Here is a 113,110-nt window from a genome sequence, read left to right on the forward strand (position 1 = left end):
GCCCGCGCCGATCAGGCAATCGGCGGGCAAGGTACTGCGCAGGATGCGGATACTTTCGTACGGCTCAGGGGAATTGAGCGGTACTTCGATGACGCGAAATCCGGCGGCGTAAAGGACTTCGCCGATGGCTGCCGCTTCTTGCGGGCGCAGGCCACGCAAAATCGCGATCAGACCGTTTTGCGCCAATGCTTGCTTGAGCATGTCTGACCTCCAGTCAGGTTTAACGGGATGGGTTGGGTGTGATCAGTCCGGCGGCAACCGCCAACTGCCACAAGCCGCGTTCGGTGGCCTGTTCGGCCAGGGTCACCCGGGCAAAACCGCAGGCATCGAGCGCCCGGCTGTAGCGGGCACAGAGTTGGGAATTACCGATGAGGATGATCGAAGGCAGATGAACGCTGTTGCGTCGGCGCCGCTGAACACTCGCCAACGCTGACAGTTCATGGCCGATCAACAGACCGGACAAGTAATCCGGTTGGGCGGTGGCGCTGAGTTCGCCAGTCAACCCGAGGCTGCGGGCACTGAACAATGTCGACAATGGCCCGATCTCGCCATCCGCCGACAGCGCCACCTGCACACCACGATCAAAGGCGTGGCCATCGAAGGGCGCGCCCTTTTGCTGGGTACGCCCCAGAATGCTGTGCTCGCTGAGCACGGCGAAGACTTCGCCGGTCATGAAGGTATCGAACTGCACGATGCAGCCGTCGGCCACTTCCACCCACTTCGAATGGCTGCCCGGCAGACCGATCAACAGATCACCACCCGCCTCGGCCGGCAGATTTTGCAGGACCCCGAGCACTTGGGTTTCTTCGCCGCGCATCACGTTTGGCAAACGAGACCGCTGAATCACGCCCGGCACGATGTGCACATCGACACCGCGAAGACTGCGAACTGTTTGTAGGGAAGTTCCGAGATTGGCGACGTTCGCCGGCGTATCGCGGTAAGCCGCTTCACGCCAGCCTTGTGCGCTGCCGACCATGCCGCAAGCAATCACCGGCAAATCGGGCTGCGCGTCGAGCCAGTCACCGCAGGCCTCATCGAAGGCCAGTTCAAAACCGTCGGCACATTCCTGACCCGCGATCATGCGCGGCGTCCTGGGCAGCTGCATGATCCCCGACGACAGCGAACGCTGTTCGAGCACCTGGCCACCCGCGGCGAGTTTGTAAGCACGTAATGAGGTTGTCCCCCAATCGAGCGCGATCAATTGCGCCAGCATCGCTTCACCTGTTTTGTTTATTGGCAGTGAGTGAGCTGGACTATAAACCCGGACACATCAAAATCTCAATATATAAATATCACTCCCATATATTGGGACAAGATCAAAAAAAGATCGCAGCCTTCGGCAGCACCTACGGATAGGTGTAGGTGCTGCCGAAGGCTGCGATCTTTAATAGACGCCGGTTGCGATCTAGCCCTCGGCAAATTCCCGCAACACCGCCCCATCCATCCGATACCGCACCCACTCCTCCTGCGGCTGTGCACCCAACGACTTGTAGAATTCGATCGCCGGTTTATTCCAGTCCAGCACGCTCCACTCAAAGCGACCGCAATCATTGGCGCAGGCGATTTTTGCCAGATGGCGTAACAAGGTTTTACCCGCGCCGCCGCCACGCTGGTCGGGGGTGATGTAGAGGTCTTCGAGGTACAGGCAGTTGCTGCCCAGCCACGTGGAATAACTGAAGAAGAACACCGCGAAGCCGATCGGCGAGCCGTCGCGCAGGCAGATCAGGCCGTGGGCGGTGGCGCCTTCGCTGAACAGGCTGCGCTCGATGTCGGCGACACTGGCGATGACTTCGTGGCGGGCACGTTCGTAGTCGGCCAGTTCGGTGATGAACCCGAGGATTTGCGGTGCATCGCTCGGGGTCGCCGGGCGGATCTCGATCGTCATGGACGTGCCTTCGTCAAAAGTTGAAAACGCCATACTAAGGCGGCGAGCGGCGCTCGTCACACTGGAAATTCAAAGCTGATCCATGGAGCATGTCGCTGCAAAAGACGTTTTTACTTAACAGGATGTTTATGAACACTGATGCTTTCGCGCCACTGCAACTCCTCGCTGCGCAACTGCTGCCCCACGCGCTGGAACCCTCAGAGGACGGCGCCCACGATCTGTCGCACTTGCAGCGGGTCTGGCACAACGTGCGTACGCTTCACGCTGAAGAAGGTGGCGATCTTGAGGTGCTGCTCGCGGCAGTGCTTTTGCATGATTGCGTGGCGGTAGAGAAGAACTCGCCGCTGCGTTCTCAGGCGTCGCGGCTGGCCGCCGAGAAGGCATCGATCATGTTGGCGGACATGGCTTGGCCAGACGCAAAAACCAGCGCGGTTGCCCATGCCATCGAAGCGCACAGTTTTTCCGCCAACATCGCGCCGACCACGCTCGAAGCCAACATCATGCAGGACGCCGACCGTCTCGACTCCCTTGGCATGCTCGGCGTGGCGCGAACCTTTTACATCGCCGGACGTATGGGCAGCGCATTGTACGACCCAGAGGATCCCGAGGCGAAGGACCGGGAATACGATGACAAACGGTTTTGCCTCGACCATTTCCAGACCAAACTGCTGCACCTGGCGGAAGGATTCAAAACGACCACGGGCCAGCGTCTGGCACAGACTCGCCACGAACGGTTGAAAGGCTTCATGGAGCTGTTCAAGGAAGAAATAGGCACTTGCTGAAGGCTTTACTCCGGCCAGCGCTAACCCTGAAATCGATAACCACATACCTGACATCGACGCCTTGCGTGATAGATAGATGACGCTCTCTTCTATCGGGTCAAGGAACCGCGTCATGCCTAGCGCAACACCCCAAGTCTCAAGCAGGTTGTTCGGTCTGTTTTGCCTGGCCAGCTATTTGCTGTCGCTGTCCTATGGCTCGACCTTTTTACTGTCGTTGTTGATCGGTTCCCGCGGCGGCAACGAGCACGATGCCGGCAGTGTGATTTCGGCGGCGATGCTCAGCACCTTTGCCGCCGTTATTGTTTCCGGGCACTTGTCCGATTTGCTCGGCGCGGCGCGCTCGATTGCGCTGTTCGGCATTTTGCTGGTGGCTGCCAGCCTGGGCTTCGCCTTGGCGCCAGGGTTTGGCAATCTGCTGTTGTTTTTCGGGCTCTTGCTGGGGCTGGGTTGGGGCGTGTTCTACACCCTCGGCCCGATCATCGTGGCGAGCCTGGTAACACCTGTCCAACGCGCGAAATACTTTGCGCTATTGTCGGGCAGCATGATGACCGGGATCGGCAGCGGTCCCTTGTTAGGCCGCGTAGCCAGTGCGCTCGGCTATCCGATCACTGCGGCGTTTTACCTTGCGGCGGCGGCCAGCCTAATCGGCGTGTTGCTGTTCTGGCGGTTGGATTCGCAGCTGAAAAAAGCGCCCGCCCACTCGGCAGCGATGTCACGAATTTCCTGGCGTGCAACGGCGCAAGTGCTGTCGTCCAGAGCGGTGTTTCCGATCATCATGGTCGGCCTCGGCGGTTGCGTTTTCGGCGGTCTGTCGAGTTTTCAAACCAGCTACGCCGCCGCGCGGTCACTCGACTACTCATTGTTCTTCCTCGGCTTTATGAGCGCAGCGATCAGCAGCCGCATGCTGATCGCCGGTTTCGTGGTCAAGCGCGACCCGTTCCGGGCGTCCTGCCTGTTGTCGGGCTTGATGATGGGCTCGATCCTGATGTTCGCTTTTGTCGTCGACGACGGGTTCAGCTACGTGCTGGCGGCCGTGATGCTCGGGGTCGGTTACGGGCTGACCTATTCGGTGATCAACGGCCTGGCGGCCAACGAAGCGCCGAACGGCACCACCGCGCAATCCTTGCTGTTGTTCAGCCTGTCCTACTTCATTGGCGTGTTCGGTTTTCCGTTGCTGGCGGGGAAAATCATCGTCGAACAAGGGATGTCGACGCTGCTGCTCACGGTACTGGCAATGGCCCTGCTGAACTGGCTGATCAGCGTCGGCCGGCTGGTCTGGCGCCGAGCCGTTACCAGCAAAACGTTGCAACAAGCCTAGACCGTTCGTCGTTCATCAGGCACCAATCCAAATCGGGGGCGGACCAATATCAGATAAGGACTCTAATTAAATGGACCTATCCACATCCATGAAGAGGTAACCATGAACGTCGATAAAAACCTTGAGAAAGAAGTCCTGACCCGTCTGCTGCACGCCCATCCAATGGGTTTGGGCAAAGAGGTCCTGGACAATTACCGGGGGGAGAGAGTCGTGGCCAGCACCCTCGCCACGCTGCAGGATCGTGGATTGATCCAGCAGGGTCATGTGATCTGCAACGAGGCCGGTGAGCACTCGTTGAACTTGCCGATCAAACTCAGTGCCGCAGGGGTGGAGGCGGCGCGCAAGCTCGACGTTTAACAAGACGAATCAGGTCGCAGTCGTGCGCGGCTGCGACTGGGTAAGGTCAGGATTTTTGTTGAATTTGATGGCCCCATCGTCGGAACGCCGCCCGGAGCCGGCTCGCTCCCACAGGGGATTTGTGTCGTTCACAGATCAGTGTGGGAGCTTGCTCGCGATGGCGATAGATCAGACGCCAAAGGTCTTGCTGATTAACGCATCCACCTCAGCAGTCCCCGGCGAAGTCGCCGGCCCCCATCGAGTGACCGCCAACGCAGCCGCCGCATTAGCCCGCCGCGCCGCGTCAACCGGGACCAACCCTCGCGCCAACCCGGCCACAAACACCCCGGCATGCGCATCCCCCGCGCCGTTGCTGTCCACCGCCTCAACCTTGAAACCCGGCACATGCTGGCGGTCTCCATGCTGGCTGATCCAGCACCCTTGCGGGCCGTCACGCACCACCATCAAGACGTCGGCCGGCAGGTGATCGGCCAACCGGTTCAACGCCTCGGCAATGTCCGACGCTCCGGTAAACTTCAACGCTTCGACACTGTTGCTGGTCCACAGATCAATGCGCGCCAGCAAGGCTTGCATCAACGGCTCATCCGGCGAATCCACCAGCGGACCCGGATCGAACACCACGTTGATCTCTCTCGGCAAATCCAGCACCCAATCCACCAGTGCCTGGGCCTTGCCGCCATGCAGCAGGCTGTAGCCGCTGACGTAGACATAGTCACCCGCCTCGGCCGGTACGCTGGCCAAATCCTCGGCCGTCAGCTCACCTTCGGCACCGATATAGGAAATGAAACTGCGTTCGGCCGACGCTTCGGTTACCGCGACGCACAATCCCGTATCCCGTTCGGCGGGTTTAGTGATGCCGATCCGAATGCCTTCAGCCTTCATCGCCTCACGGGCAAGATCACCGAAACGCCCGGTGCCGTGGCGCCCGAGGTAAACCACCGGCAAACCATTGCGCTGAGCCGCAGCCATCACATTAAAGCCGCCGCCAGCCTCGAAACTGGCGGACTGCGCCAATACGTCGCCGCCCGAATGCGGCAGTTTATCCACGGCCATGACCAGGTCGATCATGACCTGGCCGGTGTGCAGCAATCTAGGCATGAGCGTTCTCAGTCATCGCAGCACGACGATCCTTGGCCCCGCCGAGTACAAAATAAATGCCACCGGCCACCAGGAACGTCACGATCCAGCCGAGGCCGTTATGGCCCAGCCAGGAGTCGGACAGGAAGCCGCGGAACCACACGGTTTGTTCGGTGGTACCGATGGTGGTGAAGCTGAAGCCCAGCACGATCGCCAACGCCCACGCACCGAAGGCGCGCCACTCGATACCGCCGCTGTACCAGTAAGCGCTGCTCGGGCTGACGTCCAGCAGGTCTTTGGGGCTGTAGTAATGACGATGGATCAGGTCGACGACAAAGATCCCGACCCACGCGGTGATCGGCACGGCCAGCAGCGAAATGAAGGTAATGAACGGGCCGTAGAAACTGTCGGCGATCAGCATGAAATAAATCGAACCGGCGAAGATCGCGACGATGTCGACGACCACCGCGTAGACGCGTTTGACCTTCAAGCCCAGGGTCAGCGTGGTCAAACCGGCGGAGTACACCGACAGGTTGTTCGACAGCAACAACCCGCCGAACGCGGTGATCAGGTACGGCACGGCCATCCAGGTCGGCAGCATGTCGCGGATCGCGATGATCGGATCAGTGGCCGAGGCCAGGTCATTGTTGCCCACCGACAGCAGGCCGCCGAGGGTGATCAGCAGCACCAGCGGAATCCCCGCACCGAACGCCGCCGACGCCACCAGGCGCACGGCTTTGACGCTGCGGTGCTGGTAGCGCGACATGTCGGCACCGGCGTTGGCCCAACCGATCCCGGTGCCGGCGGCCATGGTGCCGACGCCGATGATCATTGCGCTCAGCGGTGCCGGCGTGGCGTTGAATACCGCGCTCCAGTCAATGGTGGCGCAGAGGAAACCGCCGACCAGAATGTTCAGCGCACCGAACACGTAGGTTGCCCACTTCTGGATCACCAGCAAGGTGGCGTGACCGAGGCCCGACACCGACAGGGTCAGCAGTACGAAAATCGCAATGAAGATCAACGTCAGCACGGGTGCGCTTTTGGCTTCCACCGGCGAGCCAAACAGGATCGAGCACAGCGACAGCAACACGAACGCGGCGGTGGTGGTGTTGACGGTTTCCCAGCCCAGACGCGACATCAGCGAGACCAGGGTCGGACCGATGTTGCCGCGTACACCGAAGATCGCTCGCGACAACGTCAGGCTCGGGGCGCGACCACGCCGACCGGCAATGGAGATGATCCCGACCACCGCGAAGGAACCCGCGGCGCCGAGGATCGCGACGATGATCGCCTGCCAGATCGCCAAGCCGCGAAAGGCTACAAGGGTCGCACCCAGCGGCAGGCCGAGGATGGAGATGTTGGCGGCAAACCAGACCCAGAACAGCTGCAGCGGATGACCGTTGCACTCTGCTTCCGGCACGGGCTCGATGCCACGGGTTTCCAGTTGCCCGGCGCTTTGCCCGGTGTTTGTTGAACTCATGTGAAATGCTCCTGTTGCCTTTGTTGTGGTTGTCGGCAATGACGGAAGACGAAACAACATCCCGGCGGTCCTGACCAAGTTCGTGCGATCCATTGCGTGGTGGAAAATCAAAGTATGTGGCGCGCCTATCGCGAGCAAGCTCGCTCCCACAAGGGATAGGGATAGTGCAAGTTTTCAGGTACACGCCGTACCTGTGTGCGAGCTTGCTCGCGAAGGCGTCAGTGCTGTCAGCGCAGGGCGAGGAGCCCTTTCACCAACGGTTCCAGCTCCAGATCGTTAACGGCTTTGACCTTGTCGATCATCGCCGCCGGCCAACTCTCAAGGCCCAGGCAGGCGCCGAGCATGGCGCCAAGAATGGCCGCGATGGTGTCGGTGTCGCCGCCAAGGCTTGCGGCCATGCACAGCGCTTCGAACGCGTTCATTTCGCCAATGGCCACTTGCTGGGCCAGGGCAAACGAGACCACCACCGATTCCTGTGAAGCCACCGAAGTGCCGATCACGTCGTACATCAAATCCGCCAGCAACGCCTTGTCGCTGTCGACGCTGATGGTTCGCGCCCAGCTGATGCGCGAGGCAATGCGTCCGCCAGCCACCCAGTAACCGCGGCTTTCAGCTTGCTGAGCGATTTGCTGGCCGAGGTTCAACGCCTCGCCCAGGTCCATGCCGTTGATACCGGCCGAGACCACCGCCGCCACCGCCGCCGCGCTGGAAATACCCAGCGTGGTGTTGTGGGTGACCTGGCAAGCCTGCACGACAGCGTTGATGAATCGCTCAGGGTTGGCGACATCCGCCGCGATTCCGACCGGCGTGATGCGCATCGCCGCGCCATTGGTGGTGCCGTAGCGCCCCGCTTCTTCCGGCGAGTGGCCGGCGAGGATCATCTCGATGGCACGTTTGGTCGAAGGGCCGAGCAAGTCTTGCGAGCCCTTGGCCTGCATCGCGGCTTCCCATTCGATCAACCGTTGGGCGAGCAGCGACGGATCGATTCGGCCCTCGCCTTCTACCAGCAATTGGCCGACCAGAATCGCCTGTTCGGTGTCATCGGTGATCGAGCCTTTGAGCATGTTGGCGGCGATCGGTTGATCGGGGCCTGCGTCTTCCAGGTCAGTGATCTCGCCGAAGCGTACCTTGATCTCTGCACGGCTGAGGGATTGAGTCGGCATGCCCAGCGCATCGCCCAGGGCCAGTCCGTAGAACGCGCCCAATGCACGATTGAGCGCGGTCACTTTGACTCTCCAAACTGCAGGTGCAGGCGAAAATGCACCGGGTCGAGCAAGCTTTCGACCTGCTCCATGAAGCGGTTTTGCCGGTCGTAAGTGGTGCGCAAGGCCTTGAGGAACACCGTGCCTTCCGGACGGCCGAGCAGCTCGGCGTCTTCGGCGTTCAAGGGTTCGGCGCCGATCCATTGATCGCCGCGCTCGCCGATATAGCCGTAGGCGGCCAGGGTGATGGTCAGGGAGTTGTCGATAAGGCCGACCCGCGGCAGGCCTTCCAGGCCTCCGGTGGCAGGCATCAATGAGCGTTCAAGGGAAACCAGCTTGCCTTCGTTGGAACGACGGCGACGGTCGAGGGTGATGAATTGGTCGGTACCGAAACGCGGCAACAGGTCAGGACGGGTGACCGCCTCCAACCGCAGCACTTCGGTATTGATCAGCGCCCCGCTGTCGGCCAGGGCCTGGGCCCAGCCGCTGCGTTGATCAAGCACCACGCCGTCGAAGGTGACGATGGAGCCCACCCCGCTTTGCGTCGCGATGTAGTTGCGCCGTTTCAGTTCAGCCAGGGCTTCACGCAGCGTGCCTCGGCTGACTTTGAATTCTTGAGCCAATTGATGCTCGCCCGGCAGCAGAAAGCCGTCCTCCATGAGGCCGCTTTCGATGCGCCGGATGAGTTCGTCGACCACCCGTTGTTTCTTGTCAAATCGTACCTGTCTAATCATGTACAAAGTGATAACCGAAACGGGGTTGGGCGGGCAAGGGATATTTTGGGTAGGTGACGGGAGGTGGGATGTTCGGAGGTGTGGTGTCAGATGAATCCACCCCTCACCCCAACCCTCTCCCCAGAGGGGCGAGGGGGCCGACCGAGGTATTCTTTCGAGTGACATCGACCTGAAATATCGAGTCGAACTCAGGCTTTGAAAAGCGTGGAGATCTGCTCCCTTTCCCCCTCTCCCCTATGGGGAGAGGGCTGGGGTGAGGGGTGGATCTTGATCTCAGCGTTGTTTCAAACGGTCAATGACGACAGCCAGCAACAGGATCGAACCGCGAATCACATACTGATAGAAGGTATCGATATTCTTCAGGTTCATCGCATTCTCAATGATCGCCAGAATCAACACCCCGGCAATCACATGCCGGATCATGCCGATCCCGCCGCTCAACGACACCCCGCCCAACACACACGCCGAGATCACCGTCAGCTCAAAACCCTGGCCAATCATCGGCTGACCGGACGTCATGCGTGACGCCAGAATCACCCCGGCCAATGCCCCGATCAACCCGTGCACGGCAAAGATAATGATCTTGGTCCGGTCAACGTTCACCCCGGCCAGCAACGCCGCTTCCTGGTTACCGCCGATGGCCATGGTGTTGCGCCCGTAGGTGGTGTAATTCAGCAGCCAGCCGAAAAACAGGAAGCAGACGATGGTGATCAGGATCGGCACCGGCACACCCAACAACTGGCCATTGCCGAAGACGAAGAACTGCTCTTGCGACACGCCGACCGCTTTGCCGTTGGCAAAGATGTAAGCCAGGCCACGAACGATCTGCATGGTTGCCAACGTGGTAATCAACGCATTGACCCGCAGCTTGGCGATCACGATGCCGTTGATCAAGCCGACGATCAGTCCCATGAACAGCGCCGCCACCACACCGAGAAACACGCTGTCGGTGTCGCGCATCACCACCGCTGCGACCACGCCGGCGCAGGCAATCACCGAGCCCACCGACAAATCGAAATGCCCGGACGCCAGGCAATACAACATGGTGCAAGCGGCGATCCCCGTCGTCGAAATCGCCAGGCCCAGGCCGCGCATGTTCAATGGCGAAAGGAAGTTATCGATCAGCAAGGTGCAAAGCACGAAGATCCCGACAGCTGCCAGCAGCATCACCCAGTCATCAAGAAAACGCCGCAGGTCCAGTGGTTTGCGCTGGGTGGGCAAAGCGTTGTTTTGGATTGTCATAGTCACCTCTCAGTTCGCCACGCCGTCAGCGCGTTGGCGCGGCAAAGCCAGTTGCAGCAGGTTGGATTCATTGGCCTCTGCGCGAGACAACTCGCCGCGCATCGCGCCTTCGCAGAGCACCAGGATGCGGTCGGAAATACCCATCACTTCCATCAGGTCGCTGGAGACCACGATCACCGCGATGCCGCTGGCGGCCAGGTTGTGGATGATCTGGTAGATCTCGGCTTTGGCGCCGATGTCGATGCCGCGAGTCGGTTCGTCGAGCAACAGGACTTTCATCGGCATCGACAGCCAGCGGCCGAGAATGGCCTTCTGTTGATTGCCGCCGGACAGGTACATGATTTTTTGCGCCGCGTTGGGCGTCTTCACTTTCAGCGATTTGATCTGCTTGTCGGCGTTGTCCTTCTCCCACAGGCCACGCAACAGGCAGCCGAAAGTGGAGTGGGCGCCGCGGGCGCTGATGTTGATGTTCTCGGCGACGCTGGCGAGCGGCAGGATGCCCTCTTTTTTGCGGTCCTCAGGGCACAGCAGAATCCCGGCGGCAATCGCATCGCGGGGTGAACGCAACTTCAGTTCATGACCGCGCAATTCCAGGCGCCCGGCGGTATTGCGTTCAAGGCCACTGAGCATGCGGAACAGCTCGGTACGACCGGCGCCGACCAAACCGAACAGCCCGAGAATCTCGCCTTTGTGCACCTCGAAACTCACCGGCTCACGCAAACCCGGCCCCAGCAAACCGTCGACCTTGAGCGCCACCGCGCCACGCTGACGGTGGCGGTAATCGTAGATATCCTGAATGTCGCGACCGACCATGCAGGTCACCAACTGATCATGAGTCAGCTCGCTCATGTCCTCGAACGTGCGCACAAAGCGACCGTCCTTGAACACCGTCACCGCGTTGCAAATGCGGAACACTTCTTCCATGCGGTGGGAGACGTAAAGCACCACTTTGCCTTCGTCGCGCAGGCGCCCGATGATCGCCATCAAACGATCAATCTCCCGCGCTGACAGGCTGCTGGTCGGTTCGTCAAACGCGATCACATGCGCCCCACGGGACAAGGCCTTGGCGATTTCCACCAGTTGCCGCTGACCGAGGGACAGGCGCCCGACTTTCTCTTGCGGATCGATTTCATCGGCCAGGCCCTTGAGGCAGGCCAATGCCTGTTGCCGCAACGCGCCGCGATTGATCAGGCCGAAACTCGCCGGCAGATGACCGAGGAACAGGTTCTCTGCCACGGTCATTTCCGGGACCAGGTGCAACTCTTGATGGATCACGGCGACGCCACTGCCGATGCTGTCGGCGGTGGACTTGAAGACCCTCGTCTGCTCGCCGATCTGCAGGTCGCCGCTGCTCGGGGTGTAAGCCCCGCCGAGGATTTTCAGCAGGGTCGATTTGCCGGCACCGTTCTCGCCCATCAAGGCGTGAACCTGCCCCGGGTGGGCGACGAAGCTGATGCCATCCAGCGCCTTCACCCCGGGAAAGGTCTTGCCGATCCCGTTGAAACGCAAGCTGCCGCCGGCAGTGTGTTGTTGTATTTTTGATTGCGCGTGCATAACCCACCTCTTCACACAGATCAGGCAGCCCCGTCGCCAGGGCCACCGATGAAATCAACCGTGCCTCAGTTCCAGAGGCCGATCTTTTCCAGTTCCTGCTTGAAGTTCTCGCGAGTGATCAGCGTCACGTCGTCCATCGCGGTGTACTTCGGCGGTTCTTTGCCGGTGGTGACCCACTCGTACATCATGCTGGCGGTGTTGTAGCCCTCGATGTGCGGGCTCGGCAGCATCGAGCCGAAGAAGCCGCTGTTGGCCTTCTTCAATTCGCCGATGGCATCGGTGCCGTTGATGCCGATGCCGATCACATTGGCTGCGGCAAAACCGGCGCTCTCGGTGGCGCGCACGCCGCCCAGCACGGTGTTGTCGTTCATGCCGCCGATGATCAGGTTTTTCGCCGCGCTCGGCAGTTTCACCAGCGCCGAGTTGGTGGCGTCCATGCTGCCCGGTACGTCGAGGGTTTTCAGTGCCGAGAACAGGATGTGGTCTTTCGGCATGCCGGCGTCTTCCAGCGCTTTGACCGAACCGTCGGTGCGCTTCTTGCCGGTGTCGAGTTCGTTGAAGGTGTTGATCACCGCGTAAGTGTCTTTCCAGTCCCAGCCACGTTTCTTCGCTTCGGTGGCCATGGCGCTGCCTTGTTTCTGGCCGACTTCGAACGCGGCCATGCCGAGGTAAGGAACGTCTTCCATGAACTTGCCGCTGGCATCGACGAAGCGGTCATCGACGGCGATGACTTTCAAACCGTTGAGCTTGGCCTTGGCCATGATCGCAGGTCCCAGGGACACGTCTGGCGGGCAGATCACGAAGCCCTTGGCACCGTTGGCGGCGAGGCTGTCGATGGCCGAGAGGGTTTTCTCGCCGTCCGGCACGGCGATCTTGATGACGGTGAAGCCCTTCTCTTTCCCGGCCTTTTCGGCAAATGCCCACTCGGTCTGGAACCAGGGCTCTTCCGCCTGCTTGACCAGAAAACCGATCTTCACTTCCTCGGCCGCCAGCAACGAACTGCTCAGGCTGACCGCGGTGACCGCCAAAGCGGCACAGCACAGGGAACGGATCCCACGACGACGATTCATAAGCTGACTCCTTGTTATTTTTTTTGAGCGTTATTTGAAAGCCAATCAAACTGTGCAGCTAATAGTCATATCGTATGATGATTGGATTTCAGGCGTAGTTCCGCGCCTGAAACCTGATCGACTCAGTCGTGGTACATGACCGAGCGACCGCCATCGATGGTGATGCACGAAGCATTGATGAACGGCGCTTCATCGCTGGCCAGGAAAACAGCGGTCATGGCGACTTCGATCGGCTGGCCGATGCGACGTGGCGGGTGCAGATCGAAAGCGCGCTGACGTTCGGCATGCGGGTCGGCAAAACCGTTCCAGTAATCGACGTTCAGCTGGGTTTCGATGTAGCCCGGCGCGATGGCGTTGACGCGAATGCCCTTCGGCGCATATTCGATGCCCAAAGCGCGGGTCAGTCCGAGCAGGCCATGTTTGGCCACCGGGTACGGGAAACAGCCGGGAATGATGTGAGTGGAATGGGTCGAGGCGATGTTGATGATGCTGCCGATGCCTTGCTCGATCATCTGCGGCAGCACCGCTTTGCAGCCATACCAGGCGCCGTCCAGGTCGATGGCGAAGCAGCGACGCCAGTCTTCCTCGGTCATTTCCAGCGGATCGCGGAACACATTGACCCCGGCGCAGTTGACCAGCACATCGATGCGACCGTGCAGATCGATCGCCAGTCTGGCCATGGCGTGCAGGTCTTGTTGGTTGGAAACGTCAGCCTTGATTGCCTGAACGTCGAAGCCTTTGTCCCGCCAGTGCGTCGCGACCTTTTCGACTTTCTCACCCTGGATATCGCTGATGATCAGCTTGGCCTGCTGGGAGGCGAAGGTCGCGACAATCGCCTCGCCGATACCTTGAGCGGCGCCGGTCAACAGCACGACCTTGTTTTTCAGGCGCTCACCCTTCGGCGGTTCGGGCACCGGTGGCAAGGAAAGAGGTTCAGCCATGGATCAAGACTCCTTTTCGAAGGCACGACAAAAACCGGGCATCTGTCGATGTCCGGTCAAAAGGCTTTTTGGAAAATCGCTGCATCACTTCACCTGTTTTGTTTTTTTAAGTGTGAGTGCGTGTATCTGATGGAGCCGACTATAAACCCGACCGCCAAATAATCTCAATATATAATTTTACATCCCATATTTTGGGATTCACCCAGCAAACCGAGTACAGGTTTTTCCGGGCACATCGACTCGAATCGACAGCAACGCGCCGTCCAACGGATCGTTGAGCGGGCTCGCGGCGCTGGTGATGTATAGGGTTTTCAGGTCTTCACCCCCGAATACGCAACTGGTGGGGCGGCTGATGGGCAGCTCGATCACGCGATCGACCTGCCCGTCCGGGGTCAGTCTGAGCAGACAGCTGCCATCCCAACGGGCGTTCCAGATGTAACCTTCGGCATCCATCGCCGAGCCATCAGGGCCGCCGCGTTCATGCGGTCCGAACCAGACCCGGGCCGGGTCGAGGTTGCCGTCGGTGCGGATGAAGTACTGGTAAAGCGTGCTGTCGAGGCTGTCGGCGAAATACACGGTGGTCGCGTCGTCGCTCCACAGCAACGTGTTAGGGATGCCCAGCCCGCGAAGCAACGGCGTGACCCGAGCATCGCGATCGATGCGAAACAAGCCACCGGAACGCCGCACGATGGGCACGTCTTCGCCCTGCTCGCCAATGTTGTTCTGCATCGTGCCGAGCCAGAGCCGGCCCTGGGCATCGCAGCGGGCTTCATTGGCGCGATTGCCGGGTTGCGGATCGGCGACGCAGAGCAAAGTCAGTCGAGGCTCCAGGCCCGGGGAATCCAGATCGAGTCGATACACGCCGCTGTTCAACGTCACCAGCGCATCGCCGCTTTCGCAGGGGATGAAGGCAGACACGTGCTCGGGCATCTGCCAGATCTGCACGTTGGCGCCAATCAGCCGCAGCGCCTGTTGACCGGCGATATCAACCCAATACAGCGCCTGGGTCGGCGCGTCCCAGAACGGGCCTTCACCCAGTCGTGCCCGGTGTTCGGTAACCGCAGTCCACGTCATGAAACCTCCTGCTTTCTTATTGTTGTCAGCTGGCCTTTTTGTCGGCCATGACTTGCGGGTAGAAGCGCTTGATGGCCAGATCGGCGTTATCGATCAGGGTCATGCAGGCCCAGACACCCCGCGCGGCATCCCGGGCGGCGATGGCCTCGGCCATGTCTTTGTGAATCGGTAGCGTGCGGCGCAATTCGTCCGGGTCGGCGGCGGACACTTCGAACGACACCGCCAGCAGCGCGCCGAGGGCCGGGACCATTTGTTCGATGAATTGATTGTGGCTGGCAGCGAGGATGCACTCGTGGAAGAACTGGTCGGCGCGGTTGTAATCGACGCCGCTGTCCACTGCCCGCTCCAATGCGTTGTAGGCCTGGAGGATGGCGTGAACCTGTTCGACGGTAGCGCGCTCGCAAGCCCAGCGTACGGCCATGGGCTCGATGGTGCGGCGCAGGTCGAGCAAGTCGTCGACGAAGTTTTCCGGCAAGCCACTGCGCGACAACCAGCCTACGACTTGAGGATCGAAGAGGTTCCAGCGACGCACCGGCAACACCCGCGTGCCGACCTTTGGCCCGACTTCAAGCATGCCCTTGGCGACCAGGGTTTTGATGGCTTCACGGATAACGGTGCGGCTGACACCGAGTTGCTCGCCCAGGTCGGCTTCGACCTTGAGCGTTTCACCCGGCTTGACCTGCCCGGTGGCGATCCAGCAACCCAGCCAATCGACCGTCGACGCATGAAAACTGCTGGACATGGACACCTCGATACAGGGACGGCACAAAGCCGTTCGCGATGGGCATCTACGCTAATCATCATACGATTGAGTGTCAATTTGAAATTTTAGAGCCAACACAAAACAAATGTGGGAGCGATCAAACTCCCACATTTTTTATCGATTACGGCTCAAGTCCGATGGGGAAGAACTCGCCAGCGCTCCACACGCCTAACCAGCGCTGCCCGTCGATCTCGCGGGTGACGGCCAGCTCCACCAGTTGGTAGAACACGTTGCGGTGGATCAGGGCTTCGAGGTTGGTGCGCACATGCACGTAGGGCGCCGGTTCCTGCGTAACCGGGTCGATCACCACGCGCATGGGGTGTTCGGTGCCGGCCTCGGCGGTCTCGTCAACATTGGTGGTGAAGCGCAGGACCTGGGTTTCTCCCTCGCCTTCGACCTCCACGGCAATCGCCACGAAGGGTGCATCGTCGACCTTGATGCCGACTTTCTCGACCGGGGTAATGAGGAAGTAATCGTCACCATCGCGGCGAATGATGGTGGAGAACAGCTTGACCATCGGCTTGCGCCCGATCGGCGTGCCCAGGTAATACCAGGTGCCGTCACGGGCGATACGCATGTCGATGTCGCCGCAGAAGTCGGGGTTCCACAGGTGGACCGGCGGCAAGCCTTTGGTTTTGGGGATTTGCCCCAACAGATCGTTGGCTTTTTGCGGGCCACTCATGGCGTTCTCCTTTTGAATTACTGGTCGCTGAGCCCCAGCAGGCTGCGCGCGTATTGTTCCAGCGGCGGGCCCATCAGGTCTTCTGGCTTTTTGTCGTGGAACGTCAGTAAACCGCCACGACTCTTGATGCGTGCAGTATCAATCAAATACTGGGTGCTGGTCTCGATCAACATGATTTGAATGACACCACCGTCGATACCGAGGCGATCCAGGGCTTCCTGATCGAGCCACTCGTCCGAGTTGCCGATACGGTCATCAGACTTGGCGAACCGGGTATAGAGCAGGTAATGGGCACCGGCGGCACGGGCTTCACCCATGGCTTGATCAAGACCTTCCGGGGCACGGGCGCGGCGGACCATGGGGAAGTATTCGACAAACCCATCGAAGGCGACTTCAGCAATCACGTTAGGTCGTGGGTAGACAGTACTGCCTGGCGGCACAAAGGCGCCCTGGGCGATATAGACGAATGAGTCCGGTTGGATGCGCAGGTTATTCACACGGCGGCTGTCGCTATGGTCGAGCAACCCTGCGTCGCTCATGTGGTAGCGAGTCCCTTCAGCCAGATCGCTGACATTCATGCAGCCACCAAGCGCCAAAACGGCCAGCAGCAAAACCAGGCTACGCATCCTACCCTCCAGAGGCCGGTGACGGAAAACCGGCGAATGGCCATGGGATGCAGCTTCCGCGCCAGCTCGGTGTGGCGGGAACAGAGTTTAGCCGCCGATGATTTTCATGATGGTCGCGCCACCGGAAAATGCCACTTCCTGCTTATCGCCCAAGGCTTTCACCAAGAGTCTCTGCAAGGCGGGCAACGCTTGATGGCGGGGCTTGTCCAGCAGGTCGCCGACATAGTGGCGATTGCTCGACGACAGGCAGCCATGCAGCCAGCCCGTGGAGGACAGACGCAGCCGCGAACAGGTGCGGCAGAAAGGAACGCTTTCGTTGGCGATAACGCCGAAGTAGCCCTGCCCCGGAATCTGGTAACGCACGGCGGTGGCGTCTACCGGCGCATCGGCCTGAAGGTATTCGTAGCGCTCGCCGATCAGGCTGAGCAACTGCTGAAGGCTGACAAACTGTTGCAGGAAAGCATTGGAGTCGCTGGCCAGGTGGCCCATGCGCATCAACTCGATGAAGCGAAGCTCATAGCCGCGCTCCAGGCAGTAATCGAGTAGCGGCATCACTTGATCGAGGTTCTGCCCACGCAGCGGCACCATATTGACCTTGATCTTCAGGCCGGCGGCGCTGGCTTGATCCATACCGTCGAGCACAGTCGCCAGATCGCCGCCACGGGCAATGCTGCGAAAGGCGCTGGCATCCAGGGTATCGAGGGAAACGTTGATGCGACGAATGCCGGCGTTCACCAGCAGTGGCAGCTTCTTCGCCAGCAGCTGACCGTTGGTGGTCAGACTGATGTCCGCCAGGCCCATCTGCCCGACAGCGGTCATGAAGGTTTCGAGTTTGGGGCTGACCAGCGGCTCGCCGCCGGTGATGCGCAAGCGCTCGATGCCCGCTGCTTCAATCAGATAGGCCACGCCACGCGCCATAGCCTCGGCCGACAATTCATCCTGCGCAGCCACCAGCCGCTTGCCGTTGGGCACGCAGTAGGTACAAGCGTAATTGCAGGCTGAAGTCAGACTGATTCGCAAATTGCGAAAACGCCTGCCTTGACGGTCAACGATCATGGACTACTCCGGCGGAAGAATATTCGGACCGCTAAAACTTGACTCACAAATCAAGTTTTAGCAAGTCCTATGCCTGAGTATATTCCTGCGGTACTGCGCCACGTAGCGAAATAATGGCGCAATAAGGCAACTGAATGGTTCAGCTGCTCGGGGTGTCGGTATCGCGCTTGCGCTTGTTGCCCATGCGCACGCCGATGTCCATCAGGAACTGGAAGAAACCTTCCTGATCTTCCAGCACATTGCTCCAGAACGGCGAGTGATACAGCGCCACGGCGCCATGCACCAGCGCCCAGGATGCGCAGTAATGGAAGTAAGGCGGGACGTCTTCAAGCTTGCCTTCGCTGATCCGGCCCTTGATCAGCAGGGTCAGGCGTTCGAAGTTCGAGGCGCGGATCTTGTGCAGTTCCTCGACCATCTCCGGCACCTGATTGCCCTTGACCACCTTTTCTTCCAGGCGATCGAACAACCGATAGCGTTGTGGATCGCGCATGCGGAATTCGAAGTAGGCCCGGGACAGCGCTTCCTTGTCCTTGTCGACATCGGCCGAATGCAACAGCTCGTTCAAATCGCGCTCGTAATCAAGCATCAGGCGCAGATAGATCTCGGCCTTGGATTTGAAGTGCTTGTAGATCGTGCCTTTGCCGATACCGACGGCATCAGCAATCATCTCGACGGTGACACTGTCTTCACCTTGATCGAGGAACAGCTTGAGCGCGGTATCGAGAATTTCTTGCTCGCGGCGACGAAACTCACGGACCTTACGAGGTTCTTTATGCATAAGAAAAGGTCTGTAGGGGTCAAAATTCGAAGCCGCGTATTATGCCTAACTTGCGCAAAAATGCACGGATCATCCGACCATATATGTGCTTCTTGATGAATTCCGCCACTCCTGCAGAGTAATGAGAACTCAACCGAAGCGCCCGTATTCCAAATTTGTTTAAAAACCGCGACCCGTAAACTGGACTCGGCGCAATACTGATCAATACTTCAACTGTCGGCGGGACATCTCCCCCAAGTGTTGCGCCGATATAGGTACCAACGGACCGCGTGCCTTTGTTTTACTCCTAATGGTCTTAACCCGGATTCACCCCCCAGAACCCGGGTTTTTTTTGCCTGCGATTTAACCTTTCACATGTGCCAGCGGAAACAGTCGCTTGAAGTTCTCGGTGGTTTGCTCGGCAAACCGCTCGTAGGGCTCACCTCGCAACATTGCCAGAAATTCCGCTACGTCGCGCACGTACTGCGGCAGGTTCGGCTTGCCGCGATGAGGGATCGGCGCCAGGTAAGGCGAGTCGGTTTCCACCAGCAATCGGTCAGCCGGCACTTTACTGGCCACGTCACGCAGAGCGTCAGCATTGCGGAAAGTGACAATCCCGGACAGGGAAATGTAATACCCCATGTCCAGTGCCGCTTTGGCCATGTCCCAGTCTTCGGTGAAACAATGCAGCACGCCAGCCTGGGGCAGCGCCGCTTCGCGCAACAGGTTCAACGTATCGGCACGGGCACCACGGGTGTGGATGATCACCGGTTTGCCCGTCTGCTGCGCCGCTTGCAGATGCAGGCGAAACGACTCCTGCTGCAACTCTGCCGCTTCCGGCTCGTAGTGGTAATCCAGACCGGTTTCACCGATCGCCACCACACGCGGGTGGTTCAGTTCCTGCAATAGCCAATCCAGCGCCGGCGCAGCGCCCGGCTGCACATCCAGCGGATGCACGCCAACCGAACAGTCGACGTCGTCGTAACGTTCGGCCAGGGCTTTGACGTCGGCGGCATTCTCGACGCTGACGCCGATACACAGAAAGTGCCCTACCCCGCGCAGACGGGCCGCATCCAGTGCGGCATCCAGGGAGCCGTCGTGGGCGGCGAGGTCGAGGCGATCAAGGTGGCAATGGGAATCTACGAGCATAAATGGGCTGCAACTTACATCGTATGAGTGGGACGGTCGGACTTCAGGGCTCCGGCCAGATGGGTTTCGATTCGACTGCGCGCGGTATTGTCGCCATCGTTGAATTGTACGCCGACCCCGGCGGCCCGGTTGCCCTGCGCACCTTTGGGGGTGATCCAGGTGACCTTGCCGGCGACCGGAATCTTCTCCGGCTCGTCCATCAGGTTCAGCAGCATGAATACCTCATCGCCCAACTTGTAGCTCTTGTTGGTCGGGATAAACAGGCCCCCGTTCTTGATGAACGGCATGTAGGCCGCGTACAGCACGGACTTGTCCTTGATGGTCAGGGACAAGATGCCGTTGCGCGGCCCCGGATTGACGAGTTCATTCATGCTGGCCTCCGTTGCAGATGCTCAGAGTCTAGGCACAGACGGTCACTTCTGGGTAGGCAAACCCACCCATTGCACCAACAGCGCCTCCAGCAACAACACCCGATTGAGGTTGGCTTTGCTCATCACTTTCTGGCGCTGGGCGAGGATCCAGTCCTGAATATTCAGGACTTTGTCCTGGCCGGCTTTCTGCGCCAGGTACTGAATCACCTTGCGCATGTCCGTCAGCCCCAGGCCTTCTTCGTCCTGAGTCAGCTGATAGCGCAGGATCAGGCTCGACCAGTCGCAGAACCAGTCGAACAACAGCAACAGCGGAATCGTATTCCAGCCTTCGGCCAGTTGCGTCGGCGACTGTTGTTGCTTGAGCAGCTTTTTCACGCCATCGACCACCAGCGCCCGCTGCTCGCGCACGCCCTGGGCTTGCAAGTTGACGGCGGCCAGTGGCGAACCGGCGGCCAGGGTCAGCAGTTCGACGCGTTCGTCTTGCGAACAATCCGGCAACGCCTTCTCCAACCACGCCAGACTCATCGCCTCGCTCGGCAGCGGACAAGCCTGTTGCTGGCAGCGGCTCTTGATCGTCGGCAGCAAACGACTGGTCTGGTGACTGACCAGCAGCAACACGGTATCACCGGACGGTTCTTCAAGACTTTTGAGCAGGGCGTTGGCGGCGTTGACGTTCATCGACTCCGCCGGTTCGATCAGCACCACTTTGCGCCCACCCATCTGCGCGGTCTGAACCACGAAGCTGACCAGATCACGAACCTGATCGACCTTGATCGCCTTATCGGCTTCTTCCGGTTCCAGAATGTAGTTGTCGGGGTGACTGCCGGCCTTGAGCAACAGACAGGATTTACATTCGCCGCACGCATCGTGGGCAGCGCTCGGACGCTGGCACAGCAAACTGGCCATCAAGCGCTCGGCCAATGCACGCTTGCCGATTCCGGCCGGACCATGCAACAGATAGGCGTGGGCATGGTGCTTGCGACCGGCCAAATGCTGCCAGAGACTGTCCTGCCACGGATAGGCTTCAGCCACGGGTCAACTCCAGCAGGCGCGGCAGCAAGGCATCCAGTGCCTGCTGAACCTGCGCCAACGGCTGGGCGGCATCGACCAGCACATAACGCGCAGGATCCGCTTCAGCACGCTTGAGGAAAGCACTGCGCACCGCATCAAAAAAGGTTCGGCCTTCGAGTTCGAAACGATCCAGACGACCACGAGCGCTGGCGCGGGCCAGGCCCACTTCCACCGGCAGATCGAAAATCAACGTCAGGTCCGGGCGCAGATCGCCCTGGACGAAGGCTTCCAGAGTCGCGATGCGTTCCAGCGACAGGCCGCGACCGCCACCCTGATAGGCGTAGGTCGAATCGGTAAAGCGATCACACAGGACCACCGCACCGCGGGCCAGTGCCGGACGAATCACCTCGGCCAGATGCTGGGCTCGCGCAGCGAACACCAACAGCAACTCGGTGTCGGGGTTCATGACTTCATCAACCGGCGCCAGCAGCACTTCACGGATCCGCTCGGCCAACGGCGTGCCGCCTGGTTCGCGAGTCAGCACGACCTCGATACCCGCGGCGCGCAGGCGCTCGGCCAGGAATTCGCGATTGGTGCTCTTGCCGGCCCCTTCCGGGCCTTCCAGGGTAATAAACAAGCCAGTCACAGGCAGTCCTTAGTCAGAGTCATTGCGGGCTTTGCGGCGCGGCTGCATCCGGTTCGGGCGCGGGTGCATCTGCGGGTTCTTGAGCGGGTTCTGGAGCAGGCGCCGGCGGGGTTTCTTGAGGCTGCACCGGCGACGATTCCTGCACCGGCTCTTGCGGCGACACTTGCGGCAAAGCCTCGGGGGCTGTGTCGGGCGATGCAGCCGGGATCGGTGCCTGTTGATCCGTCGCCTCTGGCGCCGTGGTCGGCGCTGGGCTGGAGCGGTAGTCGGCACGGCGCTTGATCTGGAACTCACGCACAGCGTTATTGTGCGCATCCAGATCATCGGAGAACACGTGACTGCCATCACCCCGAGCAACGAAATAAAGGCTATTGCCCGCCACCGGGTTCAGCGCTGCATGAATCGCTTCGCGGCCGACCATGGCGATCGGGGTCGGCGGCAGTCCAGAAATCATGTACGTGTTATACGGCGTCGCTTCCTTGAGATGGGCACGAGTCAATTTGCCGTTGTAGCGATCACCGAGGCCGTAGATCACGGTCGGATCAGTCTGCAACAACATGCCCATTTCCATGCGCCGTACAAACACCCCAGCGATTTGCCCGCGTTCCTGCGGCACACCGGTTTCCTTCTCCACCAGCGAGGCCATGATCAGCGCCTGATAGGGTTCGGTGTACGGCACGTCAGCGGCGCGCTGGCTCCACTCTTTGGCCAGGACTTCGTCGAGGCGGTCGTAGGCTTTTTTCAGCAGCTCGGCATCGGTCATGCCGCGCACGAAGCGATAGGTGTCAGGGAAGAATCGCCCTTCCGGAAATATCCCGGCGTGGCCGAGTTTGTCCATCACCTCGCTATCGCTCAAACCGTCGAGGGTCTTTTCGAGTTTTTCATCCTTGGCCAGAGCAGCGCGGACCTGATGAAAATTCCAGCCTTCGACCAGGGTCAGGCTGTACTGAACCATTTCCCCACGTTTCCACAGGTCAATCAGCCCTTCGACCGTCATGCCGGGCTGCATGCGGTATTCGCCCTTGTGCAACGGTTGTTTGGCGAGATTGAAGCGCCAATACACCCGCAGCCAGAACGCATCCTTGATGACGCCATCGGCTTCGAGTCGATAGAAGGTGCGGGTCGGTGTCGTGCCTTTGGGCACGTCCAGCAGCTCTTCCTGAGTGATGTTCAGCGGCTGTTCCAGCGCCGAATGGATTTTCCAGGCGGAAGCGCCCAGACACAGCCCTGCCAGAACCAATCCGGTTTCCAGCAGCAGCAAGAATTTACGTCTCACGTATCAAGCATCCAGTAGCGCGCGGGCAATGGTTTGGAGTTTACGGGTGAGCGGACCAACCGGCCAGCTCAGTGCGGCATAGGCGCGCACCGGCCAAACGCCATACACGCTGTTGCAGACAAAGACTTCATCAGCCCATTGCAGCTGATCGAGGGTGATGTCGGTGATTTGCGTGGGGATCCCCAATGACTCGGCTTGAAACAATAATTCGGCACGCATCACGCCAGCCACGCCGCAGCGCTTCAAATCAGCCGTGATCAGTACGCCATCGCGGATCAGGAACAGATTGCTGAACACGCCTTCGATGACGCGCCCGGCCTGATCGAGCATCAAGCCTTCGGCATGATCGGTGTCTTGCCATTCGGAGCGGGCGATGACCTGCTCAAGACGGTTGAGGTGCTTGAGTCCGGCGAGCAGAGGTTGTTTGGAAAGCCGCGTCGCACAAGGGAACAGGCGAACGCCTTGCTCCGCATTGGCAGCAGGATAAACCGCAGGAGGGTTGCCCAGCATGATGCGGCGCGCCTGAGCCGAAGGATCGGGCGCATAACCGCGCGCGCTTTCGCCACGCGTGATGATGAGTTTGAGCACACCTTCGCCCAACGCTTGGGCATAGGTCAGTAACTCTGTGCAGACAGCCGCATGATCGAGATTAATCGCCAACCGTTGGCAACCTTTGACCAAACGCACCAGATGCCGATCCAGCAACACCGGAGCGCCGTTGCGCACGGCAATGGTCTCGAACAGACCATCACCGTAAGCCAGGCCGCGATCCTTCAGCGACAAAGCGTCAGCCGGCTGACCGTCGACCCAGCTGTCCATCAGTCAGCAAACCGGCGGAACACCAGCGAGCCGTTGGTACCGCCAAACCCGAAGGAGTTGGACAACACCACATCGATATCCATATTGCGCGCGGTATGCGGGACGAAATCAAGGTCGCACTCTTCGTCCGGCTCATCAAGGTTGATGGTCGGCGGTGCTACCTGACTATTGATCGCCAGCACACTGAAGATCGCCTCGACCGCGCCCGCCGCACCCAGCAGGTGACCGGTCATGGACTTGGTCGAACTGACCGCCAGCTTGTAAGCGTGATCGCCGAATACCGACTTGATCGCACGGGACTCGGCAAGGTCGCCGGCCGACGTCGAGGTGCCGTGGGCGTTGATGTACTGAACCTGATCGCCATTGATCTTGGCATCGCGCAGCGCGTTGGTGATGCAACGTGCAGCACCTGCACCATCGGCCGGTGGCGAAGTCATGTGGTAGGCATCGCCACTGGTGCCAAAGCCGATCAGCTCGGCGTAGATCGTCGCACCACGGGCCTTGGCGTGTTCCAGTTCTTCCAGAACCAGAGCGCCGGCACCGTCGGACAGCACGAAGCCATCACGGCCCTTGTCCCATGGACGGCTGGCGCGGGTCGGTTCGTCGTTGCGGGTCGACAGTGCGCGGGAGGCACCGAAGCCGCCCATGCCCAGACCGCAAGCTGCCATTTCAGCGCCGCCGGCAATCATCACGTCGGCTTCGTCGTACATGATGTTGCGTGCCGCCATGCCGATGCAGTGCGTACCGGTGGTACACGCAGTGGCGATGGCGTAGTTAGGCCCCTGTGCACCCAGATGGATGGACAGGAAACCGGAAATCATATTGATGATCGAGCCAGGCACGAAAAACGGAGAAATCCGTCGTGGGCCGGAATCATGCAGTGTGCGGCTGGTTTCTTCGATATTGGTCAGTCCGCCAATACCCGAACCCATGGCCACGCCAATGCGCTCACGGTTGGCGTCGGTGACTTCCAGACCAGAGTTACGAACTGCCTGAAAACCTGCGGCCAGACCGTATTGAATAAACAGGTCGAGCTTGCGAGCTTCCTTGACCGACAGGTATTCCTCGACATTGAAGCCCTTTACCGAGCCGCCAAAACGGGTGGAATAGGCAGAAAGGTCGGTGTGTTCGATCAGACCAATGCCACTGCGGCCAGCCAGAATGCCCTGCCAACTGCTTGGCACATCCGTGCCCAGTGGCGACAACATACCCATACCGGTGACTACGACGCGTCTACGCGACACAGCACTCTCCTTTTTTCAAATGACGACTTTGCATCAGGCCTAAAGAAAAAACCGCACGCCGTGATGGCAGTGCGGTTTTTCCATGACAGCAAGCAACGATTACAAGCTATTAAGCCTGATGGTTAGTAACGTAATCGATTGCGGCTTGTACAGTAGTGATCTTCTCAGCTTCTTCGTCAGGGATTTCGGTCTCGAATTCCTCTTCCAGAGCCATCACCAGCTCAACGGTGTCAAGGGAGTCGGCACCCAGGTCTTCAACGAAGGAAGCAGTGTTGACCACTTCTTCTTCTTTAACGCCCAGTTGCTCAGCAACGATTTTCTTGACGCGCTCTTCGATGGTGCTCATACCTTGTTTTCACTCCTAATGGACAAATTCAGGCAGCTGGCCAGTGGGTAAGTGTATAGAAAGACTTTTCAGTTTTTCAACTGAAAGCTTCACTCCTCAAACCCGACGACCCTCTGCCTATAAATAGATTGCAGCTTTATAACGGATTTTAGACAGCTCGTATGACATTTTTTTGAAGCAATCCGTCACATTTAACTCATGTACATCCCGCCGTTCACCGGGATTGTAGCCCCAGTAACGTAAGCCGCACCGTCGGATGCAAGAAAAGCGACCACAGACGCGATCTCTTGAGCTTGTCCCAGACGGCCCAGCGGAATCTGCGTCTGCAAGGCTTCACGCTGTGCCTCGGGCAGTTCGCGGGTCATATCGGTGTCGATGAACCCAGGGGCCACCGAGTTTACCGTAATCGAACGCGAACCGACTTCACGCGCCAATGAACGGCTGAAACCTTCCAGACCGGCCTTGGCGGCTGCGTAGTTTACTTGGCCTGCGTTGCCCATGGCACCCACTACCGAGCCAATACTGATAATTCGTCCCCAACGGGCTTTGGTCATACCGCGCAAAACGCCCTTGGACAGGCGGAACAGACTGTTCAGGTTGGTATCGACGACGTCATGCCATTCGTCATTTTTCATGCGCATCATCAGATTATCGCGGGTGATACCGGCATTGTTGACCAGGATCGCCGGCGCACCGAACTGCGATGTAATGCTCGCCAGTACCGCAGCAACGGATTCGTCGCTGGTGACATTGAGTTCCAGGCCAGTGCCTTGGATGCCGTTTTCTTTCAGGGTAGCGGCAATACGCTCGGCGCCCGAGGCGGAGGTGGCAGTGCCGATGACGATGGCGCCCTGACGACCCAGTTCCAGGGCGATAGCCTGGCCGATACCGCGGCTTGCGCCGGTGACCAATGCAACTTTACCTTGCAGACTCATGCAAGCTTCTCCTGATTCAGGCCAACGCTGCACGGGCGGCAGCGAAAGCGTCTGGGGTATTGAGGTTGGATGTCGACACGCCATCGGCGCAGCGTTTGTTCAGGCCGGCAAGCACTTTGCCCGGCCCGCATTCGACCAGTTGGGTCGCGCCCTTGGCAGCCAGCGCCTGGACCGATTCTACCCAACGTACAGGCTTGTAGAGCTGCTCAAGCAAATCGCGCTTGAGGGTGTCCAGATCGGCCGGCACATTGGCGCTGACGTTCTGTACAACCGGAATCTGCGGAACCTGCCAGTCAATCGCAGCAATGGACTCGGCGAAACGCTCGGCCGCCGGACGCATCAGCTCGCAATGGGACGGTACGCTGACCGGCAATGGCAGGGCGCGCTTGGCACCACGGGCCTTGCAGCCTTCGATGGCGCGCTCGACCGCAGCCTTGGCACCGGCGATGACCACCTGACCAGGGGAGTTGAAGTTAACCGCACTGACCACTTCGCCTTGCGCCGCTTCGGCACAGGCTGCGAGCACATCAGCATCGTCCAGCCCCAGGATCGCGGCCATGCCGCCCTGCCCGGCCGGAACGGCTTCCTGCATCAACTGACCACGGCGTTCAACCAGCTTGACGGCGTCGCCCAGGCCCAGGCTGCCCGCTGCTACCAGGGCGCTGTATTCGCCCAGGCTGTGACCGGCAACGTAAGCCGGGCGCGCGCCGCCTTCAGCCAGCCACAGACGCCACAAGGCAATCGAGGCGGTCAGAATGGCCGGCTGGGTTTTATCGGTTTGATTGAGTTGTTCTTCCGGCCCTTGCTGGGTCAGTGCCCACAGGTCGTAACCCAGAGCATCGGAAGCTTCTTTGAATGTTTCGAGGACAATCGGATGTTGCGCGCCCAACTCGGCCAGCATGCCGAGGGACTGCGAACCCTGTCCCGGAAAGACGAATGCGAGGGAAGCAGACATGTAACAAGCCCCTAATGATCTTGTCGTCGGAGAATTGACGTCCCGCTTGGGGGACGCAAGAAACTGACAGTTGGATGGCAAATTGAACTGAGCGGTCACATTTAAGCATTGTCCGACGAAAACGCCTAAAGCAACAAATCCTCCAGGCGACCGTGAATACGTTCCGGCAGGTTTTCCTGGATCTCGATCAAGGCACGCTGAATCGCACTCTGGAAGCCCTGAACCCCCGCCGAACCATGGCTTTTCACCACAATTCCCTGCAAACCAAGGAAACTTGCTCCGTTATGCCGCGCAGGCGCCAGATCAGCTTGCAAGCGCTTCATCAGCGGCAATGCCAGAGCACCGACCACTTTCGACGCAAGGTTTTTCTTGAACAAGGCTTCGATGCGCCCGGCAATCATGGTCGCCAGGCCTTCGCTGGATTTAAGCAGGATATTGCCGACAAAACCGTCACAGACCACCACATCCGCCTCGCCACGGTACACACCGTCACCTTCGACAAAACCGATGTAATTGATGCCACGAGCACTTTGCAACAAGGTGGCCGCCAGCTTGACCTGCTGATTGCCCTTGATGTCTTCAGTACCGATGTTCAGCAGCGCCACTCGAGGACGAACAATCCCCAGGGTTTCCGCCGCCACCGACCCCATCACGGCGAACTGCAACAGGTGCTCGGCACTGCAATCGACATTGGCGCCCAGGTCGAGCAACTGGCAATAACCCTTCTGCGTCGGAATCGCCGCCACCATCGCCGGCCGATCAATGCCCGGCAAGGTCTTGAGCACAAACCGCGACAACGCCATCAGCGCACCGGTATTGCCGGCACTGACGCAGGCCTGGACCTTGCCATCGCGCAGCAACTCCAGCGCCACGCGCATCGACGAGTCAGGCTTGCCGCGCAGGGCCTGTGCAGGCTTTTCGTCCATGGTGATGACTTCGGACGCCGGAACAATCGACAGACGCGAGCGATCCGCAGCCGATTGGCCAGAGAGCAATTCTTCAAGAAGGGAAGGTTGACCGACGAGGGTCAGGTGCAGCGAGGGCGTAGCAGACAGACAAGCAAGGCTGGCCTGAACAATGCTGCGGGGACCGAAGTCCCCGCCCATTGCGTCAATCGCGATGACTTGAGCAGACAAGTGATTACTCGTCAGCGCCCTTGTCGATCACTTTACGGCCACGGTATACGCCTTCTGGCGATACGTGGTGACGCAGGTGAATTTCACCGGTGGTTTTTTCTACAGACAGAGTGCTTGCCGTCAGGGCGTCGTGCGAACGACGCATGTCACGGGCAGAGCGGGATTTTTTGTTCTGCTGAACAGCCATAATTGATTAACTCCTAAACGTTTGGGTCACGCTTTAACTGCGCCAATACACTGAACGGGTTGGACCGCGTTACCTCGTCCTCGCTCGGTTCGGGCTCATCGAGACCCGCCGGCTGCTGGCATTCTTCCGGATGATGAGCAGGCACAATGGGCAAGGCGAGCAGAAGCTCCTCCTCGATCAGTGACTGCAGATCCAATGGATCTTCGCCCAGTTCCAGCACGTCATAACCTTTCGGCAACGACTGGGTATTCGCACCCTCCTTCACCACAGCATAACTGCATTCGCTATGGATCGGCAGGGTGACCAGCTCAAGACAACGCTGGCAAACCATTTTGACTTCGGTGTCGATAAAACTGTGGATTACCACAGACTTACGTTCATCTCGTTCAAAAACGAATTTAGCCTGCACCGTACCGACAGTGTCGGAAAGCGGGTCGCAGAGTCTCTCCAAATCGGCCAGCAGCAGTTCACCTTGAAGGGTGGTGCCACGATCAGCCAATTTGCGCGGGTCAACGTGAGGTGGAATCGGGTCATTCAACATAGGCGCAGCATTATAGGGATGCCCCCAGCCATGTCAAAGGAAATTCAGCCCTGTCCGTCACTTGCAAGCCTCCGCTAGAATTCGCGCCTGTCTTCTGGAGATGCGCATGCTGCCTTTATTACTCGCTTCAAGCTCGGTTTATCGCCGGGAATTGCTGGCCCGCTTGCAGCTGCCGTTCATCTGCAGCTCACCGGATATTGACGAAAGCCATCGTCCGGGCGAGTCCGCCATCGAGCTGGTCAAGCGCCTCGCCGAGGAAAAAGCACGCGCACTGGTCAGCAGCCATCCCGCTCATCTGATCATTGGCTCCGATCAGGTCGCGGTGCTCGGCGAGCGGATTATCGGCAAACCGCACACTTTCGAAAAGGCCCGCGAGCAGCTTCTGGACTCCAGCGGTGCCAGCGTGACCTTCCTCACCGGCCTGGCACTGCTCAACAGCCAGACGGGTGAATGCCAGGTCGACTGCGTGCCGTTCACCGTACACATGCGCACACTCGACACCGCGCGCATCGAACGCTACCTGCGCGCCGAACAGCCCTACGACTGCGCTGGCAGCTTCAAAGCCGAAGGTTTGGGGGTGAGCCTGTTTCAAAGCACCGAAGGCCCTGACGCCACCAGCCTGATCGGCCTGCCATTGATTCGCCTGGTGGACATGTTACTGACCGAAGGCGTGCAGATACCTTAAAGGTCAAAAGATCGCAGCCTCGTTTCACTCGACAGCTCCTACAACGGATACGCATTTCAATGTAGGAGCTGTCGAGTGAAACGAGGCTGCGATCTTTTGACTTTAAAAAAAACCGGCAAAAGCCGGTTTTTTTATGTGACAGGAGAATCAGCGCAACGAAGGCCCCTGGAAGCCCATCCACATCGCCAGATGCTCAGCCACGCTGGCACCGAGTTTTTTCGAGAAGCGATCGAAAGGCGACTCCTGAACGGTGAAGTCCACCAGCTCTTTCTCGCCGATCACGTCACGCGCCACCGAACTGGCATTTCCCAGACCATCGATCAGGCCCAGCGGCAGTGCCTGCTCGCCAGACCAGACCAACCCGGAGAACAGCTCCGGATGCTCCTTGTCCTTGAGACGGTCGCCACGACCTTTCTTGACGCTGCTGATGAACTGCTGATGAGTGGTATCAAGCACGCCCTGCCAGAACTGAGTTTCTTCAGGTTTCTGCGGCTGGAACGGATCGAGAAACGATTTGTGCTCGCCAGACGTGTAAGTGCGACGCTCGACACCCAGCTTCTCCATCGTCCCGACAAAGCCATAACCGGCCGCCGTCACACCAATGGAACCCACTAGGCTCGCCTTGTCGGCGTAGATCTGATCCGCCGCACTGGCGATGTAATAAGCACCGGAAGCGCCCAAATCAGAGATCACCGCATAAAGCTTGGTGTCCGGATGCAGGCCGCGCAAACGGCGGATCTCGTCATAGACGTAACCCGACTGCACCGGACTGCCGCCCGGACTGTTGATTCGCAGGATGACACCTTTGACCTTCTTGTCCTCGAACGCCGCACGCAGGCTGCCGACGATGTTGTCAGCGCTGGCTGGCTCCTTGTCGGCGATCATGCCGGTCACGTCGATCAGCGCGGTGTAGTTACCACTGAGGGTGGCCGCTTTTTCCATGTCCATCAGCGGCGTGAACAGGATCAACGCGCCAAACAGGTAAACAAACGTCAGCAGTTTGAAGAAAATCCCCCAGCGACGGGACCGGCGCTGCTCTTGCACACTGGCCAGCAGGGTCTTTTCCAGCAGCTTCCAGCTTTTCTCGTCACCGCTCTCTGCGCTCGCCTTGGCGGGTGCTTTCCATTCGTCGGTCATGACATCTACCCCAGCAAAAACCTATTAAGCCCGCTGACTCAGCCAGGCATGCAATTCTGAAAAACGATCAATGGCCAGTGCCGGCTCGAACAATTTCAACGCTTCGATCGATTGCGCGCCATAGCTGACGGCCACCGAATCCATGCCGGCATTGCGCGCCATCTGCAAGTCGAAGGACGAATCGCCCACCATCAGTGCCTGCTCCGGGCGAACTTCGCAGTGAGCGAGGATCTGCTCGAGCATCAACGGATGGGGTTTGCTGGCGGTTTCGTCGGCCGCGCGGGTGATATCGAAATAATCTTCCCAGCCGTGAGACTTCAGCACCCGATCCAGCCCGCGACGCGCCTTGCCGGTGGCGACCGCCAAGTGATAACCCTCGGCGCGAAACGCTTCCATCGACTCGACCACACCCTCGAACAACGGCGAAGGCACGGCTTCCGAGGCGATGTAGTGATCAGCATAGTGCTGACGGAAGGCTACCAATTCGTCGTCACCGATTTGCGGATACAACGTGCGAATCGCCTCCGGCAGCCCCAGACCGATGATGCCTTTGACAGCAAAATCATCGCGCAACTGAAAACCGGAGCGCTCGGATGCAACATGCATCGACTCGACAATCCGACCAATGGAGTCGGCGAGAGTGCCGTCCCAATCGAAAATCAGCAGCTTGTAATCAGATGGGTGCACTCAGGCGCTCCACGGTTTTGGCCCACATCTCGTCGACCGGCGCCTGCAACTTCAGCTCACCACCATCCGGCAGCGGCACGGTCAGCATGTAGGCGTGCAGGAATAGGCGCTTTCCGCCCAGGTCACGAATCTCTTTGCTGAAGCCTTCATCGCCGTATTTGGTGTCGCCGGCAATGCAATGCCCGGCGTGCAAGGTGTGGACGCGGATCTGGTGAGTCCGGCCGGTAATCGGCTTGGCTTCGATCAGGGTGGCAAAGTCGCCAAAACGACGCAGGACCTTGAACACGGTCACGGACTCCTTGCCCTCCTCCTCGTCGACCTCGACCATGCGCTCGCCGGAGCGCAGGTTGCTCTTGCCGAGCGACGCACGGACTTGCTTGATCGAGGCCGCCCAGTTGCCGCGAACCAGCGCCATGTAGCGCTTGTCGACGCCATCGCCGCGCAATGCCGTGTGCAAGTGACGCAGCATGCTGCGTTTCTTGGCGATCATCAGCAGGCCGGAGGTGTCACGGTCGAGACGGTGAACCAGCTCGAGCTCCTTGCAATCGGGACGCAACTGACGAAAGGCTTCGATCACCCCGTAAGTCAGGCCGCTGCCGCCATGAACCGCGATGCCGCAAGGCTTGTTGATCACGATCAACGCCTTGTCCTCGAAGACAATCGAGGCTTCGAGGCGCTGGAGCAGGCCTTGGGCCAGCGGCACCGGCTCGTCGCGCTCAGGCACGCGAACCGGCGGCACGCGCACGATATCGCCCGCCTGCAGCTTGTATTCGGGCTTGATCCGACCTTTGTTCACTCGCACTTCGCCTTTGCGCAAAATGCGGTAAATCAAGGTCTTGGGCACGCCTTTGAGCCGAGCGAGAAGGAAGTTATCAATACGTTGGCCGGCATATTCCGGCGAGACCTCCAGCAGTTGTACGGCTGGGGTCGAAGGGGCAGTAGTCGTCATGGCGCGAATGATAACAATTTTTTATGGAATTGAAGCACTTAATCATTGCTGCTATAGTCGCGAACGCCGCCAAAAGTGGCCTGGACAGCGGACTAACGGTCAAAAACCGGCCCTGACCAACGCAATTCACGAGGACGAGAGGCCGTCCTACGGGGCTTTCGCTACGAAACGGTAGAGTTTGCAGTTGTAACGAGCGCAGGTGACATGAGGCCTGAAGCATGCCGCAAAGCAGAGTTTTCACTCGCCTTGCGAGCAAATATTCACGGCCAGTTCACAAAGTGCAGTCAGCTACGAACAACCCCGAGCGAACGCTTCGGAAACAACGCCTAAATTAGCCATGATGCGTGACCTCCCCTTTCGGAGCTCACGGTAAATGCCAACCCGCTGCGGATTCTGCGCGCGGCAGCACCCGAATTATCAGGGATACGTGTAGGGTGGAGATGCACAACCGCTGGACTGTGTAGCAATAGGCTTTATCAAGACGCTTCATCTCGTCCACAGCCGCTGGTTGATTCCTCCTCCTGACTGAGTGCTTAAGTAGCCACAGCAAGCAGGACGCGTACGTCGCGACGCCGGCCCAATTGGTCGGGGTTCGCTAGACACTGGAGTGTCCAACCACTCCTGACGCACCTGACACCGACCATGAGAAGTCGTGTGTGCCGAACGCCGTTTCCGGCAGCCCGGAAACCGACGGTACTACATGAAAAGAATGCTGATTAACGCAACTCAACCCGAAGAGTTGCGTGTTGCACTGGTAGATGGCCAACGCCTCTACGACCTGGACATCGAATCCGGTGCACGCGAGCAGAAAAAGGCCAACATCTATAAAGGCCGGATTACTCGCATCGAACCAAGCCTTGAGGCTGCCTTTGTCGATTTCGGCTCTGAGCGCCACGGCTTCCTGCCCCTCAAAGAAATCTCCCGCGAATACTTCAAGAAAGCCCCAGAAGGCCGCGTCAACATCAAGGACGTCCTGAGCGAAGGCCAGGAAGTCATCGTTCAGGTCGAAAAAGAAGAACGTGGCAACAAGGGCGCAGCCCTGACCACCTTCATCAGCCTGGCCGGTCGTTACCTGGTTCTGATGCCGAACAACCCGCGTGCCGGCGGTATCTCCCGTCGCATCGAAGGTGAAGAGCGCAACGAACTGCGTGAAGCCCTGAACGGCCTGGTTGCACCAGCCGACATGGGTCTGATCGTTCGCACTGCGGGCCTGGGCCGCAGCAGCGAAGAAATGCAGTGGGACCTCGACTACCTGCTGCAACTCTGGACCGCCATCAAAGAAGCCTCGCTGGATCGCTCCGCGCCGTTCCTGATCTACCAGGAAAGCAACGTGATCATCCGCGCTATCCGCGATTACCTGCGCCAGGACATCGGCGAAGTGCTGATCGACAGCGTTGAAGCTCAGGACGAAGCCCTGACTTTCATCCGCCAGGTGATGCCGCAGTACGCCAGCAAGATCAAGCTGTACGAAGACAGCGTACCGCTGTTCAACCGTTTCCAGATCGAAAGCCAGATCGAGACCGCTTTCCAGCGCGTCGTTGAACTGCCTTCCGGTGGTTCCATCGTTATCGATCCGACCGAAGCCCTGGTGTCCATCGACATCAACTCGGCGCGCGCCACCAAAGGCAGCGACATCGAAGAAACCGCTCTGCAGACCAACCTTGAAGCCGCCGAAGAAATCGCCCGTCAGTTGCGCTTGCGCGACATCGGCGGCCTGATCGTCATCGACTTCATCGACATGACCCCTGCCAAGAACCAGCGCGCCGTGGAAGAGAAAGTCCGCGAATGCCTGGAAGCCGACCGTGCTCGCGTGCAAGTCGGTCGCATCTCGCGCTTCGGCCTGCTGGAAATGTCCCGTCAGCGCCTGCGTCCATCGCTGGGCGAAAGCAGCGGCATCGTTTGCCCGCGTTGCAACGGCACCGGCATCATCCGTGACGTTGAATCGCTGTCGCTGGCGATTCTGCGCCTGATCGAAGAAGAAGCCCTGAAAGACCGCACTGCCGAAGTTCGCGCACAAGTGCCGATCCCGGTCGCCGCGTTCCTGCTCAACGAAAAACGCAACTCGATCACCAAGATCGAACTGCGCACCCGTGCCCGCATCGTCATTCTGCCGAACGATCACCTCGAAACGCCGCACTTCGAAGTGCAGCGTTTGCGCGATGACAGCCCGGAAGCCGCGGTCGGTCAGTCCAGCTACGAAATCGCTGCTGCCGCTGCCGAAGTCGAAGAAGTCCAGCCAGCCGCTGCGACCCGCACCCTGGTTCGCCAGGAAGCCGCGGTCAAGACCGCTCCGGCCCGCGCCAACGCTCCGGTTCCGACCGAAGTCGTCGCTGCCGCCCCTGTTGCCGCACCGGCCGCCGCGCCAGAGCCAAGCCTGTTCAAAGGTCTGGTGAAGTCGCTGGTCAGCCTGTTCGCGACCAAGGAAGAGCCTGCTGCTCCGGTTGTTGTTGAAAAACCGGCAACCACCGAGCGTCCGGCCCGCAACGAAGAGCGTCGCAACGGTCGTCAGCAGAGCCGCAACCGTAATGGTCGCCGCGATGAAGAACGCAAGCCTCGCGAGGAACGTGCACCGCGTGAAGAGCGCGCACCGCGTGAGCCACGCGAAGCCCGCGAAGAAACGCCAGCAGTAGCAGTCGCCCGCGAAGAACGTGCTCCACGTGAAGAGCGCGCACCACGCGCCCCTCGCGAAGAACGTGCACCGCGCGCTCCTCGCGAAGATCGCAAGCCACGTGGCGATCGTGAAGAGCGTCCGGTTCGTGAACTGCGCGAGCCTCTTGATGCTGCTCCTGCTGCTCCTGCCGCTGCTGCTGCTACCGCTACTGCTACTGCTGAAGAGCGTCCAGCCCGTCAGCCACGTGAAGAACGTGCTCCACGCCCACCGCGTGAAGAACGCCAGCCACGTGCCGAGCAGGCCGCTGCCGCAGTAGCTGAAGAAGAGCTGGTGACCAACGAAGAGCAACTGCAGGAAGACGGTCAGGAAGGCGCCGAAGGCGATCGTCCACGCCGCCGCTCCCGTGGCCAGCGTCGTCGCAGCAACCGTCGTGAGCGTCAACGCGATGCCAACGGTAATGTGATCGAAGGTTCGGAAGAATCCGAGTCCGCCGAAGGTAACGAAGCTGCCGAAACCAACGAAGCGCCAAGCGCTGCCGATCTGGCCGCCGGCCTGGCTGTTACCGCAGCCGTTGCCAGCACCGTGATCAGCGCTCCAGCCGAAGCACAGGCTAACGAGCAAGCCGAACGCGCAACTGCCGCCACCCTGGAAACTGCTCCAGTGGAAGCGCCAGTGGTTGAAGCAACGACTCCGGTCGAAGCCACCGCGGCGCCGGAAATCGAAGTCGCCCCGGTTCGTGAAGCACAGCCTGTATTTGAAGCTGCCGCTGAGCCAGTGGTTGCCGCAGAACCGGTTGTCGAAACAGCCAGCGAAACAGTGACCGAAGCTGTCCGTGAAGCTCGTGAAGAGCAAACCGCGTTCAACTGGGTTGCCGAGCCTGCCGCCGCCGAAGCGCCAGTAGCCGAGGCCATGGTGTCCGAGCCAGTGGTTGCTGCTGCCGAGCCTGCTCCGGTGGTTGAAGCGCCGGTTGTTGCCGAAGTGGCCGCACCGGAAGTCGAAGCCGCCCCTGTCAGCGCCCTGACGCCGAGTGGCCGTGCGCCGAACGATCCACGTGAAGTGCGTCGCCGCAAGCGTGAAGAGGAGCGTCTGCAGAAGGAAGCCGAACTGGCTGCCGCTGCTGCTCCGGCGGCTGTCGAACCAGCACCGGTTGTCGCTGAAGTCGTCGAGGCAGCACCTGCCCCGGCTGCTGAAGTCGCTGCTGTCGAACCCGTTGAATCGGTGATCGACGAAGCACCGCGCTCCGTTCAGGAAGCGGTAGAGCAACACGAACAAGCCCTGGAAAAAGAACACGAGCCTAAACCTCTCGTCTGATTCCATCGGCCACTAAAAAGCCCCGCCTGGTGATCCAGGCGGGGCTTTTTTATGTCTGTGGTTCTGTCATTGCAGGTAGATCAATTTCTCTGGCACATCCACATCCCACAACACCCCAGGATCGTCCACGGCCACCTCGACCACCCTCGCCTGCGCAAACAACGCCTTGGCCCCTCGATCACCGGACAACGCCATCAACGCCGGACCGAAACTGCGCCCAAATCCCACCGGATGCCCATACTCGCCTTGATGCACCGGAACGCTGACGGCGTCATCAGCAATCCCCGCCACCACACGTTCAATACTCGACGGCAAGATAAACGGCATATCCCCCAGCACAATCAGCCAGCCGCCGAGCTGCGGACACGCCGCCACCCCGGCCGCGATGCTGTCACCCATGCCGGTCGATTCGATCAGCACAATCTCACAACCATAAGCCTTGGCCATACGGATCACTTGCGGTCGATCGACAGTGGTCACCAGGACGCGCTTCTCAAGGGAGGCCGGCACATTCACCAGCACTTGCTCGATCATCGAATGCACAGCGCCCTCGCGCCCCGTACAATCCGCCACCAGCTTGTCCTTCTCTGCACCGGCCTCCTGTCGAAACCGACTGCCCTGCCCCGCCGCCAGCACGATGACGCCGATGGGTTCGCTCATACGACCTCCTGCAACGGCTTCTTCTGTTTGAGCTCGACGCCGTTCTTGATCGCCACGATTTCGGCCAGCAGCGACAAGGCGATTTCCGCCGGGGTGTGGCTGCCGATGTGCAAACCGATCGGACCATGCAGCCGTTCGATTGCCTCAGGTGACAAGCCTAGCTGAGCGAGGTTATCCCGGCGCTTAAGGCTGTTGACCCGGGAACCCAGCGCACCGACATAAAACGCTTTGGAGTCCAAAGCCGTGAGCAGCGCCATGTCATCGAGTCGAGGATCGTGGGTCAGCGCGACGATGGCCGTACGCTCGTCAGTCTGGATGCTGAGCACCGCTTCATCGGGCATACCCGAAACAAATCGCCCGTGCTGCTCTTCCCAGCCATAAACAAACTCGGTGCGCGGATCGCAGATCAGCACTTCGAAATCCAGCAAACGTGCCATCTCGGCGACATAACGGGACAACTGCCCCGCACCGATCAGCAACAGCCGCCAACGCGGACCGTAAATGGCCCGCAGCGTCTTGCCATCGAACGTCAGCACATCCGTCTTGTCAGCCGGCTGCAGAATGACTTCACCCGTCTCGACACAGAGTGAGCGAGCCACGATTTCATGCGCCTCGCAGCGCACCAGCAACTCGGCGACCCAAGCCGGATCGCCGACCCGCTCCTCGGTCAGGCGCAAGGTGCCGCCGCACGGCAAACCGAAGCGTGCCGCCTCCTCACGGGTGACGCCGTAGGTGATCAATTGCACCGGCGGCCCATCGGCTGGAATACGACCGTCGTGCAGCCGGGCAATCAAATCGTCTTCGACACAACCACCGGACACCGAGCCAATCACCACGCCATCTTCACGCAAGGCCAACATGGCGCCAGGTGCCCGAGGCGCGGTGCCCCAGGTCTGGACCACGCTGTACAACACCACCCGCTGACCGGCGCGGCGCCATTCCAGCACGCTGCGCAGGACGTTCAGATCGACGCTGTCCATCAGGCTTGCGCCTTCTGCCAACCTTGCAGCTGATAGCGAACCGGCAGGTCACGGATGCGCTTGCCGGTGGCGGCAAAGATTGCGTTGCACAGTGCCGGCGCAATCGGTGGCACGCCCGGTTCACCGACACCGCCCAATGGCACATCACCCGGTGGCGTGACCAGATGAACCGCGACCTCCTTCGGCGCCAGGGACATGCGCGCCACTTCGTACATGTGGAAGTTGTCCTGCTGGACCTTGCCGTCCTTGAAGCTGATTTCCCCCAGCACAGCATTGCCCAACCCCATCACGCAGGCGCCTTCGAACTGTGAACGGATCCGCTCGGGATTGATCTGCGGACCGCAATCCACCGCGATGTCGGCCTTGTGCACGATCAGGGTGCCGTCGTCTTTGACTTCGACCTCGATCACCGCCGCCACATAGGTCACGAAACTGTAATGAACTGCCAGCCCCAGGCCTCGGCCCTTGGGCAACTCGCGCCCCCAACCGGAAGCTTTCGCAGCGGTTTCCAGCACCGTGCGCATCCGCGCCGTGTCGATCGGGTAACGCTCAGGGGATTCGCCGTAGTTCCACTCTTCACTCAAGGTGCGCGGATCGATCTGCCGGTCTGGGCCGAGCAATTTGATCTGGTACTTGAGCGGATCCTGGCCGGCCTTGTGCGCCAGCTCATCGACAAAGCTCTGAATCGCAAACCCGTGAGGAATGTTCGACACCGAGCGATACCAGCCGACGCGGGTATGGACCGTCGCTTCCGGGTTTTCCAGGCGCACGTTGGGAATCGCGTAAGCCATGTTGGTAAAACCCATGCCCAGCTCGAAGGCCGCCTCATGGTTCATGCCCGGCGCAAACAACGCGGTGATGCTCGGCGCCACGGTGCGGTGCAACCAGCCGGACGGCAGGCCGTCCTTGTTCAGGCTGGCTTTCAGGTATTCGGCCGACACCGTGTGGAAATAGGAACAGTGGATGTCGTCTTCACGGGTCCATTGCACCCGCACTGCCTTGCCAGGGAATTCCTTGGCAAGGATGGCGGCTTCGATGATGAAGTCCGGTTTGGATTTACGACCGAAACCGCCGCCCAGCAAGGTGACGTTAAAGGTGACGTTATCGAACGGAATGCCGAGGCGTTCGCCAATTCGTTCCCGGGAGACTTGGGGTGCCTGGCTTGGGGCCCAGGCTTCGCACACACCGTCCTTGAAGCGGGCGATGGCGACCATCGGTTCCATCGGCGCCTGCGTGAGGTGCGGCAGGTAATAGGACGCTTCGAGCGTGCTGTTGGCACTGCCCATGGCTTCGTCGATGTTGCCGGTATTGCGCACCACTTTGCCGGGTTTGAGGGATGCTGCCTCAATTTCCTTGCGGTAGGCGATCGAGTCGTAACTGGCGTTGGGGCCATCGTCCCACTCGATTTTCAACGCCTCGCGACCCTTGATCGCCGCCCAGGTATTACTGGCGACCACGGCAACACCGCCCAACGGCTGAAACTCCGACGGCAGCGGATGGCCTTCGATCTGCACGACCTTGATCACACCCGGGACTTTCATCGCGGCGCTGGAGTCGACGGACTTAACCTTGCCGCCGTACACCGCAGGGCGCGCAATGGTGGCGTAGAGCATGCCGTCGAAATGAACGTCTGCACCGTAAATGGCGCGGCCATTGACGATGTCGGCGCCGTCGATAGCCTTGGTGCCTTCCTTGCCGATATAGCGGAATTCCGACGGCTGCTTGAGCCGCAGGCTGTCACGCGCTGGCACTGCCAACGCACCGGCTGCAGCGGCCAAAGCGCCGTAACCCAATTCACGGCCGGACGGTTTATGGATGACTTTATGCAGCTGCGCATGGCATTCGCTGACCGGCACTTTCCACTGCTCTGCAGCCGCTTGTTCGAGCATGGTCCGCGCGGCAGCCCCGCAGCGACGCATCGGCTCGTACCAGTGGCGCATGCTGCGCGAGCCATCGGTGTCCTGGTTGCCGAAGCGCACTTCGTCGCCCGGCGCCTGTTGCACCTTCATCATCGCCCAGTCGGCTTCCAGCTCATCGGCCACCACCATCGTCAGGCTGGTGCGCACACCCTGGCCCATTTCCGAACGATTGCAGACCACGGTCACCATGCCGTCAGCGGCAATGCTGACGTAAACCTTCGGATCATCAATCCAGCCGTTGGGCATGCCATCGGCGCCGAACTTCTTCTCTTTCTCGGCAGCGAAAGCGTCTTGCCAGCCCCAGCTCGCCACCAGTACCAGCGCACCGGTGGCGCCAACGCCCTTAAGGAAACCACGGCGACTGAGGTTGCTCAGCGCGAAATCATTCGGTAACTGGCTCATGCCTTGGCCTCCTTCAGGTGAGTGGATGCCTGGCGGATGGCGGTCTTGATGCGGTTGTAAGTGCCGCAGCGGCAAATATTGCCGACCATCGCCTCTTCAATCTGTTCGTCGCTGGGGTTCGGGTTGGTCTTGAGCAGCGCCGTGGCGGACATGATCTGCCCGCCCTGACAGAAACCGCACTGGGCCACGGCGGTGTCGAGCCAGGCTTGCTGGACGACTTGCCCGACCGGGTCGGCGTGCAGGTTATCGATGGTGGTGACGTTCTGGCCGACTACCGAACCGATCGGCGTGATGCAACTGCGCGCCGGAGCGCCTTCGATATGAATGGTGCAGGCGCCACACAGGCCCATGCCGCAGCCGAATTTGGTGCCGTTGTAACCGGCCACGTCGCGGATCGCCCAGAGCAGCGGCATGTCCTCGGTAACGTCGAGTTGATGGTCTTGACCATTGAGCTTCAGGGTAATCATGGGCACGCCCGCATATTATTGGTTATGGGGTCGAGCAATCTGCCGCCAAGGGTTGGCGGTTGGCATCACGCAGATCGGCTCAGGCTAATGAGGCTCTCTTATGCGGGCGATAGCGCCTGCATCGGGCCTTTGGTGGAGCAAACGTTTGCATCGTTAGGTGGCTAAGTTAACCCAGCATTAACAAAAAAGCCCTGCACCGTTAAACGTGTGCAGGGCTTTGAGATCAGTCTTGAAAGCGTAGCCTCAATACCGATTGGGCTCCATTTCCAGGTCAACATGGAAACGTTCTGAAATGTCTTTCTGGATGCGTTGCGCCAGGTTCAGCAATTGCAAACCCGTCGCGTTCCCGTAGTTGACCAGCACCAGCGCCTGCAATTTATGCACGCCGGCATCGGCATCACGGAAACCTTTCCAGCCGGCCCGTTCAATCAGCCAGCCCGCCGCCAGTTTCATCTGCCCGTCGGGTTGCGCGTAGGCCACCAGATCCGGGTATTCACCTTTGAGTTGCGCGACGAGCGCCGCTGGCACCAAAGGATTCTTGAAGAAGCTGCCGGCATTGCCCAGCACTGCCGGGTCCGGGAGTTTTTCGTTGCGAATGCTGCAAATCGCCTGGCTGACATCGGTGGCGGTCGGGTGATCGATACCTTGCTCGGTCAGGCGCTGACGCACCGGGCCGTACTCCAGATGCAGATGCGCGGCGCGGTCCAGGATGAAACGAACCCGCAGGATCAACCAACGGCCCGGTTCCTGTTTGAACAGGCTGTCACGGTAGGCGAAGTTGCATTCTTCCAGGGTGAAGTCCCGCAGGTTGCCGGTCAGGCGATCCAGAGCGGTCAGGCCGGCGAATACGTCCTTGATCTCCACACCATAGGCGCCGATGTTCTGCATCGGTGCCGCGCCGACAGTGCCGGGGATCAGGCTGAGGTTTTCCAGGCCCGACAACCCCTGCGCCAGGGTGTGCTGCACGAACGGATGCCAAGGCTCGCCAGCCTCGGCTTCGATCACGACTTTGCTGCCATCATCGCTCAGGATGCGAATCCCGCGCGTGGCCATGCGCAGCACCAGCGACTGGATATCGGCCGTCAGCAGCAAGTTGCTGCCACCGCCAATCACCAGCAGCGGCACGTCATGTTCCACCGCATAAGCCAGGGCTTCACGCACATCGGCATCGCTGTGGGCTTCGGCAAACAGCCGGGCCTGAACGTCGACTCCAAAGCTGTTGAACGGTTTGAGCGATACCTGGGCGCGCACCTGCAAACTCATAACCGTCCCTTCAATTCGATCACCAGCAATTCACTGGCGCGCTCGATCAGGTCCAGCACCTGCTCGAAGCCTTGGTCGCCGTCGTAATACGGATCCGGCACTTCATCGATTTCCGACTGGTAGCGACGTAGGAACAGATCCAGCTCGGCCTTGCCCTTGGCCGGTTGCATGGCCTTCAGGTTGCGCAGGTTGCTGTGGTCCATCGCCAGAATCAGGTCGTAGGTGGCGAAATCGGCGCGGGACACTTGCTGGGCGCGCTGAGCGGACAGGTCATAACCGCGCAGCTTGGCCGCCGCCTGGCTGCGCTTGTCCGGGGCCTTGCCGACGTGCCAGTCACCGGTGCCAGCGGAGGCGACTTCGATTTGATCGGCCAGCCCCGCTTCACGCAGTTTGTGTCGCAACACGCCTTCAGCCGTGGGCGAACGGCAGATGTTGCCCAGGCAGACAAACAAAACCCGCATCAGGCCTCCAGCAGGCGACGAACGCGCTCAAGGTCTTCGACAGTATCGACGCCGGTCGGCGGTGCGATCAGCGCGTCGGCGACGTGAATCCGCACGCCGTGCCACAAGGCACGCAGTTGTTCCAGGGATTCGGTATTTTCCAGCCAGCACGGGCCCCAGCTGACGAAGTCATGCAGGAAACCGGCGCGGTAGGCATAGATGCCGATATGCCGACGATACGGCACGCCTTCCGGCAATTGCTCGCGGCTTTTGGCGAACGCGTCCCGGGCCCACGGCAACGTGGCACGACTGAAAGTCAGCGCCAGGCCATTAAGGTCACTGACAACCTTGACCACGTTGGGATTGAACAGGGTTTCCACGTCTTCGATCGGCTCGGCCAGCGTGGCCATGCGCGCTTCGGTGTGGGCGGCCAGGTTGGCCGCAACCTGATCGATCACACTCGGAGGGATCAGCGGTTCGTCACCCTGAACGTTGACCACAATGGCGTCGGGCCCCAAGCCCAGCTTCGCGGCGACTTCGGCCAAACGGTCGGTGCCGGAATTGTGATCTTCGCGGGTCAGCACCACTTCGGCGCCAAACCCGTTGCAGGCCTCGACGATGCGCGCATCGTCAGTGGCAACCACCACGCGCTGAGCACTGCTTTTGCTCGCCTGTTCCCAGACGTGCTGGATCATCGGCTTGCCGGCGATCAGCAGCAGCGGTTTGCCCGGCAAGCGGGTGGAGGCGTAACGCGATGGAATGACAACGGTAAAGTCTGTGGTCATTTATCCAGACGCTCGTCGGTGGTCAGGGTACGGGCTTCGGTTTCGAGCATCACCGGGATGCCGTCGCGAATCGGGTAAGCCAGGCCTGCGCCCTTGCTGATCAGCTCGGTTTTGTCGGCGCTGAGCTTGAGCGGGCCTTTGCAGACCGGGCAAGCGAGGATATCGAGCAATTTGGTGTCCATGAGCATTCCCTGGATAAATGGATTTAAGGCAAAAGACGAGCCGGCAACAGGCGCATCAGCTGCGTATCGAACCAGGCCACGAAGGCCGGCGATGGCGCAGCATCGACCGCCAGGTACCACCAATCGGCAGCGGCGAAGGCACGGCACTTCACCGCGTCCTTTTCGGTCATCACCAACGGCAATGACGGTGTGAAATTCAAGGCCTGCACGCTGTATTCGGCGTGGTCGGCAAACGCATGCGGAACTGGCTGCCAGTGTAGCGTTTCAAGGGTTGTGAAGAAACGCTGCGGATTGCCGATCCCGGCCACGGCGTGCAGCGCCTGGCCAGCGGGAAAGTGGTCGAGGGGACGCCGTTCACCGCTGTGCAGGTTGATCAATTCGGTGGGTTGAAGCTGGAAGGCAAAACCGCCGTCGCGATCAGCATCGGCACCGTTGTACAGCACCGCGTCGACGCTTTGCAGGCGCTCGGCCGGCTCACGCAATGGTCCGGCGGGCAGGCAGCGCTGGTTGCCCAAGCCGCGGGCGGCGTCGATCAGCACCAGTTCAAGGTCGCGGGCCAATCGGTAATGCTGCATGCCGTCATCAGACAGGATCAGGTCCAGTGGCTCACTCGCCAGCAGCGCTTTGACGGCGCTGCTGCGGTCCGGGTCGATCATCAACGGGACGCCGGTGCGCTGGACGATCAACAGCGGTTCGTCGCCTGCGATATCGGCGCTTTGATCCGCCTCAACCCGCCACGGCAATTGTGGCGGTTTGGCGCCGTAACCCCGACTGACCACGCCGACCCGCAAACCGCTGCGCTGACAGTGCTGGATCATCCACAGAATCAGCGGCGTCTTGCCGGTACCGCCGACGGTGATGTTACCGACCACGATCAGCGGCACCGGTGGTTGATAGATCTCGCCCTCACCCGCCAGAAAACGCTTGCGCTTGTTCATGACCACGCGCCGATACAGCCACTCCAGCGGCTGCAACAGCTTCAGGGCCGGATGACCTTGGTACCACGCGGCGAGCAAGCGATCGGACATGGCCATCAGGGCGCGGGCGGCGCCGCCTCGACAGTGGTCATGCGCAGGTGACTGAAACCGAGTTTACCGGCGGCGTCCATGGCTGTGATGACGGACTGATGCTGGGTCTTGCCATCGGCGCTGATGGACAGCGGCAGGTTGGTGTCGCCATTGGATTCTTTCTGTAGCGCGTCCATCAGCGTCGCCAGGTCGTTCTTTGGCAATACCTGATTATTCACCGAGAACGCGCCTTCGGCACTGATGGCAACGTCCAGGTGTTTGACCTGCTGGTCTTCGGCAGGCGAACCGCTGACCGCTTCCGGCAGATCGACGCGCAACTGGGTTTCACGGGTAAACGTGGTCGTGACAACGAAAAACAGCAGCAGGATAAACACCACGTCGATCAGCGACGCGAGGTTGATGTCTACCGTTTCCCGCGGTTTACGGCGGAATTTCACGCTTTGCCCCCATTCAGGTCAACATCACGGTCACCCTGTACCACCTCGACCAGTTTGATCGCTTCCTGCTCCATGCCCACCACAAGTTCATCGATGCGGCGTTGCAGGAACCGGTGGAAGAATACCGCCGGGATGCCGACCATCAGGCCCGCGGCCGTGGTGATCAGGGCCTTGGAAATACCACCGGCCAGCACCGCAGCGTTAGTGCCCATGCCCGTGCCCATGAACGCGCTGAAAATGTCGATCATACCGAGCACCGTCCCCAACAGACCCAGCAACGGGGCCATGGCGGCGATGGTGCCCAACGCGTTGATGTAGCGTTCGAGCTCGTGAACCACTCGCGCGGCGGCTTCTTCTATGCACTCTTTCATGATCTCGCGACCATGCCTGGAGTTGGCCAGGCCAGCAGCCAGGATCTCGCCCAACGGCGAGTTGGCGCGCAGCTCCTTGAGTTTGTCTTTATTGAGTTGTTTGTCCTTGATCCAGACCCAGACCTGCCCGAGCAAATGCTCCGGGGTCACACGGCTGGCTCGCAGGGTCCAGAGACGTTCGGCGACGATCGCCATGGCTGCGATGGAACTCAGAATGATCGGTATCATCATCCATCCGCCGGATTTGACCAATTCCCACACAGTGACAGTCCCCTCGAAAAAGTGCGCCACTCTAACATAGGGGGTGAGCACACCGAAGACTGTGATGTCGCATCCAGTCGGTCTTTAATCACTTCGGGTTACTGCGCAGAGCGCCAGAAACGCCGTTCTTGACGCATCGTCCATGGCGGCTTGAAGCGTCCCAGTTGCAGACGGATGGCACCCTGCTCGGCGCTGTCATGGATCGATATGCCACGCTTTCGATAGCGCGCCATGATCGTGGGATGGGGATGACCGAATGAATTTCCCTGACCGCGGGAGATCAACACCGCCTGGGGCTGCAACGCGGCAAGCAACGCCATGGAAGATGAACTGCGACTGCCATGGTGCGGCGCCTGCAACCAATCAGTGGTGACGGCCAGTGGACTGTCGAGCAGCGCCCGCTCGGCTGCGGCATCTATATCACCTGTCAGTAACAGACGTTCACCGTTGGCCTCTATCTGCAGGACGCAGGATTTTTGATTGCTGTCGCTGGCCGAAGACCATTGCCAGAGCTGGAACCTCACATCATCCCAGACCCATTGCTTGCCGCTTTCGCAGCCTTCTGCCTGCAACTCGACCGGCAGCGCCAGGGGATCGCCACTGACCACCCGTTTCACCGGCAGGCCATTGGCAACAGCCCGGGCGCCGCCCGCATGATCGGCGTCGGCATGGCTGATCAGCATCAAGTCGAGCCCCTCCACGCCCAGTTTGCGTAATGCCGGCAGCACCACCCGCTCGCCCAGGTCGAAATCGCCGAAACGTGGCCCGGTGTCATACAACAGTGTGTGATGACGGGTGCGCACCAGGATGGCCAAACCCTGGCCGACATCCAGCTGCCAGACTTCGGCGATGCCTTCAGGCAAGACCTGCCGGGGCGGAAAAACCAGCAACAGCAGCATCGGCCAACCCAACGAGCGAAACGGCAGACCCCGAGGCATTAATAGTAGAAAGGCACCAAGTGTTCCCAGTGCCCATATCCACAACGGGATCGCCACCGGCACCCACGCGGGCAATTGCCCGGCCATCAGCGTCAGGCCCTTGAACAAAAGGTCGATCAAACCTCCTGCCAACCACAGCAACCCATCGCCTACATAAGGAAGAGGCAACAACAACGTACCCAGCAATGCCGGAGGCAGCACGACCAGGCTGATCCATGGCACCGCGAGCAAATTGGCCACCGGCCCGCTGAGACTGATCGGCAACCCGAGCACCAGCAGCAACGGGCACAGACCGATCGCGATCAGCCATTGGGCGCGGGTCCACGTTTGCCACCAACGCCATGGGCCCAGCCGACCACCGAAGGTGAAGATCAATACCGCCACCGCCGCGAATGACAACCAGAATCCAGGTTGCAGACTCGCCAGCGGGTCGAGCAGCAAAACACCGTCGAGCGCCAGTAACAGCGGCCACCAGGCGCCGAGGTGACGAAATCGCAGGCGCCACAACAGCACCAGGCCGATCATCACGCAGGCCCGCCGCACCGGCACCTCGAAACCGGCCAGCAGCCCGTAACCGAGAGCGGCCACGAACGCCAGCCCACAGGCCCACGGCAACCAAAGCAAGCGTTTCGGCCACAGGCCATAACGGGCCAATCCGGCGATCAGCAAATACACCAGCCCTGCCAACAACCCGATGTGCTGTCCGGAAATCACCAACAGATGGACGGTGCCGGTGTCTTGCAGCACCTGCCAGTCTTCGCGACTCAGTCCGGCGCCGTCCCCCAGCACCAACGCCGTCAGCGCACCTGTTCGCCCTTGGGCGTCCACGGCCTGCAAACGCTGGCGGATGCCGTCGCGCCAGGCCCATTGGGCTTCCTTGAGTCGCTGGCCATCCTTGACCGTCCCGGTAGCGCCGATGCGTTGCGCCAGCAACCAGGCGTCGTAATCGAAGGCATGTGGATTGAGCAGCCCCGCAGGACGCTTCAACTTGACCGCCAGTCGCCACTGTTCGCCGCTGTTGACCGGCGGCCCGTCATACCAGGCCAGGCGCAGCCGTTTCGGTACCTTGCCGTTTCGGTACCTTGCCGTGTCGCGACCGGGCGTCCGCCAACTCGAAACGCACGACGGCCTCATTGTTCTGGGGCAATCCCGTCACCCGACCTTCGACCCAACGGGTTTCGCCATCGAGGCTCACCGGCAGCCGATCATCCAGCGCCCACTGAGCATTCGCGCCTGCCCAACTGAAGCCAAACAGGAAGAATGCCAGTGGATAGCTGCGAAACGGCAGCAACATCAAACCGATGACCGGCAGCAATATCCATAACCAGACCGGCGGTAATACCGGTAAAAAACGCAGGATCAACAGACCCAACGCCAGCGCCATCATCCCTGTGCGCATACGCCCGTCCTTGAGAGTCCCCTCCTAGGCATAGCCGGCTAATCGCACAGGCATCGTTATTAATTGTCACAAAGTCTGAATGGGCGGCTCATAGAATCCAGACATACTTGCCGCCTTAACCGACCGAGAAGCCTTATGCCCCGGCGCTTATTCAAACGTTACATGCCAGACCCGATCAGCATCAGGGAACACAAGTCCTTACGCTTTCTCGGCACCCTGCTGCATGACCCGAACCTCTGGCACCTCAACCGCCATTCCGTCGCACGGGCCATGGCTGTGGGTCTGTTTGCGGCGTTTCTGCCGATTCCGTTGCAGATGCTGCTCGCCGCCATTCTCGCCATCATCGTGCGCGGCAACTTGCCGATTGCGGTCAGCCTGGTCTGGTTGACCAACCCGATCACCATGCCGGCGGTGTTCTTCTGCACTTACCAGACCGGTGCCTGGCTGATGGACGTTCCTGCCCGCCATTTGCCGGACGAGCTGACCTGGGAATGGATCAGCGGCGAACTCTCGACGCTTTGGCAGCCGTTTTTACTCGGCTCGGTGGTGACGGGACTGGTGCTCGGCGCGCTCGCCTATTGCCTGACCATGATGTACTGGCGCTGGTGGGTCGGGCGGCAGTGGCGGCGGCGGCAGAAGAAACGGATGCAGTAAACGCAAAACGGCCTCCACAGTGGGAGGCCGTTGTTTTTTGCGGTGTATGGACTGACGCCATCGCGAGCAAGCTCGCTCCCACAGGGGATCTTCGTTACGACATAGATCCAGTGTGGGAGTGAGCTTGGTCCGGGCGGCGTTCCGACGATGCAGGCGACTTGGTATCTCTTAGGTACGCATCCCGCGGCCACTGACCAGCAGCCGTGCACAACCGATATACAACACCACAGTCGCCACCAGCATGAAGGTGATCGCTACGCTGATCCTGATGTCCGAAACGCCAAGAATGCCGTAACGGAAGGCGTTGACCATGTGCAGCACCGGGTTGGCCAGGGACACGGTCTGCCAGAACGGTGGCAGCAAGGAAATCGAGTAGAACACCCCGCCCAGGTAGGTCAGCGGTGTCAGCACAAACGTCGGGATGATCGAGATGTCATCGAAGTTGCGCGCAAACACGGCGTTGATGAAGCCCAGCAGCGAGAAGATCGTTGCCGTCAGCACCACCACCAGAATGGTCACGCCCAGGTGATGCACCTGCAACTCGGTGAAGAACAGCGACAGCAGGGTCACGATGAGCCCGACCATCAAGCCGCGCAGCACGCCGCCCAGGGTGTAGCCGATCAGAATCGTATGCGGCGACACGGGCGACACCATCAATTCTTCGATGGAGCGCTGGAACTTGCTGCCGAAGAAACTCGAGACCACGTTGCCGTAGGAGTTGGTGATCACCGACATCATGATCAGCCCCGGCACGATGTACTCCATGTAGGTGAAACCACCCATGTCACCGATCTGCCGGCCGATCAGATTGCCGAAGATGACGAAGTACAGAACCATGGTGATGGCCGGCGGCAGCAGCGTCTGCGGCCAGATCCGGGTAAAGCGTTTGACCTCTCGGTAAACGATGGTGTTGAGGGCAACGAGGTTGGGTTGCAGCTCGGAACTCATACCGCCACCTTCGACAGATTTTTCTCCACCAGGGACACGAACAACTCCTCGAGGCGATTGGTTTTGTTACGCAGGCTCAACACTTCGATGTTCTGCTGCGCCAATTGGGTGAACAGCGCGGTGATGCCCATGGCCTTGTCGACCTGAACTTCAAGGGTGTGGCTGTCGAGCAGCTTGGTCGGGTAACCGAGCAACTGCGGCACGGTTTGCAAAGTGTTTTTCAGGTCGAGCAGGAACGTTTCCACATGCAGTTGGCCGAGCAACTGTTTCATGCTGGTGTTCTCGACGATGGTGCCGTGGTCGATAATGCCGATGTTGCGGCACAGCTGCTCAGCCTCTTCCAGGTAGTGGGTGGTGAGGATGATGGTGATGCCTTTCTTGTTGAGCTCAGTGAGGAACGTCCACATCGAGCGACGCAGTTCGATGTCCACACCCGCCGTCGGTTCGTCGAGGATCAGCAGGCGCGGTTCGTGAACCAGCGCTCGGGCGATCATCAGTCGACGCTTCATGCCGCCAGACAGCGAACGCGACGGCGTATCGCGCTTGTCCCACAGGCCCAGTTGGGTCAGATACTGCTCGGCGCGTTCCTTGGCGATTTTCGGCGGGATGCCGTAATAACCGGCCTGGGTCACAACAATATCGAAGGTTTTTTCGAACTGGTTGAAGTTGAATTCCTGAGGCACCACGCCGATGGAGCGCTTGAGCTGCGCAGGATTCTTGTCCAGGTCGTGACCGAAGATATTCACCGTCCCGCTGGTCTTGTTCACCAGGGTCGAGAGAATGCCGATGGTCGTGGATTTGCCGGCGCCGTTGGGGCCGAGCAAGGCGAAAAAGTCACCTTCGGCGACGTCCAGATCGATACCACTCAGGGCCTGGAAACCGTTGCCGTAGGTTTTGGTTAGCTGCCGGATGGACAGAGCGGAACTCATATCGGATTTACGCACCAAGAAGGGAAGAAAGGGACAAATAAGGGCGGGCGGCGACCAATACAACCGCGGCGCATGAGCGCAATGGTGCTTGTCGCCGCCACACAAGTACAGTCAAGTGTGTCGATAGTGAGTATTAAGTCAACGCGGTCATAACCGCTTTCTGATACGCCGGACGCTGTTTCAGACGTGCATACCAGGCTTGCAAATGAGGCTGCGGTGCGCGCTCGATCGGCATCTCGAACCAGGCATAAATGAAACTGCCCAGAGGAATGTCGCCCATGCCGATCTCATCGCCGGACAGGTACGGTTGGGTCGCCAACGCCTGATCGGCCATGGACAGCAGGCCATCGCACTCCTTGATCGCAGCGTTGATGGCCGGCCAGTCCTGCTTGTCTTCCGGCGTGCGCAATACGCCCCAGAACACCGTGCGGAACGGCCCGGCAAAACTTGAAGTGGTCCAGTCCATCCACTTGTCGGCAGAAGCCCGGGCCTGCAGATCCTCTGGATACCAGGCGGTGCCGTTGGCGTGGCGAGCCATCAGGTAACGCACGATGGCGTTGGATTCCCACAGCACGAAACCCTCGTCTTCAATCACCGGCACGCGACCATTGGGGTTCATCGCGCGGTACTCCGGCGTATCAACCACACCAAAGGCGCCACCGGCGTCGATGGCCTCATAGGCCAGGCCCAGCTCCTCGGCGGCCCACAAAGGTTTTCTGACATTCGACGAGTTTTTCCGACCCCAGATCTTCAGCATGACCGCCTCTTTATGAATGAATGCGCAGGCAGCATACGCCGGATCAGGCGCGACTCAAATCGCTCTGCATGTCACCCAGCAGCACGGGCAGTGTGTCGCTGAACAGATGCGGATAGCACTTCTCCAGGTGCTCGAAAAAGAACGTTTCAGGCACGTCGGTGAACTGGCCGTGGTCGATCAGGTATTCCATCAATGGCTCGCCGTCGCGATTGAACGGATGGAAAACGCTGTCGTTGATGCCGTCGAATTCCAGTGGTGCGACATTGAACAGTTCGCACAAGCCTTGGTTGAACGCTGGCGTGGCTTTGACCCAGCGGTCGTTCAGGTAAAGCTCCGTATAACCGTGCATGGCGAACACGTCGCTCTTGAGCAGTTCAAGCAGCCGTGGCGTCGACAAATGATTGCGCACATCCGCCAGACCGATCCGCGCGGGAATCCCGCAATGTCGGGCTGCACCTGCCAGTAGCGTGGCTTTGGGCACGCAATAACTCTCCCCCGCTGCCAACGCATAACTGCCGCACAAGGTATCCGGGTCGCGACTGAAGGTGTAAGGGTTGTAACGCACGGCTTCGCGCACGGCGTAATAGAGATTGATCGCCTGCTCTAGAGGATCGCGACGACTGCCGCGATGTTTTTCGGCGAACTCCACCAACGACGGGTGGTCACTATCGATGAAGCGGCCGGCACTCAGATACTCGTGCATGAGAACAATCTCCTGGGGGAGCCACGAGTCTAGCGACACGTTCAGCACAGAGATAACGACGTTTCGGCCAAACATGGGCGCTTTGCCGCCCGCCCAACGAACGATTTCCGCGGCCTGTTGCCCACCGGGCCTACAAAACTCATCCATGGTTTCCCACGAATTCAATCACATCGCTCTGACCACCCTGTTTTGCGGATGCCGTCTAAGCTCTGAACGTTGGTTTTGCCCTGGTTTCACGGAGGATTAAATATGCTGCTGTTGTGGATACTGGTTCTGGTTGTCGGGATTGCTTATTTAGCCCACCGACGCATCGCTCCACTGCCTGCCTTGGGTATCGTTGCCGTCTACCTGGTGGCGATGGGTGTTTTCAGCCACGCGCCAGGCTGGCTGTTGCTGGTTTTCTGGGTGTTGATCGCGGCCGCGGCTGCGCCATTGTTGTTGCCCGACCTGCGCCGCAAATTTTTCAGCGCGCCGCTGTTCAGCTGGTTCCAGAAAACCCTGCCGCCGATGTCGGAAACCGAACGCGATGCCATTGAAGCCGGCACCGTGTGGTGGGACGGCGAACTGTTCAGCGGTCGCCCGGACTGGAACAAACTGCTGTCCTATCCAAAAGCGCAGTTGAGCGAAGAGGAACAGGCCTTTATCGACGGCCCGACCGAAGCACTCTGCGCCATGGTCAGCGACTGGCAGATCGGTCAAACCATGGACCTGCCTCCCGAAGCCTGGGCCTACATCAAGGAAAACGGCTTCTTTGCCCTGATCATTCCCAAGGAGTTCGGCGGCAAAGGTTTCTCCGCCTACGCCCACTCCCAGGTGGCGATGAAACTGGCGACCCGCAGCGGCGACCTTGCCTCTACCGTGATGGTCCCCAACTCCCTCGGTCCGGCCGAACTGCTGCTGCATTACGGCACCGACGAGCAACGCAACCACTACCTGCCACGACTGGCGCGCGGCGATGACATCCCGTGCTTCGCACTGACCGGGCCACTGGCCGGCTCTGATGCGGGCTCCATGCCCGACACCGGGGTGATCTGCAAAGGTGAATGGGAAGGCAAGGAAACGTTGGGCCTGCGTCTGAACTGGGAAAAGCGTTACATCACACTGGGTCCTGTCGCCACGCTGCTCGGCCTCGCATTCAAGGCCTATGACCCGGATCACTTGCTGGGTGAGGAGGAAGACCTGGGGATCAGTCTGGCGTTGATTCCGACCGATACCGCCGGTGTCGAAATCGGCCGCCGCCACTTGCCGTTGGGCGCGTCATTCATGAACGGCCCGAACTCCGGCAAAGATGTCTTTGTACCGCTGGAGTTCCTCATCGGCGGCCAGGAAATGCTCGGCAAAGGCTGGATGATGCTGATGAACTGCCTGTCGGTCGGGCGTTCGATTTCGTTGCCAGCGGTCGGCACCGGCGCCGCCAAGTTCACCAGTCTGGTGACCGGCCAGTACGCTCAGGTCCGTGAACAATTCAATGTTCCACTGTCGGCCTTCGAAGGTATTCAGGAAGCGATGGCCCGTATCGGCGGCAACGCCTGGATGATGGACGCCGCGCGGATGCTCACCGCCAATGCGGTGGATTTGGGCGAGAAACCATCGGTGCTGTCGGCGATTCTCAAGTACCACCTCACTGAACGCGGCCGCGAGTGCATCAGCCACGCCATGGATGTTCATGGCGGTAAGGCAATCATCATGGGGCCGAACAACTACCTCGGTCGCAGCTGGAATGGCGCGCCGATTTTCATCACCGTGGAAGGCGCGAACATTCTCTCGCGCAACCTGATGATTTTCGGTCAGGGTGCGATTCGCTGCCATCCCTTCGTGCTTAAGGAAATGGCTCTCGCCGGTCGTGAAGACAAGGACCAGGCACTCACCGAGTTTGATGGCCTGCTGCTCAAACACATCGGTTTCGCCGTGAGTAACGCCGCCAGCACGCTGGTGCTGAACCTTGGTTTCGGTCACTTCGAACACGCGCCAGGCGACAAGCTCAGCCAGGGTTACTTCCGCGCCCTCAATCGCCAGGCGGCTGCGTTCGCCATGCTCGCCGACTTGAGCATGATGCTGCTGGGCGGCGAATTGAAACGACGCGAACGTCTATCGGCGCGTCTTGGGGATGTGCTCAGCAACATGTACCTCGCCTCCGCCGCACTCAAGCGTTACCACGACCTCGATTCACCGGAGCACATGGCACCGCTGTTTACCTGGGCCATGGAAGAAAGCCTGGGTCAGTCGGAACGAGCGCTGGATGAACTGCTGACCAACTTCCCGAACAAGGTGCTGGGTTGCCTGTTGCGGGTGATCGTGTTCCCGTTCGGTCGTCGTCACAAAGGACCATCGGACAAACTCGGCGCCGAAGTGGCGGCAGTGATCGGCCGTGCCAAGGGCGATCCGACCCTGGAAGAGTTGCTCGGCGGTTGCTACCGGCCGCAATCCACTGATGACCCGGTCGGCGCCCTGCAACATGCGTGTAACCTGCTGAGTGCCGCGCAACCGCTGCGCAAAAAGCTTCATGTCGCGCTCAAAAGCGGCCAGGTCAAACCGGTCGCCGGGGAACATGTCATCGATGCAGCGCTTGAGGCTGGCGTGTTGCAGCCTGGGGAAGCGCAGACCCTGCGTGAGGCCGAAACGGCGCGGCGCAAGGTGATTGATGTCGATGATTTCGACAAAAAGGAACTGGCGCTGGGCAAAGGAAAGGTCCGCTGATCCAGCCAGCGTCCTCTACACATGTAAAAAAGGGCGCGGGGGCTTTATACTCCCGCGCCCGTTTTGCTCTTGAGGACTTATCTCGTGTCCAATGTCGTTGCCGATCATCTTGTCTTGCTCGACCACCTGCGCAGCATCCTGGTCGCCGTAGGTGAGGCCGAACAGGTTCCCGAAGAAAGCCATGCCTTGTTCCTGGAGCGCTTCGACGAACTGCGTGCGTTGCTGCCGGTCGATCCGATCGAAAGCCAATACCTGGGCCAGGACATTCTGTGCCAGGTGATTACCCGCTATCCGCAAATCGCTCACCTGGTCCCGCGCGACCTGCTGTGGTACTTCGCCGGTGACTGCCTGCATTACATGCCCGACGATGAAATCGACTTGTATCAGGCGCTGGAAGAACGTCGTTTCGAAGCTGAACAAAACGACGAGCCGTTCGACTGGAACCAGGAAAAACAGCTGCTGGCGATGTCGAAAGACGACAGCAAGCACTGATCCTCGGTCAGAAATGCAAAAGGCCCGCATGGTTGAACATGCGGGCCTTTTTTGTGGCATTGCCGAAAGATGTGGTGGCTGGGCTGACGCCATCGCGAGCAAGCTCGCTCCCACAGGGGATCTCCATTGATTGCAAAATTTGTATCCAACACCGATTAAATGTGGGAGCGGCGGTGCGACGGTTCGACTTGCCCGCGAAGGCGTCTGTCAGAGCAACCCATCACTCTCGGGCAACTCATACTCTGCTGCGCCCCTGCCCAACGCATTTGGCTTACCCGGCTTGCCCAAGGTCGGCTCCCTTTCCAGGCACTCCACCAGATAGTCGATCAGCACCCGTAACTTCGGTGGCAGATAACGTGTCGGCGAATGCAGCAGCCAGGCACCGCCGTGGTAAGACGCCAGGAAAGTCCAGTCCGGCAACACCTGCACGATCAGCCCCTGCTCCAGCGCATAACGTGCGGTGAAGTACGGCAGGCTGCCAATCCCGATGTGCTGCAACACCGCGCCCAACCGCACACCAGTGTGATTGGCCGCATAACGTCCGCGCACGCCAACGGTGACAGCCTTGGTGCCTTTCTTGAATTTCCAGCGTGCATCGCTCGGGGTTTCGCCCAGATAGATACAGCTGTGGTTGAGCAAGTCGTGGGGATGGGTCGGTGTGCCGTGTTCGGCCAGGTATTGCGGCGTTGCACAGAGCATATGATCGATGGTGAGCAATTGCCGACCGACCAGACCAGCAGGTGGCCGATCTGTAATACGAATCGCCAGATCAACGTTGTCGTCGATCAAATCCACCTGGCGGTCCTCAAGTAACAGCTCCACATCCACTTTGGGATAGCGACGCAAAAATTCCGGCATATGCGGATGAATCACGAAGCGCCCTACCGCCTTCGGCACACTGACGCGCACCAGTCCTTCCGCGTCATGGGTGAACTGGCCGCTGATCTCCATCACCGATTTGGCCGCGCTGACCATTTCCTGGCAACGCTTGAACACTTCTTCGCCACCGTCGCTCAAGCGCAACTTGCGCGTGGTTCGCTGCAGCAAACGGGTGGCGAGCGCCTTCTCCAGGCGCGAAATGCTGCGACTGACCGCCGAGGGTGAAGAACCCAACTGGCGAGCGGCCTCGGAGAAGCTGCCGGTCTCGACAACCTTGACGAAGATCGCCATTTCGCCGAGCAACGGGAGTGGAAGATTTATGCTCACAGCGCAACAGTCCTTTGAGGTTTGAACGGATTATCACGCAATTCCACGCTCCATATAATAAAAATTAGAATTGTTAATAAGGGCATGGACTATGACGCTTCGCCTCTTTTTCCATAGTGATGACCTCAAGGCCAATGTGGAAGTCCTGGATTGCACGCCCCACGAGAACGAATTTGCCGTAGTGCTGCGCGCCACGTTGTTTCATCCCCAGGGCGGTGGACAGCCCTTTGACACCGGCTGGATCGGCGAAAGCCGGGTCCTGCGGGTTGTTCAGGATCCGGACCGGATCATTCATTTCGTCGAACATCCGGTAAAACCGGGCATGACTCAGATTCGGGTCGACGAACAACGCCGTCAGTTCAATTCACGCATGCATTCCGCCGGCCACTTGATCGGCCACATCGTCCAGGCCATGGGCTGGATGCCAATCAAGGCTCATCACTGGCCGGGCGAAGGACGCGTGCAATTCAAACCGGCAGAGTCGGCAAAAGAGGTCGATGCCGAGATGATTCAGCACGGCATCGAGCAGTGGATCGCCAGTGATCTGCCACGCCTGACATCGATGCGTGAAGGCGCCCGGGAAATCGGTTTCGGTGACCTGCCCGCCTACGGCTGCGGCGGCACCCATGTACGAAGCCTGAAGGATTTGGGCACGGTCACGATCGCTTCCCTTTCACTGAAGAAGGGAACGTTGTCAGTCCACTACAGCGTGGATTGAGCATTTGGGCGATGCCGTTCCTGTCATCGCCTGACGCTGGGAGAACCTGCGGTCGCGGGTTCTGTTGACTATCTGATAGATGGACCTAAGACATGATGCTTGACGTCGAGCGTCTCGATGAGACGTGCATAAAAAAACTGGCCAACGAAGAAGTCCTCGCCATCCGCGTCAAAGGCTTGTTGCCCAAGCCGCTGGCGATTCAGATTGGCGACAAGATCCTCGCCCCGGGTTTTGAAGGCTATATCAATGCGCCGAGCATCGGTCGCATCGGCATGGCGTTTTATGAAGCGGAAAACCAGCCGCTGCTGATCGAAGATTATTTCGAACGCGCCACCCGCAACATTGCGGAATTGCGCAACCGGTGTGCGCCCTTTTCGTCCCCCGTCGACACCCTGCGCTGCATGCTCGACGAGTCCTGGCCGGCGGGTGCGCACCTGGAAAATCTCTACGGTCGCAAGATGTATGTCGGGCTGTCCCGGGTGGTGAAACCCGGGATTTGTTTTCTGGCCCACCACGACATTTTCGCCAAGGACGCCCCGGACAGTTACCAGGCCAGAAGCCTGGAAGCGCAGTTCGCCTGCAATGTTTACCTGAACATGCCCGCCGAGGGCGGTGCACTGCAGATGTGGGACCACGACATCTCCCCGGACCAGTTCGACGAAATGCGTGGCGACAGTTACGGCATCGATCCGGCTCTGCTCGGAACACCGACCCTGGAGATTCTTCCCGAGCCGGGTGATTTCATCATGTTCAATTCGCGCTGCATGCACTCGGTGACACCGGGCGTGGCCGATCCGCGCTTGAGCCTTTCGTTCTTTGTCGGCTATCGCGGCAATGCTTCACCCCTTACTTTCTGGAGTTGAGATGCTTTCGAATTACCTGGGCGAGTTTCTAGCGCTGGCGACTATTCACTTTCTGGCCGTGGTTGCACCCGGACCGGACTTCGCAGTGACCATCCGTCAGAGCGTGCGCTTCGGTCGACTGGTCGGGATTTGCACGGCGCTGGGCATCGGCGCGGGCATTTCCGTGCATGTGCTTTACACCTTGCTCGGCGTCGGCGCGCTGATGCACACGACACCTTGGCTGCTGACGGTGGCCAAGGTTGTGGGTGGTGCTTACATTTTGTACCTCGGTGTCAGCCTGTTGCGCAGCAAGCCCAAGAACGTGCTGGAAGGCGACAAGGGCGCAGACGAGCCGGTTATCGAGCAAACGTTGCTGAAGGCCTTTACCACCGGTTTCCTGACCAACGCGACCAACCCGAAAGCCACACTGTTTTTCCTGGCGATCTTCACCACCATCATCAGCGCCACAACGCCACTGAAGATCCAGGCGCTTTACGGAATCTGGATGTGTTTTGTGAATGCGCTGTGGTTTGTAATCGTCGCGCTGTTCTTTTCCAGCGCCCGGGTACGGCTGCTATTCATGCGCATGGGCCACTGGTTCGAACGCACGATGGGGGTGATTCTGATCCTGTTCGCCGGCCGCTTGATTTTATCGATGTAAAACCTGCGCACACGCAAAAGGCCCGCTCAGTCGGCTGACGGGCCTTTTTCGTTTCTGCGTCGCTTTTGCATTTCTGTGCGACAGATCTCACTTCCGGGACTCCCGAACTCCTCACTCGTGGTGTTAGTTTGGGAACGTTTTCTTGCCCCATCGATCAGAAACTTCTCACAAACGCCTGCAAAGGAATGCCCTCAGCAATGAATTTCTCACTCAAGCACCTGGCCGCGTCGACCCTGATACTGGCCAGCCTTTCGTCGTTCACCCTGACAGCGCACGCCAACATCACCCCGCAACAGAGCGCGGCCATCCTCAAGACCTTCAGCGACGCATCGGTAACGGATTTCAGGCAATTCCTGGGAGACCTGGCCAAAAGCGACCTTGGCAAAACCGACGACCTCGGCCCGGCCATCAGTGCCTTTCTCGACAACAAGACCCTTTCCCCCGACCAACAGAACGAGATCCATCGCCTGCTCGGCCTCTATGCACGCGTGAAGTACGGCAGCGCCGCCACCGAGACCCTGCGCGAGTTGGTGGCCATCCCGACCTTCCGTGTGGATGGCGTTGCCCAGCACGACAATCCTGAATTCATCAAGATCGCCGACAAGATCAAGGGCCTTGCCCAGTCCTTCAACCTGAACTTCCGCAACATCGACAACCGCGTCTATGAAATCTCCCTGGAAGGCAGTGGCGAGGAAGTCGTGGGCATTCACGCGCATGCCGATGTGGTGCCCGTGACGCCGGAGAACTGGGTCCTGAAAGACGGCACCCGACTTGATCCGTTCAAGGTCACTCTGATCGGCGACCGCATGTATGGCCGGGGCACCGAGGATGACAAGAACGGCATTGTGGTGTCGCTCTACGCCATGAAGGTCATCAAGGAAGAGAAGCTGCCGCTGGCCAGGAATTTCAAGCTGCTGGTCGACACCACCGAAGAAACCACCGGCGACGCCATCCCTTATTACTTCGAAAACAACCCGACACCCAACTACAACCTGGCGCTGGATGGTGGCTACCCGGTGGTGATTGCCGAGAAAGGCTACGGCACCGTCATGGCGAACTTTGCCAAGCGTAAGGCAGAGGGCAAGGGCGCTGAAATCATATCGATGACGGGCGGCATGGCCACCAACCAGATTCCGTCGACATCGGTCGCCACCCTTTTGAGTGACAAACCTGCTGAATTGGCCGCCAGCCTGCAGAAGGCCGGTAGCGATTATGCCAAGCGCAATGGCGGCAACTTCGAGGTAACCGCCACGGTCGTCGGCAAGGACGTCAAGCTGACGGTCACCGGCGTTTCGGCCCACTCCTCCGAGCCCGAGTCAGGTGTTAACCCGGTGGCCAGGATGCTGGACTTCATCCACAGCCTTGATGGCAAAGTCGCGCTCAAGCACAACCACATTACCGATGCCGCCCGCTATGCGGCCGACAACTGGGGACTGGATTACCTGGGCGGCAAATTGGCGGTCGGCTTTTCCGATGCCTTCATGGGACCGTTGACCACTTCCCTGACCTATGTCGGGATGGATGAGAAAACCTTCAAGCTCGCGGTCAACCTGCGGGTGCCAAAGGGTAAGTCGCCGGAAACGCTCAAGACCGAAATCGCCGACAAGCTTGATGCCTGGAGCAAGAAGACCCACGTCGCGGTAGCCTTCGACTACTCGATCGCCGAGCCGATGTTCCGCAACCCTGAGGGTGAATGGGTCAAGGCCCTGCTGGCCGTGGCCACCGAAAACCTTGGTATGGAGCACAAGTTCGGTACTTCTGCCGGCGCCACCTCAGTCCATGAACTGCCCAATGGCGTGCAATTCGGCTTGGCCAGGCCCGAAGTCAAGTACACCGGCCACACCGACAACGAGTTCAAGACCGTCGACCAGTTCCTGCTGGATCTGCAGATCGTGACCGAGATGATGGGACGCATCGGGCAGTTGCCGAAACTCTGATCTCCCTTTCGGACCCGCTATGTTGGCGGGTCCGACGCTTTGATCGTCTTGATTCCAACACAAGCAAAAAAAGGACCTTAAGGTCCTTTTTCATGAATAACGCACAAACAAAAACGCCGCTCATTGCTGAGCGGCGTTTTCGTTAAATATGGAGCGGGAAACGAGACTCGAACTCGCGACCCCGACCTTGGCAAGGTCGTGCTCTACCAACTGAGCTATTCCCGCAAATGGCGTCCCCTAGGGGACTCGAACCCCTGTTACCGCCGTGAAAGGGCGGTGTCCTAGGCCACTAGACGAAGGGGACACGCTAACTGAAACACATGGTGTGTATTTCAGTGCCCAAATCCGCATCCTAAGATGCTGGTTCTGGTTTCACTCAGCCCTGCCCGAAAGCAACGCTGTTTAAAATTGGAGCGGGAAACGAGACTCGAACTCGCGACCCCGACCTTGGCAAGGTCGTGCTCTACCAACTGAGCTATTCCCGCATTGGCGTCCCCTAGGGGACTCGAACCCCTGTTACCGCCGTGAAAGGGCGGTGTCCTAGGCCACTAGACGAAGGGGACACACGTACAACATTCACTCCCTACCGCGTTTCGCTGTGTGCTTTACGCTGTAAGTGGCGCGCATTCTATGGATGGATTGAGGGGTCGTCAACCCCCAGATATAAATTTATTTAAATCAATGACTTCGCCCTGCTTTGAGACACTAATCCGGTCTTTCCGTCGCCCGGGGTTTGACGCCTATATTCTGGCACCCGCCAAGACGTTATAGTCCACCTACGCCAAAGATGATGGCAATGTGCACCTCGCACGCTATTACTTATATAAGCAGGAACGCGGCCGATACAGGCAGTGCAGTAGCCGATTCAACTCGCTGAGCGGCGCTATGCGTCCCAATGCCAAGCCACTACACTCGCACGCGAACCCCATAAAGAGGTCTTACCGGTGACACCACTCATGATCACCCTGCTAGTCGTAGCCGGGATCGCACTATTGATCGCCATTGGCTACATGAACCATGTGGTGGAAAACAATAAGCTGGAAAAGGCCCGCGCCAAGGTTGAACTCAACGATCGTCTGCGTCGTTGCGGCGAAATCACCGAGACCTTTCCCGGCCAATTGATGACACCGGCACTCAAGCTGCTGTTGACCCGTCTGGAATTGAACGTCTGCCAACGCCTGCTCCATCTGGAAAAAACCAGCGCCAACCTCAAGGCACGGATTGGCGAACTGAGCGCGTTGGTCGGCCAGGGCGAATCGATCCCGGTCAACAACCCGCCGGCACCGATCCAGACCGAAGCCAAAGCCAAGGACGTACGCTTCCTGCTCGAAGCCCTGCACGGCCAGATCACCCGCGCCGCACAGGACGGCTTCCTGCCAACCAACGAAGCCAAACGCTGGATCCGCGAAGTTCGCCACATCCTGGTCCTGCTGCACATCGAATTCTTCAACAACCTCGGCCAACACGCCCTGCAACAGAACCAGCCCGGCCAAGCCCGCCTGGCATTCGAACGCGGCGTGCAATACCTGCGCAAACAGCAGGAACCAAAGGTCTACGCCGAACAACTGGAATACCTGGAAAAACTCCTGGCCCGCGCCAACGCACAAGTCATGGACAACATCGCCCCGGCAGAAGGCGAAGTGAACCAGCTGACCGAAGGCCTCAAAGACGTCGAGGCCGATGCAGACTGGAAGAAAAAAGTGATCTACGACTGATCAGAGAAAGTAGAAAAGCCACCTAAGCAGGTGGCTTTTTTTTGCGTTGAGTTTAATGGGCTGGTACAGCCGGAATAGAAAAGTCGACTATCAGCTCCTACAGTGGAACGGTGTACATCTGCGAGACATTGGTCGGCTGTCAGGCCGCCATCGCGGCGATGCGGCGACCCGACAAGCCCGGCTCCCACAGTTGATCGGTGTACGCCTCAGAGCCGAAAATGCCCCACCATCCCCTTCAACTCAACCCCCAACTGCGCCAACTCGATACTGGAAGCCGCATTCCCCTGCATCGCCAACGAAGACTGATCCGCACTGGCCCGGATACTCGTGACACTGCGGTTAATCTCCTCAGCCACTGAACTCTGCTCCTCGGCAGCCGCTGCAATCTGCTGGTTCATCTGCTGAATCAAAGACACTGCCGCCGCGATACTCCCCAGCGCACTCTCCGTCTGCAACGCATCACTCACCGCCAGCTTCACCAGCTCGCCACTGTTCTGAATCTGCTGAACAGAAGACTGAGCCGCCGAGCGCAAGGCACTCACCAGTCGTTCAATCTCCTCGGTCGATTGCTGAGTGCGCTTGGCCAGGGCCCGCACTTCATCGGCCACCACCGCAAAGCCCCTGCCCTGCTCGCCGGCCCGAGCCGCCTCGATCGCGGCGTTGAGGGCCAACAGATTGGTCTGCTCGGCCACACTCTTGATGACGCTCAGCACCGTACCGATGTTCTGGATTTCCGCACTCAAGCTTTCGATGCTCGAACTGGCCGAGGTAGCTGAGTCCGCCAACTGTTCGATCCGCGCCATGCTCTGGCGCACCACCTGCTGACCACTTTCAACTTTTCCGTCTGCCGTCTGCGCTGCCTGAGCTGCTTCCTCCGCGTTACGCGCAACGTCGTGCACGGTGGCGGTCATCTGATTCATCGCGGTAGCGACCTGTTCGGTCTCTTCCTTCTGGCTGCTGACTTCAAGATTGGTCTGCTCGGTCACCGCCGACAGCGACTGTGCTGAACTGGCCAACTGTTCGATACCCGCCTGCAAACCGCTGACAATACTGCTAAGCCCCGCGCCCATCTGCTGCATGGCCTGCATCAGCTGCCCGATCTCATCACGTCGGGTCACTTCAACCGTCGCACTCAAATCGCCAGAGGCAATCTGTTGAGCAACACGGATCACGCTGCGCAGCGGTGCCACGATCAACCGGGTAATCACCCAGGCCGCAATCAGCCCGACCAGCAACGCCAGCGCCGAGGAACCGATGATCAGCAGCGAGTTCTTTTTCAGCTCCGCCTGCATCGACTGGTCTTCGGCGACATAGGCCTGGTCCACCCGCTCCACCACTTGGGCGGCTCGCTGATGGAGTTGCTCATAGACGGTTTTTTCCTGCGCCAGCAGGCCGGTGTACTCGGCGAGTTTTTCGCTGAATCCGCCAATGTGTCCGACCACTTCATTGAGGACCGTCTGGTAACCCTCATCCTTGACCGTGGTTTTCAACTGCTCGGCCTGGGTCAGTGCCTGGTCGGCCTGCTCGATCTTGCCCTGCCCTGCGCTGTCGTCGCCCTTGCGGCTCAGGTCCAGGCGCACACGCGCTTCGTTCATGGCTTGCAACATCAACCGCGACACCTGGCTGACCTGATTGGCCTGTTCGATGAACTGACCACCGTCCTTGCCTTCGGATTCCTTCAAGGTATAAGCGCCGTCATCGGCCAGCCCGGCCTGCAGCACGTCGAGGTTATTGGCCACGCTGGACACCGACCAACTGGCCATCTCCAGTGCCAGGTCCTTGGCCTGGCTGAGCGAGACGAACTCGTCAAAGGCCTTGCGGTAAGCCCCCAGGGACTGCTCGACGTCATTCATCACCGGCACGTTGGCCGCAGACGCCGCTTTCAGTTGGGCTGCCAGGGCGAGCAGGCCGTCAACGCCCTCGCGCAGCGCGTCAGCGGTTTTCGGGTTGCCGTGCAAGGCGTATTCCTGCTCGAGCAGTCTCACCTTGAGCAAGCCGCTGTTGAGCGACGACATCTGCTTGAGCCCGTCGAAGCGCTGGCTGATGGTTTGCAGGGACCATACGCCGATGGCCGCCACCAAGGCGGTCAACAACAGCACCAGTACAAACCCGACACCCAGTTTTTTCGCCATACCGAGGTTGGCAAAACGTCCTTGCACGGCCGAAATCATTGCACTTAGTCCCCTGACATAGTCTGTTGACGCAGATTCGCAACGGGCCTGTATCAACACAAGTCTCTGGCGTCGGAATAATGGCAAAAAGCTACGCTCCCGTCGTTTTCAGAACGCTTGAGGTCGATCCAGAGCGGTGGCCTGAAAAAACGCCCGGGCTCGCGGATCACAGGCATAGGCCACATTGATACGCTGCCAGTCGCTGGCCTCTGCGGTGGGACTGAATGCCGTCGCAGAAGACAACAGGACACCGAAGCGCTGGGCTTGTTTGCGCACCTGAGCGTAGTCGGACATCCGCGATCGCGCCCAGATGAACAGGCCACCGACGGGCTTGCCGAAAACCTCCCATTCGGCGTCTTCAAGCACTTGCAACGCAGCCTCCCTGTCATTGCTCAAACGCTGGCGCTGGCGCTGGACCAATTTGCGGTAGGCACCGCTGGCTAAAAGGCTTGCCAGCACCGACTCGCAAAACCGTGAAGCGCCCATGCTGCTGATCATCTTGACCTCGGCCAGCCGCGAAATAACCCCAGCGCCGGCCACTACAAAACCAACCCGCAATGAACTGCTGAGGGTTTTGGAGTAGCTGCCGACGTAGATCACGTTGTCATCGATACCCAACGCAGCGAGACGCGTACCGGGGCCGCTGTACAAATCCGCATAGACGTCATCCTCGATCACCAGAAGGTCATAAGTTTTGGCCAGTTGCACAACCCGCTGCGCCACCGCCGGCGCCAGGCTGCTGCCAGTGGGATTGTGATAGAAGCTATTGATAAAGATCCCGCAGGGCCTGTACTTAGCCAGCAGCGCCTCAAGCGCTTCAATGTCCGGTCCGCACGGGGTTCGCGGCACCTCGATCATGCTGACACCCTGCAGCCTGAGCAAATCGAACAGCAAGGAATAACCGGGATTCTCCACCACCACGCAATCACCCGGTTTGAACAAGGTCCGCACGATCAGGTCCAGCCCCTGACTGGCCCCCGCCGTTGTCAGGATCCGGCTTTCCTCCACCAGGATATCGAGCTGTTTCAGCCGTTTGTTGATCTGCTGGCGCAAGGCTGGCAGGCCCAGCGGCGTGCTGTAGTTGAACAGGCCGGCCATGTCGGTGCGGCTGACCTGACGGATCGCGTAGCTCAGGTCGTCAGTTTCGCGCCAGCTCTCGGGCAGTCCGCCGCACCCCAGTTTGAGTTCGCCCGAGGTGCGGCCCTGCTTCACTTCTACCCCCTCGAACCTGGGGCAATCCTGTTGCCCCTGAGCGGCCAGCACTGGCATGGCGACAATGAAACCGGCGCCATGCGACGCCAGCACCCCTTGAGCCACCAGACGCTCACAGGCCTCAATGACGCTGGACTGACTGAGCAAATTGATCCGGGCGATTTGCCGCACGGAAGGCAAACGCGTCCCCGGTGGCACCTCGCCACGGCATAGCCAGCAGGCTAGCGCGTCGACGATTTGCTGTACGACCGGCACCAATGCCTGTCGATCGATTCTCAACTCCATGAGCAAGCAAACTCCTGTCCGTTTTGCGGGAAACAGTTAATCACAGGAGCGCTCGATCAGCTGTGCGACAACACCGCTAAAACCCTCGGTTCTAACCATTTGAAACACATTGTCTGGCACCTTTAAGGAACCGAAAAAAAACCCGCACAAATGCGGGTTTTTTCCTACGTTGCAGTGCCTGGTTTCAGAACGCCGTGACGCCGCCGTCCACCGCCAGTGAATGCCCCGTGGTGAACGCCGCGCCGTCGCTGCACAGGTACAGCACCGCACTGGCGATTTCCTCGACCTTGCCGATGCGCCCGACCGGGTGCATGGCATTGGCGAACTCGCCTTTCTTTGGGTCGGCTTCATAGGCACGACGGAACATGTCGGTGTCGATCACTGCCGGGCACACCGCATTCACCCGAATCTTTTTCTTGGCGTATTCGATGGCCGCCGACTTGGTCAGGCCGATTACCGCATGTTTCGACGCCGCGTAAATACTCATCTTCGGCGCAGCCCCGAGACCGGCTACCGAAGCGGTGTTAACGATTGCACCGCCACCCTGGGCCAACAGCAATGGCAACTGGTACTTCATGCACAACCAGACGCCTTTGACGTTGACGCCCATGATCGCGTCGAACTCATCGACCGTGCCTTCGGCCAGTTTGCCTTTCTCGATCTCGATGCCCGCGTTGTTGAAGGCATAGTCGAGACGGCCGTAGGTATTGACCACTTCGTCCATCAGATTTTTTACATCGCTTTCCAGCGTGACGTTGCAGCGCACGAAGGTGGCTTCGCCGCCAGCGGTACGAATCAGCGCCACCGTGCCCTCACCACCTGCCACGTCCAGGTCGGCCACTACCACTTTCAAGCCTTCAGCGGCGAACGCCTGGGCGGTCGCGCGGCCAATACCATTGGCCGCGCCCGTTACAACGGCAACCTGGCCAGCAAACGTCATGCTCATTGTTATGTCCTCGAAGAGAAGATGCGGGGATCGCGTGTTCGCAATCTAGCCACAAGGGCCTGCGGCGCGGCAGCACTATCAGAAGGCCGGTTGGGTGCCCATGAGTGACAGTGATAAAACCGCCGGCTCGACTATCACTGCACTGGATCGATGTGCATTCGCCGTATCAGCCAAACTTGCGGCATCGTTCATGAAGGTCTATCAACAAGTCTTCATTCATCTTGAGTGCCTGTCATGACTACCCAGACCAACCGCCAGTTCCTGCTCGCCAAACGTCCGGTGGGCGCGGCGACCCGCGAAACCTTCACCTATCAAGAAGTACCGGTCGGCGAACCGGCGGCGGGTCAGATCCTGGTCAAAAACGAATACCTGTCCCTGGACCCGGCCATGCGTGGCTGGATGAACGAGGGCAAGTCCTACATCCCGCCGGTCGGAATCGGCGAAGTGATGCGCGCATTGGGTGTAGGCAAAGTCGTCGCCTCGAATAATCCGGGCTTCGCGGTCGGGGACTACGTCAACGGCGCCTTGGGTGTGCAGGACTACTTCCTCGGCGAGCCTCGGGGTTTCTACAAGGTCGATCCGAAACTGGCGCCTCTGCCGCGCTATCTGTCCGCGTTAGGCATGACCGGGATGACCGCTTATTTCGCCCTGCTCGATGTCGGCGCGCCAAAGGCTGGCGACACAGTGGTGCTGTCGGGCGCAGCCGGTGCGGTGGGCAGCATTGCCGGGCAGATCGCCAAAATCAAAGGCTGCCGCGTCATCGGCATTGCCGGGGGCGCGGACAAGTGCCAGTTCCTGATCGACGAACTGGGTTTTGACGGTGCCATCGATTACAAAAACGAAGACGTCCACGCCGGCCTCAAGCGCGAATGTCCGAAAGGCGTCGATGTGTATTTCGATAACGTCGGCGGCGATATCCTCGACGCGGTGTTGAGTCGCCTGGCCATGAAAGCGCGGGTGGTGATCTGTGGCGCCATCAGCCAGTACAACAACAAGGAAGCAGTCAAAGGCCCGGCCAACTACCTGTCGCTGCTGGTCAACCGCGCGCGGATGGAAGGTTTTGTGGTGATGGACTATGCCGCGCAGTTCGCCGCCGCCGGGCAGGAAATGGCCGGCTGGATGGCCAAGGGGCAGCTCAAGAGCAAGGAAGATATTGTCGAAGGACTGGAGACGTTCCCGGAGACGCTGATGAAATTGTTCAGCGGCGAGAATTTCGGGAAGTTGGTTCTGAAGGTTTAACCCGACATTTAAAGTCGCCACAAAACCAATGTGGGAGCGAGCCTGCTCGCGAAGGCAGAGTGTCAGCCGACATCAATGTTGACTGATACACCGCCATCGCGAGCAGGCTCGCTCCCACATTTGATCTTCAGCGTTTGATTAGGCCAGTTCGGCGACTACGGCTGCCAACGCCTTGGCCGGATCCGCGGCCTGGCTGATCGGACGGCCAATCACCAGATAATCGGAACCGGCATCCAGCGCCTGACGCGGGGTCAGAATGCGGCGCTGATCGTCCTGGGCGCTGCCCGCCGGACGAATCCCCGGGGTCACCAGTTGCAGCGACGGGTGCGCCGATTTCAGGGCCTGGGCTTCCAGGGCCGAGCACACCAGACCGTCCATCCCGGCTTTTTCCGCCAACGCGGCCAGACGCAACACTTGCTCCTGCGGCTCGATATCCAGACCGATACCCGCCAGGTCTTCACGCTCCATGCTGGTCAGCACGGTCACGCCGATCAGCAGTGGTTTGGGACCGGTGCGCTGGTCAAGCACTTCGCGGCACGCGGCCATCATGCGCAAACCGCCGGAGCAGTGCACATTGACCATCCACACGCCCATTTCCGCAGCCGCCTTGACGGCCATGGCGGTGGTGTTCGGGATGTCATGGAACTTGAGGTCCAGGAACACTTCGAAACCCTTGTCACGCAGGGTGCCAACGATTTCCGAAGCGCAGCTGGTGAACAGTTCTTTACCGACTTTGACCCGGCACAGCTTCGGGTCCAACTGATCGGCCAGCTTCAGTGCGGCGTCACGGGTGGGGAAATCCAGGGCGACGATGATAGGAGTCTGGCAGGCGGACATGAGTGGGCTCTCAGGCAGGTCGAAATCGGCGCGCATTGTAGCGGAACCAGCGCCTCTGCGGGACCCGATGATCGGTAATTCGTCGAGGCAGCTCAAGCAAGACTAGCCCTTGCACCCATTATGTCGAGTCGGATACACACATGACACGCCTGCAACACCCTTCAACGTTACCTTCGGCAGCCGCAACACGTCCTACAGCACTTCCCGCCTCCGGGCCGGACGCCTATGCTGAAACCACAACCTCGCAGCCCATCTTTGTGGTTGGCAGCCTACCTGGCAGATGAACGCACGCATGCACAACCTCCACGCCCCTGTGAACGACGATCAAAAAGCGCCCGGCGACGACAAACGCTGGAGCATTCGCGCCCTGATCGTCGACGATGACGTCCCGATCCGCGAATTGATGATCGACTATCTGGCCCGGTTCAACATTCACGCCAGCGGCGTCACCGATGGCACCGCGATGCGCCTGGCGCTGCAAGCGGAGCATTTCGACGTGGTGGTGCTCGACTTGATGTTGCCCGGCGAAGACGGTTTGTCACTGTGTCGCTGGCTGCGCGCCGAATCGGACATCCCGATTCTGATGCTCACCGCCCGCTGCGAACCCACCGACCGGATCATCGGCCTGGAACTGGGCGCCGACGATTACATGGCCAAGCCGTTCGAACCGCGAGAATTGGTGGCGCGCATCCAGACGATCCTGCGCCGGGTACGCGACGATCGCACAGAACAACGGGCCAACATCCGTTTCGACAACTGGCGCCTGAACAGCGTGCTGCGCCAGTTGATCGCCGCCGATGGCTTGGTGGTGCCGTTGTCCAACGCCGAGTTCCGTTTGCTCTGGGTATTCATCGAACGTCCGCGCCGGGTGCTCAGCCGCGAACAACTGCTGGACGCCGCTCGCGGTCGCTCGATCGAAGCCTTTGATCGCAGCATCGACTTGCTGGTCTCGCGCCTGCGCCAGAAACTCGGCGATGACCCCAAAGCCCCGCAGTTGATCAAGACCGTTCGCGGTGAGGGTTATCTGTTCGACGCCAGAGACATCGGCTGATGCGCGCGCGCTTCGATACGCTCTTCGGCCGCCTGTTTGGCATGCTGCTGGTGGCGATCATCCTGGCGCACGTATTGGCGTTTTTCTGGTTTCACTATTACGGCCCACCGCCGCCCCCTCCGCCGCCGGGGTTTTCCGAAAACGTCGACGGACAGCGCCCGCCGATGGACCCGCGCTTCGGAAATCGGCCACCGCGGCCGTGGTTCGGCGGCCCCTTGGTGCCGCTGACCTTTCAACTGGTCTCGCTGATCATCGCCGCCTGGTACGGCGCCAAACTGCTGAGCCGGCCGATCCAGCGCTTGAGCGATGCCGCCGAGCGACTGAGCGAAAACCTCGACAGCCCGCCTCTGGATGAGTCCGGCCCACGGGAGGCACGGCAAGCAGCGCACACCTTCAACAAGATGCAGCAACGCATTCGAGAACAAGTGCAGCAACGCTCGCGGATGCTTGGCGCCGTCTCCCACGACCTGCGCACGCCGCTGTCGCGGCTCAAGCTGCGACTGGAGCAGATCGACGACGACAAACTGCAAGGCCAGATGCGTCAGGATCTGGACGACATGATCGGCATGCTCGACGCCACGCTCACCTACCTGCACGAGCAGCGCACCAGTGAGGCCCTGCAGTGGATGGACGTGCAGGCGCTGGTCGAATCCCTGAGTGAAAACGCCCAGGACCAGGGCGCCGATGTGCTCACCAGCGGCCACTGCGCACCGCTGCAAGTGCAGCCGATGGCCTTGCGTTCGTGCATCAACAACCTGCTGGACAATGCCCTGCGTTATGCCGGGCAGGCCATGATTACGCTTGAAGACACCCGCGAAACCCTGGTGATCCGGGTCATCGACCATGGGCCGGGTATTGCGGCGGATAAACGTGAAGCCGTGTTCGAGCCGTTCTTTCGCCTCGAAGGATCGCGCAACCGCAACTCCGGTGGGGTCGGGCTGGGCATGACCATCGCCCGCGAAGCGGCCGAACGCCTGGGCGGGCAGTTGAGCCTGGAAGAAACGCCCGGTGGTGGCCTGACAGCCGTGATTCGTCTGCCCCGATCCTGATCACCGCTCTGTGTACCGTTCGGTACAAACCCCATATACCCACGACAACTTGCCCCTTGAGGCTGCATAAGCCGGTGCACCCACCGGTTATCCATTCCAAGGAGTGAGCGCAATGATCGGTAGCGTCAGCAGTTACACGAGCTATACCAGCACCAGCAGCACCACGACCAACACCGCCCGCAGTCAGCAGTTTCAGAAAGATCTGCTCGCCAAACTGGACAACAACAGCGACGGCGCGGTGGATCAGGATGAACTCAAGAGTGCCCTGTCGCAGAAAACCGACGACGGTCTGCTGGTCAGCCTGAGCAAGAATTTCGCCGACCTGGACAGCGACGACAGCGGCAGCCTGAGCGGTGAAGAAATGGCCGCGATGGCCCCTCCGCCGCCACCGCCACGGGACCAGGCACCGAACACCGAACTGGCTGACGCGCTGATCAGCGCCCTGGACGCCGACGGTGACGGCGCCATCAGCAGCGATGAACTGAGCAACGGCCTGGCCAATGCCGGCAGCAGCGCCGACAGCACAGAAATCTTCTCGGCTCTGGACAAGAACGAGGACGGCTCCGTCAGCCAGGACGAACTTACCGCCAGCCTCGCCCCGCCTCCGCCGCCCCCTCAACCAGTGTCCAGCGAAGAACTGTTCAGCCAGCTCGATACGGACAGCGACGGCAGTGTCAGTGCCAGCGAACTGACCAGCGCGTTGCAGACCAGCAGCACCTCATCGACCAGCACCGACACCAGCGCCGCGTTGCTCAAAGTGCTGGATAGCGACAGCAGTGGCGGTGTCAGCAGCGACGAGTTGAACGCGGCGTTGCAAGCCGGCCGCGAGCGAAACACCGACAGCTCCACCGATCAGTCGAACGTGACCGAAGCCCTGAACAAAATGATCGCCAACCTGAGCAAGCAGTACTCGCTCGACAACGTGGCGACCGTGGGCAAATACCTGAACGTCGCGACCTGAGTCAAAAGCATCGCGAGCAGGCTCGCTCCCACAGTTGATCTGCATTGATCACATAATTTGTTATCGATACAAAATCAATGTGGGAGCGAGCTTGCTCCGGGCGGCGTTCCGACGAAGAGGCCCTAAGCCCCAACAAAAATCTCAGGGCCGACGATCCTAAACCCGAGCCTGGCTCTTGCTCCAGTCGTTCAGCAGGCTGTAGGCCACGGCCAACAACGTCGGCCCGATGAACAAGCCAATAAACCCGAAGGCAATCAACCCGCCAAACACCCCGAGCAGGACAATCACCAGCGGCAAATTCCCGCCCCGGCTGATCAGGTACGGTTTGAGCACGTTGTCGACGCCACTGATGATGAACATCCCCCAAATTCCGAGAAACACCGCCATCCCGTACTCGCCCTTCCAGGCCAGCCAGGCCGTGGCCGGAATCCACACCAGTGGCGGCCCCATCGGAATCAGGCTCAACAAAAACGTGACGATCCCCAGTACCAGCGCCCCGGGCACCCCGGCAATCAAAAAACCGACCAACGCCAGAACCGCCTGGGCCGCCGCCGTCCCGATCACGCCGTTCACCACCCGCTGCACCGTGCCCGCCACCAATTCAATGTAATACCCGGCACGGTCACCAATCAGCCGTTCCAGCAACCCGTGAACAAACGCCGCCAGACGCGGCCCGTCACGGTAGAAAAAGAACACGAAGACGATACTCAACGTCAGCTCAAGAATCCCGCCGCCAATCTGCGCGCTGCGCGCCAGCAGCCAGTTGCCGACCTGGCCCAGATAAGGTTTGACCGCCAGCATCATCGCCGCGCCCTGCTGATCGATGCTGTTCCAGACCCCCACCAGCCGCTCGCCCACCAAGGGAATACTGCCCAGCCAGGTCGGCGCTTCCGGCAGCCCGTCGACCTGCACATCCTTGATGAACGCAGTGGCATCGCGCACATGGTCCGCGAGGTTGAACCCCAGCCAGACCAACGGCAACGCCACCAGCAACATCCAGCCCAGCGTCAGCACTGCGGCCGCCAGAGATTCGCGACCATTGAGCAAACGCGTCAGTAAACGCATCAACGGCCAGCTGGCAAACGCCAGCACCGCGCCCCAGAACAGCGCCGACCAGAACGGCGCCATCACCCAGAAGCTCGCGCCAAACAGCACCAGGAGCAGGATCTGCACCAACAGCCGATCGTTATTGATCATCTAAATCTCGAAAAAAGTCAGTCCGCAAAAGAGTAGGCGAACGCAGCGTGTACGTTCACCTGATAAAGCTTACCGCAACAGTTCGATGTGCAAGCCAGCGCCCTCGACGCTGCCGGCTTCCATCCTGGCGGTACGCACACCCTGCCCGATCAGTGCCTGACGCCAGGCTTCGGCCTTAGGCCCGGAAACACTGACCCGCAACGTGGTGTCCAGATTCAGCCCACGAGAGATCAGGCGCAGCCAGGCCTCGTCAGGATCGCCGGTCAATTTGGGGAAATCGAGTTCACCGGTGCTTTTGAGTTCTCGAAGCAAGGTTGCAGAAGTCGGCAGCAAATCACCCAGCGGCGCGGTGGCGTCAAACTGTTCGACGTGCAGATACGCTTTGCGATTGCCGCGCGTGATGCTGTAAAGCGCCACCAGCGTGTTGTCCTGTGGGGCCGCGAGGCGCAACAGCAAATACGCTTGCTGATCATCTGCGCCATAAAGCTTGGCATTGCCGAAGACATCATTGGCCCACAGGCTGCTTTCGCCGCAATCACGGGCCTGGCACCAGAACAGCAACTGGGCATCCTGCTTCTGCAAGGCTTCACGAGCGGCGGTGAAGGCCTCGGTGGAGGAATGCTCCGGTGGCAACTCGTAGGTCACCGAAGTGGTTTGCCCTCGGGCAGCGACCTGGCCGTCAAAGCGCAACTGGCCGCTGATTTTGCGGATCGAGCCCAGTGGATAGATCCGCTCAAGTTCGGCGACCGGACGATAGTCAACGATCTGCGCATCGGCCATACGCGGCACGATCGGCAAGTCCTGACTGCCCGGGACATCGGCAGCAAACGACAGGGGACTGAAACAACACAGCGCCAGCAGACTGAGTGAACGCATGGATAGACTCATCGGATCAGCATGGCCTGGGCACCCTTGATGATACTGGCGTCATCGATGCGCTCAGGCACCAGCAAACCGCGCTGTACCGCCGGACGCGCCTCCATGCTTGCCATCCAGCGCTGCAGGGCCGGCAAACCGTCGACCTCGACACCCGACCACTCATGGCCACGGACCCACGGATAAGTGGCGATGTCGGCAATGCTGTACTCACCGGCCAGAAACTCCACGGCTTGCAGGCGCGTGTCGAGCACTTCATAGAGGCGGCGGGTTTCATGTTGATAGCGGTCGATGGCGCCCTGGAGTTTCTCCGGGAAATAACGGAAAAACACGTTGGCCTGACCTTGCATCGGGCCGATTCCACCCATCTGGAACATCAGCCATTGCAGGACCACTGAACGCCCCTTGGGGTCTTTTGGCAGCAGTTTGCCGCTCAGTTCAGCCAGGTAAATCAGGATCGCGCCGGATTCAAACACGGCGAAATCGCCGTTGGCGCGGTCGACAATCGCCGGAATCCGGCCATTGGGATTGATCTTGAGGAAGCCCTCGGACTTCTGTTCCTTTTTGTCGAAACTCAAGGCGTGCACCGTGTAGGGCAGGCCGAGTTCCTCGAGCACGATAGAGACCTTGTGGCCATTCGGGGTCGCAGCGGTGTAGAGATCTATCATGGTTGTCTCCCATTTCAACCCGCCCAGCCTCGACAGTTGCCCGGCGCAAGTCAAGGAACGGCGAAGAACCGATTGAAACAGTCTGCGACAAGGTCGGCACCGGGTTCGTCATTCAGGTGCAAATGATGCCCGCCAGGCAGCTGTTCACGGCTAAAGGGTAGACGCTCCAGCAACTCGGGATGTTTGGCGAGCATGCCGTCGGCAGCCACCACCAGTTTTGCAGGACAACTGACCCGCTGGACGAAGGCCATCGCCTGTTCTGTGGTCAGACGCAGCGGCGACGGTAACGTCAGGCGGTTATCGGTGCGCCAGGTATAGCCGCCCGGCACCGGCATCAATCCACGTTGGGCCAGCAGTTCTGCAGCTTCGCGACTGACAGCGACCAAGCCTTTCATGCGCGCCTCGATGGCCCGGTCGAGGGTGTTGTAGACCGGTTTGCGCTTCTCCCGCAAATCCAGCTGCGCTTGCAGGGCCATGCCCATCCGTTCGGCAGCGTTTTCGCCTTTGTCTGTAGGAGGAATGACGCCGTCGATCAACGCCAGATGGGTCACGCGCTCCGGTAACGAACCGGCCAGCACCAGCGAAACGATCGCGCCCATGGAATGCCCCAGCAGCCCAAAGCGCTTCCAGCCCAATTGCTCGGCCACTTGCAGCACGTCATGAGCGTAGTCCCACAGTGCGTAACCGGCACCGGTCGGCCGATGCCCGGAATGACCGTGACCGGCCATGTCCAGCGCGATAATGCGCAAGCCTTTGAGCTTCGGCGCCAGCCGGGCGAAGCTGTTGGCGTTGTCCAGCCAGCCATGCAAAGCGATCACCGGCATGCCGTCTTCGGGGCCGAACAAGTGCGCTGCCAACTCGATATGCGGCAGGCTCAGGCGAACTTCTTCAACGACGTTGCTCATGCGCAATCCTGTTGGCGGCGACCTTCCCAACGGCTGAACAGGTTCTTCAGCAGCGTGGCCGTGTCCTGGGGACGTTCGAGGGGAAACATGTGGCCGCCAGGCATGGTCAGGGACTCGCCCTGCGGCAAGCGACCCACGAGGCTTGCGTGATGACGCATCACCACCCGGCTCTTGTGCCCGCGAACCACCGCCAGCGGCACTTTCAGTTGCCGTGTGCGGCCGGGACTGGTGTGCGGCACGCCGCGATAGATACTGATTTCCGTGGCCGGGTCGAAGCGCAGGCGCAGCCTGTCGCCCACCTTGTGCAAGCCGTGTTGCAGGTAAGCGTCGAAGCATTCCGGGTCGAAACTGCGAAACAGGGTTTTGCCAGCGAAATAGAGTCGGGCGGCTTCCAGATCGGCGAACTCTTCCCGACGTCCCAGCGTACGGCCGGCCGGGGTCAGGCGATCGATGAAACCGAAACGTTTGGCGGCGCGAATCACCCATTGATCAGCGCGGGTCAGCACCGGCGAATCAAGCATCACCACGCCGCGATAGAGTTCGGGACACCGCAACGCCGCGTGCAGGTGCAGCACGCCACCGAAGGAATGGCCGACGCCCCACACCGGTTCCGGTTGCTGCTTGAGGTGATGAATCAGCTCGTCGACCAGGTTGTACCAGTTGTCGTCCGCCGGAAAACGCGGGTCGTGGGCGTGCTGCTGCAGATGCGTCACCTGATACTCGGGCGCCAGCGCCGCGAACAACTTGCCATAGGTGCCCGAGGGGAAGCCGTTGGCGTGGGCGAAAAATATCTGTTGCGACATACCGATGATCCATCAACGAAAACAAGGGTTGATTGTCCGTAAGACGGCGTCCTACAGCAATGACCGTAAGTGCCAGGAATGATGACAGTCCGGTCATGGCTATGTCGCAAAACTTAAATCTGATGAAGCTCTATGTAGCAGCTGCCGAAGGCTGCGTTCGGCTGCTACAAGGAATCGCGTTTCAGCGGGCGGGTGGATTCTCACCCAATGGCACCACCGCCATGGTCAACCGCGACACACAACTGGCCTTGCCCTCGTCGCTGGTCAATCGGATATCCCAGACATGCGTCGTGCGGCCAATGTGAATTGGCTTGGCCACCGCGGTAACCCGCCCACTGCGCAAGCCGCGCAAATGGTTGGCGTTGATTTCCAGGCCCACGCAGTAAAACTTGCTGGCGTCGATGCACAGGTAACTGGCCATCGAGCCGACCGTTTCGGCCAGCACCACCGAGGCGCCGCCGTGCAGCAAACCGTAAGGCTGGTGAGTGCGATGGTCGATGACCATGCTCGCGGTCAGGGACTCGTCGTCGAAGGCTTCGAAGCGAATATCCAGCACTTCGCCGATGGTGTTTTTCTGGATTGCGTTCAACTGTTCAATGTTGGGATGGGTACGCCACAAGCTCATTGCTGACATCCTTTGTTGGTTTTATTCGTGACTCAATCCTGCCACAGCACCGCTTCACTGCGCTCGCTCCATTCTTCGAACCGCGCACCGTAGGTGGCTTCGATCACGTTGCGCTTGATCTTCAGGGTCGGCGTCAGGAAGCCGTTTTCCACCGCCCAACTGTCCTTGACCACCACCAATCGATGCAAGCGTTCGTGTTTGTCGAGGACGCCGTTAACCTCCTCCAGGAGTTTTTCCAGGCTTGAATGCAGGCCCGCACGCGCCGTTCCGCTGGCGTCCTGCTGACCGACCGCCGAGAGCACGCACAACCCCAGCGGCGCACTCAGGCCATCGCCCACCACGCACACCTGCTCGATGCGCGAATGCTCCGCCAGACGATTTTCGATGGGCGCCGGGGCGACGTATTTGCCTTTGCTGGTCTTGAATATTTCCTTCAGTCGCCCGGTCAGGCGCAGGTTGCCTTCGGCGTCCTCCTCGCCCTTGTCGCCGGTGCGCAGGAAGCCGTCCTCGGTGATGGTTTCGGCGGTTTTCTCAGGCTCCTTGAAATACCCGAGCATGGTCGCGCCGCTGCGCACCATGACCTCGCCCGACTCGGCGATCCGCACCTCGACCTCCGGGCACGGCTTGCCGATCCAGCCGGGTTTGTTCTGGCCCGGCCGGCAAACGTGCGAATAGCCGCAACTTTCGGTCATGCCGTAGACCTCCAGTACATCCAGCCCCAGTTTGCGGTACCACAGCAGCAAGGTCTGCGGCACTGGCGCGGCGCCGGACAAAGCGATGCGCAAGGCATCCAGCCCGAGCCCGGCCAGGACTTTGTGGCCGACCCGCTTGCCGATGATCGGCAAACCGAGCAGGAAGTCGAGGCGTTTTGCCGGGATCTTGCTGTACACGCCCATCTGGAATTTGGTCCAGATCCTCGGCACACCGAACAGCGCGGTCGGACGTGCACGGCGCAAATCGGTCAGGAAGGTGTCGAGACTCTCGGCAAAAAACACCGTTTGCCCGGTGTAGATCGACGCCAGCTCGACGAACATCCGCTCGGCGACATGGCACAGCGGCAGGTAGGACAGCAGTCGATCCGACTCATTCAAGCCAAACAGCTGCGTACCGCGAGTGGTGGCAAACCCCAGATTGGCGAAACTGTGCATCACGCCTTTGGGTATGCCAGTGGTGCCGGAGGTGTAAATGATGGTCGCCAACTGGTCGGCGGACGGCTTGGGATCGTCCTGGATCGGTGAGCTCTTTTGCAGATCGGCCCAGCTGAAATCGAACGTGCCGGGTGGATGCAACGGCAGGCTGATCGTCGGCAGATTGGCGCTGACCCCGCGAGACATGCCGGGCCAGTCATCGAGTTTGCCGATGAACGCCAGCGCCGCTTCGGAATGTTCAAGGACCTGGGCCACGGTCTCGGCGGTGAGGTTCGGGTAGAGCGGCACCGAGACATGACCGGCCATCCAGATCGCCAGGTCGGCGATGATCCAGTGCGCGCAGTTTTTTGAGATCAGGGCGATGTGGCTGCCGTGGGGCAATTCGCGCGCGCGCAACCAATGCGCGGCGCAGCGCGCCTGATGCCCGACGTCTTCCCAGGTCAGCGTTTCGACCTGGCCGCCGCCCGTGGGCTGGACCAAAAAACGCTGGCGGGGATGGCGCGCTTCACGCTCGTAGAAAACGTCCAGCGGCAAACGAAAAGCAGCAGGCATGCGACTCGCTCCTTTATTTCTGGTCTGGAGCAAGCGTAGCCAACCAAGCAGTTGCTCGGTTGACTATTTTACGGGTGCTTGATGCCGTTGAGTTTCATCGCGCCGGCCAGCGGCAAATCACCTTCAAGTTCTGCAAGGCCGGCAGTGCGGACCGCTTCCGGGTCCTGCACATGTCCATGCTGAAGGTAACCCAGCAAGTTACCCACCAGCGGGTTATGACTGACCAGCAACGCGTGATCCACAGACACCAACTGCTCCGCCACCGCTTGCGGGCGGTTGTCGGGGGTCAGCCAGTCGACGGTGCGAATCTCCGGCGCGAAATTCAGCGCTGTACGCACAATTTCTGCGGTCTCCTGCGCTCGCAGGTAAGGACTGGCATAGATCGCGGTCAGCGGCTTGCCGGCCAATTCGGCGGCACTGCGCAGCACTTCTTCACGACCATGGGCCGTCAGTGCCCGTTCCGAATCAGGACGCTTGCCGTGTGGCTCGGCTTCACCATGACGCAGTATCCAGAGTTTCATAGCTTGGGCTCCTCATCTCGGACCGGGTGTGGTGCCGGCGCCACAGCGTGCGGTGCTTCACCTTCCGGTGTACGCGGCGTCGGCCAGTCGGCGAACGGCCACGGTTTCTGGTCGCTGTGGAAGCTGCCGAAACGACCGATCTGCGCCAGGAACTGGCTCAGGCTGTCGCCGAAGTTCATCAGGCTGGCGCTCGGGGCGCCATATATCAAACGATAGATCAGTTGAACCAACACCACGGCGCCGAGGATGAATTGCGCCACTTGCCAGACCAACACGTAGACGATCATCCACAACACACGCAGCAGGATGGATTCGTACTTGGCTTCTGTTTTCGGATCGTTCATGTCTCGCTCCCTGCCCCTGTCAATTGAGTGCTCAGTTGAAACCGCTGGTGGAAATAAAGTCGACGTCGGTTTTCGGCTCGGCACGCATCAATAGACCGATTACCTGCTCCAGCGTGCGCCCTTCAAACAGAATGGCATGCAGCCCGGCGACCAGCGGCATGTACACGCCCACCTCCTGAGCCTTGGTCTTGAGCACCTTGAGGGTGTTCACCCCTTCGGCGACTTCGCCCAGGCGCGTCACTGCATCTTCCAGGCTCAAGCCCTGGCCGAGGGCGAAACCGACCTGGTAGTTACGGCTTTTCGGAGACGAGCAGGTGACGATCAAATCGCCGACGCCCGCCAAACCGAGGAAGGTCATCGGGTTGGCGCCCTGATTCACCGCAAAGCGGGTCATTTCCGCCAGCGCCCGGGTGATCAGCATGCTCTTGGTGTTTTCACCCATGCCCAACGCCACCGCCATGCCGGCGATGATCGCGTAAACGTTTTTCAGCGCGCCGCCCAACTCCACGCCGAAGCGGTCCGCGCTGGCGTACACGCGAAAGGTCCGGCCATGCAACGCCTCCTGGACCCGCTGGCAGAGTTCTTCGTCTTCGCTGGCGACCACCGTGGCGGTCAGCGCGTGTTCGGCGATTTCACGGGCCAGGTTCGGCCCGGACAGCACGCCGATGCGCGCTTGCGGAGCGATCTCTTCGAGGATCTCGCTCATCAGTTTGAAGGTGTGGGCTTCGATGCCTTTGGTCAGGCTCACCAGCAATTTGCCGCTCAAACGCTCGGCGTGCGGCATCAATACCGAGCGCAGCGCGCTGGATGGCAGTGCGACGAAGCACAGGTCGCAGGCTTGCAGAGTGGCCAGCAGGTCGGTGACCGCTTCCACGGCCGGCAGAATCTTGATGCCTTTGAGGTAACGCGGGTTCTCGCGATTGACCCGAATGGCCTCGGCCTGCTCGGGGTCACGCATCCACAGCCGGACCTGATGCCCGTTCTCGGCCAGCAGATTAGCCACGGCGGTACCAAAACTTCCGCCTCCCAGGACCGCAATTGGGCGCTGTTCAGTCATATGCAATCCGTTAATCCATACCAGTGGCGATGACGGCATTATACGGAGCGGCCCAGTGGCGGCCAGCCCCCGCATCAATTACCGGCACTTGTAGGAAGAAGACCAAGAAAACCGAGGAAAATGCCCACAACGTGACTGGAAAAGTCATTGCGCTCGGTTAACATGCGCGCCAATTGTTCGCTATCAAGGATGTGTTGTGTCGTTTGGCTCCCCTTCACCTCGCTCGCCGCTGGTACTGGCGCTGATTTTCAGCTCGCCATTGCTTGCCGACGACTTGTTCCTCGACAGCGAGCCGCTGCCGCAAGTATTGACCGCGACGCGACTCAAGCAGTCGCCGGCCGCGGTACCGGGGAGCATGACGGTGATCGACAGCGAACTGATCAACGCCAGTGGCGCCCGGGACATCAGCGAATTGCTGCGACTGGTGCCGGGAATGATGGTCGGCAACATCAACGGCAACCAGGCGGCAGTGAACTATCACGGCACCAATGCGACCGAAGCGCGACGCCTGCAAGTCTTGATCGACGGCCGCTCGGTGTACCGCGCAGGCCTGGCCACGGTGGACTGGAGTGACATTCCGGTGGCCCTGGAAGACATCGAACGCATCGAAGTTTTTCGCGGCCCGAACACCGTCAGCTACGGCGCCAATGCGCTGATGGCGGTGGTCAACATCATCACGCGCAACCCGGCCGACAGCCACGGAACGCGGATGAAAGTCACCCGTGGGCAGCGCGGCATCGACGACTTTTACGCCAGCCAGGGCGTGGGCTGGGACGGCGGCGACCTGCGCCTGTCGCTGTCCGGCCAGCAAGACGACGGCTTCGACTCAGACCGAAACGGCGCCGACTACCGCGACAGCCGCCGCTTAAACCGCTTCAACCTCGCGGTCAGCCAGACGCTCACTGAAAACCAGAGCATCGACTGGCAATTGAATGCCAAGGACGGGAGCAACCAGCGTCCGTATACCTACCGCCCGGTCTTCTCGGGGATTACCGATGCCGGGAACAATTCCGACGTCATCGCCAAGGACTACGCCGGCTCGCTGCGCTGGAACCTCGACATCAATCCCGATCACAGCCTTTACATCCAGGGCTCGGCGCAGCACTGGGATCGTCAGCAGACCTGGCGGGCCTGCGATGCCGAGGTCTCGTTCAGCCCGCAATTGACCGAACTCTGGCAGCTCAACCCGAATTACACCGAACGCCTGGCGCGCAACATGGAGCGCTACACCGGCCCGGGCGCGCCCGCAGGTGACCCGGCCCAACGCGCACTGGGCAATCAAGTGCTGGACCAATGGCGAAACGGTGCCCGGCAAACCCTCTGTGGCGATATTGACCAGAGCACCCGGGAATCGCGCTACGACCTTGAATTGCAGGACACCCTCAGCCTGTCCGACAGTCTGCGACTGGTCAGCGGCATGAACTATCGTTACGACCGGGCAGATTCCGAGACCTACTTCAATGGCACTCTCGACGACACCACCTGGCGGGCGTTCGGCCAACTCGAGTGGCGCGCCACCGAACATTGGTTGCTGCAGGGCGGCGCGATGTTCGAAGACACGCAATTGATCGGCAGTTCGCTCACCCCGCGGGTGGCGGTCAACTACCTGATCAACCCGCGCCATGGCCTGCGGGCGGTGTATTCGGAAGCCATCCGCTCGCCGGACATGTTCGAGAACAACGTCAACTGGAGCTATCAGGTAAAGAACCTGCGACCCAGCGCCTATGGCCAGTCCAGTGCCCGTTATTTCGTCAAGACCCGTGGCCCCGGCGACCTCGAACAGGAACACATGCGCTCCCGGGAGCTGGGCTACAACGGCTACTTTGCCGAAGTGGGGCTGGCGGTCGATGTGAAGCTGTTCTACGACGAAATCACCGGGATGATCAGCGAACCGCTGCGCAACAATCAGTACATCGCCAGCAACTCAAACAGCGCGCGCCTCGAAGGGGCAGAAACTCAGCTCGACTGGCGAATCAGCAGCACTGATCGCCTGCGCCTGACCTATGCCTACGTCGATGCCGAGGCGAGCAACCCCTTGGATGCACAACAAACGGCTCGAAACAGCGGTTCCGCCGGTTGGCTGCGCAACTGGGGCCATGGCTGGAACAGCGCGCTCTTCTACTATGGTGACGATGCCCTGAACGGCTACCGCTTCGAACGGGTCGACACGCGCATCGCCAAACGCATCGGCCTGGGCAAGGCCAGCCTGGAACTGGCCGGCGTGCTCCAGCAACGCCTCGACAGCCAGCCCACAACCTTCGCCGACAACAACTACGACGAGCGCCGGGTGCTTTACTTCAGCGCAGAGCTGGCGTTCTAGGATGCTGTATCGCCCGTCACGCAAGACGCCAATCCTTGGCCGCCTGCTGGCAGGGCTGTACCTGGTGTTTGCCGGGCTGCTGAGCAGCCTGGCGGCCAGCGCCGCGGACATTTTGCTGACCGGCGCCGACGACAGCCCCGGCGCGCAATCCTTCGCCCAGTCCCTGCGCGAGATGCGCCCTGACGACAGCGTGCGTTTCCAGACATTGGCCAGTCTGCCGGCGCCAGGCAAACTGCCCGCTGGCACCCGTCTGATTCTGCTCGACCTGCCAAGCCTCGACTGGCGCCTGCAAGACCCCCAAGGCCCGGCGACGTTGGTCCTGCGCATCAGCCGCCTGCAAGCCCGCCAGCGTCTGGGGACCACCCTACCCTCACACCTCAGCCTGCTGTGGAGCGATCAGCCTTTGGACCGGCAATTACGCCTGATCCGGCTCCTCCTGCCCCATGCCAAACGCGTGGGTGTGCTCTTCGACAGCCACAGCGAATTCCTGTTGAAAGAATTGCATCAGGCCGCCCACTCCCTGGGCCTTGAGGTGGTTACCGAGCGCTGGGATAACACCAACGACAGCCGACCGCTGCAGACCTTGCTGAAGAACAGCGACGTGTTGCTGGGCCTCGACGACCCCGATTTGTACAACCCGAAAACCGCGAAGAACCTGCTACTTAGCAGCTACGCGCGGCAAATGGCGTTGATCGGCCCCAATCCCGGATTCGTCAAGGCTGGCAGCCTGGCCAGCACCTACAGCGATCAGAGTGATTGGCTGGAGATTCTCAATGAGCTGCTCGACCGACCATCAACGACATGGCCACGCGCGCATTACCCGCAACATTTCAAAGTCTTGAGTAACCCGCAGGTGGCTCGTTCATTAGGTATAGAACAGATGCCTGATGCGTTTGTCGCAACACAGTTGGCCGCAGGAGAACGCCACCCATGACCTTCCGTCGCCGCTGGGACATCAACACCCGCACACAGATCATCAGCCTCGGCCCTGCCCTGTTGCTGACGTTGCTGTTGATCAGTTTCTTCACCTTCGTGCGGATCCAGGACCTGCGTCAGGAGCTCAACCGCACCGGGCAATTGATCGCCAACCAACTGGCGCCGGCCACCGAATACGGAGTGATCTCGGGCAACAACGAGGTGCTCGACAGTTTGCTCAAGGCCACCCTGGCCACGCCCAATGTGCGCTTTCTGGAAGTCCAGGACAGCGCCAACCGGATTCTGGTGTACGTCGAGCAACCGTCGGAAACCCACAACCGCTCGCACCAGGTCGAAGTGTTCCAGGCCCCGGTGCGGCTGCAACGCATCCAGCTGCACAATGATTTCCTGCAGGGCAGCCGCGTCGCCAACACGGCGCCCACCGAGGATTATCTGGGTCGGGTGATCGTCGGCCTGTCCAATGACGCCTTCAGCCAGCGTCAGCAGGAAATCCTGTTCAAGGCCGGGATCCTGGCGCTGTTCGCCCTGCTGTTTACTTTTCTGGTCGCCCGGCGACTGGCCGGCAGCCTGTCGCAACCGATCCGCGACATCGGCAACGCGGTCAAGGCGATTCAGGACGGCGACTACAAAACGCCGCTGCCGATCGTCGACGACACCGAACTGGGCGCGTTGTCGCAACACATCAACAACCTCGCCAACGGGCTCGAACAAGCCAGTCGCGAACAGCATCAAGCGATGGCGCAGTTGATTCAGACTCGCGAGGAAGCGGAAAAGGCCAACAACGCCAAGTCCGATTTCCTTGCGATGATGAGCCATGAACTGCGCACGCCAATGAATGGCGTGCTGGGCATGCTGCAACTGCTGGAAACCACCGAGATGACCGAGGAGCAGGTCGAGTACGCGGCGCTCGCCTCGGAGTCCACCGAACACCTGCTCAAAGTCATCAACGATATTCTCGATTTCTCGCGCATCGAGCGTTCGGAACTGGAGCTGGAGCACATTCCGTTCAACCTTGCCGACCTGATCGGCAGTTGCGCCCAGTCGTTCTCGCACAGCGCCGGGCAACGCGGGCTCGACCTGGCGCTGTCGATTCCGGACGACATGCGCGCGTTGCAGGTGCAGGGCGACCCGACGCGGATCCGGCAGATCCTGGTCAACCTGATTGGCAATGCGCTGAAATTCACCGAACAGGGCCGTGTCAGCATCGAACCGCAATGGCAGTCGCTGGATCACGAATTGCTGTGGTTCACCTGCACTGTGCGCGACAGCGGGATTGGTATCTCGGCTGAAAGCCTGGAATTGATGTTCAACGCCTTCCAGCAGGCCGACAGTTCTATTTCGAGGCGATACGGTGGCACCGGGCTGGGCCTGCCGATTGCTCGCACGCTGGCTGAACGCATGGGCGGCACATTGCGCGCCCAGAGCGAGGAAGGTCGCGGCTCGGTGTTCACCCTGGAAATCCCGCTGGCGCTCTATAAACAGACGCTGCCCGTGCTGACGCCACGCACACCGACCGGCAGCGGTGATGGCGAAGGGCGCAACGTGTTGCTGGTGGAAGACAATCCGGTCAATCAGACGGTCATCGAAGCAATGTTGCGCAGTCTGGGCTTTACTGTCAGCGTCGTCACCGATGGCGCCCAGGCAGTACGCAGTGCCGAGAGTCTGATTTTCGAAGCGATTCTGATGGACTGCCGGCTACCCATCATCGACGGCTACGAGGCCACCCGACAGATTCGCCAATTACCCGGTTGCACAGACTTGCCGATCATCGCGCTGACCGCCAACGCCTTGCAGGGTGACCGCGAAGCTTGTTTATCGGCGGGAATGAACGATTACCTGGCCAAGCCCTTCAAACGCACAGATTTGCAGCAAATTCTGCAGCGCTGGGTGCAGTAGTGCAGGCCTTTCGGCTATCTGTGACTGGCGTGAAAGGCGAAAGTGCGGCAGTCTTAGGCACCCGAACAGGCCCGAAAAGGGGCTTGAATAATAATTTCAGTGCACAAGTGTACATTCATGTCCTTGGTGCTGTGACTTTCACCACAACGCAATAGTCTATGAGTAGGCTGCTGACTCGAGGCATGAACGCTTCGATCGGCCGGGAAGATTTGCCCCACCTGCCGCATGGGACTATTGAGGAGCTCGCATGACCAAACAAAACGCCTTTACTCGGGAAGACCTGCTGCGCTGCAGTCGCGGTGAGCTGTTCGGCCAAGGTAACGCGCAACTGCCCGCCCCTAACATGCTGATGGTGGATCGCATCACCCATATCAGCGAAGAAGGCGGCAAGTACGGCAAAGGTGAATTGGTCGCCGAGCTGGATATCACTCCGGACCTGTGGTTCTTCGCCTGCCACTTCGAAGGTGATCCGGTGATGCCAGGCTGCCTGGGCCTCGACGCCATGTGGCAACTGGTCGGCTTCTTCCTCGGCTGGCAAGGTCTGCCGGGCCGCGGTCGCGCCCTGGGTTCGGGCGAAGTGAAATTCTTTGGTCAGGTTCTGCCGACCGCCAAGAAAGTAACCTATAACATTCAGATCAAGCGCGTACTGAAAGGCAAGCTGAACCTGGCCATCGCCGATGGTTCGGTCAGCGTCGACGGCCGCGAGATCTACACCGCCGAAGGCCTTCGGGTCGGCGTTTTCACCTCCACTGACAACTTCTAAGGGTTATCCGCATGCGCCGCGTCGTTATCACTGGTCTGGGCATCGTTTCGTGCCTGGGCAATGACAAAGAGACCGTCTCCGCTAACCTGCGTGCAAGCCGCCCTGGCATCCGGTTCAACCCGGAATATGCCGAAATGGGTCTGCGTAGCCAGGTTTCCGGCTCCATTGACCTTCCCCTCGAAGAGATGATCGATCGCAAGATCTTTCGCTTCGTCGGCCACGCGGCGGCTTACGCCTACCTGGCCATGAAAGACGCCATCGCCGACTCCGGTCTGACCGATGAGCAAGTCTCCAACCCGCGTACCGGCCTGATCGCCGGCTCCGGCGGCGCCTCCACGCTGAACCAGATGGAAGCGCTGGACATCCTGCGCGAGAAAGGCGTCAAGCGCGTCGGCCCATACCGCGTCACGCGGACCATGAGCAGCACCGTTTCCGCTTGCCTGGCCACACCGTTCAAGATCAAGGGCCTGAACTACTCCATCGCGTCTGCCTGCGCCACCAGTGCTCACTGCATCGGTACCGCCATGGAACAGATCCAGATGGGCAAGCAGGACATCGTGTTCGCCGGCGGCGGTGAAGAAGAACACTGGAGCCAATCGTTCCTGTTCGACGCCATGGGCGCACTGTCCAGCCAGTACAACGAAACCCCGGAAAAAGCTTCCCGTGCCTACGACGCCAAGCGTGACGGTTTCGTCATCGCCGGCGGTGGCGGTATGGTCGTGGTCGAAGAGCTGGAACACGCTCTGGCCCGCGGCGCGAAGATCTACGCGGAAATCGTTGGCTACGGCGCGACCTCCGACGGTTACGACATGGTCGCCCCAAGCGGCGAAGGCGCCATCCGCTGCATGCAGATGGCCATGTCCACCGTTGACGCTCCGATCGACTACCTGAACACCCACGGCACCTCGACTCCGGTCGGCGACGTCATGGAAATGAAAGGTGTGCGTGAAGTGTTCGGCGACAAGGCACCGGCCATCAGCTCCACCAAGAGCCTGTCGGGTCACTCCCTGGGCGCCGCCGGCGTTCACGAAGCGATCTACTGCATGCTGATGATGGAAGGCAACTTCATGGCGGGTTCCGCCAACATCGACGAACTGGACCCGGAAGTGGCTGACATGCCGATCCTGACCAAGACTCGCGAAAACGCCACCATCAACACCGTGATGAGCAACAGCTTCGGCTTCGGTGGCACTAACGCAACGCTGGTACTGAAGCGCTGGGCCGGTAAGTAATACCCCCGCCTACGCCGCACATAAAAACGCCCCGACTGGTTCGGGGCGTTTTTTTGTGCCTGAAAAAATGTGGAACACCGCAATCCCTCGAGGTTCCAACCGCGGTTTTCGTCGTCGCGAACATGAAGCTTTTGTCATGAAACTCAACGCCCTGCGACCGAATGTCGCGTGTTTAGCGGGCTGCAGGACTTTTACCAAACTGGCAAAAGTCCGTTACCAAACTCAGTCGTTTACTTAGCAGGCTAACCAAACATATAACGGAGTCCTGCACACGCCTTGCTGCAGATAACAGAGATTGGAGCTAGCAGATGACTGTAAAAGTAACTGAACGCGACGATTCACATAAGTCCCACGAAGGCGTAGCCGCCGGCATCCGGATCTGGGACGTGCACCAACAAGACATGCTCGTGGGGATGTTCCACTCCGAAACCGATGCCCACAGCTACAAGGCCGAACTGGAAAAACTGGAGCAGCAACGAGAGCTCCAATCCGCATAAGCAATGACAGCATTGAAAACGACAAACCCCGCCATGAGCGGGGTTTGTCGTTGTTGCAGTCTCTAACGGCTTACCACATCAGATCGTCCGGGATCTGATAGGCCGCGTACGGATCGTCTTCGACAGCGACTTCTTCGGTCTTCACGTTCATCTGCACGATACGCTGTGGATCGCGCTCCTGGATCTTCAGGGCCGCCTCACGCGGGATCACTTCATAACCGCCGGCGTGGTGCACGATGGCCAGCGAACCGCTGCTGAGCTTGTTGCGCATCAGCGTGTTGACGCAGAGGCGCTTGACCTTCTTGTCGTCGACGAAGTTGTAGTAGTCCTCGGTCGTCAGCTTCGGCAGACGCGAGACTTCGATCAACTGTTTGACCTGAGCCGCTCGAGCCTTGGCTTCGGCCTTCTCCTGTTGCTGACGGTTCAGCTCCTGATCGCGCTTGACCTTCTCGGCCATGGCTTCCTGAGCTGCCCGCTGCTGCGAGTCATCAAGTTCGATCTGACCTTTGTGGGCCAGACGCTGCTGTTTCTGCTTCTCTTTGCCGACCTGTTTGGCCTGCTTCTGGTTGACCAGCCCTGCTTTGAGCAACTGGTCGCGAAGGGAAATGCTCATGGTGCTTATTACTCACTTAGGCAACTGCTCAACCGCAGCTGGGCAAATTCTTTTCCTGACGTTTGGCTTCGCCCCACAAGGCGTCCAACTCTTCGAGGGTGCAATCTTCTATGGGACGGTGGGTGTCGCGCAATGCCTGTTCGATAAAACGGAAGCGTCTTTCGAACTTGCTGTTGGCGCCACGCAGTGCAGTTTCGGGATCGACCTTGAGATGACGCGCCAGATTGACCACGGAAAACAACAGGTCACCGACTTCATCGGCAATCGCTGCCGAGTCATTGTCGGCCATGGCCTCGAGCACTTCATCGAGCTCTTCGCGCACTTTGTCGAGCACCGGCAAGGCGTCAGGCCAGTCGAACCCGACCTGCCCTGCACGCTTCTGCAACTTCGCCGAACGGGACAATGCCGGCAGAGCTGCGGGCACGTCGTCGAGCAAGGACAGCTGTTCGGGCGCCGAAGATTTCTCCGCCCGTTCTTCAGCCTTGATCTCTTCCCAGCGCTGCTTGACCTGATCTTCACTCAGGCGCGGAACATCCAGAGGCGCATACAGTTCACCGGTAGGAAACACGTGAGGATGACGACGGATCAACTTGCGAGTGATGCTGTCGATGACACCGGCGAATTCGAAGCGCCCTTCTTCCCGTGCCAGCTGGCTGTAATAAACCACCTGAAACAGCAAATCCCCCAACTCACCCTGCAAGTGATCGAAGTCACCGCGCTCGATGGCGTCGGCGACTTCGTAGGCTTCCTCAAGGGTGTGCGGGACGATGGTTTCGTAGGTTTGCTTGATGTCCCACGGGCAGCCGAACTGCGGGTCGCGCAGACGGCTCATCAGGTGCAGCAAGTCTTCAAGTGAATACATTTATCAAACTCTGCAAGAACCTGTGGGAGCGAGCTTGCTCGCGATGACGTTGGCACATTCAACATCAATGTGCCCTGTAGGCAGCCATCGCGAGCAAGCTCGCTCCCACATAGGATCGGAGCTCATCATCACGGCGTCCGGTTACGGCGGGTTTCGATGATGTTTGGCAACTGGGAAATCCGCCCCAGCAACCGCCCCAGTGCATCCAGCCCCGGAATCTCGATGGTCAGGGACATCAACGCGGTGTTGTCCTCTTTGTTCGAGCGGGTGTTGACCGCCAGCACGTTGATCCGCTCGTTGAGCAGCACTTGCGAAACGTCACGCAGCAGACCGGAACGGTCGTAGGCGCGGATGATGATGTCCACCGGATAGGTGAGCACCGGCACCGGGCCCCAGCTGACCTGGATGATCCGCTCGGGCTCGCGCCCGCCCAGTTGCAGCACCGAGGCGCAGTCCTGACGGTGAATACTCACGCCGCGGCCCACGGTGATGTAACCGACGATCGCATCCCCCGGCAGCGGCTGGCAGCAGCCGGCCATCTGGGTCATCAGGTTGCCGACGCCCTGGATCTGGATGTCGCCGCGCTTGCCCGGTTTGTAACCCGTGGCCTTGCGCGGGATCAGTTCCAGCTGTTCGTTGCCGCGCTCCGGTTCGACCAGTTGCTGCGCCAGGTTCACCAGTTGTGCCAGACGCAAATCGCCTGCGCCCAACGCGGCGAACATGTCCTCGGCGGTTTTCATGTTGGCCTTCTCGGCCAGCTTGTCGAAATCTACCGCTGGCAGACCGAGGCGATTGAGTTCGCGCTCCAGCAAGGTTTTACCGGCGGCGACGTTCTGGTCGCGCGCCTGCAATTTGAACCAGTGAACGATCTTCGCCCGTGCCCGCGAGGTGGTGATGTAACCCAGGTTCGAGTTCAGCCAGTCGCGGCTCGGGGTGCCGTGCTTGCTGGTGATGATCTCGACCTGTTCACCGGTTTGCAGGCTGTAGTTGAGCGGAACGATGCGCCCGTTGATCTTCGCGCCACGGCAGTTGTGACCGATTTCGGTGTGCACGCGGTAGGCGAAGTCCAGCGGCGTCGAGCCTTTCGGCAAGTCGATAGCGTGACCGTCCGGAGTGAAGATGTAGACCCGGTCCGGCTCGATATCGACCCGCAGCTGATCCGCCAGGCCGCCGATGTCACCCAGTTCTTCATGCCACTCGAGGACCTGACGCAGCCAGGAAATTTTCTCTTCGTAGTGGTTGGAACCGGATTTGACGTCGGTGCCCTTGTAGCGCCAGTGCGCGCAAACGCCCAGCTCGGCTTCTTCGTGCATGGCGTGGGTGCGGATCTGCACTTCCAGCACCTTGCCCTCGGGGCCGATCACCGCGGTGTGCAGCGAGCGGTAGCCGTTCTCTTTCGGGTTGGCGATGTAGTCGTCGAATTCTTTCGGAATGTGCCGCCACAGGGTGTGGACGATACCGAGCGCGGTGTAGCAGTCGCGCATTTCCGGCACCAGCACGCGAACGGCGCGCACGTCGTAGATCTGGCTGAACTCCAGACCCTTGCGCTGCATTTTGCGCCAGATCGAATAGATGTGTTTGGCCCGGCCACTGATGTCGGCATCGACGCCGGTCGCGGTCAGCTCATTCTTCAGTTGGCTCATCACGTCAGCGATAAAGCGCTCGCGATCCAGACGTCGCTCATGCAGCAACTTGGCGATCTGCTTGTACTGATCGGGCTCCAGGTAACGGAAGGACAAGTCCTCCAGTTCCCACTTGATGTGACCGATACCGAGACGGTGAGCCAAAGGCGCGTAGATGTCGAAGACTTCACGGGCGACGCGGTTGCGTTTTTCGTCATCGGCGGTTTTCACCGCACGGATCGCGCAGGTGCGTTCGGCCAGTTTGATCAGCGCAACGCGAACGTCGTCGACCATGGCGACCAGCATCTTGCGCAGGTTCTCGACCTGGCCCTGCGTGCCCAGCACCAGGGATTGACGCGGGCTGAGGCTGGCGCTGATCGCCGCCATGCGCAACACGCCGTCGATGAGTTTGGCGACCACCGGACCGAAGCGCTGGCTGATCGCCGGCAATTCAATCTGGCCTTCGCGCACGCCGCGATACAGGATCGCGGCAACCAACGAATCCTGATCGAGTTTGAGGTCGGCGAGAATCTCGGCGATCTCAAGGCCCGTGCGGAAACTCGAAGTCCCTTCGGACCACAGGTTTTTCGCCGCATTGGCTTGTTGTTCAGACGCACGAGCAAACTCGCACGCTTCCTTCAAGGCTTCGCGATCCAGTGCCGGATCGACACTGACCGCGTGATCGAGCCAAGCCTCGAGATTGATACTGCCGTCGGTGTTGATCGGCTGGTGTGCTCTCACCTGTACCATCTTGCTTACCTTCCCTACGACGCAGATTCAATGCGTCAAATCGCTGACCTTCGTTGCCCGTGTGCCCACGTCAGGGCCGGTACGCGGCTGCACGGGCGGGCCAGTCGGACCAGACGAGCCGTCCTAGCTCGCTTCAAATAACGCCATGGCCTCGACATGTGCCGTCTGAGGAAACATATCGAGAATCCCGGCACGTTTTAACCGGTAGCCCTGCTTGATCAATTCGACCGTATCGCGCGCCAGCGTTGCCGGATTGCACGACACGTACACCAACCGTTTGGCGCCCAGGGACGCCAGCTTGCGCACGGCCTCGAAAGCACCGTCACGCGGTGGGTCCAAGAGTACCGCACAAAAGCCTTCGCGCGCCCATTCGGCATTGGTCAAAGGCTGGGATAAATCGGCCTGAAAAAACTTCGCATTATGAAGATTGTTGCTAGCGGCGTTTGCGGCTGCCCGCTCGACCATCGCCTGCACACCTTCCACCGCCACCACTTCGCGAACGACCTTGGCCAGCGGCAACGCAAAGTTACCCAAACCACAGAATAGATCGAGAACGCGTTCCTCCGCCGTCGGCTTCAGCCAGTCCAGCGCCTGGGCGATCATCGCTTCGTTGACCCCGGCGTTGACCTGGATGAAATCTCCGGGTCGGTACGCCAGGTTCAAATCCCACTGTTCAAGTCGATAACCCAACGACTGGTCAGCCTCGACCGGTTGCGGTTCGCCGTCACCGTGCAGCCACAATTGGGCTTCATGGAAAGCGCAGAAATCCTTGAGGATCGTCATGTCGGCGTCGGACAGCGGCGCCATGTGCCGCAACAACACCGCCAACGACGAACCGCTGAACAATTCCACATGCCCCAGCGCCTGAGGTTTGCTCAAGCGACGGAGCATTTCCGGCAAGCGGGTCATGATCGGTTGCAAGGGCTGTACCAGCACCGTGCATTCGTTGATCGCAACGATGTCCTGACTGCCAGCGGCGCGGAAACCGACTTCGAGTTTTTTCGCTTTCATGTCCCAGCGCACCGCCACTCGGGCGCGACGCCGGTAACCGAATTCCGGACCGCTCAACGGCGCTGCCCATTCTTCGGGTTCGACACCGGCGACCTTCGACAATTGCTCGGCGAGCATGCGCTGTTTCAGGGCGAGCTGTTCGTTGTGCGGCAGATGTTGCACGCTGCAACCGCCACAGCGACCGGCATGCGGGCACGGCGCCGGGCGACGCAGTTCGCTGGCCTGGAACACCCGTTCGGTGCGCGCCTCGACCACTTTGCCGTGGGCGCCCAACACACGTGCTTCGACTTCTTCACCGGCCAATGCGCCGATGACGAACCAGGTGCGACCTTCAAAAAACGCGATACCGCGACCGTCATTGGCCAGGCGCTCGATACTCAAGCGCTGCTTTTTGCCAGTCGGAATTTGCGGGGCCTTGCTGCCGCCGGTGGGCTGGAAGCGCAGGCCTCTCTCTTGCTTGGCCATCAGTTAGGCGCGTCGAAAATGCCGGTCGACAAGTAACGGTCGCCACGGTCGCAGATGATGGCGACGATCACCGCGTTTTCAACTTCTTTGGACAGACGCAGCATCGCTGCCACTGCACCGCCCGAGGACACGCCGCAGAAGATGCCTTCTTCGCGGGCCAGACGACGGGTCACGTCTTCGGCTTCGCTTTGCGCCATGTCGACGATCCGGTCCACGCGCTCGGCCTGGTAGATCTTCGGCAGGTATTCCTGCGGCCAGCGACGGATGCCCGGAATCGCCGAGCCTTCCATCGGTTGCAGGCCGATGATCTGCACGTTGTCGTTCTGCTCTTTCAAGTAGCGCGAGACGCCCATGATGGTACCGGTGGTGCCCATGGAGCTGACGAAATGGGTGATGGTGCCTTCGGTCTGGCGCCAGATTTCCGGGCCGGTGGTGGTGTAGTGCGCTTCGGGGTTGTCCCCGTTGGCGAACTGATCCAGCACCTTGCCGCGGCCTTCGGCTTCCATTCGCTGGGCGAGGTCGCGGGCGCCTTCCATGCCCTCTTCCTGAGTGACCAGAATCAGCTCGGCGCCATACGCCGTCATGGCGGCTTTACGTTCGGCGCTGGAGTTGTCCGGCATGATCAGGATCATCTTGTAACCCTTGATCGCGGCGGCCATCGCCAGAGCGATCCCGGTGTTACCCGAGGTCGCTTCGATCAGCGTATCGCCGACGTGGATCTGCCCGCGCAATTCAGCACGGGTAATCATCGACAGCGCCGGACGGTCCTTGACCGAACCCGCCGGGTTATTCCCTTCGAGCTTGAGCAAAAGGGTATTGCTGGTGGCGCCAGGCAGGCGCTGCAAACGGACCAGCGGAGTGTTGCCGACGCAATCGGCGATGGTTGGGTACTGCAAGGTCATGGCGTATTCGCAATCCAGACTGCGGGGGCGCCTATCATACCGGCAAACTTCGGCAGGCCATATCACGCAAAGTGCGGTGCTTATGGTTTATGGGAATAAGGGGCTGGATCAGTACTCTTCGCCTTGCGCGACATTCAATGCATAGAACTCATGCAACTTGGCCTGCAACAACTGTTTGTCCGGTAGCTGCACCTGATATTCAGCGATCAGCGCTGGAGACAGGCTGCGGTTAAGGGCGTATTCGACCACCTCGTCATCCTTGCTGGCACACAGCAACACACCAATGGCGGGATTTTCGTGGGGTTTGCGCTCCTTGCGATCCAGCGCTTCCAAATAGAAGTTCAGCTTGCCCAAATACTCCGGTTCAAAGCGACCGACCTTAAGTTCAATGGCCACCAGGCAGTTGAGCCCACGATGGAAGAACAGCAGATCCAGAGCGAAATCACGCCCGCCGACTTGCAGCGGGTGTTCAGAGCCAACAAAACAAAAGTCGCGACCCAGCTCGATCAGGAATTCCTTGAGGCGAGCCAGCAACCCTTTATGAAGATCGGTTTCGCCATGGCTGGAGGGCAAGTCGAGAAACTCGAGCATGTAGGCGTCGCGGAATATCTCCAGAGCTGCAGGGTGAGTTTGTTTCAGCACCGCTGAGACTTTTACTGGTTGGGTAACGCTGCGCTCGAATAGCGCAGCTTTGAGCTGGCGCTCCAACTCTCGCGTCGACCACTTTTCCTGGACGGCCAGACGCAGATAGAACTCCTGTTCTTGCGGGTGCTTACTCTGAGTCAGGATAAGCAGATTGTGGGTCCAGGGTAATTGTGTCAGCAGTGCTGACACTTTTTCATTGTCCCGATAAGCCTCGTAAAACTGGCGCATACGGAACAGATTGCGCCGGGTAAACCCACGCAACCCTGGTTGAGTCTGAGCCAGATGCTCGGCCAATTGACTGACCACAGAATCGCCCCACTCAGCCTGTTCCAGCTTGCGACTGATGTAAGCACCCACCTGCCAATACAGCTCGATCAACTGGGTATTCACCGCCTGCATCGCCTGCTGTTTGGCACTTTGAATCAGTGCAAGTACTTCATTGAAACGGTCGTCGGCTACGTTGCCGGGGACGCTGGATGCATTCATGCCGAACTCCTGGAGGACGAGGAAAAACGCGAGTCTATTCCGTCAAGTCAGGCTTAAGGTGTCGGCAGTACCCTTTAGGAAAGGTCGTACAAAATAACGGGAACGCTCCGGCAAAATCAAAATGGTGGTGTCAGTGACGACGCCATCGCGAGCAAGCTCGCTCCCACATGGGGATCGGGGTGATCACACCATTTGTGGCCGGCACACCTCCACTGTGGGAGCGAGCTTGCTCGCGATAGCGTCGTCATTGACACCACCATCATCAGCAACTAATCGAATATTCAGCCGCAACCCGGCCTCAGTGTTCTCAGCCCACAAACTCCCGCCCTGCCGCTGCACCGCATTCCTCGCAATGCTCAACCCCAACCCGAACCCGCCATCCCCCGGCCGCGAACCGTCGAGTCGAATGAACGGCGAGAAGATCCGCTCAAGATCTGCCTCAGCCACCCCGCCGCCCTCATCCTCCAGCCACACATGCCAGAAGTCGCCATCGCGCTGCCCACCAAGACGCACAACGCCGCCCTGCGGTGAATGACGAATGGCATTGCGCAGGATGTTTTCCAACGCCTGAGCCAACGTATTGAGATGGCCGCGCACCCAGCAGGACGAATCCACCGCACACTGCAATTGGCTCGCCGGCCAGCCACTTTCATAGCAGGCATTTTCCGTAAGCATTTCCCACAACGCTTGAATCTGGATCGATTCGTCGGGCAGCGGCGCGCGCTCGGTGTCGAGCCAGGCCAGTTGCAGGGTGTCTTCCACCAGACGCTGCATGCCATCGACCTCTCGACCAATGCGCTCGCGCAATTGCGTCAACCCTTGCTCGCTTTCGCTGGCCACCCGCAGACGACTCAGTGGCGTACGCAATTCGTGGGACAGGTCGCGCAGCAGTTGTTGTTGCAGGGCCACCGTGCTTTGCAGGCGCTCGGACATGTGATCGAAGGCCCGGCCCAGTTCACCCAGCTCATCCGGGCGATTGGTGATGCGGCTCGACAACCGTACGTTCAACTGGTCGGCACGCCAGGCATTGGCCTGTTCGCGCAGACTGTTCAAAGGCACGACCAGCAACCGATACAGACCAATGCACAGCAGCAAGGTGAACAGTCCGGGAATCACTCCATTGGTGATCACCCGCCAGAACACCCGGTATTGCCCGGGCACAAAACGCCGGGGCAGTTCGATCACCAGGCTGCCAGCGGACGGATCGTTGGGAAAAGGCACCCTCAACCACGGCAGGCCTTGGGTATGGCGACTCGTCGGCCAATCCAGGCCACGTAAAAAAGTCAGGCGCTGGGTTTCTTTTTCCGTCAGCGGATAACTGCTCAATGACTGCAAATCGCCGCCAATCACACCGACCCATGTCGACTCGCGATGGCCGACGCCCTGCAACCAGGCATCGACGCCTGCACTCTGGCGCAGATTCCACGCCTGCTCGGCCTCGGCGGCGTAGCGCATCAGCGTGCCCCGAGCCTCATCGGACAGGAACAGGTTTTTCTTTTCCATGTAGCGGCCCCAGGACCAACTGAGCCAGATCATCAGCAGACAGAACGCCACCAACAAACACGCCAGTTTCCAGAACAGCGAATGCCTGCCCGGCAGGTCAGTCCACTTCATCGACAGCACTCAACACGTAACCCTTGCCCCACACCGTGCGCACTTCGCGCTCGAGGTAACCGACGGCCTTGAGCTTGCGACGGATCTGGCTGATGTGCATGTCGAGGCTGCGGTCATGGGGCGCATAACCGCGCTGCAATACATGCTGATAAAGGAAGGCTTTGCTCAGGACTTCATCGCCATTGCGATTCAGCGTTTCCAGCAACCGGTACTCGCTGCGGGTCAGGTCGGCAGCGTGTTTGCCATAAAAGACATCACAGCATTCATCGTCAAAACGCAGGCTGTCCGCCGAAGGGGCAATCGGTGCCGGCGCTGGCCGGCGGTCAAGCGCGACACGCCGCAGGATCGCTTCGATGCGCACCCGCAACTCGACCATGCTGAAGGGTTTGGGCAGGTAATCATCAGCGCCCAGCCGAAAACCACTGATGCGATCCGCCTCGGCACCGAGCGCCGACATCAGCACCACCGGGGTGGAATGGCTCTGGCGCAACTGCGTCAGTACATTCAGCCCGTCCAGGCCCGGCAGCAGAATATCCATCAGCACCACATCGAAGGCTTGCTGGCGGGCGATGCTCAAGCCTTCCAGACCGTTCTGGCACCAGGTCACCTGAAAACCGCAACGTCCCAGGTGCTCATGGACATAAGCACCGAGTACGAGGTCGTCTTCTATAGACAGGATACGAGGATGGCCAGCAGTGATGGGAGTCATGACTATCTGCAAATAATTCTCAGTTGGCGATTATTCAAGATTGCCTCGCTGCGGGCAACACAAGGTTTGCCCGTGAGGTAAAAGTGGCGATCCAGCCGACGAATGCCGACATCAATTTTACGAGGATTGCCCGCCTGCAAATCGCTACACTGCGCAGGTGGCGCGTGCTGGACGTACGTGCAGGTCATTAAATCGCTGGATGCAGGAGAGATGCGTGCTCAAGAAACTGGGAATTAAAGGCCGCGTGCTATTGCTGACCCTGTTGCCGACCAGCCTGATGGCCTTGGTTCTGGGCGGCTATTTCACCTGGATGCAGCAATCCGACCTGCAAACCCAGCTCATGCAGCGTGGCGAGATGATCGCCGAACAACTGGCGCCCCTGGTGGCCCCGGCCATGGGCCACAAGAACACCGAGCTTTTGGAACGCATTGCCACCCAATCGCTGGAACAAGCGGACGTGCGCGCCGTATCGTTCCTCGCGCCCGACCGCTCCCTGCTGGCCCATGCCGGCCCGACCATGCTCAATCAGGCGCCGATCGGCAACAGTTCGCAGATGCTGCGCCGTAGCGGCAATGACGCGACGCGTTACTTGCTGCCGGTGTTCGGCAAGCACCGCAATCTGGCCGGCGAATTGATTCCCGACGAAGCCGACCGCCTGCTGGGCTGGGTCGAGCTTGAACTGTCCCACAACGGCATGCTGCTGCGCGGTTACCGCAGCCTGTTCGCCAGCCTGTTGCTGATCGGCGCAGGCCTGGCCGGTGCGGCGTTGCTGGCGTTGCGCATGGGTCGGAGCATCAATCGGCCGCTGAGCCAGATCAAGCAAGCGGTGGCGCAACTCAAGGACGGACATCTGGAAACCCGCCTGCCGCCCCTCGGCAGCCAGGAGCTGGACACACTGGCGTCCGGCATCAACCGCATGGCCGGCACCCTGCAGAACGCGCAGGAAGAATTGCAGCACAGCATCGACCAGGCCACCGAAGACGTGCGCCAGAACCTGGAAACCATCGAGATCCAGAACATCGAACTGGACCTGGCGCGCAAGGAAGCCCTAGAAGCCAGCCGGATCAAATCCGAGTTCCTGGCCAACATGAGCCATGAAATCCGCACGCCACTCAACGGCATTCTCGGCTTCACGCATCTGCTGCAAAAAAGCGAGCTGACCCCACGCCAGCTCGACTATCTGGGCACCATCGAAAAATCCGCCGACAGCCTGCTGGGGATCATCAACGAGATTCTCGACTTCTCGAAAATCGAGGCCGGCAAACTGGTGCTCGACAATATTCCGTTCAACTTGCGCGACCTGCTCCAGGACACGCTGACCATTCTTGCCCCGGCCGCCCACGCCAAGCAGCTGGAGCTGGTGAGCCTGGTTTATCGCGATACCCCGCTGTCGTTAGTGGGTGACCCGCTACGGCTCAAGCAGATCCTCACCAACCTGGTCAGCAATGCGATCAAGTTCACCCGCGAAGGCACCATCGTCGCCAGGGCCATGCTCGAGGAAGAGCACGAAGACAGCGTGCAACTGCGCATCAGCATTCAGGACACCGGCATCGGGCTGTCGAACCAGGACGTGCGCGCCTTGTTCCAGGCTTTCAGCCAGGCCGACAATTCGCTGTCCCGGCAACCGGGCGGCACCGGTCTGGGGTTGGTGATTTCCAAGCGTCTGATCGAACAGATGGGCGGCGAGATTGGCGTCGACAGTACGCCCGGCGAAGGCTCGGAATTCTGGATCAGCCTGAGCCTGCCCAAAACCCGCGACGACGCCGAAGACCTGCCCGGCCCACCGTTGCTCGGGCGTCGGGTGGCAGTGCTGGAAAACCACGAACTGGCCCGTCAGGCATTGCAGCATCAGCTGGAAGACTGCGGACTCGCGGTCACCCCGTTCAATACGCTGGAAAGCCTGACCAATGGCGTGACCGGCGCGCATCAGACCGATCAGGCGATCGACCTGGCGGTGCTCGGCATCACCAGCAACGACATGCCGCCGGAGCGCCTAAACCAGCACATCTGGGACCTCGAACACCTGGGCTGCAAGGTGCTGGTGTTGTGCCCGACCACCGAACAGACGCTGTTCCACCTCTCGGTGCCCAACCCGCACAGCCAGCTCCAGGCCAAACCGGCCTGCACCCGCAAGCTGCGGCGGGCCTTGTCCGATTTGGTCAACCCGCGTCAGCAACGCAGCGAACCCGGCGAACCGGTGTCCAGCCGTGCGCCAAAAGTGCTTTGCGTCGACGACAACCCGGCCAACCTGCTGCTGGTGCAAACCCTGCTCGAAGACATGGGCGCCAAAGTCCTCGCAGTGGAAAGCGGTTACGCAGCGGTCAAGGCCGTGCAGACCGAAACCTTCGACCTGGTGCTGATGGACGTTCAGATGCCCGGCATGGACGGGCGGCAAAGCACTGAAGCGATTCGCCAGTGGGAAAGTGAACGGCATTGCACGCCGCTGCCGATCGTTGCCCTCACCGCTCACGCCATGGCCAACGAAAAGCGTGCGCTGCTGCAAAGCGGCATGGACGATTACCTGACCAAACCGATCAGCGAACGGCAACTGGCCCAAGTGGTGCTGAAATGGACCGGCCTGGCGCTGCGCAATCATGGGCCGGAGCGCTCCAGCGACAGCCACGGTGGTGGCCATGAGTTGCAGGTGCTCGATCACGAAGAAGGTTTGCGCCTGGCCGCTGGCAAGGCTGATCTGGCGGCGGACATGCTGGCAATGCTGCTGGCGTCGCTGGAAGCCGACCGCGAAGCGATTCGCTTCGCCCGGGAAAACAACGACCAGAACGCCCTGATCGAGCGCGTCCATCGCCTGCACGGCGCGACCCGCTATTGCGGCGTCCCGCAACTGCGCGCTGCCTGCCAGCGCAGCGAAACCCTGCTCAAGCAACAGGACCCCAAAGCCCCCGGCGCACTGGAAGACCTCGACCGGGCCATCAACCGCCTGGCGGCCCATGCCCGTATAAATGCTTGATGTACATTCCAGGAGGACCGCATGCGTACGATTCTTTTCAGCAGCCAGACCTACGACCGCGACAGTTTCCTCAGTGCCGAGCTACCGGCCGGCATTGAACTGCACTTTCAATCGGCGCGACTGAGCCTTGATACGGTGGCGCTGGCAGAGCATCACGAAGTGGTCTGTGCCTTCATTAATGATGACCTGAGCGCGCCGGTGCTCGAACGCTTGGCCGCCGGCGGCACACGCCTGATCGCCCTGCGCTCGGCCGGTTACAACCATGTCGATCTGGCGGTGGCGAAGCGCCTGGGGCTGGCGATTGTGCGAGTCCCCGCCTACTCGCCCCACGCGGTGGCGGAACATGCGGTGGCGCTGATCCTGGCGCTCAACCGACACCTGCACCGCGCCTACAACCGCACGCGCGAAGGGGATTTCAGCCTGCACGGGCTGACCGGCTTCGACCTCGTGGGCAAGACCGTTGGCGTGGTCGGCACCGGGCAGATCGGCGCGACCTTCGCGAAAATCATGAACGGCTTTGGCTGCCAATTGCTGGCGTACGACCCCTTCCCCAACCCGCAAGTCGAAGCCCTCGGGGCCCGCTACCTAAGCCTCCGGGAACTGCTGGCCGAGTCGCAGATCATCAGCCTGCACTGCCCGCTCAACCAACAAAGCAAACACTTGATCAATCGCGAGTCACTGGCGCACATGCAAGCGGGTGCGATGCTGATCAACACCGGCCGCGGTGGTCTGGTGGACACGCCGGCGCTGATCGACGCGTTGAAGGACGGTCAACTGGGTTATCTGGGGCTGGATGTGTATGAAGAGGAGGCGCAGCTGTTCTTCGAGGACCGTTCCGACCTGCCGCTGCAGGACGATGTGCTGGCGCGGTTGCTGACCTTTCCGAACGTGATCGTCACCGCTCACCAGGCCTTCCTGACCCGCGAAGCCTTGGGCGCGATTGCAGCGACCACCCTGCAGAACATCGCCGCCTGGGCGGCAGGCGCGCCAGTGAATCTGGTAAAGGGTGACTGAACCAGATCGAAGGTCATACGCCCGCGCCATGCTGCGCTGATGTCCGTGCTAGCATGCCGCGCATATTTGGAGGACCCATGGTCGAACACGATTTCCGCTATAGCCTGATGAACCCGCAACACACCCTCACCGAGTGCCGCGCCCTTGTGCCGGGGCGTTATCAAGTCACCGGCAACGGCGGCTCGATTCGTAACAACGACGTGCTGGTCGTGACCCTCAAAGGCGCCAAGGACTTGTCCATGCGCCTGACCGTCGAAACGGTTCGCCACTTGATCAATCCGCCAGGCCAATGGGTCGCGGTAGCCAGTGGTCCGGTGTTCGGTGAACTGGCGATCCACACCTGGAAAGTGAACTGCGACAGCTGCGCCAAAGAGCTGAATTTCGAGTTCGCGGTAGACGCCAAGCTGGGCAACAAGGCTGAAAAGCCGGCTGCCACCGCACGGATCACCGAACTGGGCTGGACCACGGTTGGCGAGAAGCACCTGTGCCCGAAATGCCAGGAGCCCGCGTGATGAAACGCCTCGCTCTGACCGCGATGGTTGGCGCCAGCCTGCTGGGCTGCGCCGCCGAACCGGTGCAACTTGAACACAATCGCAGCTACATTCTGGAGTGGATTGGCGAACGTCCGTTGATGGATTACAGCCACCTGACCGTCACCCTCGGTGAAGACGGTCGGGCCTACGGCAACGGCGGCTGCAACCACTGGTTCGCGCCGTACACCCTGGAAGGCGACAAGCTGAGCTTCGGCAAGGTTGGCAGCACCCGCAAACTGTGTGCGCCGGCGTTGATGGAGCAGGAAAAGCGTTTCCTCCAGGCGTTGGAAAACGTTCAGCGCTGGGACATCTCGCCGATCGACCAGATGCGTTTCTGGCCGGCAGAAGGCAAGCCGCTGCGTTGGTGGCTTGAAGAGGGTTGATCACCGGCCCCGAAAAGATCGCAGCCTCGCCAAGGCTCGACAGCTCCTACATAGATTGCCGAACACCCTGTAGGAGCTGTCGAGCCTTGGCGAGGCTGCGATCTTTTGCTTTTAGTTCTTCGCCTGCAACGCCTCAAGCTTCGCCATCACCCCCGCCGCCGTCTGCTCTCCCATCAGCTGCTCCCTTACCTTGCCCTTGTTATCGATGATGTAAGTCACCGGCAACGCCTCACTGCGCGGCAACTCAAAAAGATCGGCCGGATCAGAAGCCAGCACGGTGAACTTGATGCCCAGCTTCTCGCTGGCGCTTTTCAGCTCTTCACCCTGCACATTGTCGAAGTTGACCCCGAACACACCAATTTTCTTGTCCTTAAGCTGATCGGCCAATGTGTTCAATTCCGGGATCTCGGTCCGGCAAGGCCCGCACCATTCAGCCCAGTAATTGAGCACCAGCCATTGTTTGTCCAGACGTTCGGCGGCGACTTTCTGGCCGCTCTGGTCGATGCCATAGTCGTTACCGCAGCCCCCCAGCAATAACGTACCGATGATCGCCAATGCCGCTGCCAGTCGCCTAGTCATGTCGTATTCCTTGTTCAAAATTGAATGCGCCTGCAACCCATCGCCTCCCAAGGTTCTGGATTACGCGCTGCACAGTTAGAATAGCCGTCACCTTACGCAAGATGCGAACCGCACATGACCGATCTGACGCTTTATCACAACCCGCGCTGTTCGAAATCCCGCGGTGCGCTCGAACTGCTCGAAGCCCGTGGCCTGACCCCGACGGTGGTCCGCTACCTGGACACCCCGCTGGACGCCGCGCAAATCCAGAGCCTGCTGACCAAGCTCGGCATCAGCGCCCGGCAACTGCTGCGCACCGGTGAGGACGAGTACAAAACCCTCAACCTGGCCGACAACAGCCTGAGCGAGGCGCAATTGATCGCCGCCATCGCCGCCAACCCGAAACTCATGGAGCGACCGATTCTCGAAGTCGGCGACAAAGCCGTCATCGGCCGACCGCCGGAGAATGTGCTGGAGTTGCTGCCGTGAGTGCGCCGTACATTCTGGTTCTGTATTACAGCCGCAGCGGCTCGACCAATGAAATGGCCCGGCAGATTGCCCGGGGCGTCGAGCAGTCCGGGATGGAAGCGCGCCTGCGCACGGTGCCGCCGATTTCCACCGAGTGCGAAGCCGTGTCACCCGATATTCCGGACGAAGGTGCGCTGTACGCCAGCCTCGACGATTTGAAGAACTGCGCGGGCCTGGCCATGGGCAGCCCAACCCGGTTCGGCAACATGGCGGCGCCGCTCAAGTACTTCCTCGACGGCACCAGCAACCTGTGGCTGACCGGCGCGCTGGTGGGCAAGCCGGCTGGCGTTTTCACCTCCACCGCGAGCCTGCACGGCGGCCAGGAAACCACGCTGCTGTCGATGATGTTGCCGTTGCTGCACCACGGCATGCTGATCACCGGCCTGCCTTATAGCGAGTCGGCCCTGCTGGAAACCCGTGGCGGCGGCACGCCTTACGGCGCCAGCCATCACGCTGGGGCCGATGGCAAAAGCGGCTTGAATGAACATGAAGTCGCGCTGTGCCGGGCCTTGGGCCTGCGCTTGGCAAAGACTGCACAGAAACTGGGGAACTGACGTGGCCAAAAAGCCGAAGATTTTGCCTTCCATCGAATGGCTCGAACCGCGGGTTCGGGCGATGCGCGTCATCAGCCTGCTGTGCTACTTCGGTTTGGTGGGCTTGCTGTGCGCCTACTACCTGGTGGTCGCCGACCTGCACGGCGCCCGACCGTGGGTGATTCTGCTGATCGAACTGGTGCCGCTGCTGTTGCTGGCGCCGGGGATGATTATCGGCAGCGCGCGCGGGCATTCATGGATGTGCTTTGTGGTGAACCTGTATTTCATCAAGGGCGCACTGGCGGCGTATGACCCGAACCGGCAGCTGTTCGGTTTGCTGGAAATGGGCGCGAGCCTGGCGGTGTTCTGCTCGGCGCTGCTGTATGTGCGGTGGCGGTTTCAGCTCAATCGCAAGCTTGCGGGCGAGGGTGAGATTTCCGTCGCCTGATAGACCGGTATCGCGAGCAGGCTCGCTCCCACAAGGACAGCGTGAACCCTGTAGGAGTGAGCCTGCTCGCGAAGGGATCAACTCGGTCTCAATGATTCACTGTGTAGGCGAGCATCATCGATATCTGGCTCATCGGCCGCCCGCCACTTTCTTCATGCCACTGGTTGAACACGCCCTGCACCGTGGCCAGGTCCCGCAGGCTGGTCGGCACCTTGTCCACAATCTTCTGCGCATTCAACGCCGCGACCACGTCGTAGCTCGGCACAAACGTATCCTTGCCGACCATGCGCAAGAACCGCGGAGCCGACAACCCGCCCAATTGATGACCGCGCTTTTTCAGGTAGGTCCACAACCCGACGATATCCGTGACCGGCCAATCGGCGATCAACGCGCCGAAGCTGCCTTTCTCATGCGCCACATCCAGAATGAACTGCGCGTTGCGCGGCACGCTCTTGAGTTTGCCCAAGTGACGAATGATCCGCGCATCCTGCATCAAGCGCTCAAGGTGTTCGGCACTCATCAGCACGACTTTCTCAGGGTCGAACTTGAAGAACACTTCTTCGAACGCCGGCCATTTGGCGTCCACCAGGCTGTGCTTGAGCCCGGCGCGGAAGACGCGCAGCGCCATGGTCGAGAGGTAGCGGTCATCGCTGATCTTGCGCAATTGCGCCGGGGTTTTCGGAACGGGCAGATGGGCTTCCAGCTCAGCCGCTGAACCGAAGCGGTTCAGACAGTATTCGTGCAGCCACTTGTAATCGCGCATGCCCTCTCCTGAGGAATTTAAATGAAACCTGTGGGAGCCAGCCTGCTGGCGATAGCGGTGGGTCAGTCAACAATGATGTGTCTGACCCACCGCTATCGCCAGCAGGCTGGCTCCCACAGTGATTGTGTTTAGAGGTTTACAACGTTGACGAACCGCGACGCGGCAGTTTCGTCGATACGCAGGCTGGTGAAGTCGAACAGATTGCGATCCGCCAGTTGCGACGGGATCACGTTCTGCAAGCTGCGGAAAATGCTTTCGGTGCGGCCTGGCGTCTTGCGTTCCCATTCCTGAAGCATGTCCTTGACCACCTGCCGTTGCAGGTTTTCCTGAGAACCGCAGAGGTTGCACGGGATGATCGGGAATTGCTTGAAGTCCGCGTAGGCCTGGATGTCTTTTTCGTTGCAGTAGGCCAGCGGACGGATCACCACGTTGCGGCCATCGTCGGCGCGCAGCTTCGGCGGCATGGCTTTGAGCGAACCGTTGAAGAACATGTTCAGGAAAAAGGTCTCGACGATGTCGTCGCGGTGATGACCGAGGGCCATCTTGGTTGCGCCGATTTCGTCGGCAAAGGTATAGAGCGTGCCGCGACGCAAGCGCGAGCACAGCGAACAGGTGGTCTTGCCTTCCGGGATCAACTCCTTGACCACCGAATAGGTGTCTTTCTCGACGATGTGATACTCGATACCCAGCGCTTTGAGGTAGGCCGGTAGCACGTGCTCAGGAAAACCCGGCTGTTTCTGGTCCATGTTCACGGCCACGATCTCGAACTTGATCGGGGCGACCTTCTGAAAATGCATCAGCACATCGAGCATGGTGTAGCTGTCCTTGCCACCGGACAGGCAGACCATGACCTTGTCGCCGTCTTCAATCATGTTGAAATCGGCAACAGCCTCACCGGCCTGGCGGCGAAGGCGCTTTTGCAGTTTGTTCTGGTTGACCGTAAGAGTGCCCATGACGCGAAATCCGTGAGGTGTGACGAAAGGCCAGCATTTTACGCAAAAACGCGTCGTCGGCGAAGAGCCCCCTATTCCCTGTGGGAGCGAGCTTGCTCGCGATGGCGTAGTGTCAGCCAACATCAATGCAACCTGTCACACCGCAATCGCGAGCAAGCTCGCTCCCACATAGATTGTGGTGACAGACCCTGCGGCGATTAACAGGAGTGTTTACAGCGCAATTTGCTCTAAAGCCCTGCAACCTGCGCCGTGAAGACCTTTCTATACTGCGACATAAGGTCGCACACATATTCAGACCTTTCCTTACTCGGCCACTTTGGCCCGTAGGCGCTCCACTGGGGGGCGACGGTAAAAACAAGAGGAGTGACTGGCATGATCCATCACGTAGTGGGGCTCTTCACCCACCCTGACCAAGAATGGAAAGAGATTCGTGGCGACCAGGAGGAAAGCATCAGCCACATGTATCTCACTCATACCCTGATTCTGGCGGCGATCCCCGCGATATCCGCGTTTATCGGCACCACTCAGGTCGGCTGGGTCATTGGCAGTCGCGCACCGGTGATGCTGACGGTGGAAAGCGCGATATGGATGACGGTCATGTCGTACCTGGCGATGCTCGGCGGTGTGGCGGTAATGGGCGCGTTCATCCACTGGATGGCTCGCACCTATGACGCCAACCCGAGTCTGGCACGCTGCGTTGCATTTGCGACCTACACCGCGACCCCGCTGTTTATCGGCGGTCTGGCGGCGCTGTACCCACACATGTGGCTTGGGATGATCGTCGGCACCGCGGCCATCTGCTACACGGTGTACCTGCTGTATGTGGGGCTACCCACTTTCATGAACATTCCATCAGACGAGGGATTTCTGTTTTCGAGTTCGGTGCTTGCGGTAGGCCTGGTGGTGCTGGTGGCCATCATGGCGTTCACTGTCATTGTCTGGGGACTCGGCGTGGGGCCGGTCTATACGAACTAGCAACACTTCACCCAAAAACAAGATCTGCCAACACAGGCCGCCGCAAGGCGGCCTTCTAATGCTCAAGGACTGTAAACGGTGACGACCATTCGGCGCCTCGGCGATTCGCAACTCTCGAGGGTTGCGGCATACTCGACGTCTCTGGAGATCCATCAAGCATGCCCGAGCAACTCAATACCCGCGTCGAAGACTGTTACCAGCTAGCCGAATCCTTTTTCAAACGATCTTTCAAACGCCCCGTGGTGAGCCTCAAGCTGCGCGGGCAAAAAGCCGGTGTCGCGCATTTGCACGAGAACCTGCTGCGCTTCAATCCGCAGCTGTACCGGGAAAATACCGAAGACTTCCTCAAGCAGACCGTGGCCCACGAGGTTGCGCACCTGATCGCCCATCAACTGTTCGGCGACCGCATCCAGCCGCATGGCGAAGAGTGGCAACTGATCATGCGCGGCGTGTACGAACTGCCGCCCAATCGATGCCACACCTATGACGTCAAACGCCGCAGCGTGACCCGTTACATCTACAAATGCCCGTGTGCGGACAGTGACTTTCCGTTTTCCGCCCAGCGCCATGGTTTGGTGAGACAGGGGCGGCGGTATTTGTGTCGGCGGTGCCGGAGCACGTTGGTGTTCAGTGGGGAAATGCGGGTCGAGTAGCAAGATTTGTGGTGCCTGTGCTGGCCCCTTCGCGAGCAAGCCCGCTCCCACACTGGATTTATGTCACGCCGAAGATCCCCTGTGGGAGCGGGCTTGCTCGCGAAGAGGCCCTGACATCCCCTACACAACGACCTTGGCACGGCGTAACGCTTCGATCCGCTCAGCGCTATACCCCAATTCCCCCAACACCTGATCCGTATGCTGCCCTATGGCCGCACCGATATGCCGTGGCTCGGGCAAGCCTTGCGAAAACTTCAACGGACACGCCATCTGCGCCTGAGTCGTCCCGTCACCACGCGGCACTTCGGTCACCAGCGCCCGAGCCTTCAACTGCGGATGCCGCACCGCTTCGCCCAGGCTCAACACCGGCTCGACACACGCATCCAACGAGGCAAACAACGCGCACAACTCGGCGAAATCGCGTGTCTCGAACTCAATCCTCAGCGCGTTCTTCAGCGCCTTTTGCAAGGCCGGTTCCGGCGACAGCCCCAAGGTTTCCAGCTCCTCCAGCCCCAGCGCCGCACACAGTTGTTTCATGAACGCAGGCTCCAGGCTGCCCACCGAGAACCAGCGCCCATCGCGGGAACGGTAATAGTCATAGAAACTGCCACCGTTGAGCATCTGTTCCTCCCTTCCCGGCTCCACGCCACAGGCCAGATACCCGGCGCCGGCCATGGCGTTCAGGCTGAACACACAGTCGGTCATGCTCACATCCAGATGCTGCCCCTGCCCGGTTTGCTGCCGGGCGATGACCGCCGCCAGCAGCCCGATCACTCCGTGCAACGAACCACCGGCGATATCCGCCACTTGCATGCCCAACGGCAGCGGTCCGCTGTCGGCGTGGCCGGTGTAGCTCGCCAGCCCCGCCAGCGCCAGGTAGTTGATGTCGTGGCCGGCGCGGTCCTTGTAGGGGCCGGTCTGGCCGTAACCGGTGATCGACACGTAGATCAGTTTCGGATTGATCGCCTTCAAGGCGTCATAACCCAGGCCCAATCGTTCCATCACGCCGGGGCGGAACTGCTCCAGCACGATGTCGTACTCCTGCAGCAACTGCTTGATCACCTCCAGCGCCTCCGGCTGCTTGAGGTCCAACGCCAGGCTGCGCTTGTTGCGGTTGAGGTAGGCGTGGCTGGCGGAGACGCCCTGATCGTGAGGCGGCAAGACCCGCAGCAGGTCCATGCGCGTTGGCGATTCGATGCGCAGCACCTCGGCGCCCATGTCTGCCAGCATCAATGAGGCGAACGGCCCCGGCAGCAATGTCGAGAAATCCAGAACCTTGAGTGATGCCAGTGGACCGAGCATGGGCGTTCTCCGTAAACGATGTTCCCAGACTAGGCAGCCGACGGCATTGCAGCAATCACCTTGGGCGTCAGATGCGCTGACCGTTGCGCTCAAATCGCAGGCATGAAAAAACCCGCCGAAGCGGGTTTTTTCAGTGCAACCGTCTTATTTGACGTTGGTTGGGGTTGGGCCTTCGGCCACGCCCAGGTCGTCTTCCACACGTTCGTCGGAGATACCGCGACCGCCAGAAGCCAGTTCCGCGTGCATCACGTCAACGTCCAGCTCCTTGACCCACTTGGCGACAACCAGGGTGGCAACAGCGTTACCGACCAGGTTGGTCAGGGCACGGGCTTCGGACATGAAGCGGTCGATACCGAGGATCAGCGCCAGGCCGGCAACCGGCAAGTGGCCAACGGCGGACAAGGTAGCCGCCAACACGATGAAGCCACTACCGGTCACACCGGCAGCACCTTTGGAGGACAGCAGCAACACCACCAGCAGGGTGATCTGGTGAGTGATGTCCATGTGGGTGTCGGTTGCCTGAGCAATGAACACTGCCGCCATGGTCAGGTAGATCGCCGTACCGTCGAGGTTGAACGAGTAACCGGTCGGGATCACCAGACCCACAACCGATTTCTGTGCGCCCAGGCGTTCCATCTTGATCAGCATGCGTGGCAGTACCGATTCCGAAGAAGAAGTACCCAGCACGATCAGCAGTTCTTCACGGATGTAGCGAATCACTTTCAGCACGCTGAAGCCGTGAGCGCGAGCGATACCGCCCAGCACGACCAGAACGAACAGCAGGCAAGTGATGTAGAAGCACGCCATCAACTGACCCAGTTGCACCAGCGAACCCACACCGTAGGCACCGATGGTGAACGCCATCGCACCGAAGGCACCGATTGGCGCGAGCTTCATGATCATGTTGATGATGTTGAACATCACGTGGGCGAAGCGATCGATGAAGTCCAGGATCGGCTTGCCGTAGGCACCCAGGCGATGCAGGGCGAAACCGAAGATCACCGAGAACATCAGCACTTGCAGGATGTCGCCCGTGGCGAACGCACCGACGATGGTCGACGGGATCACGTTCAGCAGGAAGCCAACAACACTTTGATCAGCACCGGCCGCTACATAAGCAGCGACTTTGGAGGCATCCAGCGTAGCGACGTCGATGTGCATGCCGGCACCCGGCTGCACGATGTTGACCACCACCAGCCCCACCAGCAAAGCGATGGTCGAAACGATTTCGAAGTAGAGCAGCGCGTAACCGCCGGTCTTGCCGACCGACTTCATGTCCTGCATGCCCGCGATACCGCTGACGACGGTGCAGAAGATGATCGGGGCGATGATCATTTTGATCAGTTTGATGAACCCGTCACCCAGCGGCTTGAGGGCAACACCGGTCTGCGGGTAGAAGTGACCGAGCAGGATGCCGATGGCAATAGCAACGATCACCTGGAAATACAGGGATTTGTACAGTGGCTGACGAGTCGTCATTGCAAAGTTCCTCAAGAGTGCCCGGTGACAACATCCATCTGTTGCCAAAGACACTTCAATTGCGAACCCTCCTGCACTGGAGGGATTTGTTTTGTCGAGCTGCGCAACGGCAGGCATCTGCGGGTTGTATCGCAAGGCCCGTGCCACCTTCATCAAATCGCCATCAAGCCTTTTGACATCAAGGGTTGCAGGTTTTTCTTTGTCACCAAACGGTTACGGCAAAGTGGCGGATTTCCGCCCATCGACCAGACCTCGTCCTACAAATTGGCGGATATCCGCCTTGTTCATCATCAGGCACCACGGCTACCATCCGCCGTTCAATGGACGGACTTGCCTTCTATGCGCGAACGCACCATCGCCAGTCATTTCGCCCGTGCCGCCCTCGGTGGCGCACGCCGGCTGGGTTATGACTATTCAAACCTGCTGCAACAACTCGGCATCAGCCCCGAGTTGCTTGAAGAGCCACGAGCGAGAATCGCGCCTGAACAGTTCACCCGATTGATCCAGGGACTGTGGCTGGCACTGGACGACGAATACCTGGGCTTCGGACCGGTGCCGAGCAAAACCGGCAGCTTCGCGATGATGTGCCATGCGGTGATCCACTGCCGCAACCTGGAGAAAGCACTCCACCGCGGCTTATTATTTTATAGCTTATTCCCCGACAGCCCGCGTCTGACCCTGACCCGCGAAGACGACATGATCCGCCTCAGCCTCGACGATTCGCAGTTCCGCGACCCGGACCACTTCCTCACCGAGAGCCAGTTGATGGTCTGGCATCGACTCGGCAGCTGGCTGATCGGCCAGCGCATTCGCCTGGAACAGGCGACGTTCAGCTACCCGAAACCCGAGCACGGCGCCGAATACGATTTGCTGTTCCCCTGCCCGATGGAGTTTTCCACCGAGCAGAGCAGCCTGCTGTTCCACAGTCGCTACTTGAACATGCCGCTGTTGCAGGACGAACGGACACTCAAACATTTCCTCGAACACTCCCCCGCCGACCTGTTGTCGCGCCCGGACGACGGCGACAGTTTGAGCAGCCAGTTGCGAAGGTTGCTCAGCCGCGACAGTTCACACTGGCCGGACCTGGAAGCGGTGGCCGCGCACCTGCACATCAGCCCGCAGACGCTGCGGCGGCATTTGCGGGAAGAAGGGTCGAGTTTTCAGGAATTGAAGGATCAACTGCGAAGGGACATCGCGATTTATCACCTGGGGCGGGCGGATTTGTCGTTGCAACAGATTGCCGAGCAGTTGGGGTTTTCCGAGCCTTCGGCATTTCATCGGGCGTTCAAGAAGTGGACCGGGTTGACGCCGGGGGCTTATCGGGCGCAGGAGCATTGATTCATGGCTTGAGATCCAGCCCTCACCCTAACCCTCTCCCAGGGGGAGAGGGGACTGATCGGGGGATGTTCGGCCTATCCTGCGACCTGAAAGTCCTGCGTCGAATCCATAATCGACGGGGTCTTTCAGGTCGCAGAATTTCTTAAAACAACTCGGTCAGTCCCCTCTCCCTCGGGGAGAGGGTTAGGGTGAGGGCTGGATCTCAAGCCAGGCGATACTTGTCAGGCACCACACTTACCCACTCACCACCAGACCTTCGCTAGTCTTGCGGATCAATGTTATCCAGCGCCCGATTCACCGCCAGCTCCCCCAGCATGATGATCTGCGCAATCCCCAACAGCGAATTGCGACTCGGCCCCTCCATATGATCCGCCAGGTCCATGGTCATGACATTGGCCGAGGCCAGCGACTCGCACGCATGGGCCAGCAGGGTTTCGGTATCGAGCTCCGGGTTGACGATGAACATCGTGCTGGGTGTGCGCGGGGTGGCTTTGATGTGGGCAGCCGGGTTGAGGTAGAAATCGA

At 59.9% G+C, this 113,110-nt stretch carries 110 protein-coding genes, 4 tRNA genes and 2 pseudogenes (2 of these 116 running past the window's edge); 33 read left to right on the plus strand and 83 right to left on the minus strand.

The annotated features are described in order from the left end of the window. The 3 genes from ACMXYJ_RS25590 to ACMXYJ_RS25600 all read right to left on the minus strand — a co-directional run. Positions 1-201 carry the 5' end (the start) of a 2-dehydro-3-deoxy-6-phosphogalactonate aldolase gene (locus ACMXYJ_RS25590; RefSeq protein ID WP_415757425.1) on the minus strand. Its footprint begins 420 nt before the window's first position, so the window shows 201 of its 621 coding nt (coding positions 1-201); it begins with the start codon at positions 199-201; its stop codon lies beyond the left edge, outside the window. Positions 202-220: 19 nt separating this feature from the next. Beyond that, a complete protein-coding gene (locus ACMXYJ_RS25595; protein WP_415757426.1) occupies positions 221-1,213 on the minus strand; it encodes a 2-dehydro-3-deoxygalactonokinase in 993 nt (330 codons plus the stop codon). A 192-nt stretch (positions 1,214-1,405) separates the two neighbouring features. Next, positions 1,406-1,885 (minus strand): GNAT family N-acetyltransferase, encoded by a 480-nt coding sequence (locus ACMXYJ_RS25600; RefSeq protein WP_150657035.1) that lies wholly within the window; start codon positions 1,883-1,885, stop codon positions 1,406-1,408. Between the two features lie 128 nt (positions 1,886-2,013). On the opposite strand from ACMXYJ_RS25600, the gene ACMXYJ_RS25605 reads away from it, so the two are divergent. The 3 genes from ACMXYJ_RS25605 (at position 2,014) to ACMXYJ_RS25615 (ending at position 4,342) form a co-directional block, all read left to right on the plus strand. Then, positions 2,014-2,667: an HD domain-containing protein gene (locus ACMXYJ_RS25605; RefSeq protein ID WP_415757427.1), complete on the plus strand. Its 654-nt coding sequence runs from the start codon at positions 2,014-2,016 to the stop codon at positions 2,665-2,667. 112 nt (positions 2,668-2,779) lie between these two features. Continuing rightward, positions 2,780-3,985 (plus strand): MFS transporter, encoded by a 1,206-nt coding sequence (locus tag ACMXYJ_RS25610; RefSeq protein WP_415757428.1) that lies wholly within the window; start codon positions 2,780-2,782, stop codon positions 3,983-3,985. A 102-nt stretch (positions 3,986-4,087) separates the two neighbouring features. After that, a complete protein-coding gene (locus ACMXYJ_RS25615) occupies positions 4,088-4,342 on the plus strand; it encodes a hypothetical protein (RefSeq protein ID WP_415757429.1) in 255 nt (84 codons plus the stop codon). A 168-nt stretch (positions 4,343-4,510) separates the two neighbouring features. Here the strand turns inward: ACMXYJ_RS25615 and ACMXYJ_RS25620 are convergent, their stop codons facing one another. The 27 genes from ACMXYJ_RS25620 to ACMXYJ_RS25750 form a co-directional block, all read right to left on the minus strand. Further along, the gene (locus tag ACMXYJ_RS25620; protein ID WP_415757430.1) at positions 4,511-5,440 is read right to left on the minus strand and encodes a PfkB family carbohydrate kinase; all 930 of its coding nucleotides are present in this window, start codon (positions 5,438-5,440) and stop codon (positions 4,511-4,513) included. After that, the gene (locus tag ACMXYJ_RS25625; RefSeq protein ID WP_415757431.1) at positions 5,433-6,899 is read right to left on the minus strand and encodes a purine-cytosine permease family protein; all 1,467 of its coding nucleotides are present in this window, start codon (positions 6,897-6,899) and stop codon (positions 5,433-5,435) included. Before ACMXYJ_RS25625 ends, ACMXYJ_RS25620 begins: the two co-directional genes overlap by 8 nt. A 227-nt stretch (positions 6,900-7,126) precedes the next feature. Further along, positions 7,127-8,125 (minus strand): ADP-ribosylglycohydrolase family protein, encoded by a 999-nt coding sequence (locus tag ACMXYJ_RS25630; protein WP_415757432.1) that lies wholly within the window; start codon positions 8,123-8,125, stop codon positions 7,127-7,129. Beyond that, positions 8,122-8,835 carry a GntR family transcriptional regulator gene (locus tag ACMXYJ_RS25635; RefSeq protein WP_415757433.1) on the minus strand — a complete coding sequence of 238 codons (714 nt, stop codon included), beginning with the start codon at positions 8,833-8,835 and terminating at the stop codon, positions 8,122-8,124. The genes ACMXYJ_RS25630 and ACMXYJ_RS25635 overlap by 4 nt, the downstream gene beginning before the upstream one ends. Positions 8,836-9,108: 273 nt before the next feature. After that, positions 9,109-10,077, minus strand: coding sequence for an L-arabinose ABC transporter permease AraH (araH, locus tag ACMXYJ_RS25640; RefSeq protein WP_033056977.1), 969 nt, complete (start codon positions 10,075-10,077; stop codon positions 9,109-9,111). Between the two features lie 9 nt (positions 10,078-10,086). Further along, positions 10,087-11,631 carry an L-arabinose ABC transporter ATP-binding protein AraG gene (araG, locus tag ACMXYJ_RS25645; RefSeq protein ID WP_415757434.1) on the minus strand — a complete coding sequence of 515 codons (1,545 nt, stop codon included), beginning with the start codon at positions 11,629-11,631 and terminating at the stop codon, positions 10,087-10,089. A 65-nt stretch (positions 11,632-11,696) separates the two neighbouring features. After that, the gene (locus ACMXYJ_RS25650; protein ID WP_076028215.1) at positions 11,697-12,701 is read right to left on the minus strand and encodes a substrate-binding domain-containing protein; all 1,005 of its coding nucleotides are present in this window, start codon (positions 12,699-12,701) and stop codon (positions 11,697-11,699) included. A 122-nt stretch (positions 12,702-12,823) separates the two neighbouring features. Beyond that, positions 12,824-13,642, minus strand: a complete 819-nt coding sequence (locus ACMXYJ_RS25655; RefSeq protein WP_415757435.1) for an SDR family oxidoreductase — start codon at positions 13,640-13,642, stop codon at positions 12,824-12,826. A 198-nt stretch (positions 13,643-13,840) separates the two neighbouring features. Beyond that, the gene (locus tag ACMXYJ_RS25660; RefSeq protein WP_415757436.1) at positions 13,841-14,716 is read right to left on the minus strand and encodes an SMP-30/gluconolactonase/LRE family protein; all 876 of its coding nucleotides are present in this window, start codon (positions 14,714-14,716) and stop codon (positions 13,841-13,843) included. Between the two features lie 25 nt (positions 14,717-14,741). Further along, entirely contained in the window at positions 14,742-15,458 is a 717-nt protein-coding gene (locus ACMXYJ_RS25665; RefSeq protein WP_046049087.1) for a FadR/GntR family transcriptional regulator, read from the minus strand. Positions 15,459-15,600: 142 nt separating this feature from the next. After that, positions 15,601-16,161, minus strand: a complete 561-nt coding sequence (locus tag ACMXYJ_RS25670) for a DUF1285 domain-containing protein (protein WP_046049085.1) — start codon at positions 16,159-16,161, stop codon at positions 15,601-15,603. Positions 16,162-16,178: 17 nt separating this feature from the next. Then, positions 16,179-16,787, minus strand: a complete 609-nt coding sequence (locus ACMXYJ_RS25675; protein WP_102614828.1) for a DUF4823 domain-containing protein — start codon at positions 16,785-16,787, stop codon at positions 16,179-16,181. An 87-nt stretch (positions 16,788-16,874) separates the two neighbouring features. Continuing rightward, positions 16,875-17,843, minus strand: coding sequence for a GTP 3',8-cyclase MoaA (locus ACMXYJ_RS25680; protein ID WP_415757437.1), 969 nt, complete (start codon positions 17,841-17,843; stop codon positions 16,875-16,877). A 139-nt stretch (positions 17,844-17,982) separates the two neighbouring features. Further along, positions 17,983-18,621, minus strand: coding sequence for a TetR/AcrR family transcriptional regulator (locus ACMXYJ_RS25685; protein ID WP_008152317.1), 639 nt, complete (start codon positions 18,619-18,621; stop codon positions 17,983-17,985). Between the two features lie 342 nt (positions 18,622-18,963). Continuing rightward, positions 18,964-19,749, minus strand: a complete 786-nt coding sequence (locus tag ACMXYJ_RS25690; RefSeq protein ID WP_150657050.1) for a TatD family hydrolase — start codon at positions 19,747-19,749, stop codon at positions 18,964-18,966. 14 nt (positions 19,750-19,763) lie between these two features. Next, positions 19,764-20,120 (minus strand): PilZ domain-containing protein, encoded by a 357-nt coding sequence (locus ACMXYJ_RS25695; protein WP_033056958.1) that lies wholly within the window; start codon positions 20,118-20,120, stop codon positions 19,764-19,766. Positions 20,121-20,162: 42 nt separating this feature from the next. Beyond that, positions 20,163-21,152 (minus strand): DNA polymerase III subunit delta', encoded by a 990-nt coding sequence (locus tag ACMXYJ_RS25700; protein ID WP_415757438.1) that lies wholly within the window; start codon positions 21,150-21,152, stop codon positions 20,163-20,165. Continuing rightward, entirely contained in the window at positions 21,145-21,777 is a 633-nt protein-coding gene (gene tmk, locus ACMXYJ_RS25705; RefSeq protein WP_415757439.1) for a dTMP kinase, read from the minus strand. The genes ACMXYJ_RS25700 and tmk overlap by 8 nt, the downstream gene beginning before the upstream one ends. 19 nt (positions 21,778-21,796) lie before the next feature. Next, positions 21,797-23,053, minus strand: coding sequence for an endolytic transglycosylase MltG (gene mltG / locus ACMXYJ_RS25710; RefSeq protein WP_415757440.1), 1,257 nt, complete (start codon positions 23,051-23,053; stop codon positions 21,797-21,799). Between the two features lie 3 nt (positions 23,054-23,056). Next, entirely contained in the window at positions 23,057-23,872 is an 816-nt protein-coding gene (gene pabC, locus ACMXYJ_RS25715; protein WP_415757441.1) for an aminodeoxychorismate lyase, read from the minus strand. Next, positions 23,872-25,116: a beta-ketoacyl-ACP synthase II gene (fabF, locus tag ACMXYJ_RS25720; RefSeq protein WP_046049076.1), complete on the minus strand. Its 1,245-nt coding sequence runs from the start codon at positions 25,114-25,116 to the stop codon at positions 23,872-23,874. The genes pabC and fabF overlap by 1 nt, the downstream gene beginning before the upstream one ends. A gap of 109 nt (positions 25,117-25,225) precedes the next feature. After that, on the minus strand, positions 25,226-25,462 hold the full coding sequence (gene acpP, locus ACMXYJ_RS25725) for an acyl carrier protein (RefSeq protein ID WP_003442511.1): 237 nt from the start codon (positions 25,460-25,462) through the stop codon (positions 25,226-25,228). Positions 25,463-25,653: 191 nt separating this feature from the next. After that, positions 25,654-26,397, minus strand: a complete 744-nt coding sequence (gene fabG, locus ACMXYJ_RS25730; RefSeq protein WP_095132058.1) for a 3-oxoacyl-ACP reductase FabG — start codon at positions 26,395-26,397, stop codon at positions 25,654-25,656. A gap of 16 nt (positions 26,398-26,413) precedes the next feature. Beyond that, positions 26,414-27,352, minus strand: a complete 939-nt coding sequence (gene fabD, locus ACMXYJ_RS25735) for an ACP S-malonyltransferase (protein ID WP_415757442.1) — start codon at positions 27,350-27,352, stop codon at positions 26,414-26,416. A gap of 125 nt (positions 27,353-27,477) precedes the next feature. Beyond that, entirely contained in the window at positions 27,478-28,488 is a 1,011-nt protein-coding gene (gene plsX, locus ACMXYJ_RS25740; protein ID WP_415757443.1) for a phosphate acyltransferase PlsX, read from the minus strand. Between the two features lie 4 nt (positions 28,489-28,492). Then, the gene (rpmF, locus tag ACMXYJ_RS25745) at positions 28,493-28,675 is read right to left on the minus strand and encodes a 50S ribosomal protein L32 (RefSeq protein ID WP_008152339.1); all 183 of its coding nucleotides are present in this window, start codon (positions 28,673-28,675) and stop codon (positions 28,493-28,495) included. Positions 28,676-28,688: 13 nt separating this feature from the next. Beyond that, positions 28,689-29,216, minus strand: a complete 528-nt coding sequence (locus ACMXYJ_RS25750; RefSeq protein WP_004371317.1) for a YceD family protein — start codon at positions 29,214-29,216, stop codon at positions 28,689-28,691. 106 nt (positions 29,217-29,322) lie between these two features. Between ACMXYJ_RS25750 and ACMXYJ_RS25755 the strand changes: the two genes are divergently transcribed. Next, complete coding sequence (locus tag ACMXYJ_RS25755) at positions 29,323-29,901, plus strand: Maf family protein (protein ID WP_415757444.1); 579 nt, start codon at positions 29,323-29,325, stop codon at positions 29,899-29,901. A gap of 147 nt (positions 29,902-30,048) precedes the next feature. On the opposite strand, the gene ACMXYJ_RS25760 is transcribed toward ACMXYJ_RS25755, so the two are convergent. Genes ACMXYJ_RS25760 through rluC form a run of 3 tightly spaced genes read right to left on the minus strand, consistent with a single transcriptional unit; the run spans position 30,049 to position 32,674 of the window. After that, positions 30,049-31,038, minus strand: a complete 990-nt coding sequence (locus ACMXYJ_RS25760; protein WP_283181257.1) for a S49 family peptidase — start codon at positions 31,036-31,038, stop codon at positions 30,049-30,051. A 24-nt stretch (positions 31,039-31,062) separates the two neighbouring features. Then, positions 31,063-31,725 carry an HAD-IA family hydrolase gene (locus tag ACMXYJ_RS25765; RefSeq protein WP_134103635.1) on the minus strand — a complete coding sequence of 221 codons (663 nt, stop codon included), beginning with the start codon at positions 31,723-31,725 and terminating at the stop codon, positions 31,063-31,065. Continuing rightward, complete coding sequence (rluC, locus tag ACMXYJ_RS25770; RefSeq protein WP_046049069.1) at positions 31,712-32,674, minus strand: 23S rRNA pseudouridine(955/2504/2580) synthase RluC; 963 nt, start codon at positions 32,672-32,674, stop codon at positions 31,712-31,714. Before rluC ends, ACMXYJ_RS25765 begins: the two co-directional genes overlap by 14 nt. A 700-nt stretch (positions 32,675-33,374) precedes the next feature. Between rluC and rne the strand changes: the two genes are divergently transcribed. After that, positions 33,375-36,596 carry a ribonuclease E gene (gene rne, locus ACMXYJ_RS25775; RefSeq protein ID WP_415757445.1) on the plus strand — a complete coding sequence of 1,074 codons (3,222 nt, stop codon included), beginning with the start codon at positions 33,375-33,377 and terminating at the stop codon, positions 36,594-36,596. 66 nt (positions 36,597-36,662) lie between these two features. Here rne and ACMXYJ_RS25780 read toward each other — a convergent pair whose 3' ends face one another. The 12 genes and pseudogenes from ACMXYJ_RS25780 to ACMXYJ_RS25835 form a co-directional block, all read right to left on the minus strand. After that, entirely contained in the window at positions 36,663-37,256 is a 594-nt protein-coding gene (locus tag ACMXYJ_RS25780) for a nucleotidyltransferase family protein (RefSeq protein WP_415757446.1), read from the minus strand. Further along, positions 37,253-38,236, minus strand: a complete 984-nt coding sequence (locus tag ACMXYJ_RS25785) for an XdhC family protein (RefSeq protein ID WP_415757447.1) — start codon at positions 38,234-38,236, stop codon at positions 37,253-37,255. Before ACMXYJ_RS25785 ends, ACMXYJ_RS25780 begins: the two co-directional genes overlap by 4 nt. Continuing rightward, positions 38,236-40,557: a molybdopterin cofactor-binding domain-containing protein gene (locus tag ACMXYJ_RS25790; protein WP_415757448.1), complete on the minus strand. Its 2,322-nt coding sequence runs from the start codon at positions 40,555-40,557 to the stop codon at positions 38,236-38,238. The genes ACMXYJ_RS25785 and ACMXYJ_RS25790 overlap by 1 nt, the downstream gene beginning before the upstream one ends. Further along, positions 40,554-41,024 (minus strand): (2Fe-2S)-binding protein, encoded by a 471-nt coding sequence (locus tag ACMXYJ_RS25795; protein WP_008152370.1) that lies wholly within the window; start codon positions 41,022-41,024, stop codon positions 40,554-40,556. The genes ACMXYJ_RS25790 and ACMXYJ_RS25795 overlap by 4 nt, the downstream gene beginning before the upstream one ends. 243 nt (positions 41,025-41,267) lie before the next feature. Further along, complete coding sequence (gene murB, locus ACMXYJ_RS25800) at positions 41,268-42,287, minus strand: UDP-N-acetylmuramate dehydrogenase (protein WP_415757449.1); 1,020 nt, start codon at positions 42,285-42,287, stop codon at positions 41,268-41,270. Next, entirely contained in the window at positions 42,284-42,748 is a 465-nt protein-coding gene (locus ACMXYJ_RS25805; RefSeq protein ID WP_415757450.1) for a low molecular weight protein-tyrosine-phosphatase, read from the minus strand. Before ACMXYJ_RS25805 ends, murB begins: the two co-directional genes overlap by 4 nt. Beyond that, positions 42,748-43,512: a 3-deoxy-manno-octulosonate cytidylyltransferase gene (gene kdsB / locus ACMXYJ_RS25810; protein ID WP_415757451.1), complete on the minus strand. Its 765-nt coding sequence runs from the start codon at positions 43,510-43,512 to the stop codon at positions 42,748-42,750. Before kdsB ends, ACMXYJ_RS25805 begins: the two co-directional genes overlap by 1 nt. Beyond that, positions 43,509-43,694 carry a Trm112 family protein gene (locus ACMXYJ_RS25815; protein WP_007945752.1) on the minus strand — a complete coding sequence of 62 codons (186 nt, stop codon included), beginning with the start codon at positions 43,692-43,694 and terminating at the stop codon, positions 43,509-43,511. The genes kdsB and ACMXYJ_RS25815 overlap by 4 nt, the downstream gene beginning before the upstream one ends. A gap of 23 nt (positions 43,695-43,717) precedes the next feature. After that, a complete protein-coding gene (gene lpxK, locus ACMXYJ_RS25820; protein WP_415757452.1) occupies positions 43,718-44,728 on the minus strand; it encodes a tetraacyldisaccharide 4'-kinase in 1,011 nt (336 codons plus the stop codon). Next, positions 44,728-45,159, minus strand: a complete 432-nt coding sequence (locus ACMXYJ_RS25825) for an ExbD/TolR family protein (RefSeq protein WP_109633873.1) — start codon at positions 45,157-45,159, stop codon at positions 44,728-44,730. Before ACMXYJ_RS25825 ends, lpxK begins: the two co-directional genes overlap by 1 nt. Beyond that, positions 45,156-45,791, minus strand: a complete 636-nt coding sequence (locus tag ACMXYJ_RS25830) for a MotA/TolQ/ExbB proton channel family protein (RefSeq protein ID WP_415757453.1) — start codon at positions 45,789-45,791, stop codon at positions 45,156-45,158. Before ACMXYJ_RS25830 ends, ACMXYJ_RS25825 begins: the two co-directional genes overlap by 4 nt. Before the next feature lie 98 nt (positions 45,792-45,889). Next, positions 45,890-48,128: pseudogene (locus ACMXYJ_RS25835) on the minus strand (DNA internalization-related competence protein ComEC/Rec2). A 135-nt stretch (positions 48,129-48,263) separates the two neighbouring features. On the opposite strand from ACMXYJ_RS25835, the gene ACMXYJ_RS25840 reads away from it, so the two are divergent. Beyond that, positions 48,264-48,782, plus strand: coding sequence for a DUF2062 domain-containing protein (locus ACMXYJ_RS25840; RefSeq protein WP_415757454.1), 519 nt, complete (start codon positions 48,264-48,266; stop codon positions 48,780-48,782). Between the two features lie 168 nt (positions 48,783-48,950). On the opposite strand, the gene ACMXYJ_RS25845 is transcribed toward ACMXYJ_RS25840, so the two are convergent. The 4 genes from ACMXYJ_RS25845 to ACMXYJ_RS25860 all read right to left on the minus strand — a co-directional run bounded on the left by ACMXYJ_RS25845 (position 48,951) and on the right by ACMXYJ_RS25860 (position 52,119). Further along, positions 48,951-49,730 carry an ABC transporter permease gene (locus ACMXYJ_RS25845; protein WP_010461900.1) on the minus strand — a complete coding sequence of 260 codons (780 nt, stop codon included), beginning with the start codon at positions 49,728-49,730 and terminating at the stop codon, positions 48,951-48,953. Then, positions 49,727-50,659: an ABC transporter ATP-binding protein gene (locus ACMXYJ_RS25850; protein ID WP_415757455.1), complete on the minus strand. Its 933-nt coding sequence runs from the start codon at positions 50,657-50,659 to the stop codon at positions 49,727-49,729. Before ACMXYJ_RS25850 ends, ACMXYJ_RS25845 begins: the two co-directional genes overlap by 4 nt. Positions 50,660-50,792: 133 nt before the next feature. Beyond that, positions 50,793-51,416, minus strand: coding sequence for a glutathione S-transferase family protein (locus tag ACMXYJ_RS25855; protein WP_415757456.1), 624 nt, complete (start codon positions 51,414-51,416; stop codon positions 50,793-50,795). Positions 51,417-51,459: 43 nt separating this feature from the next. Further along, complete coding sequence (locus tag ACMXYJ_RS25860; RefSeq protein ID WP_415757457.1) at positions 51,460-52,119, minus strand: transglutaminase-like domain-containing protein; 660 nt, start codon at positions 52,117-52,119, stop codon at positions 51,460-51,462. Between the two features lie 249 nt (positions 52,120-52,368). On the opposite strand from ACMXYJ_RS25860, the gene ACMXYJ_RS25865 reads away from it, so the two are divergent. Both ACMXYJ_RS25865 and ACMXYJ_RS25870 read left to right on the plus strand, forming a co-directional pair. Next, positions 52,369-54,816 carry an acyl-CoA dehydrogenase gene (locus ACMXYJ_RS25865; protein WP_415757458.1) on the plus strand — a complete coding sequence of 816 codons (2,448 nt, stop codon included), beginning with the start codon at positions 52,369-52,371 and terminating at the stop codon, positions 54,814-54,816. Between the two features lie 84 nt (positions 54,817-54,900). After that, positions 54,901-55,308 carry a PA2817 family protein gene (locus ACMXYJ_RS25870; RefSeq protein WP_008152400.1) on the plus strand — a complete coding sequence of 136 codons (408 nt, stop codon included), beginning with the start codon at positions 54,901-54,903 and terminating at the stop codon, positions 55,306-55,308. 207 nt (positions 55,309-55,515) lie between these two features. Here the strand turns inward: ACMXYJ_RS25870 and ACMXYJ_RS25875 are convergent, their stop codons facing one another. Beyond that, positions 55,516-56,514 carry a LysR family transcriptional regulator gene (locus ACMXYJ_RS25875; RefSeq protein WP_415757460.1) on the minus strand — a complete coding sequence of 333 codons (999 nt, stop codon included), beginning with the start codon at positions 56,512-56,514 and terminating at the stop codon, positions 55,516-55,518. A gap of 91 nt (positions 56,515-56,605) precedes the next feature. On the opposite strand from ACMXYJ_RS25875, the gene ACMXYJ_RS25880 reads away from it, so the two are divergent. From ACMXYJ_RS25880 to ACMXYJ_RS25895, 4 genes are all read left to right on the plus strand, one after another. Beyond that, a complete protein-coding gene (locus tag ACMXYJ_RS25880) occupies positions 56,606-57,232 on the plus strand; it encodes an alanyl-tRNA editing protein (RefSeq protein ID WP_415757461.1) in 627 nt (208 codons plus the stop codon). 92 nt (positions 57,233-57,324) lie between these two features. After that, positions 57,325-58,095 carry a 2OG-Fe(II) oxygenase gene (locus ACMXYJ_RS25885; RefSeq protein WP_415757462.1) on the plus strand — a complete coding sequence of 257 codons (771 nt, stop codon included), beginning with the start codon at positions 57,325-57,327 and terminating at the stop codon, positions 58,093-58,095. Position 58,096: 1 nt separating this feature from the next. After that, positions 58,097-58,735 carry a LysE family translocator gene (locus ACMXYJ_RS25890; RefSeq protein WP_415757463.1) on the plus strand — a complete coding sequence of 213 codons (639 nt, stop codon included), beginning with the start codon at positions 58,097-58,099 and terminating at the stop codon, positions 58,733-58,735. A gap of 197 nt (positions 58,736-58,932) precedes the next feature. Further along, positions 58,933-60,672 carry a dipeptidase gene (locus ACMXYJ_RS25895; RefSeq protein WP_415757464.1) on the plus strand — a complete coding sequence of 580 codons (1,740 nt, stop codon included), beginning with the start codon at positions 58,933-58,935 and terminating at the stop codon, positions 60,670-60,672. A gap of 149 nt (positions 60,673-60,821) precedes the next feature. On the opposite strand, the gene ACMXYJ_RS25900 is transcribed toward ACMXYJ_RS25895, so the two are convergent. From ACMXYJ_RS25900 to ACMXYJ_RS25915, 4 genes are all read right to left on the minus strand, one after another. Then, positions 60,822-60,897 (minus strand) — tRNA-Gly (locus tag ACMXYJ_RS25900). A 3-nt stretch (positions 60,898-60,900) separates the two neighbouring features. After that, positions 60,901-60,976: transfer RNA gene (locus ACMXYJ_RS25905), tRNA-Glu, on the minus strand. Between the two features lie 105 nt (positions 60,977-61,081). Next, a tRNA-Gly gene (locus tag ACMXYJ_RS25910) sits at positions 61,082-61,157 on the minus strand. Between the two features lie 2 nt (positions 61,158-61,159). After that, a tRNA-Glu gene (locus ACMXYJ_RS25915) sits at positions 61,160-61,235 on the minus strand. 393 nt (positions 61,236-61,628) lie between these two features. Between ACMXYJ_RS25915 and ACMXYJ_RS25920 the strand changes: the two genes are divergently transcribed. Then, complete coding sequence (locus tag ACMXYJ_RS25920) at positions 61,629-62,387, plus strand: hypothetical protein (protein ID WP_415757465.1); 759 nt, start codon at positions 61,629-61,631, stop codon at positions 62,385-62,387. Positions 62,388-62,593: 206 nt separating this feature from the next. Here the strand turns inward: ACMXYJ_RS25920 and ACMXYJ_RS25925 are convergent, their stop codons facing one another. The 4 genes and pseudogenes from ACMXYJ_RS25925 to ACMXYJ_RS25940 form a co-directional block, all read right to left on the minus strand. Further along, positions 62,594-63,475, minus strand: a complete 882-nt coding sequence (locus ACMXYJ_RS25925; RefSeq protein WP_371317146.1) for a methyl-accepting chemotaxis protein — start codon at positions 63,473-63,475, stop codon at positions 62,594-62,596. Between the two features lie 27 nt (positions 63,476-63,502). Then, positions 63,503-64,558 (minus strand): annotated as a pseudogene (locus tag ACMXYJ_RS25930) (methyl-accepting chemotaxis protein); the annotation flags it as partial. A gap of 108 nt (positions 64,559-64,666) precedes the next feature. Further along, entirely contained in the window at positions 64,667-66,055 is a 1,389-nt protein-coding gene (locus tag ACMXYJ_RS25935; RefSeq protein ID WP_415757466.1) for a PLP-dependent aminotransferase family protein, read from the minus strand. A gap of 184 nt (positions 66,056-66,239) precedes the next feature. Next, on the minus strand, positions 66,240-67,001 hold the full coding sequence (locus ACMXYJ_RS25940) for an SDR family oxidoreductase (RefSeq protein WP_415757467.1): 762 nt from the start codon (positions 66,999-67,001) through the stop codon (positions 66,240-66,242). A 234-nt stretch (positions 67,002-67,235) separates the two neighbouring features. Here ACMXYJ_RS25940 and ACMXYJ_RS25945 point away from each other — a divergent pair, with 234 nt between their 5' ends. Continuing rightward, positions 67,236-68,240, plus strand: coding sequence for an NADP-dependent oxidoreductase (locus ACMXYJ_RS25945; RefSeq protein ID WP_095132391.1), 1,005 nt, complete (start codon positions 67,236-67,238; stop codon positions 68,238-68,240). A 138-nt stretch (positions 68,241-68,378) separates the two neighbouring features. Here ACMXYJ_RS25945 and pyrF read toward each other — a convergent pair whose 3' ends face one another. Beyond that, positions 68,379-69,077: an orotidine-5'-phosphate decarboxylase gene (pyrF, locus tag ACMXYJ_RS25950; RefSeq protein ID WP_008148060.1), complete on the minus strand. Its 699-nt coding sequence runs from the start codon at positions 69,075-69,077 to the stop codon at positions 68,379-68,381. Between the two features lie 292 nt (positions 69,078-69,369). Between pyrF and ACMXYJ_RS25955 the strand changes: the two genes are divergently transcribed. The 3 genes from ACMXYJ_RS25955 (at position 69,370) to xopAW (ending at position 72,138) form a co-directional block, all read left to right on the plus strand. Next, positions 69,370-70,128 carry a response regulator gene (locus tag ACMXYJ_RS25955; protein WP_415757468.1) on the plus strand — a complete coding sequence of 253 codons (759 nt, stop codon included), beginning with the start codon at positions 69,370-69,372 and terminating at the stop codon, positions 70,126-70,128. Next, positions 70,128-71,177, plus strand: a complete 1,050-nt coding sequence (locus tag ACMXYJ_RS25960) for a sensor histidine kinase (protein WP_415757469.1) — start codon at positions 70,128-70,130, stop codon at positions 71,175-71,177. Before ACMXYJ_RS25955 ends, ACMXYJ_RS25960 begins: the two co-directional genes overlap by 1 nt. Before the next feature lie 112 nt (positions 71,178-71,289). Further along, on the plus strand, positions 71,290-72,138 hold the full coding sequence (gene xopAW, locus ACMXYJ_RS25965) for a XopAW family type III secretion system calcium-binding effector (RefSeq protein WP_415757470.1): 849 nt from the start codon (positions 71,290-71,292) through the stop codon (positions 72,136-72,138). A gap of 156 nt (positions 72,139-72,294) precedes the next feature. Here the strand turns inward: xopAW and ACMXYJ_RS25970 are convergent, their stop codons facing one another. The 10 genes from ACMXYJ_RS25970 to ACMXYJ_RS26015 form a co-directional block, all read right to left on the minus strand. Further along, the gene (locus tag ACMXYJ_RS25970) at positions 72,295-73,335 is read right to left on the minus strand and encodes an AI-2E family transporter (RefSeq protein ID WP_415757471.1); all 1,041 of its coding nucleotides are present in this window, start codon (positions 73,333-73,335) and stop codon (positions 72,295-72,297) included. Between the two features lie 69 nt (positions 73,336-73,404). Next, entirely contained in the window at positions 73,405-74,211 is an 807-nt protein-coding gene (locus ACMXYJ_RS25975; protein WP_415757472.1) for a DUF4892 domain-containing protein, read from the minus strand. An 8-nt stretch (positions 74,212-74,219) separates the two neighbouring features. Then, positions 74,220-74,879 (minus strand): glutathione S-transferase family protein, encoded by a 660-nt coding sequence (locus ACMXYJ_RS25980; protein WP_415757473.1) that lies wholly within the window; start codon positions 74,877-74,879, stop codon positions 74,220-74,222. A gap of 50 nt (positions 74,880-74,929) precedes the next feature. Further along, entirely contained in the window at positions 74,930-75,784 is an 855-nt protein-coding gene (locus tag ACMXYJ_RS25985; protein ID WP_095132403.1) for an alpha/beta hydrolase, read from the minus strand. After that, positions 75,781-76,587: an alpha/beta fold hydrolase gene (locus tag ACMXYJ_RS25990; protein ID WP_415757474.1), complete on the minus strand. Its 807-nt coding sequence runs from the start codon at positions 76,585-76,587 to the stop codon at positions 75,781-75,783. Before ACMXYJ_RS25990 ends, ACMXYJ_RS25985 begins: the two co-directional genes overlap by 4 nt. A gap of 181 nt (positions 76,588-76,768) precedes the next feature. Next, positions 76,769-77,212, minus strand: coding sequence for a hotdog fold thioesterase (locus tag ACMXYJ_RS25995; RefSeq protein ID WP_056743253.1), 444 nt, complete (start codon positions 77,210-77,212; stop codon positions 76,769-76,771). 32 nt (positions 77,213-77,244) lie between these two features. After that, positions 77,245-78,912: an AMP-binding protein gene (locus ACMXYJ_RS26000; protein ID WP_415757475.1), complete on the minus strand. Its 1,668-nt coding sequence runs from the start codon at positions 78,910-78,912 to the stop codon at positions 77,245-77,247. 68 nt (positions 78,913-78,980) lie between these two features. Next, positions 78,981-79,433, minus strand: a complete 453-nt coding sequence (sixA, locus tag ACMXYJ_RS26005; RefSeq protein ID WP_415757476.1) for a phosphohistidine phosphatase SixA — start codon at positions 79,431-79,433, stop codon at positions 78,981-78,983. After that, positions 79,430-79,777 carry a DUF4389 domain-containing protein gene (locus ACMXYJ_RS26010; protein WP_008087808.1) on the minus strand — a complete coding sequence of 116 codons (348 nt, stop codon included), beginning with the start codon at positions 79,775-79,777 and terminating at the stop codon, positions 79,430-79,432. The genes sixA and ACMXYJ_RS26010 overlap by 4 nt, the downstream gene beginning before the upstream one ends. A gap of 31 nt (positions 79,778-79,808) precedes the next feature. After that, entirely contained in the window at positions 79,809-80,834 is a 1,026-nt protein-coding gene (locus ACMXYJ_RS26015; protein ID WP_056743259.1) for an NAD(P)H-dependent glycerol-3-phosphate dehydrogenase, read from the minus strand. A gap of 196 nt (positions 80,835-81,030) precedes the next feature. On the opposite strand from ACMXYJ_RS26015, the gene ACMXYJ_RS26020 reads away from it, so the two are divergent. The 6 genes from ACMXYJ_RS26020 (at position 81,031) to ACMXYJ_RS26045 (ending at position 88,478) form a co-directional block, all read left to right on the plus strand. After that, positions 81,031-83,154 carry a TonB-dependent receptor plug domain-containing protein gene (locus ACMXYJ_RS26020; RefSeq protein ID WP_415757477.1) on the plus strand — a complete coding sequence of 708 codons (2,124 nt, stop codon included), beginning with the start codon at positions 81,031-81,033 and terminating at the stop codon, positions 83,152-83,154. Between the two features lies 1 nt (position 83,155). Next, positions 83,156-84,088 carry an ABC transporter substrate-binding protein gene (locus ACMXYJ_RS26025; RefSeq protein WP_415757478.1) on the plus strand — a complete coding sequence of 311 codons (933 nt, stop codon included), beginning with the start codon at positions 83,156-83,158 and terminating at the stop codon, positions 84,086-84,088. Continuing rightward, positions 84,085-85,986, plus strand: a complete 1,902-nt coding sequence (locus ACMXYJ_RS26030) for an ATP-binding protein (protein WP_415757479.1) — start codon at positions 84,085-84,087, stop codon at positions 85,984-85,986. Before ACMXYJ_RS26025 ends, ACMXYJ_RS26030 begins: the two co-directional genes overlap by 4 nt. 247 nt (positions 85,987-86,233) lie before the next feature. Continuing rightward, entirely contained in the window at positions 86,234-86,749 is a 516-nt protein-coding gene (fabA, locus tag ACMXYJ_RS26035; RefSeq protein WP_046046480.1) for a 3-hydroxyacyl-[acyl-carrier-protein] dehydratase FabA, read from the plus strand. An 11-nt stretch (positions 86,750-86,760) separates the two neighbouring features. Further along, positions 86,761-87,981 (plus strand): beta-ketoacyl-ACP synthase I, encoded by a 1,221-nt coding sequence (gene fabB, locus ACMXYJ_RS26040; RefSeq protein WP_415757480.1) that lies wholly within the window; start codon positions 86,761-86,763, stop codon positions 87,979-87,981. A 308-nt stretch (positions 87,982-88,289) separates the two neighbouring features. Further along, positions 88,290-88,478, plus strand: a complete 189-nt coding sequence (locus ACMXYJ_RS26045; RefSeq protein ID WP_095132420.1) for a hypothetical protein — start codon at positions 88,290-88,292, stop codon at positions 88,476-88,478. Between the two features lie 70 nt (positions 88,479-88,548). Here the strand turns inward: ACMXYJ_RS26045 and ACMXYJ_RS26050 are convergent, their stop codons facing one another. The 8 genes from ACMXYJ_RS26050 to ACMXYJ_RS26085 form a co-directional block, all read right to left on the minus strand. Beyond that, positions 88,549-89,091, minus strand: a complete 543-nt coding sequence (locus ACMXYJ_RS26050) for a DUF2058 domain-containing protein (protein ID WP_415757481.1) — start codon at positions 89,089-89,091, stop codon at positions 88,549-88,551. A gap of 28 nt (positions 89,092-89,119) precedes the next feature. Then, a complete protein-coding gene (gene mazG, locus ACMXYJ_RS26055) occupies positions 89,120-89,953 on the minus strand; it encodes a nucleoside triphosphate pyrophosphohydrolase (protein ID WP_415757482.1) in 834 nt (277 codons plus the stop codon). A gap of 128 nt (positions 89,954-90,081) precedes the next feature. Further along, complete coding sequence (relA, locus tag ACMXYJ_RS26060) at positions 90,082-92,325, minus strand: GTP diphosphokinase (RefSeq protein WP_415757483.1); 2,244 nt, start codon at positions 92,323-92,325, stop codon at positions 90,082-90,084. Between the two features lie 123 nt (positions 92,326-92,448). Beyond that, positions 92,449-93,801 carry a 23S rRNA (uracil(1939)-C(5))-methyltransferase RlmD gene (gene rlmD, locus ACMXYJ_RS26065; protein WP_415757484.1) on the minus strand — a complete coding sequence of 451 codons (1,353 nt, stop codon included), beginning with the start codon at positions 93,799-93,801 and terminating at the stop codon, positions 92,449-92,451. Continuing rightward, positions 93,801-94,703, minus strand: coding sequence for a cysteine synthase CysM (gene cysM, locus ACMXYJ_RS26070; RefSeq protein ID WP_415757485.1), 903 nt, complete (start codon positions 94,701-94,703; stop codon positions 93,801-93,803). Before cysM ends, rlmD begins: the two co-directional genes overlap by 1 nt. A 108-nt stretch (positions 94,704-94,811) precedes the next feature. Further along, on the minus strand, positions 94,812-95,834 hold the full coding sequence (locus ACMXYJ_RS26075) for a PDDEXK nuclease domain-containing protein (RefSeq protein ID WP_415757486.1): 1,023 nt from the start codon (positions 95,832-95,834) through the stop codon (positions 94,812-94,814). Positions 95,835-96,017: 183 nt separating this feature from the next. Beyond that, entirely contained in the window at positions 96,018-97,448 is a 1,431-nt protein-coding gene (locus ACMXYJ_RS26080; protein ID WP_415757488.1) for a histidine kinase sensor domain-containing protein, read from the minus strand. Further along, positions 97,435-98,157 carry a response regulator transcription factor gene (locus ACMXYJ_RS26085; protein ID WP_415757489.1) on the minus strand — a complete coding sequence of 241 codons (723 nt, stop codon included), beginning with the start codon at positions 98,155-98,157 and terminating at the stop codon, positions 97,435-97,437. The genes ACMXYJ_RS26080 and ACMXYJ_RS26085 overlap by 14 nt, the downstream gene beginning before the upstream one ends. Positions 98,158-98,371: 214 nt before the next feature. Between ACMXYJ_RS26085 and ACMXYJ_RS26090 the strand changes: the two genes are divergently transcribed. The 4 genes from ACMXYJ_RS26090 to ACMXYJ_RS26105 all read left to right on the plus strand — a co-directional run bounded on the left by ACMXYJ_RS26090 (position 98,372) and on the right by ACMXYJ_RS26105 (position 103,055). Further along, complete coding sequence (locus tag ACMXYJ_RS26090; RefSeq protein WP_415757490.1) at positions 98,372-101,125, plus strand: response regulator; 2,754 nt, start codon at positions 98,372-98,374, stop codon at positions 101,123-101,125. 21 nt (positions 101,126-101,146) lie between these two features. After that, entirely contained in the window at positions 101,147-102,139 is a 993-nt protein-coding gene (locus tag ACMXYJ_RS26095; protein ID WP_415757491.1) for a 2-hydroxyacid dehydrogenase, read from the plus strand. Positions 102,140-102,216: 77 nt separating this feature from the next. After that, the gene (locus ACMXYJ_RS26100; RefSeq protein WP_415757492.1) at positions 102,217-102,651 is read left to right on the plus strand and encodes a hypothetical protein; all 435 of its coding nucleotides are present in this window, start codon (positions 102,217-102,219) and stop codon (positions 102,649-102,651) included. After that, the gene (locus ACMXYJ_RS26105) at positions 102,651-103,055 is read left to right on the plus strand and encodes an META domain-containing protein (protein ID WP_046046491.1); all 405 of its coding nucleotides are present in this window, start codon (positions 102,651-102,653) and stop codon (positions 103,053-103,055) included. The genes ACMXYJ_RS26100 and ACMXYJ_RS26105 overlap by 1 nt, the downstream gene beginning before the upstream one ends. A gap of 111 nt (positions 103,056-103,166) precedes the next feature. Here ACMXYJ_RS26105 and ACMXYJ_RS26110 read toward each other — a convergent pair whose 3' ends face one another. Continuing rightward, a complete protein-coding gene (locus tag ACMXYJ_RS26110; RefSeq protein ID WP_415757493.1) occupies positions 103,167-103,634 on the minus strand; it encodes a TlpA disulfide reductase family protein in 468 nt (155 codons plus the stop codon). Between the two features lie 114 nt (positions 103,635-103,748). On the opposite strand from ACMXYJ_RS26110, the gene arsC reads away from it, so the two are divergent. Genes arsC through ACMXYJ_RS26125 form a run of 3 tightly spaced genes read left to right on the plus strand, consistent with a single transcriptional unit; the run spans position 103,749 to position 105,122 of the window. Then, on the plus strand, positions 103,749-104,102 hold the full coding sequence (gene arsC, locus ACMXYJ_RS26115; protein ID WP_415757494.1) for an arsenate reductase (glutaredoxin): 354 nt from the start codon (positions 103,749-103,751) through the stop codon (positions 104,100-104,102). Continuing rightward, positions 104,099-104,695, plus strand: a complete 597-nt coding sequence (wrbA, locus tag ACMXYJ_RS26120) for an NAD(P)H:quinone oxidoreductase (RefSeq protein ID WP_046046494.1) — start codon at positions 104,099-104,101, stop codon at positions 104,693-104,695. The genes arsC and wrbA overlap by 4 nt, the downstream gene beginning before the upstream one ends. Before the next feature lies 1 nt (position 104,696). Next, complete coding sequence (locus ACMXYJ_RS26125) at positions 104,697-105,122, plus strand: DUF2069 domain-containing protein (RefSeq protein WP_111451701.1); 426 nt, start codon at positions 104,697-104,699, stop codon at positions 105,120-105,122. A gap of 88 nt (positions 105,123-105,210) precedes the next feature. Here ACMXYJ_RS26125 and ACMXYJ_RS26130 read toward each other — a convergent pair whose 3' ends face one another. Together ACMXYJ_RS26130 and ttcA are read right to left on the minus strand one after the other, a co-directional pair. Beyond that, a complete protein-coding gene (locus tag ACMXYJ_RS26130; RefSeq protein WP_074879137.1) occupies positions 105,211-105,885 on the minus strand; it encodes a DNA-3-methyladenine glycosylase I in 675 nt (224 codons plus the stop codon). 128 nt (positions 105,886-106,013) lie between these two features. Next, entirely contained in the window at positions 106,014-106,838 is an 825-nt protein-coding gene (gene ttcA / locus ACMXYJ_RS26135) for a tRNA 2-thiocytidine(32) synthetase TtcA (RefSeq protein WP_415757495.1), read from the minus strand. 372 nt (positions 106,839-107,210) lie between these two features. Here ttcA and ACMXYJ_RS26140 point away from each other — a divergent pair, with 372 nt between their 5' ends. Continuing rightward, a complete protein-coding gene (locus ACMXYJ_RS26140) occupies positions 107,211-107,813 on the plus strand; it encodes a Yip1 family protein (protein ID WP_095132452.1) in 603 nt (200 codons plus the stop codon). Between the two features lie 158 nt (positions 107,814-107,971). Next, positions 107,972-108,466, plus strand: a complete 495-nt coding sequence (locus tag ACMXYJ_RS26145) for a SprT family zinc-dependent metalloprotease (RefSeq protein ID WP_415757496.1) — start codon at positions 107,972-107,974, stop codon at positions 108,464-108,466. Between the two features lie 120 nt (positions 108,467-108,586). Here the strand turns inward: ACMXYJ_RS26145 and ACMXYJ_RS26150 are convergent, their stop codons facing one another. Together ACMXYJ_RS26150 and ACMXYJ_RS26155 are read right to left on the minus strand one after the other, a co-directional pair. After that, the gene (locus ACMXYJ_RS26150) at positions 108,587-109,768 is read right to left on the minus strand and encodes a CaiB/BaiF CoA transferase family protein (RefSeq protein WP_415757497.1); all 1,182 of its coding nucleotides are present in this window, start codon (positions 109,766-109,768) and stop codon (positions 108,587-108,589) included. Between the two features lie 144 nt (positions 109,769-109,912). Continuing rightward, positions 109,913-111,247 carry a dicarboxylate/amino acid:cation symporter gene (locus ACMXYJ_RS26155; RefSeq protein WP_415757498.1) on the minus strand — a complete coding sequence of 445 codons (1,335 nt, stop codon included), beginning with the start codon at positions 111,245-111,247 and terminating at the stop codon, positions 109,913-109,915. Between the two features lie 339 nt (positions 111,248-111,586). Between ACMXYJ_RS26155 and ACMXYJ_RS26160 the strand changes: the two genes are divergently transcribed. Beyond that, complete coding sequence (locus ACMXYJ_RS26160) at positions 111,587-112,585, plus strand: AraC family transcriptional regulator (protein ID WP_415757499.1); 999 nt, start codon at positions 111,587-111,589, stop codon at positions 112,583-112,585. 259 nt (positions 112,586-112,844) lie between these two features. Here the strand turns inward: ACMXYJ_RS26160 and ACMXYJ_RS26165 are convergent, their stop codons facing one another. Further along, positions 112,845-113,110: the 3' portion of a DUF6124 family protein gene (locus tag ACMXYJ_RS26165; protein ID WP_415757500.1), read on the minus strand. 97 nt of this gene lie beyond the right edge of the window; the window shows 266 of its 363 coding nt (coding positions 98-363); its start codon lies beyond the right edge, outside the window; it ends in the stop codon at positions 112,845-112,847.

Origin of the sequence: Pseudomonas arabinosi, from assembly GCF_047758675.1 — a bacterium.
Classification (GTDB): Bacteria; Pseudomonadota; Gammaproteobacteria; order Pseudomonadales; family Pseudomonadaceae; genus Aquipseudomonas; species Aquipseudomonas arabinosi.

Coding starts and splice junctions, on each gene's coding strand:
- ACMXYJ_RS25805 (WP_415757450.1), bottom strand. CDS start 42,748: ATGCGGGTTTTGTTTGTCTGCCTGGGCAACATCTGCCGTTCGCCCACG.
- ACMXYJ_RS26030 (WP_415757479.1), top strand. CDS start 84,085: ATGACCTTCCGTCGCCGCTGGGACATCAACACCCGCACACAGATCATC.
- ACMXYJ_RS25625 (WP_415757431.1), bottom strand. CDS start 6,899: ATGAGTTCAACAAACACCGGGCAAAGCGCCGGGCAACTGGAAACCCGT.
- ACMXYJ_RS26010 (WP_008087808.1), bottom strand. CDS start 79,777: ATGAACGATCCGAAAACAGAAGCCAAGTACGAATCCATCCTGCTGCGT.
- ACMXYJ_RS26140 (WP_095132452.1), top strand. CDS start 107,211: ATGATCCATCACGTAGTGGGGCTCTTCACCCACCCTGACCAAGAATGG.
- sixA (WP_415757476.1), bottom strand. CDS start 79,433: ATGAAACTCTGGATACTGCGTCATGGTGAAGCCGAGCCACACGGCAAG.
- ACMXYJ_RS26155 (WP_415757498.1), bottom strand. CDS start 111,247: ATGACGACTCGTCAGCCACTGTACAAATCCCTGTATTTCCAGGTGATC.
- ACMXYJ_RS25795 (WP_008152370.1), bottom strand. CDS start 41,024: ATGATTACCCTGAAGCTCAATGGTCAAGACCATCAACTCGACGTTACC.
- ACMXYJ_RS26160 (WP_415757499.1), top strand. CDS start 111,587: ATGCGCGAACGCACCATCGCCAGTCATTTCGCCCGTGCCGCCCTCGGT.
- ACMXYJ_RS26095 (WP_415757491.1), top strand. CDS start 101,147: ATGCGTACGATTCTTTTCAGCAGCCAGACCTACGACCGCGACAGTTTC.
- ACMXYJ_RS25755 (WP_415757444.1), top strand. CDS start 29,323: ATGCTGCCTTTATTACTCGCTTCAAGCTCGGTTTATCGCCGGGAATTG.
- ACMXYJ_RS25655 (WP_415757435.1), bottom strand. CDS start 13,642: ATGGCTGAACCTCTTTCCTTGCCACCGGTGCCCGAACCGCCGAAGGGT.
- ACMXYJ_RS25615 (WP_415757429.1), top strand. CDS start 4,088: ATGAACGTCGATAAAAACCTTGAGAAAGAAGTCCTGACCCGTCTGCTG.
- ACMXYJ_RS26045 (WP_095132420.1), top strand. CDS start 88,290: ATGACTGTAAAAGTAACTGAACGCGACGATTCACATAAGTCCCACGAA.
- ACMXYJ_RS25885 (WP_415757462.1), top strand. CDS start 57,325: ATGATGCTTGACGTCGAGCGTCTCGATGAGACGTGCATAAAAAAACTG.
- ACMXYJ_RS25985 (WP_095132403.1), bottom strand. CDS start 75,784: ATGAGCAACGTCGTTGAAGAAGTTCGCCTGAGCCTGCCGCATATCGAG.
- ACMXYJ_RS25815 (WP_007945752.1), bottom strand. CDS start 43,694: ATGGACACCAAATTGCTCGATATCCTCGCTTGCCCGGTCTGCAAAGGC.
- rne (WP_415757445.1), top strand. CDS start 33,375: ATGAAAAGAATGCTGATTAACGCAACTCAACCCGAAGAGTTGCGTGTT.
- ACMXYJ_RS26080 (WP_415757488.1), bottom strand. CDS start 97,448: ATGAAGTGGACTGACCTGCCGGGCAGGCATTCGCTGTTCTGGAAACTG.
- ACMXYJ_RS25955 (WP_415757468.1), top strand. CDS start 69,370: ATGCACAACCTCCACGCCCCTGTGAACGACGATCAAAAAGCGCCCGGC.
- ACMXYJ_RS25865 (WP_415757458.1), top strand. CDS start 52,369: ATGCTGCTGTTGTGGATACTGGTTCTGGTTGTCGGGATTGCTTATTTA.
- ACMXYJ_RS26015 (WP_056743259.1), bottom strand. CDS start 80,834: ATGACTGAACAGCGCCCAATTGCGGTCCTGGGAGGCGGAAGTTTTGGT.
- murB (WP_415757449.1), bottom strand. CDS start 42,287: ATGAGTTTGCAGGTGCGCGCCCAGGTATCGCTCAAACCGTTCAACAGC.
- cysM (WP_415757485.1), bottom strand. CDS start 94,703: ATGACCTTGCAGTACCCAACCATCGCCGATTGCGTCGGCAACACTCCG.
- ACMXYJ_RS26085 (WP_415757489.1), bottom strand. CDS start 98,157: ATGACTCCCATCACTGCTGGCCATCCTCGTATCCTGTCTATAGAAGAC.
- ACMXYJ_RS25660 (WP_415757436.1), bottom strand. CDS start 14,716: ATGACGTGGACTGCGGTTACCGAACACCGGGCACGACTGGGTGAAGGC.
- ACMXYJ_RS25650 (WP_076028215.1), bottom strand. CDS start 12,701: ATGAATCGTCGTCGTGGGATCCGTTCCCTGTGCTGTGCCGCTTTGGCG.
- ACMXYJ_RS26050 (WP_415757481.1), bottom strand. CDS start 89,091: ATGAGCATTTCCCTTCGCGACCAGTTGCTCAAAGCAGGGCTGGTCAAC.
- pyrF (WP_008148060.1), bottom strand. CDS start 69,077: ATGTCCGCCTGCCAGACTCCTATCATCGTCGCCCTGGATTTCCCCACC.
- ACMXYJ_RS25780 (WP_415757446.1), bottom strand. CDS start 37,256: ATGAGCGAACCCATCGGCGTCATCGTGCTGGCGGCGGGGCAGGGCAGT.
- ACMXYJ_RS25860 (WP_415757457.1), bottom strand. CDS start 52,119: ATGCACGAGTATCTGAGTGCCGGCCGCTTCATCGATAGTGACCACCCG.
- ACMXYJ_RS26105 (WP_046046491.1), top strand. CDS start 102,651: ATGAAACGCCTCGCTCTGACCGCGATGGTTGGCGCCAGCCTGCTGGGC.
- lpxK (WP_415757452.1), bottom strand. CDS start 44,728: ATGGCCATGTCCGATCGCTTGCTCGCCGCGTGGTACCAAGGTCATCCG.
- ACMXYJ_RS25785 (WP_415757447.1), bottom strand. CDS start 38,236: ATGGACAGCGTCGATCTGAACGTCCTGCGCAGCGTGCTGGAATGGCGC.
- pabC (WP_415757441.1), bottom strand. CDS start 23,872: ATGGACAGCTGGGTCGACGGTCAGCCGGCTGACGCTTTGTCGCTGAAG.
- ACMXYJ_RS25790 (WP_415757448.1), bottom strand. CDS start 40,557: ATGAGCCAGTTACCGAATGATTTCGCGCTGAGCAACCTCAGTCGCCGT.
- fabG (WP_095132058.1), bottom strand. CDS start 26,397: ATGAGTCTGCAAGGTAAAGTTGCATTGGTCACCGGCGCAAGCCGCGGT.
- rlmD (WP_415757484.1), bottom strand. CDS start 93,801: ATGGCCAAGCAAGAGAGAGGCCTGCGCTTCCAGCCCACCGGCGGCAGC.
- ACMXYJ_RS26130 (WP_074879137.1), bottom strand. CDS start 105,885: ATGCGCGATTACAAGTGGCTGCACGAATACTGTCTGAACCGCTTCGGT.
- fabA (WP_046046480.1), top strand. CDS start 86,234: ATGACCAAACAAAACGCCTTTACTCGGGAAGACCTGCTGCGCTGCAGT.
- ACMXYJ_RS25680 (WP_415757437.1), bottom strand. CDS start 17,843: ATGATCGTTGACCGTCAAGGCAGGCGTTTTCGCAATTTGCGAATCAGT.
- ACMXYJ_RS26025 (WP_415757478.1), top strand. CDS start 83,156: ATGCTGTATCGCCCGTCACGCAAGACGCCAATCCTTGGCCGCCTGCTG.
- acpP (WP_003442511.1), bottom strand. CDS start 25,462: ATGAGCACCATCGAAGAGCGCGTCAAGAAAATCGTTGCTGAGCAACTG.
- ACMXYJ_RS26075 (WP_415757486.1), bottom strand. CDS start 95,834: ATGAATGCATCCAGCGTCCCCGGCAACGTAGCCGACGACCGTTTCAAT.
- ACMXYJ_RS25925 (WP_371317146.1), bottom strand. CDS start 63,475: ATGCAGGCCATGCAGCAGATGGGCGCGGGGCTTAGCAGTATTGTCAGC.
- ACMXYJ_RS25970 (WP_415757471.1), bottom strand. CDS start 73,335: ATGATCAATAACGATCGGCTGTTGGTGCAGATCCTGCTCCTGGTGCTG.
- ACMXYJ_RS25935 (WP_415757466.1), bottom strand. CDS start 66,055: ATGGAGTTGAGAATCGATCGACAGGCATTGGTGCCGGTCGTACAGCAA.
- ACMXYJ_RS25920 (WP_415757465.1), top strand. CDS start 61,629: ATGATCACCCTGCTAGTCGTAGCCGGGATCGCACTATTGATCGCCATT.
- ACMXYJ_RS25760 (WP_283181257.1), bottom strand. CDS start 31,038: ATGACCGACGAATGGAAAGCACCCGCCAAGGCGAGCGCAGAGAGCGGT.
- ACMXYJ_RS25855 (WP_415757456.1), bottom strand. CDS start 51,416: ATGCTGAAGATCTGGGGTCGGAAAAACTCGTCGAATGTCAGAAAACCT.
- ACMXYJ_RS25945 (WP_095132391.1), top strand. CDS start 67,236: ATGACTACCCAGACCAACCGCCAGTTCCTGCTCGCCAAACGTCCGGTG.
- relA (WP_415757483.1), bottom strand. CDS start 92,325: ATGGTACAGGTGAGAGCACACCAGCCGATCAACACCGACGGCAGTATC.
- mazG (WP_415757482.1), bottom strand. CDS start 89,953: ATGTATTCACTTGAAGACTTGCTGCACCTGATGAGCCGTCTGCGCGAC.
- ACMXYJ_RS26145 (WP_415757496.1), top strand. CDS start 107,972: ATGCCCGAGCAACTCAATACCCGCGTCGAAGACTGTTACCAGCTAGCC.
- ACMXYJ_RS25750 (WP_004371317.1), bottom strand. CDS start 29,216: ATGTTGAATGACCCGATTCCACCTCACGTTGACCCGCGCAAATTGGCT.
- ACMXYJ_RS25880 (WP_415757461.1), top strand. CDS start 56,606: ATGACGCTTCGCCTCTTTTTCCATAGTGATGACCTCAAGGCCAATGTG.
- ACMXYJ_RS26150 (WP_415757497.1), bottom strand. CDS start 109,768: ATGCTCGGTCCACTGGCATCACTCAAGGTTCTGGATTTCTCGACATTG.
- ACMXYJ_RS26100 (WP_415757492.1), top strand. CDS start 102,217: ATGGTCGAACACGATTTCCGCTATAGCCTGATGAACCCGCAACACACC.
- ACMXYJ_RS25605 (WP_415757427.1), top strand. CDS start 2,014: ATGAACACTGATGCTTTCGCGCCACTGCAACTCCTCGCTGCGCAACTG.
- ACMXYJ_RS25670 (WP_046049085.1), bottom strand. CDS start 16,161: ATGAGTGGCCCGCAAAAAGCCAACGATCTGTTGGGGCAAATCCCCAAA.
- ACMXYJ_RS25695 (WP_033056958.1), bottom strand. CDS start 20,120: ATGAATGAACTCGTCAATCCGGGGCCGCGCAACGGCATCTTGTCCCTG.
- ACMXYJ_RS25995 (WP_056743253.1), bottom strand. CDS start 77,212: ATGAGCTTGTGGCGTACCCATCCCAACATTGAACAGTTGAACGCAATC.
- ACMXYJ_RS25940 (WP_415757467.1), bottom strand. CDS start 67,001: ATGAGCATGACGTTTGCTGGCCAGGTTGCCGTTGTAACGGGCGCGGCC.
- araG (WP_415757434.1), bottom strand. CDS start 11,631: ATGCACGCGCAATCAAAAATACAACAACACACTGCCGGCGGCAGCTTG.
- fabB (WP_415757480.1), top strand. CDS start 86,761: ATGCGCCGCGTCGTTATCACTGGTCTGGGCATCGTTTCGTGCCTGGGC.
- ACMXYJ_RS25840 (WP_415757454.1), top strand. CDS start 48,264: ATGCCCCGGCGCTTATTCAAACGTTACATGCCAGACCCGATCAGCATC.
- ACMXYJ_RS25685 (WP_008152317.1), bottom strand. CDS start 18,621: ATGCATAAAGAACCTCGTAAGGTCCGTGAGTTTCGTCGCCGCGAGCAA.
- ACMXYJ_RS25980 (WP_415757473.1), bottom strand. CDS start 74,879: ATGATAGATCTCTACACCGCTGCGACCCCGAATGGCCACAAGGTCTCT.
- ACMXYJ_RS25595 (WP_415757426.1), bottom strand. CDS start 1,213: ATGCTGGCGCAATTGATCGCGCTCGATTGGGGGACAACCTCATTACGT.
- arsC (WP_415757494.1), top strand. CDS start 103,749: ATGACCGATCTGACGCTTTATCACAACCCGCGCTGTTCGAAATCCCGC.
- ACMXYJ_RS25975 (WP_415757472.1), bottom strand. CDS start 74,211: ATGCGTTCACTCAGTCTGCTGGCGCTGTGTTGTTTCAGTCCCCTGTCG.
- kdsB (WP_415757451.1), bottom strand. CDS start 43,512: ATGACCACAGACTTTACCGTTGTCATTCCATCGCGTTACGCCTCCACC.
- rpmF (WP_008152339.1), bottom strand. CDS start 28,675: ATGGCTGTTCAGCAGAACAAAAAATCCCGCTCTGCCCGTGACATGCGT.
- ACMXYJ_RS25960 (WP_415757469.1), top strand. CDS start 70,128: ATGCGCGCGCGCTTCGATACGCTCTTCGGCCGCCTGTTTGGCATGCTG.
- ACMXYJ_RS25610 (WP_415757428.1), top strand. CDS start 2,780: ATGCCTAGCGCAACACCCCAAGTCTCAAGCAGGTTGTTCGGTCTGTTT.
- rluC (WP_046049069.1), bottom strand. CDS start 32,674: ATGACGACTACTGCCCCTTCGACCCCAGCCGTACAACTGCTGGAGGTC.
- araH (WP_033056977.1), bottom strand. CDS start 10,077: ATGACAATCCAAAACAACGCTTTGCCCACCCAGCGCAAACCACTGGAC.
- ACMXYJ_RS25895 (WP_415757464.1), top strand. CDS start 58,933: ATGAATTTCTCACTCAAGCACCTGGCCGCGTCGACCCTGATACTGGCC.
- ttcA (WP_415757495.1), bottom strand. CDS start 106,838: ATGGGCACTCTTACGGTCAACCAGAACAAACTGCAAAAGCGCCTTCGC.
- ACMXYJ_RS25665 (WP_046049087.1), bottom strand. CDS start 15,458: ATGTCCAGCAGTTTTCATGCGTCGACGGTCGATTGGCTGGGTTGCTGG.
- ACMXYJ_RS25635 (WP_415757433.1), bottom strand. CDS start 8,835: ATGATTAGACAGGTACGATTTGACAAGAAACAACGGGTGGTCGACGAA.
- ACMXYJ_RS25890 (WP_415757463.1), top strand. CDS start 58,097: ATGCTTTCGAATTACCTGGGCGAGTTTCTAGCGCTGGCGACTATTCAC.
- ACMXYJ_RS25990 (WP_415757474.1), bottom strand. CDS start 76,587: ATGTCGCAACAGATATTTTTCGCCCACGCCAACGGCTTCCCCTCGGGC.
- ACMXYJ_RS25600 (WP_150657035.1), bottom strand. CDS start 1,885: ATGACGATCGAGATCCGCCCGGCGACCCCGAGCGATGCACCGCAAATC.
- ACMXYJ_RS25850 (WP_415757455.1), bottom strand. CDS start 50,659: ATGAGTTCCGCTCTGTCCATCCGGCAGCTAACCAAAACCTACGGCAAC.
- ACMXYJ_RS26000 (WP_415757475.1), bottom strand. CDS start 78,912: ATGCCTGCTGCTTTTCGTTTGCCGCTGGACGTTTTCTACGAGCGTGAA.
- fabD (WP_415757442.1), bottom strand. CDS start 27,352: ATGTCTGCTTCCCTCGCATTCGTCTTTCCGGGACAGGGTTCGCAGTCC.
- ACMXYJ_RS26110 (WP_415757493.1), bottom strand. CDS start 103,634: ATGACTAGGCGACTGGCAGCGGCATTGGCGATCATCGGTACGTTATTG.
- ACMXYJ_RS25845 (WP_010461900.1), bottom strand. CDS start 49,730: ATGAGTTCCGAGCTGCAACCCAACCTCGTTGCCCTCAACACCATCGTT.
- ACMXYJ_RS25675 (WP_102614828.1), bottom strand. CDS start 16,787: ATGCGTAGCCTGGTTTTGCTGCTGGCCGTTTTGGCGCTTGGTGGCTGC.
- ACMXYJ_RS25690 (WP_150657050.1), bottom strand. CDS start 19,749: ATGCTCGTAGATTCCCATTGCCACCTTGATCGCCTCGACCTCGCCGCC.
- xopAW (WP_415757470.1), top strand. CDS start 71,290: ATGATCGGTAGCGTCAGCAGTTACACGAGCTATACCAGCACCAGCAGC.
- ACMXYJ_RS25620 (WP_415757430.1), bottom strand. CDS start 5,440: ATGCCTAGATTGCTGCACACCGGCCAGGTCATGATCGACCTGGTCATG.